This is a genomic window from Paenibacillus sp. FSL H3-0329 (assembly GCF_037963285.1).
In the GTDB taxonomy this organism is placed as follows: Bacteria; Bacillota; Bacilli; order Paenibacillales; family Paenibacillaceae; genus Paenibacillus_AQ; species Paenibacillus_AQ odorifer.
The window spans coordinates 1,787,817-1,903,159 of sequence record NZ_CP150150.1 but is presented as its reverse complement, the minus strand read 5'-3'; the positions used below and the strand labels follow the sequence as shown (position 1 = coordinate 1,903,159).

The 115,343-nt window shown below is 45.3% G+C and carries 84 protein-coding genes (2 of these 84 cut by a window edge); 18 read left to right on the top strand and 66 right to left on the bottom strand.

Going from position 1 to position 115,343, the window contains the following annotated elements; genetic code table 11:
* Nucleotides 1–170, bottom strand: partial view of a UDP-glucose 4-epimerase GalE gene (galE, locus tag NSQ66_RS08155; RefSeq protein WP_036680993.1) — the start only. The gene continues 817 nt to the left of window position 1, outside the view; 170 of the gene's 987 nt are visible here — the first part of the coding sequence; the start codon lies at nucleotides 168–170; its stop codon lies beyond the left edge, outside the window.
* 4 nt (nucleotides 171–174) lie between these two features.
* Nucleotides 175–1,350, bottom strand: a complete 1,176-nt coding sequence (locus NSQ66_RS08150) for a galactokinase (protein WP_036680992.1) — start codon at nucleotides 1,348–1,350, stop codon at nucleotides 175–177.
* A gap of 188 nt (nucleotides 1,351–1,538) precedes the next feature.
* Here NSQ66_RS08150 and NSQ66_RS08145 point away from each other — a divergent pair, with 188 nt between their 5' ends.
* Nucleotides 1,539–2,435: an AraC family transcriptional regulator gene (locus tag NSQ66_RS08145; protein WP_249267705.1), complete on the top strand. Its 897-nt coding sequence runs from the start codon at nucleotides 1,539–1,541 to the stop codon at nucleotides 2,433–2,435.
* Nucleotides 2,436–2,521: 86 nt separating this feature from the next.
* Here NSQ66_RS08145 and mgrA read toward each other — a convergent pair whose 3' ends face one another.
* The 4 genes from mgrA to NSQ66_RS08125 form a co-directional block, all read right to left on the bottom strand.
* Nucleotides 2,522–3,520 carry an L-glyceraldehyde 3-phosphate reductase gene (gene mgrA / locus NSQ66_RS08140; RefSeq protein WP_036680989.1) on the bottom strand — a complete coding sequence of 333 codons (999 nt, stop codon included), beginning with the start codon at nucleotides 3,518–3,520 and terminating at the stop codon, nucleotides 2,522–2,524.
* Between the two features lie 107 nt (nucleotides 3,521–3,627).
* The gene (locus tag NSQ66_RS08135) at nucleotides 3,628–4,368 is read right to left on the bottom strand and encodes an NAD-dependent protein deacylase (protein ID WP_076104932.1); all 741 of its coding nucleotides are present in this window, start codon (nucleotides 4,366–4,368) and stop codon (nucleotides 3,628–3,630) included.
* Nucleotides 4,369–4,402: 34 nt separating this feature from the next.
* A complete protein-coding gene (locus NSQ66_RS08130; protein WP_076104931.1) occupies nucleotides 4,403–5,167 on the bottom strand; it encodes an HAD-IA family hydrolase in 765 nt (254 codons plus the stop codon).
* A 34-nt stretch (nucleotides 5,168–5,201) separates the two neighbouring features.
* Nucleotides 5,202–5,945 carry an alpha/beta hydrolase gene (locus NSQ66_RS08125; RefSeq protein ID WP_076141374.1) on the bottom strand — a complete coding sequence of 248 codons (744 nt, stop codon included), beginning with the start codon at nucleotides 5,943–5,945 and terminating at the stop codon, nucleotides 5,202–5,204.
* A gap of 192 nt (nucleotides 5,946–6,137) precedes the next feature.
* On the opposite strand from NSQ66_RS08125, the gene NSQ66_RS08120 reads away from it, so the two are divergent.
* A complete protein-coding gene (locus NSQ66_RS08120; RefSeq protein ID WP_076141373.1) occupies nucleotides 6,138–7,178 on the top strand; it encodes a fucose 4-O-acetylase in 1,041 nt (346 codons plus the stop codon).
* 89 nt (nucleotides 7,179–7,267) lie between these two features.
* Here NSQ66_RS08120 and NSQ66_RS08115 read toward each other — a convergent pair whose 3' ends face one another.
* From NSQ66_RS08115 to NSQ66_RS08080, 8 genes are all read right to left on the bottom strand, one after another.
* Nucleotides 7,268–8,215, bottom strand: coding sequence for an ArsR family transcriptional regulator (locus tag NSQ66_RS08115; protein WP_076126345.1), 948 nt, complete (start codon nucleotides 8,213–8,215; stop codon nucleotides 7,268–7,270).
* Nucleotides 8,216–8,360: 145 nt separating this feature from the next.
* Nucleotides 8,361–9,755, bottom strand: coding sequence for a family 43 glycosylhydrolase (locus NSQ66_RS08110; protein ID WP_076141372.1), 1,395 nt, complete (start codon nucleotides 9,753–9,755; stop codon nucleotides 8,361–8,363).
* A gap of 42 nt (nucleotides 9,756–9,797) precedes the next feature.
* Nucleotides 9,798–11,546: a sugar-binding domain-containing protein gene (locus NSQ66_RS08105; protein ID WP_076141371.1), complete on the bottom strand. Its 1,749-nt coding sequence runs from the start codon at nucleotides 11,544–11,546 to the stop codon at nucleotides 9,798–9,800.
* Between the two features lie 27 nt (nucleotides 11,547–11,573).
* Nucleotides 11,574–13,355 carry a glycoside hydrolase family 2 gene (locus NSQ66_RS08100; protein WP_076141370.1) on the bottom strand — a complete coding sequence of 594 codons (1,782 nt, stop codon included), beginning with the start codon at nucleotides 13,353–13,355 and terminating at the stop codon, nucleotides 11,574–11,576.
* Nucleotides 13,356–13,413: 58 nt separating this feature from the next.
* Entirely contained in the window at nucleotides 13,414–14,349 is a 936-nt protein-coding gene (locus NSQ66_RS08095) for a carbohydrate ABC transporter permease (protein WP_076141369.1), read from the bottom strand.
* 15 nt (nucleotides 14,350–14,364) lie between these two features.
* The gene (locus tag NSQ66_RS08090) at nucleotides 14,365–15,336 is read right to left on the bottom strand and encodes an ABC transporter permease subunit (RefSeq protein WP_076141368.1); all 972 of its coding nucleotides are present in this window, start codon (nucleotides 15,334–15,336) and stop codon (nucleotides 14,365–14,367) included.
* A gap of 11 nt (nucleotides 15,337–15,347) precedes the next feature.
* Nucleotides 15,348–17,093 (bottom strand): extracellular solute-binding protein, encoded by a 1,746-nt coding sequence (locus NSQ66_RS08085; protein WP_036680971.1) that lies wholly within the window; start codon nucleotides 17,091–17,093, stop codon nucleotides 15,348–15,350.
* Between the two features lie 404 nt (nucleotides 17,094–17,497).
* The gene (locus NSQ66_RS08080; protein WP_076141367.1) at nucleotides 17,498–18,451 is read right to left on the bottom strand and encodes a glycoside hydrolase family 43 protein; all 954 of its coding nucleotides are present in this window, start codon (nucleotides 18,449–18,451) and stop codon (nucleotides 17,498–17,500) included.
* Nucleotides 18,452–18,946: 495 nt separating this feature from the next.
* On the opposite strand from NSQ66_RS08080, the gene ilvD reads away from it, so the two are divergent.
* A complete protein-coding gene (gene ilvD, locus NSQ66_RS08075; RefSeq protein WP_036680967.1) occupies nucleotides 18,947–20,632 on the top strand; it encodes a dihydroxy-acid dehydratase in 1,686 nt (561 codons plus the stop codon).
* 177 nt (nucleotides 20,633–20,809) lie between these two features.
* Here the strand turns inward: ilvD and NSQ66_RS08070 are convergent, their stop codons facing one another.
* Entirely contained in the window at nucleotides 20,810–22,210 is a 1,401-nt protein-coding gene (locus NSQ66_RS08070) for a polysaccharide deacetylase family protein (protein WP_038569525.1), read from the bottom strand.
* 209 nt (nucleotides 22,211–22,419) lie between these two features.
* Here NSQ66_RS08070 and NSQ66_RS08065 point away from each other — a divergent pair, with 209 nt between their 5' ends.
* Nucleotides 22,420–23,613 (top strand): AI-2E family transporter, encoded by a 1,194-nt coding sequence (locus tag NSQ66_RS08065; protein ID WP_038569524.1) that lies wholly within the window; start codon nucleotides 22,420–22,422, stop codon nucleotides 23,611–23,613.
* Here NSQ66_RS08065 and NSQ66_RS08060 read toward each other — a convergent pair.
* The 8 genes from NSQ66_RS08060 to NSQ66_RS08025 form a co-directional block, all read right to left on the bottom strand.
* Nucleotides 23,571–25,388: a penicillin-binding protein 2 gene (locus NSQ66_RS08060; protein WP_076141366.1), complete on the bottom strand. Its 1,818-nt coding sequence runs from the start codon at nucleotides 25,386–25,388 to the stop codon at nucleotides 23,571–23,573. The two genes, NSQ66_RS08065 and NSQ66_RS08060, sit on opposite strands and share 43 nt — an antisense overlap.
* Nucleotides 25,389–25,552: 164 nt before the next feature.
* Complete coding sequence (locus tag NSQ66_RS08055; protein WP_081390129.1) at nucleotides 25,553–27,625, bottom strand: methyl-accepting chemotaxis protein; 2,073 nt, start codon at nucleotides 27,623–27,625, stop codon at nucleotides 25,553–25,555.
* Between the two features lie 47 nt (nucleotides 27,626–27,672).
* Nucleotides 27,673–28,635 (bottom strand): alpha/beta fold hydrolase, encoded by a 963-nt coding sequence (locus NSQ66_RS08050; protein WP_141118487.1) that lies wholly within the window; start codon nucleotides 28,633–28,635, stop codon nucleotides 27,673–27,675.
* 1,499 nt (nucleotides 28,636–30,134) lie between these two features.
* Entirely contained in the window at nucleotides 30,135–31,166 is a 1,032-nt protein-coding gene (locus NSQ66_RS08045) for a glycoside hydrolase family 130 protein (protein WP_036675546.1), read from the bottom strand.
* A gap of 76 nt (nucleotides 31,167–31,242) precedes the next feature.
* Nucleotides 31,243–32,076 (bottom strand): carbohydrate ABC transporter permease, encoded by an 834-nt coding sequence (locus NSQ66_RS08040; protein ID WP_036675551.1) that lies wholly within the window; start codon nucleotides 32,074–32,076, stop codon nucleotides 31,243–31,245.
* A 3-nt stretch (nucleotides 32,077–32,079) separates the two neighbouring features.
* Nucleotides 32,080–32,961, bottom strand: a complete 882-nt coding sequence (locus tag NSQ66_RS08035; RefSeq protein ID WP_036675555.1) for a sugar ABC transporter permease — start codon at nucleotides 32,959–32,961, stop codon at nucleotides 32,080–32,082.
* Nucleotides 32,962–33,089: 128 nt separating this feature from the next.
* On the bottom strand, nucleotides 33,090–34,457 hold the full coding sequence (locus NSQ66_RS08030; protein ID WP_036675558.1) for an extracellular solute-binding protein: 1,368 nt from the start codon (nucleotides 34,455–34,457) through the stop codon (nucleotides 33,090–33,092).
* A 319-nt stretch (nucleotides 34,458–34,776) separates the two neighbouring features.
* Entirely contained in the window at nucleotides 34,777–35,556 is a 780-nt protein-coding gene (locus NSQ66_RS08025; protein WP_036675560.1) for a response regulator, read from the bottom strand.
* A gap of 296 nt (nucleotides 35,557–35,852) precedes the next feature.
* Between NSQ66_RS08025 and NSQ66_RS08020 the strand changes: the two genes are divergently transcribed.
* The 4 genes from NSQ66_RS08020 (at nucleotide 35,853) to NSQ66_RS08005 (ending at nucleotide 40,597) form a co-directional block, all read left to right on the top strand.
* Nucleotides 35,853–36,803, top strand: a complete 951-nt coding sequence (locus NSQ66_RS08020; RefSeq protein ID WP_036675563.1) for a 1,4-beta-xylanase — start codon at nucleotides 35,853–35,855, stop codon at nucleotides 36,801–36,803.
* Between the two features lie 21 nt (nucleotides 36,804–36,824).
* Nucleotides 36,825–38,039 (top strand): AGE family epimerase/isomerase, encoded by a 1,215-nt coding sequence (locus NSQ66_RS08015; protein ID WP_036675567.1) that lies wholly within the window; start codon nucleotides 36,825–36,827, stop codon nucleotides 38,037–38,039.
* Nucleotides 38,039–39,211, top strand: a complete 1,173-nt coding sequence (locus NSQ66_RS08010) for a glycosidase (protein ID WP_036675569.1) — start codon at nucleotides 38,039–38,041, stop codon at nucleotides 39,209–39,211. The genes NSQ66_RS08015 and NSQ66_RS08010 overlap by 1 nt, the downstream gene beginning before the upstream one ends.
* 483 nt (nucleotides 39,212–39,694) lie before the next feature.
* Nucleotides 39,695–40,597, top strand: a complete 903-nt coding sequence (locus NSQ66_RS08005) for a manganese catalase family protein (RefSeq protein ID WP_036675571.1) — start codon at nucleotides 39,695–39,697, stop codon at nucleotides 40,595–40,597.
* Between the two features lie 62 nt (nucleotides 40,598–40,659).
* Here NSQ66_RS08005 and NSQ66_RS08000 read toward each other — a convergent pair whose 3' ends face one another.
* The 13 genes from NSQ66_RS08000 to alaS all read right to left on the bottom strand — a co-directional run bounded on the left by NSQ66_RS08000 (nucleotide 40,660) and on the right by alaS (nucleotide 56,166).
* A complete protein-coding gene (locus NSQ66_RS08000; RefSeq protein ID WP_036675574.1) occupies nucleotides 40,660–41,220 on the bottom strand; it encodes a GNAT family protein in 561 nt (186 codons plus the stop codon).
* A 40-nt stretch (nucleotides 41,221–41,260) separates the two neighbouring features.
* Nucleotides 41,261–42,325 (bottom strand): LacI family DNA-binding transcriptional regulator, encoded by a 1,065-nt coding sequence (locus NSQ66_RS07995; protein ID WP_036675577.1) that lies wholly within the window; start codon nucleotides 42,323–42,325, stop codon nucleotides 41,261–41,263.
* 45 nt (nucleotides 42,326–42,370) lie between these two features.
* Entirely contained in the window at nucleotides 42,371–43,681 is a 1,311-nt protein-coding gene (locus NSQ66_RS07990) for an ABC transporter substrate-binding protein (RefSeq protein WP_051490861.1), read from the bottom strand.
* A 22-nt stretch (nucleotides 43,682–43,703) separates the two neighbouring features.
* Entirely contained in the window at nucleotides 43,704–45,584 is a 1,881-nt protein-coding gene (locus tag NSQ66_RS07985) for a sensor histidine kinase (protein WP_036675579.1), read from the bottom strand.
* 169 nt (nucleotides 45,585–45,753) lie between these two features.
* Complete coding sequence (locus tag NSQ66_RS07980; RefSeq protein WP_235219364.1) at nucleotides 45,754–47,940, bottom strand: methyl-accepting chemotaxis protein; 2,187 nt, start codon at nucleotides 47,938–47,940, stop codon at nucleotides 45,754–45,756.
* 319 nt (nucleotides 47,941–48,259) lie between these two features.
* Entirely contained in the window at nucleotides 48,260–49,591 is a 1,332-nt protein-coding gene (locus NSQ66_RS07975; protein ID WP_036675585.1) for a U32 family peptidase, read from the bottom strand.
* Nucleotides 49,592–49,689: 98 nt separating this feature from the next.
* Nucleotides 49,690–50,622, bottom strand: coding sequence for a peptidase U32 family protein (locus tag NSQ66_RS07970; protein WP_036675589.1), 933 nt, complete (start codon nucleotides 50,620–50,622; stop codon nucleotides 49,690–49,692).
* 56 nt (nucleotides 50,623–50,678) lie between these two features.
* Entirely contained in the window at nucleotides 50,679–51,728 is a 1,050-nt protein-coding gene (mltG, locus tag NSQ66_RS07965; protein WP_249267704.1) for an endolytic transglycosylase MltG, read from the bottom strand.
* 174 nt (nucleotides 51,729–51,902) lie between these two features.
* Nucleotides 51,903–52,211, bottom strand: a complete 309-nt coding sequence (locus tag NSQ66_RS07960; RefSeq protein WP_036675591.1) for a DUF1292 domain-containing protein — start codon at nucleotides 52,209–52,211, stop codon at nucleotides 51,903–51,905.
* On the bottom strand, nucleotides 52,204–52,512 hold the full coding sequence (locus NSQ66_RS07955) for a DUF1292 domain-containing protein (RefSeq protein WP_038569507.1): 309 nt from the start codon (nucleotides 52,510–52,512) through the stop codon (nucleotides 52,204–52,206). The genes NSQ66_RS07960 and NSQ66_RS07955 overlap by 8 nt, the downstream gene beginning before the upstream one ends.
* A gap of 13 nt (nucleotides 52,513–52,525) precedes the next feature.
* Nucleotides 52,526–52,945 carry a Holliday junction resolvase RuvX gene (ruvX, locus tag NSQ66_RS07950; RefSeq protein ID WP_036675598.1) on the bottom strand — a complete coding sequence of 140 codons (420 nt, stop codon included), beginning with the start codon at nucleotides 52,943–52,945 and terminating at the stop codon, nucleotides 52,526–52,528.
* The gene (locus NSQ66_RS07945; RefSeq protein WP_036675601.1) at nucleotides 52,942–53,217 is read right to left on the bottom strand and encodes an IreB family regulatory phosphoprotein; all 276 of its coding nucleotides are present in this window, start codon (nucleotides 53,215–53,217) and stop codon (nucleotides 52,942–52,944) included. Before NSQ66_RS07945 ends, ruvX begins: the two co-directional genes overlap by 4 nt.
* A gap of 315 nt (nucleotides 53,218–53,532) precedes the next feature.
* Entirely contained in the window at nucleotides 53,533–56,166 is a 2,634-nt protein-coding gene (gene alaS / locus NSQ66_RS07940; RefSeq protein ID WP_076104917.1) for an alanine--tRNA ligase, read from the bottom strand.
* Nucleotides 56,167–56,687: 521 nt separating this feature from the next.
* Here alaS and NSQ66_RS07935 point away from each other — a divergent pair.
* Nucleotides 56,688–57,551 carry a type II CAAX endopeptidase family protein gene (locus NSQ66_RS07935; RefSeq protein WP_036675610.1) on the top strand — a complete coding sequence of 288 codons (864 nt, stop codon included), beginning with the start codon at nucleotides 56,688–56,690 and terminating at the stop codon, nucleotides 57,549–57,551.
* 81 nt (nucleotides 57,552–57,632) lie between these two features.
* Here the strand turns inward: NSQ66_RS07935 and NSQ66_RS07930 are convergent, their stop codons facing one another.
* From NSQ66_RS07930 to NSQ66_RS07910, 5 genes are all read right to left on the bottom strand, one after another.
* Nucleotides 57,633–58,550 carry a DUF5692 family protein gene (locus NSQ66_RS07930; protein WP_036675614.1) on the bottom strand — a complete coding sequence of 306 codons (918 nt, stop codon included), beginning with the start codon at nucleotides 58,548–58,550 and terminating at the stop codon, nucleotides 57,633–57,635.
* 295 nt (nucleotides 58,551–58,845) lie between these two features.
* A complete protein-coding gene (locus NSQ66_RS07925; RefSeq protein WP_080742436.1) occupies nucleotides 58,846–60,108 on the bottom strand; it encodes an FAD-dependent oxidoreductase in 1,263 nt (420 codons plus the stop codon).
* 3 nt (nucleotides 60,109–60,111) lie between these two features.
* The gene (locus NSQ66_RS07920) at nucleotides 60,112–61,149 is read right to left on the bottom strand and encodes a helix-turn-helix domain-containing protein (protein WP_036675621.1); all 1,038 of its coding nucleotides are present in this window, start codon (nucleotides 61,147–61,149) and stop codon (nucleotides 60,112–60,114) included.
* Between the two features lie 80 nt (nucleotides 61,150–61,229).
* Nucleotides 61,230–61,961 carry a metallophosphoesterase family protein gene (locus tag NSQ66_RS07915; RefSeq protein ID WP_305953810.1) on the bottom strand — a complete coding sequence of 244 codons (732 nt, stop codon included), beginning with the start codon at nucleotides 61,959–61,961 and terminating at the stop codon, nucleotides 61,230–61,232.
* An 84-nt stretch (nucleotides 61,962–62,045) separates the two neighbouring features.
* Nucleotides 62,046–62,567: a MarR family transcriptional regulator gene (locus tag NSQ66_RS07910; protein ID WP_076141363.1), complete on the bottom strand. Its 522-nt coding sequence runs from the start codon at nucleotides 62,565–62,567 to the stop codon at nucleotides 62,046–62,048.
* Nucleotides 62,568–62,820: 253 nt separating this feature from the next.
* Here NSQ66_RS07910 and NSQ66_RS07905 point away from each other — a divergent pair, with 253 nt between their 5' ends.
* Nucleotides 62,821–64,416 (top strand): MDR family MFS transporter, encoded by a 1,596-nt coding sequence (locus NSQ66_RS07905; RefSeq protein ID WP_063829770.1) that lies wholly within the window; start codon nucleotides 62,821–62,823, stop codon nucleotides 64,414–64,416.
* Nucleotides 64,417–64,489: 73 nt separating this feature from the next.
* On the opposite strand, the gene NSQ66_RS07900 is transcribed toward NSQ66_RS07905, so the two are convergent.
* The gene (locus NSQ66_RS07900) at nucleotides 64,490–64,957 is read right to left on the bottom strand and encodes a MarR family transcriptional regulator (protein ID WP_036675630.1); all 468 of its coding nucleotides are present in this window, start codon (nucleotides 64,955–64,957) and stop codon (nucleotides 64,490–64,492) included.
* 141 nt (nucleotides 64,958–65,098) lie between these two features.
* Here NSQ66_RS07900 and NSQ66_RS07895 point away from each other — a divergent pair, with 141 nt between their 5' ends.
* On the top strand, nucleotides 65,099–66,601 hold the full coding sequence (locus NSQ66_RS07895) for an amidase (RefSeq protein ID WP_076141393.1): 1,503 nt from the start codon (nucleotides 65,099–65,101) through the stop codon (nucleotides 66,599–66,601).
* Between the two features lie 37 nt (nucleotides 66,602–66,638).
* On the opposite strand, the gene NSQ66_RS07890 is transcribed toward NSQ66_RS07895, so the two are convergent.
* Nucleotides 66,639–67,232: a TetR/AcrR family transcriptional regulator gene (locus NSQ66_RS07890; RefSeq protein ID WP_076104911.1), complete on the bottom strand. Its 594-nt coding sequence runs from the start codon at nucleotides 67,230–67,232 to the stop codon at nucleotides 66,639–66,641.
* Between the two features lie 166 nt (nucleotides 67,233–67,398).
* Between NSQ66_RS07890 and NSQ66_RS07885 the strand changes: the two genes are divergently transcribed.
* A complete protein-coding gene (locus NSQ66_RS07885) occupies nucleotides 67,399–68,286 on the top strand; it encodes an ABC transporter ATP-binding protein (protein WP_076141362.1) in 888 nt (295 codons plus the stop codon).
* Nucleotides 68,283–69,095, top strand: coding sequence for an ABC transporter permease subunit (locus NSQ66_RS07880; RefSeq protein ID WP_076134034.1), 813 nt, complete (start codon nucleotides 68,283–68,285; stop codon nucleotides 69,093–69,095). Before NSQ66_RS07885 ends, NSQ66_RS07880 begins: the two co-directional genes overlap by 4 nt.
* A gap of 334 nt (nucleotides 69,096–69,429) precedes the next feature.
* Here the strand turns inward: NSQ66_RS07880 and NSQ66_RS07875 are convergent, their stop codons facing one another.
* The 4 genes from NSQ66_RS07875 to NSQ66_RS07860 form a co-directional block, all read right to left on the bottom strand.
* Entirely contained in the window at nucleotides 69,430–70,389 is a 960-nt protein-coding gene (locus NSQ66_RS07875) for a family 43 glycosylhydrolase (protein ID WP_038569499.1), read from the bottom strand.
* 103 nt (nucleotides 70,390–70,492) lie between these two features.
* Nucleotides 70,493–71,389 (bottom strand): carbohydrate ABC transporter permease, encoded by an 897-nt coding sequence (locus NSQ66_RS07870; RefSeq protein ID WP_036675639.1) that lies wholly within the window; start codon nucleotides 71,387–71,389, stop codon nucleotides 70,493–70,495.
* A 54-nt stretch (nucleotides 71,390–71,443) separates the two neighbouring features.
* Nucleotides 71,444–72,322 carry a sugar ABC transporter permease gene (locus NSQ66_RS07865; protein WP_036675641.1) on the bottom strand — a complete coding sequence of 293 codons (879 nt, stop codon included), beginning with the start codon at nucleotides 72,320–72,322 and terminating at the stop codon, nucleotides 71,444–71,446.
* 79 nt (nucleotides 72,323–72,401) lie between these two features.
* Entirely contained in the window at nucleotides 72,402–73,646 is a 1,245-nt protein-coding gene (locus tag NSQ66_RS07860) for an extracellular solute-binding protein (RefSeq protein ID WP_036675642.1), read from the bottom strand.
* A 276-nt stretch (nucleotides 73,647–73,922) separates the two neighbouring features.
* On the opposite strand from NSQ66_RS07860, the gene NSQ66_RS07855 reads away from it, so the two are divergent.
* From NSQ66_RS07855 to NSQ66_RS07845, 3 genes are all read left to right on the top strand, one after another.
* Nucleotides 73,923–74,828 (top strand): ArsR family transcriptional regulator, encoded by a 906-nt coding sequence (locus tag NSQ66_RS07855; protein ID WP_036675644.1) that lies wholly within the window; start codon nucleotides 73,923–73,925, stop codon nucleotides 74,826–74,828.
* 482 nt (nucleotides 74,829–75,310) lie between these two features.
* Complete coding sequence (locus NSQ66_RS07850) at nucleotides 75,311–80,128, top strand: LamG-like jellyroll fold domain-containing protein (RefSeq protein WP_076141361.1); 4,818 nt, start codon at nucleotides 75,311–75,313, stop codon at nucleotides 80,126–80,128.
* A 194-nt stretch (nucleotides 80,129–80,322) separates the two neighbouring features.
* Nucleotides 80,323–81,237 carry an ArsR family transcriptional regulator gene (locus tag NSQ66_RS07845; RefSeq protein WP_076100540.1) on the top strand — a complete coding sequence of 305 codons (915 nt, stop codon included), beginning with the start codon at nucleotides 80,323–80,325 and terminating at the stop codon, nucleotides 81,235–81,237.
* Between the two features lie 49 nt (nucleotides 81,238–81,286).
* Here NSQ66_RS07845 and NSQ66_RS07840 read toward each other — a convergent pair whose 3' ends face one another.
* The 13 genes from NSQ66_RS07840 to NSQ66_RS07780 form a co-directional block, all read right to left on the bottom strand.
* Complete coding sequence (locus NSQ66_RS07840; protein WP_076100542.1) at nucleotides 81,287–81,568, bottom strand: DUF6171 family protein; 282 nt, start codon at nucleotides 81,566–81,568, stop codon at nucleotides 81,287–81,289.
* A gap of 12 nt (nucleotides 81,569–81,580) precedes the next feature.
* Nucleotides 81,581–83,077, bottom strand: coding sequence for an alpha-N-arabinofuranosidase (locus tag NSQ66_RS07835; RefSeq protein WP_036675647.1), 1,497 nt, complete (start codon nucleotides 83,075–83,077; stop codon nucleotides 81,581–81,583).
* 108 nt (nucleotides 83,078–83,185) lie between these two features.
* Complete coding sequence (locus NSQ66_RS07830; RefSeq protein ID WP_339279647.1) at nucleotides 83,186–83,881, bottom strand: DUF421 domain-containing protein; 696 nt, start codon at nucleotides 83,879–83,881, stop codon at nucleotides 83,186–83,188.
* Nucleotides 83,882–84,055: 174 nt separating this feature from the next.
* The gene (locus NSQ66_RS07825) at nucleotides 84,056–91,909 is read right to left on the bottom strand and encodes a polysaccharide lyase family 8 super-sandwich domain-containing protein (protein ID WP_179086891.1); all 7,854 of its coding nucleotides are present in this window, start codon (nucleotides 91,907–91,909) and stop codon (nucleotides 84,056–84,058) included.
* 155 nt (nucleotides 91,910–92,064) lie between these two features.
* Nucleotides 92,065–93,897, bottom strand: coding sequence for a beta-galactosidase family protein (locus tag NSQ66_RS07820; RefSeq protein WP_038569492.1), 1,833 nt, complete (start codon nucleotides 93,895–93,897; stop codon nucleotides 92,065–92,067).
* A 25-nt stretch (nucleotides 93,898–93,922) separates the two neighbouring features.
* Nucleotides 93,923–95,197 (bottom strand): alpha-L-fucosidase, encoded by a 1,275-nt coding sequence (locus tag NSQ66_RS07815; protein WP_244886442.1) that lies wholly within the window; start codon nucleotides 95,195–95,197, stop codon nucleotides 93,923–93,925.
* 115 nt (nucleotides 95,198–95,312) lie between these two features.
* Nucleotides 95,313–96,710 (bottom strand): extracellular solute-binding protein, encoded by a 1,398-nt coding sequence (locus NSQ66_RS07810; RefSeq protein WP_076100552.1) that lies wholly within the window; start codon nucleotides 96,708–96,710, stop codon nucleotides 95,313–95,315.
* 141 nt (nucleotides 96,711–96,851) lie between these two features.
* Entirely contained in the window at nucleotides 96,852–97,688 is an 837-nt protein-coding gene (locus NSQ66_RS07805) for a carbohydrate ABC transporter permease (protein WP_036675652.1), read from the bottom strand.
* 15 nt (nucleotides 97,689–97,703) lie between these two features.
* The gene (locus NSQ66_RS07800) at nucleotides 97,704–98,633 is read right to left on the bottom strand and encodes a sugar ABC transporter permease (protein WP_051490863.1); all 930 of its coding nucleotides are present in this window, start codon (nucleotides 98,631–98,633) and stop codon (nucleotides 97,704–97,706) included.
* A 169-nt stretch (nucleotides 98,634–98,802) separates the two neighbouring features.
* Nucleotides 98,803–100,386: a response regulator gene (locus NSQ66_RS07795; protein ID WP_076141358.1), complete on the bottom strand. Its 1,584-nt coding sequence runs from the start codon at nucleotides 100,384–100,386 to the stop codon at nucleotides 98,803–98,805.
* Complete coding sequence (locus tag NSQ66_RS07790) at nucleotides 100,386–102,107, bottom strand: histidine kinase (RefSeq protein WP_076141357.1); 1,722 nt, start codon at nucleotides 102,105–102,107, stop codon at nucleotides 100,386–100,388. Before NSQ66_RS07790 ends, NSQ66_RS07795 begins: the two co-directional genes overlap by 1 nt.
* Nucleotides 102,108–102,174: 67 nt before the next feature.
* Nucleotides 102,175–104,337, bottom strand: a complete 2,163-nt coding sequence (locus tag NSQ66_RS07785) for an alginate lyase family protein (protein ID WP_076141356.1) — start codon at nucleotides 104,335–104,337, stop codon at nucleotides 102,175–102,177.
* Nucleotides 104,327–105,448, bottom strand: coding sequence for a glycoside hydrolase family 88 protein (locus tag NSQ66_RS07780; RefSeq protein WP_038569487.1), 1,122 nt, complete (start codon nucleotides 105,446–105,448; stop codon nucleotides 104,327–104,329). Before NSQ66_RS07780 ends, NSQ66_RS07785 begins: the two co-directional genes overlap by 11 nt.
* Nucleotides 105,449–105,707: 259 nt before the next feature.
* On the opposite strand from NSQ66_RS07780, the gene NSQ66_RS07775 reads away from it, so the two are divergent.
* Entirely contained in the window at nucleotides 105,708–106,970 is a 1,263-nt protein-coding gene (locus NSQ66_RS07775; protein ID WP_076104902.1) for a TraB/GumN family protein, read from the top strand.
* A gap of 192 nt (nucleotides 106,971–107,162) precedes the next feature.
* Here NSQ66_RS07775 and NSQ66_RS07770 read toward each other — a convergent pair whose 3' ends face one another.
* Nucleotides 107,163–108,449, bottom strand: coding sequence for a Gfo/Idh/MocA family oxidoreductase (locus NSQ66_RS07770; RefSeq protein ID WP_339211667.1), 1,287 nt, complete (start codon nucleotides 108,447–108,449; stop codon nucleotides 107,163–107,165).
* Nucleotides 108,450–108,596: 147 nt separating this feature from the next.
* On the opposite strand from NSQ66_RS07770, the gene NSQ66_RS07765 reads away from it, so the two are divergent.
* Nucleotides 108,597–109,424 carry an AraC family transcriptional regulator gene (locus NSQ66_RS07765; RefSeq protein ID WP_339211666.1) on the top strand — a complete coding sequence of 276 codons (828 nt, stop codon included), beginning with the start codon at nucleotides 108,597–108,599 and terminating at the stop codon, nucleotides 109,422–109,424.
* Nucleotides 109,425–109,948: 524 nt separating this feature from the next.
* Here the strand turns inward: NSQ66_RS07765 and NSQ66_RS07760 are convergent.
* The 5 genes in view from NSQ66_RS07760 to NSQ66_RS07740 are tightly spaced (at most 27 nt apart) and all read right to left on the bottom strand, a layout consistent with a single transcriptional unit that may run on beyond the window.
* On the bottom strand, nucleotides 109,949–112,168 hold the full coding sequence (locus NSQ66_RS07760) for a glycoside hydrolase family 88 protein (protein WP_339211665.1): 2,220 nt from the start codon (nucleotides 112,166–112,168) through the stop codon (nucleotides 109,949–109,951).
* 15 nt (nucleotides 112,169–112,183) lie between these two features.
* A complete protein-coding gene (locus tag NSQ66_RS07755) occupies nucleotides 112,184–113,455 on the bottom strand; it encodes a hypothetical protein (protein WP_339211663.1) in 1,272 nt (423 codons plus the stop codon).
* Nucleotides 113,456–113,482: 27 nt separating this feature from the next.
* Complete coding sequence (locus tag NSQ66_RS07750) at nucleotides 113,483–114,292, bottom strand: polysaccharide deacetylase family protein (protein ID WP_038569480.1); 810 nt, start codon at nucleotides 114,290–114,292, stop codon at nucleotides 113,483–113,485.
* Nucleotides 114,293–114,313: 21 nt separating this feature from the next.
* Complete coding sequence (locus NSQ66_RS07745) at nucleotides 114,314–115,021, bottom strand: DUF1961 family protein (protein ID WP_339211661.1); 708 nt, start codon at nucleotides 115,019–115,021, stop codon at nucleotides 114,314–114,316.
* 27 nt (nucleotides 115,022–115,048) lie between these two features.
* Nucleotides 115,049–115,343, bottom strand: the 3' portion of a protein-coding gene (locus NSQ66_RS07740) for a hypothetical protein (protein ID WP_339279646.1). Its footprint extends 2,333 nt past the window's final position; the window shows 295 of its 2,628 coding nt (coding positions 2,334–2,628); the start codon falls outside the window, past its right edge; its stop codon occupies nucleotides 115,049–115,051.

Here is a 115,343-nt window from a genome sequence, read left to right as displayed (position 1 = left end):
AGCAGTTCTTTATCACGCAGATCACCTTCGTACAGCTTGCCACCCAGCAACGCCTCACGATGCCCTGTTAGCAGATTGTCGATGACCACCACTTCTTCGCCACGATCCAGCAGCTCCGCTACAGTATGAGACCCAATATACCCTGCTCCACCTGTTACTAAAATCGCCATCTGATTACACTCCCTTCAATTCTTGGACACCATTACCGATGCCGCAAACGTAGAACTCGCCAACCAAACCAGATCTTGTGGTATAGGCTTCACCAACTTCACGAATGAAACGTTCTATATCATCTTCATGTACCAAAGATACTGTACAACCTCCGAAACCCGCGCCAGTCATACGGGAACCGAGTGTACCTGGGATACGTCCAGCTTCTTCAACCATAATATCAAGCTCTGCACAGCTAACTTCATACAAATCGCGCAAGGACGCATGCGAATCATTCATGAACTGTCCAAACTGCTTCAGATCATTGTTTTTTAATACCTCAACGGAATCCAGCACGCGTTGATTCTCTTCCACGACATGGCGAGCGCGGCGTCTTACAATTTCGTCTGTGATTTTATCTTGATGTGCTTCGAACTGTTCACGATTGAGCTGTGCCAGATAAGCTAGCGAAGGCACTTCTTTTTGCAAAATAGCCAATGCTTCATCACACTGCTGACGACGTTCATTGTACTTGGAATCTACAAGCCCTCTGCGTTTGTTCGTGTTGCCGATAACCAATTTGTATGAACCTGTGATGAATGGTACCAAATTGTACTCAAGTGTGTCGCACATCAGCAGGATTGCATGATCGCGTTTGCCGTTAGCAACTGCGAACTGATCCATAATTCCGGAGTTTACACCTACGTACTGATTCTCCGCACGCTGGGACAAAAGTGCAATCTCAACAGTGTCTGTATCGCCGCCTTCGAGAGTCAGGAACGCATAAGCAGTAACGACTTCAAGAGATGCCGAGGAGGACAAGCCTGCTCCATTCGGAATATCGCCATGGAACAGCAGATCGTACCCTTTGGATACCGGGGTGCTTTTCTTATCCAGCTCAACCATTACCCCAATCGGATAGTCAATCCATTCACCAGTTTTGGACTTGCCAATTTCGCTATAATCAATAGAAGCTTCGTAAGGAAAATTAGTCGATGCAAAATTCACTTTGCTGTCACTACGTGGACGCACAATCAGCGTTGTACCGAATTCCAAAGCTGCGGGAAGTACATATCCGCCGTTATAATCCAAGTGCTCTCCGATGAGATTGACACGCCCTGGTGCATAAAACACCTTAGCCTCTTCCTCGCTCACCCCATATTTTTCAATAAATTTGTTGTTAAGTTCCTGCATGCTCATTAATACCACTCCATCCTTTCGCTGCTTCAGCCAGTGGGAATTAGTAAAGCGTTCTTTATGTACTCATTATAATAGATTCACTCATCCTCTGATAATGCAATCATGTGTGTAATGTATGGATAAATGTGACTTCCCATAATATAATAATTACATATATTACTGTTACTCTCTAAACTATAATCCATTAAATGACATTAACACAAGAAAGGCTGTCCCAAATGGAGCATACTTATTCCGTAGGATCCAATCCCGTGTATTACGATAAACAGAACCTTCATGTACTGTTTGCCGGCCAGAGTCAGACACTGCCCATGCATCAAGCTGGACCCAAGATCTATGATTATTATTTGCTGCATTTCATAGAATCTGGCTCGGGTGTTTTCCGTACAGAACATCATAAATATGAGTTGGGTAAAGGAGACTGCTTCTTGATCCATCCGGGACAATTAGTCAGTTACGTCTCTGATAAAGATCAGCCCTGGTGCTATCGCTGGGCAGCATTTACTGGCAGCGAAGCTGACGATCTGGTGCTGCAGACGGGGTTCACACCACAACAACCCGTGGTGACCACAACAGGTGAAAGCCTCATTCCAGGTGCCCTGTCCAGCATCATGCAAGCCTTCAACGCCAACAAAGAAAGTGCCCATCTGACTTCGCTTGGGTATCTCTATCTCATTGTCGGCGAGGCAGCTGATTTGCTCTCTTCCTTCTCCCGTCTTCCCGGAACAGAATCACAGGTTAAGCGTACTGTGAAGCAAATGATCCACTATATGGCTTCTCAATATGCGCACCCGGTCTCTATTGAACAAATGTGTGATACGCTGGGTTATAATCGAGCCTACCTGTCCCGTGTATTTAAGCAAGAGACCGGATTATCTCCGGTGACCTACTTGCTGAAGCTGCGTATTGAAAAGTCCAGACAGCTGCTGCGTGAACGACCGGAGCTGTCCGTGGAACAGGTAGCAGCATCCGTGGGGCTCACCGATGCTTTATACTTCTCTCGCCAATTCAAACGGTTTTGTGCCCAGTCACCGACGGCTTACCGGATGACTACAACGAGACAAGCAGAGAAACCTGAACGTTAGTTTGACCTTTAATTTATAAATCCACCTTACAACAACAGCCCGTCTTCCTTAACTTAAGGAACCGGGCTGTTACTGTGTTCAATACGCTATAGTTCTGTCTTTAGAATCGTTTCAATCCGCTCTAACTCCTCTGGACTGAAATCAGGCTTAGCTAAAGCAGCTATATTCTCTTCAATCTGATCCACTCTGCTTGCTCCAATTAGGGCGGAAGTAACCTTGCCCCCCCGGAGTGTCCAAGCCAGTGCAAACTGAGCCAGACTCTGTCCTCGCGAAACCGCAAGCTGATTAAGTGCACGAATCCTCCGCTGCACCTCCGGTGTAATCCGGCTCTCATTCAAGGCGGCAGACGGCTTGGCAGCCCTTGATCCCTCTGGAATACCATTCAAGTATTTGTTGGTTAACAAACCTTCAGCCAGGGGTGTAAAAGCGATGCTCCCTACACCACTTTGTTCCAGTACATCCTGTAAGCCACCCTCAATCCAACGATCGAGCATAGAATAACTAGGCTGATGGATTAAGAGCGGTGTGCCCAGGCTTTTTAGAATGCTGAGGGCTTCAGCCGTCTGCTCCGCATTATAGTTGGATAGTCCTATATATAAAGCTTTGCCAGAACGTACCGCATAATCCAGCGCCTGCATGGTTTCTTCAAGCGGTGTTTCCGGGTCTGGACGATGAGAGTAATAAATATCAACATAATCTAGGCCTAGCCGTTTCAGGCTCTGATCCAGACTAGCCAGCATATATTTACGTGAACCCCATTCGCCATAAGGGCCGGGCCACATGTTATACCCTGCTTTTGTAGAGATCACTATTTCATCACGATAAGGAAACATATCATTGGCGAGAACTTTACCGAATAGCTCTTCTGCTGAACCAGCTGGTGGACCATAGTTGTTGGCCAGATCAAAATGGGTAATTCCAAGATCAAAAGCACGAGTGATCATTTCTCTGCCGTTCTCGTAATTATCGATCCCACCAAAATTCTGCCATAATCCTAATGAGATTGCTGGGAGCTTGAGACCTGAGTTCCCGCAACGATTATAACGCATGTTGTCATACCGTTTATCGTCTGCTACATATACCATTGCTTATCCCTGCCTCTCATTACACGCTGTTGTGAGCCTACCTTATCTTTAAACTTCTGAGCGTAATAATAATCTGGCAAGAGAAACCAAAGGACAGCTTTTTCCATCTAGCTTAATAGATCCTTGACACTGCCCATTACTTTTCCAATTCGATCTGTAATCAGCAGATCCGCCCGGTCATCATAAGGTGTGGGATCTCCGTTCAGCAGCACCGTACGTTTGCCCCGGAAATAAGTCACCAGACTAGCCGCAGGCTGAACCGTTAGCGAGGTTCCGCCAATAATAAGCATATCTGCAGAGGCAATCGCAGCGACAGAGCCCATAAGCACGGAATGATCCAATTCTTCTTCATATAAAACCACATCCGGCTTGATAATTCCGCCACATTCCGGGCAGCGAGGAACGATCTCAGTCATTTCCAGCAGTTGATCCAGCCCGTAATACCGTGAGCAGTCCATACAATAGTTGCGATGGATCGAACCATGCAGCTCAAGTACACTACGGCTACCCGCCTGCTGGTGCAGGCCGTCAATATTTTGCGTAATCACCGCCTTCAGCTTCCCCTGCTGTTCCAATTCCGCTAGTAGCTGGTGCGCACCATTCGGACGGGCCTCTGGATGAATCATTTTACTGCGGTAAAAATCAAAAAAAATGTCCGGTGAGGACATGAAAAAAGTGCGGCTCAGCATCACTTCAGGTGGATAAGGTGAATTGTGCTGAGTTTGATATAATCCAGCTGCGGAGCGGAAATCGGGAATTCCACTCTCTGTCGACGTACCCGCCCCTCCGAAAAAAACGATGTTGTCACTTTCTTTGATCCAAGAAGCAAGTGTCTGCAATTGATCCATGCTAAGTAGCACATCCTTTCCTTTTATTAGCTGATCAGTAAGTGATCCGAAGCTCATTAAAACCGGAAATGATTACATCTGCGTCTATAAGGTGCTCCCCATCACCACTGGCGGAAATCCCAATTGCGAGGCGAAGCCCTGCACCTTTACCTAATTGCATATCGGCATTACTGTCCCCAATAATAATCGTCTCTTCAGGCGAAAGCCCTAGCTCCCGGCAGGCCAATTCAGCCATTTCAGGAGCGGGTTTTCCGTTTTTCACCCTGTCCCTAGTAACTACCGAATCAAAATAGCCTGCCACATTAAGCCATTCCAAATGCTCTCCAGTGGTCTTTGCCCCATCGGAGGTAACCACGCCAAGCTTAAGGGATGCCGCAGAGCATTGCTCCAAAAAAGAATAAAGTCCCGCTAAAGGCTGTGCCATACGGCGTCGGCGTAATTCGTACATTGCGTTTTTAGTTATGCTTTTCACACGGGTCAGCGCTTCATTCCAAGGAACTCCTGCTGCATATAGCTGCCACGCGAGTACACCGTAACTTTCTTCCTCTGTAGCCATGGTAAGCGGCCCCGCCGGGTCGTACCCTATTAACTTCCCTTGCGGATCATGTTGCGTACCCAGCACCTTGCTGCGCTCTACAATAAATCCCGCTCCCATGATCGCTAGTTGATCTTCCAGTCCGCGCAGCACAAGCTCCGCCCAATTCCCCCAGGTGGCTAATAGATCGAGTAACGTCCCGTCTTTATCAAACAATATTCCAGAGCAGGGAACGCATTCATCGTTAATGTGTAATACTGGCATGAATTGTTTCCTCCCTCTGTTGAATGACCCGTAACTACCTCAGATTTCCCAGCCAATCCAACAGGGCACTTACTGTGCGACTCTGCTGCTCTTGCTCAGATATTGTGGCTTCGCCGTCCCCCTTCTGAGGCCCGTAGCTGCCAAATTGCGCATGATTCCCACCTAAAATTGAACTATAAACTGTATTATCTGGCAGATAGGAACGCCCTTTGTTGTAGCTGTCTCTGTCAATCACTTGATCCTCAGTACCCACAACTGATAACACTGACAAAGTAGTCTCTCGTAGACTGCCCTTTTCATCTGGATAAGAGGCTAAGAAAAATACACCTTCCAGCTGGTCCGTATGCTCAATTGCGTAACGTGAGGCCATGACACCCCCAAGTGAATGTCCACCCAGCACAAAAGATTGCTTCGGATGTACACGAATAATCTCTTCTGCGGCATCCCCCTTCGTTACGGCTAAATTAAACGGCATTTTGGCGATGTAGAAGGGATGCCCTGCAGCAGCGACGCTCTTCGCAAGAGGGGAGTAAGCTTCCGGTTTAACCAAAGCCCCAGGATAAAATATAATCGAGGCGCCTTTAGTAATGGAAGGTTCGAACGAAATCCAATTATCATTCTGTTCGACGGTAACTCCACCACTTGAAATCAGTGCGGTTTCGGCTTCTTGAGCCGGTGCATATGGCGTTAAATACTTCCATATCAGCAACCCAGCTACAACTAAAATAATCAATACAAAAATAGCGACGCGACGCTTAGTTATTCTTCTCTTCAACATGTTCCACTCCCAGATGTTAATGCATATAAAAATTATAGTGGAATCCCTCTATTCTAACAACCTTCAACACATCGCCACATTTCGCACACATGATACGCTTTCTATTGTGACTTAATTCACAATTAAATCAAAGAAAATCTAGTATTTTAAAATTAAATTAATTTGCATACAGCATAATTTGGAGGCTAAATCATGGTAGGGGAAAACTCGCTGGAAACGCGCGGAGAAACCTTTTTTCTCAACCTGCGTTTTATGCTTATTATCACTGTTTTTGCCGGTAATGCAATTGAACCTCTGATTAACAAAATGAGCGGAATACACGGATTATATATGTGGATTTTCAGCTTTCACATGCCACTGTTCGTACTGGTGACCGGCTATTTCGCCAGAAAAAGCCTTGCCGGAACTACCGGCCGCAAAATGCTGCTGCAAATTGGATTGCAATACCTCATTTTTCAAAGCTTATATTCCGCACTCGACGTTTCCCTCTTTCATGTAAGCAACATCCAGCATTCCATTTTCGCACCCTATCTGCTCCTATGGTTTCTGGCCAGTCATGCCTGCTGGCGCCTCCTGATGCTCGGTATGAGCAGATGGTCCATAACCGCTAAGCTCCTCTTCGCTGTAACAGCGGGGGTGGCTGTCGGATATCTCCAGCTGGACGGTGTATGGTTTAGCATCAGCCGTACCTTTGTATATTTGCCTTTTTTCATTATCGGCTATCATTTCTCCTTCGAAACCTTCGTCAAGCTCTATCAGAAATATATCAAAATCTTTGCAGCAGCCGCCTCCATTCTACTCCTTGCCATCATGGCCGCATGGGGGGTAGGATTTCCCTTTGGCTGGTTATATGGCAGCATGACCTATATGCAGCTTGATGCCAATGTATGGTATGCAGGCGTATACCGTCTGGGACTGTACGGACTACAAATTGTCGCTTCACTCGCTTTCCTCGGCCTCGTACCTTACGGAGCGAGCCGCATGACCGACTGGGGGCGCCGCACGTTGTATGTTTTCCTGCTTCATGGTTTTATCGTTCGTCTGGCTGCCGTTTCCGGGATTTACACCTATATTGGCAATGCTGCTGGGGCAGTAGTCCTGCTGCTCACCGCCGTATTATTCACCGTATTGCTGGCTCAGCCGTCCGTTAAACGGCTCTTTCACCCGCTGGTTGAGCCGTCCGTTGACTGGATGATCACCCTTCAGCGTGCCGCCCTACGGCGCACACTCTAGCTTTACATCCAGAACAAACAAAGCAAGGCGGTTCCTTGGATACGAAGATTCGTTTCCGAGGAACCGCCTTGCTTTGTTCATCTCCTAAGCTAAAGTTCTACTTCATCCTGATCCATGGTATATTTTACCTTCATCATAATATGTTGTTCATAATCGCCAAACTGGCGCCCGAACAGGTTAAGTCCGCCTTGATGAACTGCATCAGGGTTGATTCCAATGCGCAGCCGCAATTTAGGGCTCCGGTTAATCAGAAGATCATTTAAGGAAACATTCGACACCTTCTCCATATCAAGTGTCGTCTTTTCATGGTCAACACGCCAGGTCTTGAGAAACCCGTATTGTGTAGATCCATCCCACCACCAGTTCGGATTCAGCTTGCCCCGCCGGTCACCGAAATCACCGGGACTGGTCCACATGCCGATCTCCGATCCATTCACCCATACAGAGATGTTCGAAGGCCAGTTCTGGTCATAATTCGGAGCTTCCGAACAGATCTCCATGGATAATTCCAGCGATTCAATTTGTGCTCCGGAGGGGATATCCATAGGCAGCAAATATTCCAGAAATCCTTTGCGGAGCCAGATCAGCTGGGCGTTGACATGTTTAGGGTGATAAAAGCTCGACGGTTCATCTTCTTTGATAATAAGACCCTCGCTATTAGCCATTCCGCAAGTAGGAGATACCTCACAGTCGCTATAATGGCCGATCGGCATCTCTACTTCATAGACATGAGTTAATCCCTTTGACATCGGTTCTTTCAAATTCAAGGCAATATGAAGATCATCATAATTCCGGCTGCAAACTTTCATTGCCCCGCGTGAAGCCGGAAGCAATTCTGTATGAATTAACTCTGCTGCTTCTAATACTTTAATATTGCTTGCTACCGTCGACACTGGAAGCTTCAGCCTCTCAGCGATTTCAATAATATTTAAGTTTTTGGAGTTTAAGAGCCGAAGAATATCAACCCTAGAACGAGTTGATAAAGCATGCGTTACTGTGACTAATTTTTCCGGGTCGTTTAAGCTAAGTTCCAGCACAAATCAGCTCTCCTTGTATCCTAATAATTATCCTAATCTTACTTCTTAATGAGATGAAAAACAATTACACCTACAAGCCCTTTCACCTAGAAATGACCTCCGGAAAACCGGAAGCCATTTCATATGTCTCTTAGGATTGTTCGATTCACAATGGCTTAATATCAATGAAATCAATTTCTCCGTAACCTTCGCCTTTGGTAAAACGAAGCTTGTTCATGCCTGCCTTCAGTTGAACCCGGGCTGTGGACAGCCCCCAATTCTCCCACCCTTTATTGGTGATATAGAATGGGCTGGAAGGTCCTGCATTGACACTAAGCTGAAAATTCGACCAATTCCCGCCAGCCGTTCCATTCGCCGTTCGAGCCAAAAGAATATACTCGCCTGCGGCTGCCGCATCAACCGAAAATTCCACGTAACTGTCCGGCGTATCAATATGACCCGCCTTAAGCCCACCCGAGCCCTTGGGACTCGAAGAGGCATAGGCATCGCCGCCAAATGTCCCTTTTTCCGCTTCGTAGCGGGTATGCATGGTTTCACCTGAAGGCAAAGTTATCGGAAGATTAGGGTCAACGGGAATGCCCAGATTAGGTGTATGATCAGCATTCCAGCTGAATTTCTGCATCCGCACCTCGCGGTTCCAGCCAGCGTTGTTGTATTTGGCGACATGGTACATGATCCAATCCTCTTGGCCGTCAGGAGACTTAGTAAACGAATGGTGTCCAGGTCCGTAAAGTCCATTGCCTGAGGAAAAGATAGGCTGATTGCGTTTATTCCATGATGCCGGATTCAACAGATCACTGGAGATGTCTGCGGTGATTAGTCCCAGACAATAATCATTAGTCCAGCTTCCGCTTGCCGAGTAGACCAAACTAATGACTTCTCCATTTATAATCACCTGCGGTCCTTCATTCACATTTGGGGAATAATTCGTTTCCCAGCTATACGTTGGTCTTGAAATCTCTACGCGTTCGGAATCAATGGTCCAGGGATTACTCATATGCGCGATATAGAGATTCTGCCGCACATTAACATTCCCCTCCCAGCCGGACCAGATAAAATACAGCTCGCCGTTCACTTGCAGCACAGTACCGTCTATAGCCCACTTATTGCTTGAATCTGTGATCTGGCCTTTGTACTGCCAAGTTCCCTGCATCGGGTCTGCTGCTGTGTTCTCCATTACATGCATGCGGTGGTTTACGTTATCTCCGTCGTCCATCGCATAGTAGATATACCAAGCTCCGTTTATATAATGTAGCTCAGGCGCCCAGATGCCGCTACCGCCTGTGTTGACAACTTTAGTAGGCGCTGCATCAATAGTGGTCAACTGGGCTGACTTCCAGAGGGTAACATTGCCACCTGTTGTTTTGGTGAAATAATAGAAGCCATCTGTATGTTTATACACCCATGGGTCCGCCCCGTCCTGCATAACCACGTTGTAAAAGTCATTATGATCAGAGACAGCTAGGGTCACCTTCCCCATTGGAAGAATAAGAAGAACACTTAAGGCGACCAGACATTTTTGCCGGAAATTCACTTTCATAATCTATCACATTCCTTTCGAATGAATAGTTACGTAGCGCCTCTAATCTTCAATTGCAGCCTTACGCGCATTGATGCCGCGGATTCGCTCGGGGTCGAACTTCGGCTGTCTGTCATAAGTGTACAGTCCATTGACTTCCTGCTCCACATCGTACAGCTGGGTATAGCAGAATCCAAACATCAGCGGATGATCTAATAAAACATTCGTCAACCCCTCGTAGCGTTCGATAAACATTTGCTCTGAGGTCGGTCTGTCCCCATACCCCCATGATTTTTCATCTTTCTGCTGCGGGTTCCACCAAATTCCGCCATACTCGCTGATGAAGTAAGGTTGACCTTCATACGTTTGGCGATCCGGGAAGGTATTGAATACTTCTCCGCCACTTTTCATCGGTTCATATCTGTCCCGGAACGTCTGCGGATTCTGGTCATAGTCATGAAGATCGAAGATATCTGTAGCCACATGGAAGTTGCCGCTTGTATCAATTACTGGACGTGTTGGATCCATACGTTTTGTTACGTCGTAAACAATCTGGAGCACGGGGTTATGCTGTTTCGCACCGTCCCGGTCCCAGGTCTCATTAAAAGGGCACCAGCCGATCAGCGCGGGATGATTGAAATCACGCTGCATACCTTCGAGCCATTCCGGCAGGAAGTGAGTCAGGCTATCCGCTCCAGTAATATTCAGCCCCCAATTGGCATGCTCTCCCCAGACAAGATAACCTAATTGGTCAGCCCAATAAAGATAACGCGGTTCAAAGATCTTCTCGTGAAGCCTCGCGCCATTGAAGCCAAGCCCTATTGAGATTTCGATGTCTCTGCGCAGATCTTCATCAGTAGGAGCGGTATAGATTCCCTCCGGATAAAAACCTTGATCCAGAACTAACCGCTGAAATACGGATTTCCCATTGATCCGGAATGCCATCCCATCCAGTCGTACCGTGCGGAGTCCAAAATAAGAATGGACCACGTCACTCTCCCGTCCCTGACTATGCAAGGACAACTTCAGGTCATACAATCTGGCGTTTCCAACTTCCCACAAGTGAATCTCTGATAGCGGAATCGTAAGTTTTATAGAGGGTCCGGAAACGATCACACTGCTGTCCCCAACGGGTTTGCCGCCATAAAGAGCAGTGGCCCTAAGCGTGTCCCCCGCAGCGTTCCCTTGTACCTTCATTTCTAGGTGCACACAGCCATTGTCGGGATCAGCGACAACTTTCAGATTAGACAGATAGGTTTCAGGGACTTGCTCAAGCCATACCGTCTGCCAGATTCCTGTAGTGCGTGTATAATCACAGCCGTGCGAATGGAACTGTTCACTCTGCTTGCCCCGTGGCTGTCGTCCCGATCGAACGTCGTCTTCAGCATATACAGTAATCACATTACTTCCCGCTAAAAGATTAGAAGTAATATCAAAGCTAAACGGAGTATATCCTCCGCGGTGCGTACCTACGGATACGCCGTTCACCCAGACCTCCGCCATATAATCAACGGCGCCAAAATGAAGGATAACTCTGCCATTTGTCCAGCTCTCCGGTACGGTAAACTCCCTTTTATACCATACAGCAGCCATAAAATCTTTATATTCTACACCGGACAGCTTGCTTTCCGGACAGAAGGGCACAGTAATTGTCCCTGAGAGATTATGATCGTTAACAGGGTATCCGCGCTCCTTCCCACTTTTGCCATGATCAATTTCGAATTGCCACTGGCCGTTCAGATTGATCCACTCTGGTCGAACAAAGCCAGGGCGGGGATATTCAGGACGCGGAAGCGTTGCTTGTTGTGTCATGGTGTAACTCCTTTTAGTAAATGTTATTTATTGGATATGCATCATGATGTTGCGGATCGCTTCAAGCGGAGCTTTGGGCTGTCTATCATAGGTGAGCAGTCCGTTGATTTCCTGCTCGACATCCGTCAGCTGGGTATAGCAATACCCTTGGATCACCGGGGAAGTGAACATCGGGTCAACCACAGCCTTGAGCTTCATCAGGAAATCCTCTTCATTCTCTGCCCCAGAATAACCCCAGCCCTCCCACTCACTTTTCTTGAAGGCAATTCCACCAAACTCGGATACGAGAATCGGCTGGCCTTGATACGAAGCTCCACCGACAAATATTTTGCGGTTGGCCGGCATCGCATTTACAGAAGATTCTGCCGTGGCATATCTCTCCTCCAGCACTGCCTGATGGCTCTCATAGTCATGAATAGTCACCAAATCTGTAGTCATATGCTCCCACCCATCGTTATACACAACAGGTCTCATCTCATCCAAGGATTTCGTTAAATGATACATAGCCAATCCGTGCTGCTGCTGGCGTGTATCAATCTGGACATTGGGAACACCCCAGCTCTCATTAAGCGGAACCCAGGTCACGATACAAGGATGGTTATAGTCGCGCTCGATGATCTCCTGCCATTCCTTCGTGAAACGGCGGACATACTCCTCGGAATATTCGTAAGCATTGGCTGCCTCACTCCATACCAGCAGGCCGAGCTTATCACACCAATACAGGAACCGGGGATCTTCTGTCTTCTGATGTTTTCTCACCCCGTTAAAGCCCATTTCTTTCGTCAGCTGGGCATCCCGTTTCAACTCTTCGTCTGTAGGTGCGGTTAGTATCCCGTCAGGGAAGTATCCCTGATCCAGCACCAGTCTCTGGAAATATGAGCGGTTATTCAAGCATAGCTTGCCATTTTCAATCGACACCTTACGCATGCCGAAATAACTCACTGCTTCATCAATTACTTCCTCATTCCGAAGCAATTGGAATTGAATATCATACAAATTCGGATGCTCAGGGCTCCATAAACGTCCAAGACCATGATCCGCAAAATCACCCAAGCCGATAGTGCGCAGCTGCTCAGCATTCATGACCATATATTGATCTTCCGCAATTACTTCACTGTCATACGATACCGTTATGCGCAGCTTGAGCGGATCAGCAGACTTAAATCCTTGCAGAAAGGTTCGAAGCCGGATTTCATTGCGGTCAATATCAGGTGTCATCATGGTTTTACTCAGATGCACTGCAGACAGCGGTTCAAGCCAGACACTCTGCCAGATTCCGGTTGTGCGGGTATAAAAGATGGCAGCAGACTGCTCCAGCCAATATTGCTTGCCCCGCGGCAAGGTGACATCGCGGCTGAAATCCTCTGCGCGCAGTATGATGGTATTCCTTCCTTTGAGCAGCGAAGGAGTGATATCGATCTGAAATGGTGTATGTCCGCCTTCATGCACGGCCACCAGCTGACCATTCACCCAGACTTTTGCCAAATAATCAACGGCGCCGAAATGGAGGACAATCCGCTTCCCATTCCAACCCTCAGGAACTTCAAAAGTTCTTCTATACCACACAACATCATGAAATGAAGGATCTTCAATCCCGCTCAGCTTGCTCTGAAACGCAAAGGGCACTTGAATAACCCGTGAAAATAAACCCTTTGTGTCCGTCCGATACCATTGTTCTTCCTCACCGACATCTTCATCATCAAACGTAAAATCCCATTCTCCATTTAGGCTAAGCCAATCCTTACGGGCAAATTGGGGTCTTGGATATTCTGGACGTGGAACGGATGTGCTGCTTGCTTCTGTCAACATGGTGTACTTCACTCCTATTAAATAATTTCTATATAAGATGAACTTGTTTTTTTGCCCGCTATCCTTTAATCGAACCTACGTAAACACCTTTAACAAAATATTTTTGCAAGAAAGGATATACCATTAATATAGGAAGCGTAGAAACGACGATCGCACAATACTTAACCAGCTCGCGGAAAGCCGTCTGGCTCTGGGCACTATCGATGACTACCCCGCCTGCACTGCCGATCGAGGTTGCGGTTGCATCATTAGCTACTAATATTTCCTTCATTAATAGCTGCAGTGGGAACAGCTGTCTGTCCTTCAACAACACCATCGCATTAAACCATGAGTTCCAGTTCCCCACTAAATAGTATAAAAAGATTACGGCCAGCGTAGCTTTGGACAGCGGAAGAATCACATTCGTTAAAATATGGGCCTGACTTGCCCCGTCAATGGTAGCCGCTTCCTCCAATTCCTGCGGAATGGCTTGAAAGCTAGTTCGTAGGATAATAATGTTCCATGTGCTTAAAGCACTTGGCAAAATCATGGCCCACAAATTATTGTACAGACCAATATCCTTCATTAATAAGAACCAAGGAATCAACCCGCCGCCAAAAAACATGGTGATTGTAATCAGGATCATGATGAAGTTTTTGAAATACAATCCTCGTCTGGATAATACATAAGCTCCCAGAATGGTCATGATCATGTTGACTAATGTGCCTAATCCTACATATATAATCGTGTTTTTATAGCCGTTGATCAGACTGTTATCTTTAAATACCAGCTTATAGCCATCCAAAGTGAATCCCAGCGGTTTCAGCAAAATCCCTTTATGAGCAATCAACATGCCGGGGTCGCTGACGGAGGCAAACAGGATGTGCAGGATCGGATAAAAACACACCAAGGTTAATGCGGTCAACAGAGTATAAAGTGTGCCGTCAAACACTCTGTCGCCGATGGATTTATGTTTTCGTCTTTTTTTCGCTTTACGCTTCAAATTATCTTTCATAGCTGTCCCTCTTTCTTACCATAAGCTGACCTCGGACCTGCGTTTGGCTATTGTATTGGTCATCCAGAGCAGCCCAAAGTTAACGATTGAGCTGACCAAGCCCACAGCCGTGGAATAACTAAGACTGGCTTCTCTTAAACCGCGACGATACACGTAAGAGGCAATAACATCCGCCGTATCATAGATCAGAGGATTGTACAGCAGGATAATCTTCTCGTACCCGGACGACATCAACCCGCCGATGGCAAAAATAAACAGAATGATGATAACTGGGCTGATCTGCGGCAGCGTAATATGCCACATTTTTTTAATCCGTCCCACTCCGTCAATTTCAGCAGCTTCATATAATGAAGTATCGATGGAACTCATCGCCGCAAGGTAGATGATGCTATCCCAGCCGATGCTCTGCCAAATGCCGGAGAAGGTATAAATCGGCCGGAAGAACGCAGAGTAGCCGAGCAGTGAAGAGTACTCTTTTCCGGTAATAAATTGCAGGATTTGCGTGATAATCCCTTCATCTGCGGCAAAGATATGAATGATCCCGCATACCACCACCAGGGAAATAAAGTGCGGCATATAGGTGATCGTTTGGACCACTTTTTTAAACTTAACCCCACGGATTTCGTTCAGCATCAAGGACAGAATAATCGGGGCTGTAAATCCAAAGGCAATCCCCCAAACATTGAGGAGAAGGGTGTTTTTAACGACCCGCCAGAAATAAGGCCCTTGGAAAAAATCAATAAAGTGCTTAAACCCTACCCACTCGCTCTGGCCAAACCCCAGCAGGGGTTTAAAATCCTTGAAGGCGATCATAACCCCCCACATCGGCCCGTAGCAGAAAATCAGGAACCATGCTACAACAGGGACGGCCAACAGATAGACAAACCAGTTCTTTTTCAAATCCTTCTTAATCACTAGCTTGGTATTTTTAGGTTTGGCGTCCTGAGGAATGGGCTTTATCGCTCTGTTTTTTCGTAATATTTCCATAAAACAACCACCTATCGTTTGTTATATCGATCTAAGGCTGCCTGATGGATACTCAAAAACTCTTCCAGTCCCATGCTCTGAGCTTCTTTCAAAAATTTATCATAGGCATCTACCGGCAGGTCTCCCATTATGATTTTTGCAAAATACTCTCCGCGCAGTGTCGACAGCTGGTTTCCAAGCTCGGCTTCCCGCGAAGCTTCATCCTTGGTAAAGGAAATAGGTGGCATAGCCATACTGGTGTCCATATTTTCAGTCCAATTCTTGCGAATGTCTCCCGAATAACTTCCTTTGGCAGCGATCAGCGGGTTGGAATGATGCTCATCCCGGATATCCGGCCAGTTGTGCATCCGGTATTTCCATAAGGTTGTCGATACGGGCTGACCTTCAGGGTCTTTAAAGATATAACTGTTCTCTGGATAATAAGGCATTCCCGTGTCATCAATCAGGTGGACCGTGCCGTATTCACCAAAGTTAATCAATTCCCAGCCCTTTTTACTGTAATTAAAATCAAGCCAAGCCATTGCCGCTTCTACATTTTTGCTTTGCGTTGTGATCGCAGCTTCGATCCCCGCTCTTTTGAAATTTTTGTACGTGGTTGCGGACTTATCTCCTTTGTTTAGAACCGGGTTCAGTGCCCCCACAAAGTCGATACCGCTTTGCTCTTTCCAATAACTCCACATCGTATCCGGAGAGTCCATCATCATCGCGGTATCTCCCGAAATGGCACTCGCCATTCTCTGGTTAAAGTCTGCCGTTGCCCAGTCCGGGTTCAGTAATCCTTCTTTGTTCCATTGCTGCATGGTGGTCAAATATTCCTTAGCTTTCGGCTGTGCTGGCCCCCAGGCCACTTTGCCATTCTCATCAAGGAACGTCCAATCCCATACTCCATATGCGCCATTTATGATGCCGGTAAAAATCTGGCCGTAAGTAGAGCCGTAATTAAGTGGTGCTTTGTATCCGACTTCCTTTGCTTTTGTCAGGAAGGTATGCCATTCATCAATCGTATTTGGAACTTCAAGCCCTGTTTTATCCAGCGCCTCTTGCTTAATCAACGTTCCAAACCAAGTCCACTCTGAATATGGGGCGATGCCATAAAAGCCAAGCAGCTTGCCGTCATCCGTGACCGTGGTTTTTCTTCTTGATTCATCCGAATTGCGCCACTTCGTATAGTTCGGAGCATTTTTCTCCATCAGATCTGTCAGATCGATATAAGCGCCGTCATTTACGCCCGCTTCAAAACCTCCCGGATAACGTCCCGGCTCAATGATAATGTCAGGCAGTTCACCGGAGGAGATCATCAGCGTGAAGGCATCCGCTTCCTGGCCGATTGGCGGCGTGATGAAGTTTACTTTGATTCCCGTTAATTGCTCCACCTGCTTCTGGACAGCATGATTGTTCATATCCGGAATATTGGAATTCGCAGGCATCCATACATCCAGAACCACATCACCTTTAACAGGATAAGCTGAGTAATCATTTGGAATGACTTCATCGAAAACGTCGCCGAGGTATGTATCATTCAAGGAATGATTAACTTCGTCGATTTGCTCTTGCGTTGGGGCTGTATTGCCGCGTATGTCTGCGCTGATATCTGTAAACTCAACCGGGTCTTTGGCTGTGCTCTCGTTCTCTTTGTTGTTGGAGCCACCGTTATCAGCCCCATTGTTTGCACTGTTGCCACTACATGCTGTTACAGTCGAAATGATCAGTATTAACACAAATAAAAGACTAAAAAAACGCTTTGCATTGTTCTTCATACTTAACCTCCCACTATAAAATATTTGCCACAACGCCTTAAGCAAATCCAAAGCTTGGAACCACGCTCCTTTTTGCCCTGTAGATAACTCCCCTTGATTAATACAGTTTTTCTGTATCTCAGATCGAATTATAAGCATCCAAAATCCATATGTCAACGCTTTCAAACAATAATTTTGTAATCTTACGAACTTTTCTCAAACAAATATATGGCTACACCATCTACAAACCTATTAAAAAAACGTACTAAACATCTGTATTTTGGCGAAAAACCCCTTATAACACAGGCGTTTTTCGTCAATTATTATCGACAGCGAATAAAAATATCTGCATTACATGAAAAGGCCATTCATTACAGTTTTTCTGTAATGAATGGCCTTTTCAATCTTGTTTTTCTGTTTTATTCTTATTCTCCCGACGGTACGGTCTGAGCAAGCGTATCCCTACAAGGAACCCCAAAATCCGGTGTCCCATCCACCTTCCACCCAAATTTCTGGATACGGGTTGCTCGCAAAGACACATCCGCTCCAGCGGAAGGAAGCGCATGATAGACTATCCAATCTTCCTTGCCATCAGGAGATCGTGTGAAGCTATTGTGCCCCGTGGCAAAAATCCCGTTCTCTACACTTTTGCAAAATACAGGCGACATTGATTTTACCCATGACAGCGGTTGCAAAGGATCTGCCGCTTCGCTCATGGTGAGCATCCCTAGTGCATAATCCTCAGACCAAGTCGTACTTGCCGAATAAACCATGAAAATACGATTGTTGCGCCGCAAAATTACCGGACCTTCGTTAATCGCCATGCCACCTTGCTTCTCCCATGACAGAGTTGGAGCGGTAAGCAGGTGATGCTCCCCTTCTAAGGTCCAAGGATTACTCATTCGCATAATGTAAATAGCCGACCCATAATCAGGGAAATGACCATATCCCGCATACAGAAAGTACAGCTGATCCCGCAAAGACATTACTGTTCCATCCAACCCTGGGACAGGTGTCTGCAAAGCACCTCTCCATACCCACTGCCCTTCCAGCGGGTTTGCCTCTTCATTCTCCAGCACGCAAATCCGTCGTGAATCGTCGCCTCCTCCGTCATTCGCAGTGTAGTAAATGTACCATTTGTTGTCCAAATGATGAATTTCCGGCGCCCACAGATTGTAACTGTAGCTGCCCCCCGGTTCGGGAGACCAGATCACTTTCTTGTCGCCCTCCGCAAGGCCGGTCAAGGTTCTAGATCTCGTCAGCTCCAGACATTTAGCTTTTGTGGCCATAAAGTAATAATAGCCATCGGTATGTTTGAATACCCATGGGTCTCCTGAGCTTGCTACAATTGGATTTAAATAAGTTGTACGCTGTGACATTCCCTTTCCCTCCTTAGCTTTTCATCCCCGTAAAAACGATCCACCGCGGCGATAATAATACACAAATCCCGATTTTCCAGCACCTCCCATAAAATAATAACTCCCATCATACTCAGCTCTCCTAAAGTTGTCTAGAGTGGTAAATAGATACATCCGAACCCTGATCCATTTTCCAAATAAAGCACTTTCCTTTCGAAAATGAGCTTTTCCTCCACTTCCCACGCTTTGCGTCAATCGACAAACTTCACATTGTCCGGTAGAAAAAACGTGCTCTTTGTGATAGACTCACTAATAACAATGACTTCTCCGTTCATTTTAGGCGGTAACTGTTTATACCAAAACAGCGGCTTTTTTTTATAGAAACGGCATCGCTTTTCTTATTGAGGAAGCAGGTCCCCGTTCTTTCTATAAACCGTATATACGCAGGTCTTTGGAGTTCATTGCGTTAATGCGACACTATATTTGATTGAAATTCATTTAGGGGGGAATGTCATTATGGCAGCCAAGAAAATGCGTTCAGACATGATTAAAAAAGGCTTTGACCGTGCTCCACACCGTAGTCTCCTGAGAGCAGCCGGAGTAAAAGAAGAAGATTTCGGAAAGCCGTTTATTGCGGTCTGCAATTCCTATATTGATATTGTTCCAGGGCATGTGCATTTGCAAGAGTTCGGTAAAATCGTTAAGGAAGCGATTCGCGAAGCTGGTGGCGTTCCTTTTGAATTCAATACGATCGGCGTAGATGACGGAATTGCTATGGGACATATCGGCATGCGTTATTCACTGCCAAGCCGCGAGATCATCGCTGACGCCTTGGAAACCGTAGTTTCCGCGCATTGGTTCGATGGCATGGTCTGCATCCCTAACTGTGATAAAATTACACCGGGCATGATGATGGGCGCACTGCGTGTTAACATCCCAACCATGTTCGTAAGCGGCGGCCCAATGAAAGCCGGCGTAGATAGTAAAGGTAACAAGCTCTCTCTGACCTCGGTATTTGAAGGCGTTGGTGCTCACCAAGTCGGCAAAATCAACGATGCAGAGTTGCTTGAATTAGAACAATTCGGTTGTCCAACCTGTGGATCTTGTTCCGGAATGTTCACTGCCAACTCCATGAACTGCCTTGCAGAAGCACTTGGACTGGCATTGCCAGGTAACGGTACAATTTTGGCTGTTGCTGATGAGCGTAGAGAATTTGTTCGCAGATCCGCAACACAACTGATGGAATTGATTAAGCTGGATCTTAAACCAAGAGATATCGTAACTAAAGAATCCCTTGATAACGCATTTGCACTGGATATGGCAATGGGTGGTTCTACTAACACAGTGCTGCACACCCTTGCATTAGCTCAAGAAGCAGGTATCGATTATCCGCTTGAACGCATTAACGAAGTTGCAAACCGTGTTCCATATCTGGCTAAGCTGGCTCCAGCTTCTGATATCTTTATCGAAGATGTGGACCGTGCGGGCGGCGTTAGTGCTGTATTGAATGAACTGCTGAAGAAACCAGGTGCTCTGTTCGGGGAATGTATGACCGTTACCGGCAAAACATTAGCCGAGAACGTAATCGGACACGAGATCCAAGATACTTCCGTAATTCATACTATCGACAACCCTTACTCCGAAAGAGGCGGTCTGGCCGTACTTTACGGAAACTTGGCTCCTGAGGGTTCTATCATCAAGGTTGGTGCAGTTGATGCTTCAGTAGGCGGATATCATAAAGGTCCTGCGATCTGCTTTGATTCCCAAGAAGCTGCACTGGAAGGTATCGCCAACGGTAAAGTTAAAGAAGGCCATGTAGTCGTTATCCGCTATGAAGGTCCTAAGGGCGGACCTGGAATGCCGGAAATGCTGGCGCCTACTTCACAAATCGTGGGTATGGGGCTGGGTGCTAAGGTCGGTCTGATTACAGACGGTCGTTTCTCGGGGGCTTCCCGCGGAATCAGTATCGGTCATATCTCTCCAGAAGCAGCTGAAGGCGGTCCGATCGCTTTTGTTGAGGATGGAGACATCATTGAACTGGATCTCAACAACCGGAAGATTGAATTGCTGGTTGAAGAAGAAGTATTAGCAGTTCGTCGTACAGGTTGGAAAGAATTCGAACCTAAAGTTAAAACTGGTTACCTGGCTCGTTACTCCAAAATGGTTACCAACGCAAGTAACGGCGCTGTGCTGAAGATCTAATCCCTTTAGCAGAAAAGAATATTAAAACAAGCAAGAGCAGTCCCACCTTAGTATTTTTACTGGCGGGCTGCTCTTTTTTTAATTATCCCAACAAAAAAATGTTCCACAACCCAACGTTGGATTGTAGAACATCTCTTTACACGTCCACTGTATAATATTTATCAATAAGATCATGAATCAATTTGTTACTGTCGCACCTGGCATTTCTACTTCCGCAACCGAATCATTAAGTGACAACGATTCTTCCTGTTGCGATTTGCGTTTTTTTGCAGTTTTCGGATGATGAGGCAGCTGTTGATTCATCTTTTTGAGCAGCTCTGAGACAGGCATCAGGATAAGCTTCGGCACAAGGACCTCGCTCCGTTCTTTAAGCCTTGCCCCACCTGCTGGATGAATCACACTTAACAGGATCCTTAAGTAAAATTTAGAGGAACGTGCGAATAAGCCATCCGGCAAATCGCGTACGGTAAAGCCGAATTTCTCCGGTCCCCGGTTAATCATGCTGACCCCGTAAAGCGCTTTGGCTTCTGCAAGATCCACATCCTTGGCAATGATCTCAGCAAGAATGGGCAGATCCTTTTCCATTCTGCGGATCATTCGAATCGCAAGTTGAGCGGAAGAACGTGAATGAATTCCTAATTCGAACAACTGTTTATTATCGATGTGCAGCTCAATGACTTTGTCACCTTTACGGAGCAGTGCTCCACCCTCGAGTTCAACCGGTTCGCCCTGATATTTCCGCATCCGATAATGCAGGAAAGGATCTGACGGAGTAATCGTTTGGAGATGAAAAAGAGCTTGAAATACCTGTTCCCAAGCTAACCAAAGTCCTACAAGCACCCGTTTACCAAAAGATAAGCGCCGGATAGGTGACGTCTCAGCCATCTTAATCATTTCGTCAATCCGAATGCTGCGCAGTCCCCGTTTACGGGCTTCCTCCAGTGTCTGCTCAAGAGCCACAAGCATATTCCCTGGAGCATCCGCATCTGCACCCAGCGTTGTGCCGCTATCATGCAACAACATCACTTCCCCGGGATTTAGACGGGCCAGCATCTTCTCAGTAAGTTTTTCGGCGCCGAGCTTCTCACGCCAATCGCCAAACATTGCCGACCAAAGCACAATTTCAACTTGGCGTCGTTTGGAAATATCAAATAAATTGACAATGCCCCAAGGTGGACGGTAATACGTACTGCGTTCGCCAATAATATTATAAATAATATCATTCGTACGTTGAATCTGCCGGCGGACGGTTGCTGGCCGCATGAGCCAGTTCGTCTTGTGAACATAATTATGAATCCCGATGAGATGTCCCTCATCATGGATACGCTGAATAAGATCAGGATAACGTTCAGCATTAGAGCCTACTACAAAAAAGGTCGCTTTTGCATCATACCTCTTCAGTAATTCCAGCAATAATGGTGTAAATCGAGGATCAGGTCCATCATCGAAGGTCAGAGCAAATTCATTTCGCCCAGTTCCTTTACGAAAGACACGGTAACCAAAAATCCGGCTGATCATACCAGGGATAAAAGCATAAAATGATGAGATGTAAAATAACCAGAGCAGCAAAGTCTGCATATTAATTCCCCGCTTTTCCAGAGTTGACTTTGGCTCGCCTAATGTCTGCAAGCAGAACCTGTGAAACGGCCAAGTGAAGTAGAATAAAAAAAACGTTACCCCCTATTTTAACACATGTATCAAAGAAATAGACGCTTTTAAAGTAAAATCATGTACAATGTAATCAACCTGGCATATCCACTTATAAAAAAAGGGAGTTGTTTATATCTATGCTGCCGTTATACAAAAAATATTGGCGCACATTTTTTGACATCGGATTAATTGTCCTCACGGTTTATTTAATTATGTTCTCCTTTAGTAAACTGTACCAGTTAGCTGCACCTGTATTCCTGTCTTTTTTTGTATTTTTGCTTATCGAACCCTTGGCCCGCTTCTTGAACCGCCGTGGTCTTGGTAAACCTTTCGCCTCCGCTATTTCAGTGTTGCTCTTTCTGATTGTGCTGTTAGGTACATTATTTGGTGCCGGTCTACTGATTACGATCCAGGCCCTTCACTTCCAAGAGAACCTCCCTAAATATACATATGTGGTGCAGCAGCATTTTGTGGAGACCACAACCTACCTGCAGCAAAAAATAGATAACTTGCCACCCGATATTACGAACAAGGTCAACGGCTACTTTAAAGATGCCACGGATGTCCTAACAGGATGGCTGATTACTTTTCTAAAATATATGGCCGGTATTCTTGGCTCCTTCTCCACCTTCATGGCCAATTTCGGGATAGCCATCATTTTGGCATTTTTCCTTAGCATGGAGATCAAAGATTGGCGTAAAATCGCGCATGACAAAATGCCAAAAACTTTTAAGAACGCCTTTGCCTTTTTACAAGGCAATGTTTTTAAAGCCATCGGGTCCTATTTAAAAGCACAACTTATTCTGATCAGCATTACTTTTGCCATAGTTCTGGTCGGCTTATTTATTCTGCGAACCGGCAACGAAATCACAATGGCGTTAGTCTGCGCTGTATTTGATGTTTTGCCTCTTCTTGGCGTGACCACAATTTTAGTCCCTTGGATCATCTATTTGTTCATCGTGGGCAATACTTCACTGGCTATCGGATTAATTATCCTCCTTGCCATTGTACTAATTGTTAGACAGCTGCTTGAGCCGAAGATTACCGGGAATTCGATTGGCGTATCCTCAGCTTTCCTTATGCTGTCGTTCGTCATTCTGTCCACATCTGCTTTCGGTATGGCCGGTCTGATCCTGTCGCCGATTCTGCTTATTCTGATAAAAGAACTGATTCAACAAGGGTATCTTCAGAGCTGGATCTATCTTCCGCAAGAGGAATTTATCGTTTCGCCCTTTGCTGCTAACGGTCCAGCTTCCAATCATACCAGCTCTGCGCCACCACCTGAACCTCAAGCTCCAGAGGGAACCGATGATAGTAAATCCAACACTTGACCAAACAGCTTAACCGCTAGATGTGAACTGTCCGGAGCAACGTTCTCAACCGCTACCGACACAGCATATCTGGGATGATCCACCGGCCCATAGCCGATAAACCATTGATTGTTACGCGGCACACCCTTAACAAGGGTTTGTGCCGTACCTGATTTCCCGGCAACCGGCCATTTCGTGCTCTGCAGACTTGTGCCGGTTCCATCCGTAACTACTTTACGCATCCAGGACAGCAGCTGGCGGGCTGTAGATTCTGAGATCCTCCCGGCAGTTGAAGGGGAAAGATGACCCGGCAGATCCTCTAGCTTTTGCCCATTTGCAAAGGTTACACGCTGGAGAATTCTTGGCGCTCTCACTTCCCCACCATGCAGTAACGTCACTACCAGGTTGGCTGCCTGAAGTGGTGTCACTTGCACATCTCGCTGCCCAATGGCCGTCTGCACTCTGGCGCCTGGATCATCCGGCAGCAAAGAAGTGAAGATCGTCCCCTTCTGCTCACCGGATAGTGGCTTAAGAACTGGAAAACCAAGCGTATTCTCCGCTTGCCAGCTAATATCTCTTCCGAGCCCCAGCGCGAGTGCTGTCGCTTGAAGCTGCGCCCCACTTAAGCGCTCTGCCAGCGCAGCAAATACTGTATTACAGGACACGGCGAACCCTTGCGCCAGCGTGAGGGCGCCGTGTCCTTTTCCTTTTAGACAAGATAATCCATATTTCTCATATTGCCCTGAACAATAGAAGAGCTCATCCGCTGAGGTGACCCCGGCTTCTAGTGCCGCGGCTGCTGTGACGATTTTGAAGATTGATCCAGGTACAGCAGCCTGCAGCGCCCGGTTATTCCACTCTCCCCCTTCAGGGGATATCTTCTCTGGGTCGTAAAAAGGTAAAGATACCATGGCTTCAATATCTCCCGTTCCGGTGTCTAACACCACCACGGCTCCTTCCTCCATTCCAGCTTTGACAGCTAACTCCTCTATTTGTTCCTGAAGCTTTTTATCAATCGTTGTATATAAAGACAGCGGATAATACGGATTGCCCGGGGCCCGCACTTGAATGGGACTGCCCGGGACACGTTGCCCGCGCGCATCAACCTGAGCGTATGCCTCAGTATGCCCGACGCCTCGAAGCAACGGCTCCAGGGTCTTTTCTAACCCGTCCGTTCCTGTCATCGGAATTCTCAGCCCCGATGGCGATGCCTTCCCATCAGTGTTTGGGACCGCTTCCGATAAATATCCAAGCCACTGCCGTCCAGTTGAATTTCCATCATATCTGCGAGCAAAGGGAAGCACGCCTACTCCGTCGATCCCCAGCGCACTCACTTCTTTTGCTTGTGCGGATGTAAGTGCGAGCGGTCCTTTTCCCACTGAGGATGGCCAAAGCAGAGGTTCTTTAAGGGAAGAGCGCTTGTTTAGCAATTGCTCATAACTCACTCCAAGGATAGCTGCCAATCGGTGCATGGACTCAGCTTCTTCGTATACAACCTTCGTCACGGTATTCCTAGCCTTCGCCTCTTGAGGAAAAAAAGCAGCCGTCCAAATGGTTTCCCCGGCAAGGGGTTCACTCTTTCGGTCATACAGGCGCCCCCGCCCAGTATCCAATACAGTCTCCCGTTCGCTTTGAATTTCCGCCATCTTTGCAAGTGTATATTTCGTTCCAGGGACCGTCTGTTCCTTCATAAACAGTTGAATCCACGCCAGCCTAAGGACCAACACGGCTACCACTGAACTTAAAATAATCAGTCCGCCGAGTATGCGTCTGTGGACATTATTGTGCAATCCCATTCCTCCTGACTGACGTTCATAGCCTTTATTATGTCCCACCCGCTGGATTATTTACACTCATGCTTAGTTAGCTATTTTATAACCTTTTGAATAGCACAAAGACCAGTCCCAAATAATTGGAGACTGGTCTTTGTATTGAAAATAATTACTGAGGTTATGCAAGGTTACAAATTAAACTTGGACAGTTTTTCTTGCAACTGCCGGGACGCATGCTCAAGCTGCTCAGACAGCTCCACTAAATGATCACTCACACTTTGTTGCTCTCCGCTAAGCGAAGCCACTTCTTGCGAAGCTGCTGATGATTCCTCTGCAATGGAGCTGATATTGCCCATGGAATTTGACAGCACCTTTTGGGATTGGCTCAAGCTATCCATCGATAAAGCAACAGATTCCAAACGTGTAATAAAATGACGCATCTGATCCTGTACAGATACGAAGATATCGCTAGTGCTCTCCACTGAAGTCACCTGCTGATTAAAAAGAGGGGCTACTTCCGAGAGAACACCTACGGTCTCGTTCATATCCTTCATAATGGTGTCTGTTATATTAGCCACCACAGCAATGGAATCTTTGGACTGATCTGCAAGCTGGCGTATTTCATCGGCCACTACCATAAATCCCCGGCCGGACTCCCCTGCCCTTGCCGCTTCTATCGTTGCATTTAGAGACAAAATATTCGTCTGCTGTGTAATATTCTGCATAACATCAAGCACCTTCATCACTGATGATGTGGTGTCTTGCAGCTCATTCACTTTCAACACGAGCTTATTCGTCATATCGCCCGTCTTATTGGTTTTGCCAAGCAGCTCTTTTAACTCATTAAAACCTTCTTCACTAAGCACGCCGATACTATGTGCGGTATGATCCATCTCATGCGTAGCTGAGTTCACTTTGTTCATTTGCACCGAAATTTGCCCCGTAAGCTCGTTGCCCTGGTCCGCCTCCAAAGCCAGGTTGCCTGAACCTCCGGCAATTTCTTCTGTTGCAGCGGCAATCTCTTTGGCGGCCATCGCTGTCTTACGCGATACCCCACTAAGTTCATTGGCCGTTTCCATTACCTTTCGAGCCGTTTCATTAGTATGGATAACCAGTTCTGTGATCCGTTCCATCATCCTATTAAAGGAACCCGATAACTGACCTATTTCATCTCGTGAGGTAATCTCTGTGCGTACTCCAAGATTCCCATCTGCCCCCTTAGACATTAAATCTTTAAGCCGGGTCAAGGGCTTGGATACCATTCTGTACATCCAGTAACCAATTAGAATGGCGACAATAGCAGCCACCGCAACAATAATATATGTAGTTTTTAGAATACGAAGTGCGTCTTTCGTAAGATTCTCAGCCGGAACAACACCAAGCAATCTCCAGCTGGAGCTTTCCATCGTCCCATACACAGCTAGTATGGATTTCCCTTTCTCATCCTTCGTTGGCAATGACCCCGCCTCATGCTCCAAACCATGAAGAAGGGTCCCTCCCAGACTGAGATAAGTATCTGTTCCTACTTGCTGGGACGATGCGATCAATTCATCCTTATCCGTCAGCAATTGCATGTAAGAGCTGGGTCCGAGATCAACTTTACGAAGCTGATTTTCTAATTCACTAATTCTAATATCACAGATAATTATGTATCCCGGGCTTTGTGTATCCCCAGCTATCGATTGTGCCAAATGAAACATACCCGAAGTATTTCCTTCTTGTTCTTGTACTGTCCGGGGAATCCACAGTGTTTGTGGTTCCTCTTCAAGCTGCTTGAACCATGATGATTCTCTGAATTCCTTGATAAAAGCGCTGTCTTTTGATCCCGCTGAAGAAGTGGGGACTTCCTGATTCATCGGGATGAGGTATACAGCTTCTACCCCCTTTGATGCGGTCAGCCAGGCATTCAGCTCGGCGCTAATCTGGTTAGACTGCAAATTACGTTCCTCATTACTTGTAGTGGGATTATTCCCTTGTTTGAGTGCATCCTGAATCTCATTGTTGTAAAGAATTCTTCCTAGGCCGTCCTCATAACGCAATAATTCAACATCAAACTTCTCTGCAGCTTGGACGACTGTCTGTTGATTGGCTGACAGCGCGTTATTCTCGATCGTTTGCTCAGCTACGGAATAGGAAATGTAGCCAAGTGAGAGAACGAGCACCATTGTTGAGATGAAGAAGATGAGAAAAAGCCGCACCCCAATCGATTTGGCAGGGTGCAGCTGGAAATGCGCCTTTTCTTTTTTTGCTTGCGACTTCATCAATTGTTCACCACCGTTGTCTTCAGTTATGCCTGCTGGCTTATCTCTTACAAGGTCATGAACAATTCCAACGCCCGATCGGCAAGATATGGTAAATACTCATGACCGTACTCATAATAAACCATAAGCTCTTTGGACGCTAGTATTTTATTGTATGCGGCAAATTGAGTTGAAGGTGGACAAATCGTATCGGATAACCCGGTAACCCACAGTACTTTAGCCTGAATTCTTTCCGCAAGATTCTGAATATCGATATAGCCGAGCCTATTAAAAATCTCATCCTCACGCAAATGATGGGGATCAAAAAACCGGAAATAATAGTTGATCTCCTCATAAGCTGAGGTGGTAATATCCAGTTCCCAAGCACGTTTATAATCTGAAAGGAAGGGATACACAGGCAAGGCTATTTTTAAGCGAGGCTCTAATGCTGCACAAGCGACAGTAAGTGCTCCACCTTGAGATAGTCCAAAGGCACCTACACGCTCAGGATCAACTTCATCCATAGACATCAGAACTCGGGCAGTCTGTGCCGTATCCAAAAACACATTGCGATAATAAAGGTTATCTGGATTAGGATCATCCATCCCTCGAATGATATGTCCACGTATCGTGGTGCCCTTTACGGTAAGATTATCTTCGGAGAGGCCGCCCTGTCCGCGACAATCCATCGCCAGGACGCTAATCCCGTGGGCAGCATAAGCCACCTTCTCCATCCAATCCCCGCTGTCACAGGAGTACCCATGGAACATCACTACACCGGGGCCTTTTTTATGTACGTTTTTCTTCGGTCTTACATATTTGCAATGGATTCTTGCACCGCCAACACCGGTAAAATACAAATGAAAACATTCCGCAAGTTCACTGACAAACTCCGCCGGCTCCAGCTCATAATCCAGCGGCTGTGCATCCAGATCACGTAATGCCCGCTTCCAAAACTGCTCGAAATCACCCGGCTTTGGACTACTTCCGTTATATTCCTTTAACTGTGACAAATTCATGTCGCTTCCCAAAATAATGATCCTCCTTAAGTTATGTAACGATATTGTTCACTTGCTGTTCGTAACCGCGAAGCATCATTGGAGTTACTATGCTAGATAGAAACGGAAAACCCAATATGGGTTTTCCGTTGGTGTATGGATATTTGCGATGGGATAGTGGGACGGGATAGTGGGATGGGTTAGTTGCGTTTTCTGCGACTGAATAGTTTAATTGCAGCTCTGAGCTGGATAGTTGCACTTTGTGCAGCTATATTTCAGCTGAATATGTGTGTTTTCCTCTTAGTTGCACTTTGTACAACTAAAAAACAGTAAAAGGAGCTTTTGGAGGTTACTTGGCTGATATAGTTGCACGAAGTGCAATTATATCGCCTAGTAACCAAAGAAATGTTAGTTTAAGTGCACAGAGTGCAACTATTTAGTCCTAGAGTAACTAAGCAACAGAGTAGCAGAATCACCAACAGATCCACATTCACCACTCACTCGCTGCTTGCCTATTACCTTCACAACTAATCATATTCTACGTGCCTATAACCTTCTTTTTACCTCTACAACCCCTCACATTCCACTTATCCGCTATCTTCTTATTACTTCTACAACTAATCATATTCCACGTACCAACTACCTTCTTATTACCTCTACAACTACTCACATTCCACTTATCCGCTATCTTCTTATTACCTCCACAACTAATCACACTCCACGTACCTACTCCTTCTTATTACCTCTACAACCACTCACATTCCACTTATCCGCTATCTTCCTCTTACCTCCACAACACCCACATTTTCCACCTTGCCCATTAACTTCTTTATAATCGGCACAGTAACAGCTTCTGGCTGGATAGTTGCACTTTGTGCAGCTATTACAGCTGAATATGTGTGTTTTCTCTCTTAGTTGCACTTTGTACAGCTAAAAAACGGCAAAAGGAGCTTTTGGAGGTTACTTGGCTGATATAGTTGCACGAAGTGCAATTATATCGCCTAGTAACCAAAGAAATGTTAGTTTAAGTGCACAAAGTGCAACTATTTACGTCAGAGCCATAGAGTTGCACTTTGTGCAGCTATTACAGCGGAATATGTCTTTTTCCCCTTTTAGTTGCACTTTGTACAACTAAAAAACATTAAAAGGAGCTTTTGAAGGTTACTTGGCTGATACAGTTGCACAAAGTGCAACTATATCACCTAGTAACCAAAGAAATGTTAGTTTAAGTGCACAAAGTGCAACCATTTACGTTAGAGCCATTGAGTAGCAAAGCCATGGAGTAACCAAGCCACAGAGTGACTAAGCAACGATCGCCAACAGAGCCGAATTCCCCCCTCACCTGCTACTTATCTATTACAAGCAATATTGAGTTGTTCTGTTGCACATTCTGCAACAGAACGGAGGCCGCACATGGCAACCTCCGCACTGAGCACACTTAACAACACCAATCCCAACACTTCTTTCGAACTCTACGCTACGCAATTCTCCGGACAAGCAAGCTCCCTGCAAATATAGGTCATTAAGTCCAATTAGATTTTGCCTAAACCTGCATCATCGCCAACCTCTTCATGAGTTTCGATGACATAGTTGACGATTTCATTAACCGTTGTATAAGCAACGCCTACATAAGTATCAGCAGCGCCATAATAAATGGCGATACGGCCGGTTTCTGCATCATGCAGTGTGGCACATGGGAACAGGACGTTATTCACAAAACCTCTTTCCTCATACCATTCTTCTGGCGTTAATACAAAGTTTTTCGAGCGATATTTTACTTTTGAGGGCTCATTGATATCCAAAATAACCGCCCCCATGCTATACACAAGACCGTTGCAGGTTCCAGTTACGCCATGGTAGAACATCAACCAGCCTTCAGTAGTTTCAATCGGCGCTGGTCCGCCACCAATTTTGACACTTTGCCACCAGCCTTGACCACCCTTGGTCATTACATGGCGATGTTTTCCCCAATATACGAAGTCAGGGCTCTCACTAAGGAACACATCACCAAATGGCGTATGGCCACTGTCACTTGGACGGGACAACATCACGAAGTTATTGTTGATTTTTCTAGGGAACAGTACGCCGTTCCGGTTGAATGGCAGGAATGGGTTTTCCAAGCTGATAAATGTTTTGAAATCTTGTGTTTTAGCTACACCAATAGCTGCGCCGTAGAAATCTGTACACCAGATAATATAAAATGTATCTTCAACCTTCACCAGACGTGGATCGTAAGCATAACGCGGCTGATAAGGATTACCTTCTTCATCTATAAATCGGATCGGCTCATCATCGATTTTCCAATCCAAACCATCCACACTATGTCCCATACGCAGATGCGGACGAGTCGTGTTATCTTCTACACGAAATACACCAATAAAACTGCCTTCATACGCAGCAACCGCACTATTGAAAATACGGGCTACACCTTTTGCAGGATTTCTTTTGATAACCGGGTTATCATTATGTCTCCAAATCGGATTCTCGTAGCCAGCAGGCTTTTCTTGCCAAGGCATGTTCGGGATGTTAATTGCACTTGCTCCAACCAATTTTACTTCACTCATTAGTATTCCCTCCAAATGTATGCAACTTTTCAGTATGCTATTTTATCTAGTACTGTTATTAAATTTACTGTTGAACTCACTTTACAGAACCTTGCGAAAAACCATTGTAGATATATTTTTGCAAGGCGGTAAACACAACCAATGTAGGTATAATTGCGATCATAATCGCCGCACATATTACTTCCCACTGCGATCCATATGGACCTTTAAACTTAAAGAGTGCTGTGGAGATCGTTTGCAGATCTGTTTTCGGCATATAAAGGAAAGGGGTGTAAAAATCGTTATAAATATTAACACCCTTCACGATCACTACAGTTACAATCGCCGGCTTCAACAATGGCAAAATAATTCTCCAATAAATCGTCCAATACGAAGCTCCGTCCAGCATCGCGGATTCATCTAGTGACTCGGAGATCGAATCCAAAAACTGCATGAAGATATAAACAGCGATAATATCCGTGCCCAAGTACATAACGATTGGCGCCCATCTGGTATTAAATAATCCCAAGTGATTGATGATTTGGAAAGTAGCCACTTGTGTAGTTACGCCTGGAATCAGGGTAGCAATCAGGAACATACTAATTAGGATCTTACTGCCTTTAAATTTGAAGCGCGATAAAATATAAGCCATCATCGAACCCGTCAACGTGGCACCCGCAATAGAAATCACAACGATAATGACAGTATTTTTAAAACCGAGCAGCATTTTCCCGTCTACAAAAGCCTTTGTGTAGTTGGAGAAATTCAACCAATTCTCTGGCAGCGTTAACGGTCCGGTAGAAGCATATTCCGTTCCGGTCTTTAATGAAGCGAAAAACACGACCACGATAGGTATCAAAGCTACAAGTGCTCCCAAAATCAAGGTGAGATATTTGAATATACTAGCAGTGGTATATTTTACAGAATGCATAGTTTATTTCTCCTCCTTGATCAGAACGCGCTGCAAAATAGTAACTATGATAACAATACCCAGCAATACCACGGCCATCGCCGATGCCAAACCAACCTTGCTGTATTTGAAAGCTACATCGACCGTCTGAATAACGAATGTACTACTTCCGTTTGATCCGCCTGTCATGACGTATGGAATTTCGAATACCCCAATGGCGCCACTAACCGCAAGAATCAAGTTCAATTGCAGAATACGTTTAATGCTTGGCAAAATAATATGCATAAACTGATGCCATCTGTTTGCACCGTCAATTTCAGCGGCCTCATAGATATCCTTACCGATAGAAGAAATAGCTCCAAGAAAAATCAGGAAGTTCATTCCCATGTATCTCCACAGTGATGCACCTGCGAGCGAGAAGTTAATCAAATTAGGATTCAGTAGCCACTTCTGCTGCAGACTGCCAAGCCCAATCAGATTAAGAATCGTATCTAGCGTTCCATCTGGTTTGAAGAAGAAGAGAAAGATAAAACCGATCGCTACACCGTTTAGCAAGGTCGGGAAGAACAAAATCCCTTTAAACAAGTTTTTCATGCGAACACTAAAGCTTAAGATGGTTGCAAAATACAAAGCAAGTGCCATCTGAATAAAAGTGGTAAAGAAATAATACAAGCTGACCTTAAACACAGAAAAATACTCAGGTTTTGTAAAAATGGTCTTGTAGTTTTCTAAACCGACATATTCCATATTTTTGCTTAATCCATTCCAACTGGTGAAGCTGTACCGAAACATACTGATGACTGGATAATAAGCGAATGTGAGCAGCAATAATATCGGCACTAATGAGAATAAGATGATGATAGCGATTCTTTGATTTTTATAACTCAAATTTGAAAACTTAAACACCCGATACACCTCCAGAAAAAGCATCCTCATTTATTTAAGACTCGTTTAAATGTGAAGGGGGAAATGCTTGTTAGCATATCCCCTCCCACATTCACTACCGCCTATAGCATCTAAGAAGCTTATAGTTGTTACTGTGCTGTGACTTTAGCGCGAGCGGCTTTCCACTTGTCGTTCAGGTCTTTCATGATGTCATCATAGGATTCTTTTCTGTTGCCAATCGCTGCTTCAATAATCCGTTTCTTGAAGTCTGGCTGCCAAGCACCGATCTCAGCTTGTTTGTCGATTTCATCAGACCAGCCTTCTTCACCAGCTTTAGCAGGAGCAAGAGTATCAAAGGTTACATCTGTACCTTCATATTGTTTCAGGATTTCTGGAAGCTCTGCACCGATAGCCGGGCTCATACCGCCGCCTTCAGTTGTAGGGTAATTAGATTCGTTGATGAACCAATCCACCCAAGCTCTAGCAGCTTCTTTGTTCTTACTGTGAATGCTGACACCCAGATTGTAGTCACCAGCAAGCGGCACAAGGATTTTATCCGCATTGGTTGGGAAAGGCATAAATCCAACATCGTCTGGATTTGTAGCCAGGCCTTTGATTTGGCCAATCGCCCAAGATCCAAGCACCATAGTCCCAATTTTTCCGTTGGCTAGATCAGCTTTGGAAGATTCCCAGTCTGTTGTAGTTGGATCTTCTTCAATCAAACCTTTTTGTGCTGCATCGTACAGAATTTTGTACAATTCATAGTGTGGTTGACCCGCTACATAGTTGTCGTCGCTAGCCACTTGAGCAATGTTCACATAATCACGGTCACCAGCTACTGTAGCCAGATCCGCTTCCCATTGTGTCAATGTCCAGCCTGCTGCGTAATTTGTGTAAAGAGGAACAGCTTGTGTTTTGTCTTTAATAGTCTGCAGAGCATTCAAGAATTGTTCAGGGGTTTTGGGAACCTCTGTAATTCCGGCATCTTTGAAGACTTGTTTGTTATAGATAATGCCGTTAAAGTTGATGGTCATCGGAATACCATAGGCAACTCCGTCTACTGCACGTTCTTCCAGCCCTGTGTATTGTTTGCTCATTTCTTCAAGCTTGCCAAGGGGTTCGAAGAAATCAGGAATATCTTTTACAGCTATGCTAGTAGGTAACAAAAGAACGTCGCCATAATCACTAGTGCTCATACGAATTTTAATTTGGTCTTCGTAAGTAGCGAGCGCTTCAAAGTTCACCTTTACATCAGGATATTTCTCATTGAATTTAGCCGCATACTCTTTGAATACGGTATCAACAATATCTGTTCTTTGCGTTATGACTGTGATATCCCCTTTGATATCCTTGGCTGCTGTACCATCGGCTGGAGCAGTTGCCTCTGCTGAAGAACCATTGTTTCCTGTGTTTTTAGCAGCTTCATTGTTAGTGTTGTTGTTTGAGGAACAACCGCTAAACAATCCCGCCACAAGTGTTAGTGCCATCAAGCCCATCATTGTTTTGCCTTTTTTCATGCTGTTACGACCCCTCTCTTCAATTCAACTCTAGTTTTAGGTAAATAACAAATATAATAACTTTTATCATCACTTATAACTTGAAAGAGTAGTCATTAATACCGGATTATCTGAATTACTCTTAAAAACAAGTGATGATATCGCTTACAAACCCATTATAAATCTATTTTCGACGCAAAACGATGGTTTCAATTGCTTTTTCTGGTCTTATATTTGTTATTTTTGTTTTACTTATAATAATTTTGTTATCTAATTTATAAAAATATCTACAAAAAAAGAGAGCTTTTCGCCCTCCTAATAAATAGCTTCCTATATATGCCTAAAACTCTCGTTCAATTTTCGGGAATTTACAGCCGCTTTTATAATCCTTAGGTGTCATACCACACATTTTCTTGAACAATTTATTAAAATATACCGGATCGCTATAACCCACCTTCTCGGCAATTTCATAATTCTTCAGGTCAGGATGCTCCATTAGCAGTTCCTTAGCTTTAGAAATTCTAATCCGAATCAGATAGTCTGTGATCGTCTGCCCCGTCTTTAATTTGAACAAACGGCTGAGATAACTCGCATTCATGCCCACCATTTCCGCTAGGCGTTCTAGCTCGAAGTTCTGATCATACTCTCTCTCCAGAATGCTTTTTGTCTGCTCAACTACATAATGTTCCCCACCATCCGCAGCTTGTGAGAAAATCTCCTCATGCTCCGTCACGTTCTTTTTCTTTACATCCTCTACTCTCTTAAGCAGCTCATATAGCTGAGTCTTATCAATCGGTTTAAGCAAATAATCCATCACCCCATGGCGGATCGCTCGACGGGCATATTCAAATTCACTAAAACCGCTAAGGACAGCAATAGGTATATCCTCCATATGGTCTCTAACCTGTTCAATCAGCTTAAAACCATCCATTCTAGGCATTTTGATATCTGTAATAAGCAGATCTATATCCTCTCGGGATAACTTTTCTAAATGTTCCCAGGCTTCCAACCCGTTTCCGTAAGATCCAATTACATGTACGTCTATTTCCATTCTGGATGTGATTTTTTCGAGCCCCCTGCGAATGACTTCCTCGTCGTCCGCAATCATAACATTTATCATTTAAGTAATTCCCTCCAGTTGTATCCGCCAGTTATTATGATTGCGCTATCATCACGAATAGTATCTCCCCATGCATTACGTCAATGTACGATTGCGCCCTTTTATAGTCTTATATTTACTATAACTAAAGTTATTCAAATTTCCCAGCTCCAACTACAAATTGTCCTTGAAATCATCTACGAAAAAGTATATAACTAAATTAAGTTGTTATTATAAACTAACAAAACAATAATAACTATCTAACAAAATTAAGTTTGCTAATTTATCTATTTCCATTTGTAAAGTGAGGATCCTCGATGATGTTAAACAACGAATACATTGCAGGCGTAACCTGGGGTTTCTCAGGTAGACGTGGTTCATGGACAACAAAAGAAGCTGAGTGTTCGCTGGAATTAATGTCCTCTGTCACCGGAGCGAACTGGACGGCCATTGCGCTCAGTGCGCTTCAAGCTACCGCTCATTCTACGGAAATTCCCTACTGGGAGGCTCCAACCGTTAGCGACGAAGAAGTGAAATGGGCTATCAGCAAAGCGAAGTCACTGCAGCTAAAAGTATGTCTGAAGCCGATTGTTAATTGTGCTGACGGAACTTGGCGTGCCCATATTAACTTTTTCGATAAGGATGTCCCTTGCGAGCCTAAATGGTCTGAGTGGTTCAGCTCTTATACTAAATTTATTCTGCACTATGCCGCTATCGCTGAGGAAACAGGCTGTGAAATGTTCTGTATTGGCTGTGAGCTTGTACAGACGGATAGACGCGAAGCCGAATGGCGTTCGCTTATTGCCGAGGTGCGGAAGGTCTACTCAGGTATTCTTACTTATAATTGCGATAAGTATCAGGAGGATAACGTAACCTGGTGGGATGCGCTCGATGTGATTTCTTCAAGTGGGTATTATCCAGCTAGTGATTGGGAGGCTCAGCTCGACCGGATTGAGCAAGTGGTGAGCTCACAGAATAAGCCGTTCTTTTTCATGGAAGCGGGTTGCCCAAGCCGGAGCGGGAGCGCTGCGATTCCCAATGATTGGACCTTAAAGGGCGAACCAAGTCAAGAAGAACAAAGTAAATTCTATCAGGCTATGTTTCAAGGATGTGAGCACAGAGATTGGGTTCAGGGCTTTATGCTCTGGGATTGGCCTACTCATCTTTATCCAATTGAAGAAGCAGCACAGAATGATGATTACTGTATGTACGGTAAGCAAGCCGCTGGGATCATCAACAAATATTTCACCTCAAAAATCACCAAATAATGTGAGGAGTGACTGATTACAATGATTAATTCACCAGAATTATGGTTGACCCAACTTGAGGATGAGCTGCAGGATAATATTCTTAGTTTTTGGATGAAACAGACGAAGGACGAAGTAAACGGCGGTTTTGTAGGTGAAATCGACAATCAGCTGAACATTACTCCTAACGCAGAGAAAAGCCTTGTGCTTAATGCCCGGATCCTTTGGTCCTTTGCGAGCGCTTACCGGATCTACGGTAAACCGGAATATCTGACGATGGCAGAACGTGCTTATACCTATCTGATGGAACACTTCATTGATAAAGATTATGGCGGATTATACTGGATGGTGGATGCTGAGGGCAGACCTTCTCAAGAGAAAAAGCAGATCTATGGCCAATCCTTTGCTATCTACGCACTGGCTGAATTCTACCATGCGACCGGACGTCCAGAAGTCTTAGAGGATGCGATTCAATTATTCCAGCTCGTTGAGAAATACGGCTATGATTCTATTTATAAAGGTTATGTCGAAGCTTTATCACGGGAATGGCAAATCACTGATAACCTCAGTCTCAGCAGCAAGGATATGAATGAAAAAAAATCTATGAATACCCATCTGCATGTTCTGGAAGCGTATACTGGTCTCTATCGAGTATGGAAGTCGGAGGAGCTAAAGAGCACGCTAACTGAGCTAATCGAAACGATGCTGGATCATATCATTGATCAGAAAGGCCAGCATTTTCATCTTTTCTTAGATGAGGCATGGAATGTGAAATCAGATATTATCTCCTACGGACATGACATCGAAGGAAGCTGGCTGCTGGTGGAAGCTGCTGAAACCCTTGGAGAAGAGCTGCTGCTGCAGCGTGTGCGAACAGTCGCTGTCTCCATGGCAGAAGCCGTTCTTGCGGAAGGTATAGATAGCGATGGTGGGATATGGAATGAAGCTGACCCAAGCGGGCTGCTGAGCAAAGATAAAGATTGGTGGCCGCAAGCTGAGGCGGTTGTTGGATTCTATAATGCTTATCAGCTGACTGGTGACAGCAAATTTAATGAGGCTGCCCAAGCCTCCTGGACTTTTATCGATAAATACATGGTGGATCACAAGCTCGGTGAATGGTACTGGGGCGTGGACGAGAACCTTCAGCCCCTGCCTCACGGATCAAAGGTTAGCGCCTGGAAATGTCCTTATCATAACAGCAGAGCCTGCTTCGAAATGATCGCACGACTGAAATCAACTATAAAGGAGACTGTCTAATGTCATCATTATTCCAAGAACGCAAACAACAATTAACAGAACGTTATGAAGCCCTGATCGCCCGCAAGAACGAAAAGCTTCCTTATGGAAACGGCATTTATGACCGTTATACTCATCCACTGCTAACTGCTGAGCATGCGCCCTTAATCTGGCGTTATGATTTTAACCCAGACACCAACCCTTATTTTGCCGAAAGAATTGGCGTCAACGGCGTCTTCAACCCGGGTGCTATTGCACTGAACGGCAAATTCTATCTTGTTGCTCGGGTTGAAGGCAATGACCGCAAATCTTTTTTCGCTGTAGCAGAAAGCGACAATGGCGTAGACGGCTTCCGCTTCTGGGATCATCCAGTTGTGCTGCCTGAGACAGAAGTTCCTGATATCAACGTCTACGACATGCGCCTCGTAAGCCATGAAGATGGCTGGATCTACGGCCTCTTCTGTACAGAACGCAAAGATCCAGAAGCTCCACATGGTGACCTTTCTAGCGCAGTAGCACAGTGTGGTATTGTTCGCACCAAAGATCTGAAAACCTGGGAACGTCTGGCGGATCTCAAAACAGGCTCTGCTCAGCAGCGTAATGTCGTGCTCCACCCTGAATTTGTAGATGGAAAATACGCTTTCTACACTCGCCCACAAGATGGCTTTATCGATGCAGGTTCCGGTGGCGGTATTGGCTGGGGACTCTCGGATACAATTGAAGATGCCGTAATTACTAGTGAGACCATCATGGATGAACGCCACTACCATACCATCAAGGAAGTTAAAAACGGCCAAGGTCCGGCTCCAATCAAAACTGCAAAAGGCTGGCTGCATATTGCTCATGGTGTACGCAACACAGCTGCTGGACTCCGATACGTGCTATATGCTTTCTTGTCTGATCTGGATGAGCCAAACAAAGTCACTCATTCACCTGGCGGTCATTTCATCGCACCAGATGGTGAAGAACGTGTCGGCGATGTCTCCAATGTCGTGTTCTGTAATGGCGTGATTGCACGTGATAACGGTGAAATCTATATTTACTACGCTTCCTCCGACACTCGTATCCACGTGGCTACAACTACCGTTGACCAAATGTTAGATTATGTGCTGAACACTCCAGAGGATCCACTTCGCTCTTATGCTTGTGTACAGCAACGTATTGCTCTTATTGACCGTAATTTAGCATTGTAAATAAGGTTTCATAAACCCTAGAAATCAACAGAGCAGCGATTCTCCTATTATTGGAGGATCGCTGCTCTGCGTTTTTTGATCATTCTTTGTCTGCTTAACCGTATATCTATTATCCAACATGGCTTACGGACTCAGTTGACGTTATTCATATGTATTTAGCCTTTATTGTAAGTTTTCGGACTCCAATGAAGCTATTCCCTGAAAAGAGGTCCATTTGGGGCTTTTTCTAGGACGATAGCTGCTGTGGAGTCCGTTAGTATTGCAAATATCGGATAATACTGCATATAGGGTCAGCTGTGTCCGTTAGCGGGTTACTATGCGTATTTGATTGCGTATTTGATAGTATTTGCAGTTTGCCTTTTCGACACAAAAAGCCATTTACATGACGCACATCCATACTTTTCAACCCATTCATGAGTAATTCCTATAGATTAAGCTCAAAATAGCTCAGTAACCCCTAACCTCAAGGAGGCTGAGATATTAATGTTCAAACGTATGGATGAAATCATGATCGAGATTCCTGAAGTTGAGAAGCCCGATCCCAATGCTGCTGCCGCTGTTCAGGAACTGCTTGGCGGAAAGTTCGGAGAAATGTCGACCCTTAACAATTACCTCTTTCAATCCTTTAATTTCCGTTCAAAAGACAAACTGAAGCCCTTTTATGATTTGGTGATGAGCATAACAGCGGAAGAGCTTGGCCACGTCGAGCTGGTTTCTCATGCCATCAACAAATGTCTTCGAGGGTCAACAAGTTATAAAGAGCCCGATTCCACCCCTCTAGGGTCCGCAAAAGATGCGCGTCTATCCTATCACTTTCTGGCTGGTGCACAAGGGGCTATGCCTTTTGATTCAACGGGGAACCCGTGGACCGGAGCAAACGTATTTAATAGCGGCAACCTAGTGGAAGATCTGCTACATAACTTCTTCCTCGAATGCGGAGCCAGAACACATAAAATGAAGGTCTACGAAATGACAGACCATCCAGCTGCACGCGCTGTAGTCGGATTCCTTTTAGTCCGTGGTGGTGTCCACGTGGTCGCTTATGCCAAAGCAATCGAAGTGGCAACAGGTGTTAATGTAACTAAGCTCGTGCCGATTCCTTCGTTAAATAATAAATCATTCAGTGAAGCAAAAAAATATGAAGAAAAAGGCGTGCACACCAAGCTATACACCTGGAGTGAAAGTGACTTCGGCGCCATCGATCAGATTTGGAAGGGAACCCACCCGGAGGATAATCTTCCGCTTGAAGTCATTCAGGGAGCCCCTAAAGGTTTTCCGATCCCCGTTGCTCCGGCAGTCGAAGAGGAATTCGCTCCAGGAATCTCCCCCGAAGACTTTAAAGAAATTGCCAAACGCCTCAAAATGGCTGGAAATATTACAGACTAATATTCATAGTGAATCTGGTGAGGAAGTTACTTACAATCTTCCTTACCGTAGATTCACTTTTTTTAATTGTACAAACTGCGGAACTCCTCCTCAAGCATGGACATCAGAATCATGTTATGAAACTCTCCGTCTACATAAAGAGCATCCCGCTCCACACCATCGCGTTGAAAACCAAGCTTCTCATAGACATGAACGGCTCTGGGGTTAAAAGTATATACGCCGAGATGGATGCGGTGCAGCTTCAAAGTTTCAAAGCCATATCGTAGCATTTGAGTCATAGCTTCAGTACCGTAACCCTTACCCCGATGTTCATGTCCACAAATGCCGATTCGGATATTTGCACTACGATTGTCCGGATCTATTTCATTTAGTACCACTTCTCCAATGAGCTCACCCGTGTCCTTTACTATAATCATAAGATCTACACGATCCTCGGCTGGAACACTAATCTTACGAATCCAAGCTGCTGTTTGCTCACGGGAGAAATCTCCTTGTGATCCTGTTAATTGCCCCATCTCAACATCAAGCAAAAAATTATAATAAGCCTCCAGATCGGATACTTGTACACCTCGTAGTTGAATCTGTTCGCCTTCAATCCTTGGCATGACAACTGGTTCTGTCATAGCTAAACTCCCCCTTACTCAAGCAAATCACAACATAGTTCTAGTCTCGCGGCTTATCCACAGAATCACGATGAACAATGTCCGCTGCGATAAGAATTTTCTCAAGCGGCGCAGAAGGATTATGAATACGGCTCAGAAGTTTCTCCACTGCGGCTCGGCCCATCGCTTCTTTAGGAACATGAACAGTTGTAAGCGCTGGAACTCCTCTTAAGGCATCCTCAATATTATCAAAGCCTGTAACTGAGATATCCTCCGGAATATTAAACCCTTCTTCCTTAAGAATGTCACTGACCGAAAGGGCTGTGGAGTCGTTAGCGCAGACCAAGGCTGTCGGGAGTGTTTTGGCTTTTTTACGCTTATTCACCCAGCTTTTAAAATCCTCCTGAAATAAATCTTCCTCCACCCCTTCCAGAAAAAGATTCGCATCATCTTCCAAAGGCAGTCTTATTCCGCTCTCCTCCAGCGCACTCCGGAAGCCAATCCACCGGTCGCGGAAACTGCGTGAGAATCCAATATTGCCGATAAAATGCATTTGGGTATGGCCTGTTCCCATCAAATGATTCGTAAGTCGAGCCATGGAATCCACATTATTCGCAAACACGGTATCACTTGGAATTAGCGGATCTTCATGGTCAATCAACACCATCGGCAGACCAATACGATGCACCTCAAGCAGTAAGGAAGTAGAGATTTGTCCCACACCTACTAAGCCAAGGATTCCATTTGGATTCAAAATATTGACGAAATTATCCGCACGATTCTCAGAGATAATGACCATCCCAAGCCCTTCCTGATCCAGCGCAATAGCAATACCATCCACAATTTTCCCCCAATACAAGGAATCCTGCGTCTGAGAACGAATATTCGGCATTAACACCAGCACGGATTGCTTATTCCGATCACCGCCACCTACCGGAGGGGTGCGTTTTATGCCTTGGACAAAAGCATTTTTTTGCGTAAAATAACCCAGCTGCGATGCCGCTTGAATCACTCGTTCTCTTGTCGTCTCATTAACGCCGCCTTTACCCGAAAGTGACTTGGAAACAACGAATTTGGATACGCCGAGATGATCAGCGATTTTTTGCATAGTGACCTTTTTAGCCATATATAACCCTCCAGAGAATGTCATCAAATTTATGTAGTACTAACTTTAAGGCTGAGAAGTTTCTGATGTTCCTGCCCGCGCTTCCTTCCATTTTGCATTCAATTCGTCAAAAGCCTTTTGTAAATCAGGCGCAGCCAGTAACTCCTGAATGTAATCCCCGGACCAAAAGGACAGCTTGGCTCTATTCGCCAGATCGATGAACGCATCACTTTGTACGGTAGCATCAAGTAGCTTAGGCTTATAAGATAAAAACTCACGGTACTGCGACATAGAGGAATTCAAGCTTCCATCAGCCGGAAGGAATCCCCAGTCATCCCGATAGGAAGTCTCCTTTACAAAAAAATTCAACCACGCCATAGCAAGCTCTTTGTTCTTGGTGTATTTACTAACCCCCATGAACCAATCTGGATTGATCGGTGCATAATGAGTGCTGCCATTATCATAAGGAAACGGGAAGAATCCTATATCATCCGGGTCAGCCCCCACATCAAGGACTTGTCCAATCGTCCAATTCCCCAGTAAATACATTCCTGCTTGACCTTTAGCTAGCCTAGTCTTTGATATCTCCCAATTGTTCGAGAATAGTTCATCTTCTACGTAGCCTTTACCAATTAAGGTTCGAGCAATGGAAATTGATTTCCCCCACTCATTATCAAGCTGCCATGGGCTATCCTCATTTACCATATTATTTAGATACTCTGGATTGCCTGTCATATAGTTAACCAGACTGTTCCCCCATTCACGTAAAGGCCAGACGGCCCCATAATTCATATATAGGGGGATAATACCCGCTTGTTTTAATTTCGCACAAGCTTCGTAGAATTCATCCAGTGTCTTCGGAACAGTAGTTATCCCTGCTTTTTCGAATGCCCTTTTATTATAGACAATCCCAACCGTAGTAGTCCCAGTGGACAGCCCATAACGTTTCCCGTTATACGTAGCAAAAGAAGTGAAACGCTCACTAGCAGCGGTTTCTTCATCCAGCGGTTCGAAAAAATAATCCAGCTCCTTTGCCGGAAGATTCACCGGAAGCAGCAGTACATCACCGGCATCTTTCGTGGACAGCCGTACCAGAATATCCGTTGCATAATTGGACAAACCTTCAAATTCCACATTGGCTTCGGGGTATCTCTGTTTAAACTGGTCCGCGTATCCTTGAAAAGTTCCGTTCTCAATCAGATCTATTCGATTGGTCATCATGACTATGGTGCCGGACAAGTCAGACATCACCTCGTCTCCAACTGGAGGCGGAGTGGATTGCGCCTGCTTATTGTTATTGGCACAGCTACTACTCAATAACACCAAGAGAAGTAACAGTATGGTTCGCATAGTCCATTCTAATTTCAACCCCTTCAACGGACAGCCCCCTCTTATTTCGTTACTCAGGTAAGCCAATCATTTCCGGCTCCAGTAATGGCAGCGACAAAATAACATCGGTCCCTCGTCCAAGCTCACTATATACCTGGATCCCAAATGCCGCTCCATAATGAAGACGCACTCGCTGCTGTACATTTTTCATGCCTATGCCCCCGTTAATGCTTTTCTTAGGAGGACTTTCGTTCTGCAGCCCATCATTCAATTTCTCCAAAGTCTTCTCATCCATTCCGATACCGTCGTCTTTGATATGAAACAACAACATTTGCTCTGTAATCTCACAGTGGATGCTTAAATGCATTTGCGGCTTATTATCATCTAAGCCATGATAAGCAGCATTCTCAATGATGGGCTGGAAGACCAGCTTGATAATAGAGTAATTATCTAACGCCTTCGGCACATCAATATCCAGCAAAAACCGGTTAGGATAACGATAGTTAAGCAGCTCAACATAATTACGCACATATCCAAGCTCTTGCTTCAATGTCGTATTACCGCTCAGATCACTTGTACTATACCGTAGCAGTTTGCCCAGAATAGAGATCATATCCGCAGCTTCGACATCATCATTCAGCTCAGCGGTCATTCGGATGGACTCCAGTGTGTTATAGATAAAATGAGGATTGATTTGACTCTGCAGCGCATGAAGCTCCGCTTCCTTTTTCTGTTCTTCTATGCGGTAGATATCCTGAATTAACTGCCTGATTCGGGCTAACATACGGTTGAATTGATGCCCCAGCAGACCAATTTCATCACGCCGCTTAACTCTGAACATCACATCCAGATCGCCGCCCTGAACTTTTTTCATCAATTGAATCATCTGAGTCAGAGACTTAGTAAGGGCAACGGAAAGAATAATCGAAATAATTAACGCCAGTACAATGATACTTAATGTAGCAGCAAGTGTTGTATTACGGGTCACCTTCACATCACGCATCAGTACATCAACAGGTATAGAGATAATTACCTTCCAATTGGTTTTGGCAGAACCAGAGTATATATTTAAGCGCTCTTTTCCGTTGACTGTATCATAGAAGCTTCCAGAAATTCCCCCAACTCTTTTGAACAAGTCTGAATCAGAAATATCTGTGGCCAGCAGCTTCTTGTCGCTGTCGTAGATGACCATTCCTTTCTCATCCACAATCAACGACTTCCCATGGGTGACTTTATCCAGCTCCGTAACTTGATTCTCCAAATTGCTAATATTCGCTTCAACCGCAATCAGCCCGATTGGATTTAACAAGCCATCCACGATTTTGCGAACAACGGTAAAAGCATATCGGGTGCTCTGCAGATTACTTGTATACGCCTGAGTACCGAACAATAATGCTTCTCCGCTGGAATCCTTAGTCTGCTGGCTCCAGTATTTATAGCTTTGCTCGAGATCGAGCCGTACGCCACCATCCTTCGCAGAATAATAACCATTTCCGTAAGCGTCAAAAATATAAACCGAGTTCGCGCCTCGCTTAATATTGTTAATAAACGAAATGTTGCCCTCTATCCCCCGTTGAATGGACAACAGTAGATCAAAATCACCGGGTGATAAAGTAGCACTCCCAGTTGCGCCTCCCATAATCTTTTTCTGCTCATGGTAGCGGTTTGAACGTATTAAATTAAGTTTGATATCATTCACATAGGCGGGCATAGATGAAATACGCTTCATATCTTCGATATAATCGTCTACTCCATCCATCATTTGATCGATTAATTTCTCAGAATAAGCAATAGTGTTCCCCTGAATAGATTCTGAGTAGCTCTTGAAGGTAAATACACTGATGAAGGATAGCGGGAGGGTAATGATAATTAAAAAGACGAGGAGCAGCTTGCGTTCCATGCTCATGTCCCCGATAACGGACCACCAGCCAGAGATGCGTCTACCTTTCATTTGGTCCTTCTCCTTAATACTTTTTACCTAACTTGTTATTAAATTATAACAAATACCTAACAAAGTTATTATACGGTGTAGTTCTTCATTACACAACAACAAACCGCCTCTTCATGTTGAAGAAGCGGTTTTGTTAGGTAAACAATTTAGAGATTAGTGATGAATCCACTCATTTTATAGTGAATAATGACAGTTTGTCCTTCAATTGACCTGAAGCACTTTCCAGCTTGCCAGATAATGAAACGAGTTGATCACTTACATTTTGCTGTTCATTACTGAGGGAAGCTACTTCTTCGGAAGTTGCTGAAGACTGTTCTGCTACGGCGCTAACATTCCCCATAGCCTCTGACAACACACCTTGTGAATGATTCAGACTGCTAATCGCTGTTGTTACCGATTCTAAGCTTGTTATGAATTCATCCATCTGTCCTTTTACGGACAAGAAGATATCACTTGTACTCTTCACAGAGCTTACTTGTTCTTTAAACAGTGGTGCTACTTCGGATAATACAGCTTCCGTTTCGTTCATTTCCGCCATGATCTTATCCGTAATTCCAGCAACAAGGGCAATAGATTGCTTCGATTGGTCAGCAAGCTGCCGCACTTCACCCGCAACTACCATAAAGCCCTTACCAGCTTCTCCTGCACGAGCGGCTTCTATTGTCGCATTTAATGATAAAATATTCGTCTGCTGCGTGATACTCTTCATCACATCCAACACCTTAATTACGGAGAATACGGTCTCCTTCAGGTGGTTGACACGTTCGACAAGCGCACTTGTTTTTTCTCCAGTGCGGCTAGTCTGATCCAGCAGGTCCGTTAATTGCTTAGCACCTTGAGCACTAGCTTCACCAACCCCACGTGCTGCTTCATCCATCTCAGTGTTGGCATAAATCACAGTCTGCATTTGCGTAGCTATCACATCTGTAAGCTCATTACCACGTTCAGCTTCGAGCGCCAGGCTGCCTGCCCCACCGGCAATTTCTTCCGTAGCGGCTGCAATTTCCTTCGCAGAAATAGCTGTCTTACGTGAGGCTTCACCAAGCTCACCAGCGGTCTCCAGCACATCCCGAGCGGTTTCTGTCGTTTGCGATACAAGCTCAGTAATACGCTCCATCATCACGTTAAAGGAAGCTGACAGCTGGCCAATTTCATCCTTAGATACATATTCTGTACGTACACTAAGATCACCACCTGCACCTTGTACCATAAGATCCTTCAAGCGAGCTAGAGGACGAGCAATCATACGCACCATCCAAATCCCGATTACTATGGCTAGAAGAGCCGCGCCAGCAGCCGCAATAAAAGTAGTCAACAGAATCGGACGTGCTTCTTTCACTAGCTCATCTGTTGGGACTACCCCTGCCAACTTCCAATCCGCCCGGATCATTGGATTAAAGACAGCAAGGATTTCTTCCCCGTTTGTATCTTTTTCATCCAAACTCTTGTTATCTTTTTTACTTGCCTGAATAAAAGCAAACTCTGAAGGTTTACCATCGTCTTTTGAATCCGAAGAAGCTACTACGGTTCCATCAGGAGTGACAAGTTGAATTCGAGAGCCATCTCCCAGCTGGACACTTGCGAATGATTCCTCCAGCAATGTATTCTTCAACACAAGGATGACTATGTATCCTGTACCTGAGCCCAGGGTTTTGAGAGATCTTGCCATAGCAATATTTTTGTCTCCATCACCTTGAACAGCTGTAGAGAACCATATGTTCTTGGCCGCATCACCATCACCTTTAGAATAGTAGGATTCATAAGATGCAGTGTTGTCGACAATCTTCTTATACCATTCTTGTTCTCTAATGTTATCTAACTTAATGCCGCCACTGCCACTTGTAACAATGTCTTGATCAGGTGACTCCGGGATCAAAGAAACACTAAGAATATTAGAATCCGTTGTAATCTGACTGGACAACTTTTTACTTACTGCGCTTGTAGCTTCAAATTTCTCATAGGAAGATTGTGCAGTCACTAAAGACTTCAAATCTTCTTGCATCTGCGCATCAAAATAAAGCTGTAAAGCCAAGTTCTCGTACTGCTTCAAAGTAATATCTAACTTCTCTGAGGTCTGAATAATAGTCTGACGGTAGGCTTCCGATACGTTGTTCTTAATTGTCTTCTTGGCTTTTGAATAAGATAGCAGTCCAAGTGCCATTACCACAATTACAATTGCACACAAAAATATCAGGAATATCTTCACGCCAACAGATTCCATAGGATTAACTCTTTTGATCTGTCCCCGTAAATCTATTCCATTCTTCAAATTAAACTTAGGTGTCTTGCCTGCCCCTTCAATCTTGCTTGTTTCCTTGTTTCCTGTAATCGCCGATTTCTTATTCTTTTTATTCATGCTAAACCTTCTCTCATTATGCTTTTCACTAATACTATCTTGATCAGGATCCCCCATCTTGATCACCTACCCGCTAATATTAGAATACGCATGAAAGCGTTAACCAATATATATATCGGCGTATTAGGTCTTTTTCCTTAGCTTTACGAGACTTTTTTTACAACTTTTAACCTATGTATGTTTAATCATAATAAATAGCTTGTTGGACCTCCTCCCTTGGATATATTTGTTAATCCCTAATATATATAACTTATTGTTCGCTTTGTCAAAAAGAAAAACAGGGAGGCTCTGGGATGACCAAAAGCTTCCCTGTTTTTTATTAAAACTTCTTCTTACGCATCATATCAAAGTATGCAACTGGTTGATCTACCTTCATGCGAATAGGTTGCAGTGGATGACGGGCGGCATCAAGCGAATTGCCTTTCTCATCCCATATTTCGCCAACCGTTTGCTTGAAGAACGTATCGTTAGGTCCAAAGAATTCTACTTCCTGACCTGGCTTAAAGTGATTGCGCTGTTGAACTAGTGCCGTACCACTTTCAGCATCGTATTCAATTACAAGTCCGGCAAAATCATACGGAGCTGCTTTTTCTTCAGGCTCATAGATATGATCTTCATGATCCGGAGTATCATAGAAGAATCCTGTGTTTAGCGGACGGTTAGCCGCTTTGTTAAGCTCATCCAGCCATTCCTGCTTCAATTCATACCCTTCCGGATCTGCCATATAAGCATCAATGGCTTTACGATATGCATTTACGACAGTAGCCACATAGTGGATTGACTTCATTCGCCCTTCGATCTTGAAGCTGTCGATGCCCACTTCAATCAGTTCAGGTATACTTTCCAGCATACACAGATCCTTAGAGCCCATGGAGAAGGGATTATCTCCTTGCTGATGCAATGGAATCTGAGTTACACCTGGAAGCAGAGGAGCTGGAGATTTCGCTTCAGCCTGCTCTTCCTCAGACACCCAAGTCCCTTCCGGACGTGCATCCTCAAACAAATCATATTTCCAGCGGCAAGACTGGCAACAGCCCCCGCGATTGGAATCACGGTCGGTGAAATGGTTGGACAATACACAACGACCCGAATATGAGGAGCACATGGCACCATGGATGAAGCTTTCGATTTCAATGTCGACATGTTTTTTAATCTCAGCAATCTCTTCCAGGCTTGTCTCACGGCCCAAAACAACACGTGGAAGCCCCTCTTCTTTCCAGAAGGACACCGCTTGCCAGTTCAACGTAGACTGCTGTGTACTTAAATGTACTTCAAGTCCAGGCACTAACCGGCGTGCTGTATCTACAATGATTGGATCAGCTACGATAATGGCAGCAATGCCAGCTTCATATAAGTTACGCAGGTATTCTTCAATTCCCGCGACATCTTCATTGTGAGCATATATGTTTGTTGCAACAAATACCTTAGCGCCATATTTCTTGGCGAATTCAACACCTTCGCGCATTTCCTCGAAGCTGAAATTATCTGCGCCGGAACGCAAGCCGTATTGCTGTCCTCCAATATAAACAGCATCCGCACCATAGTGTACTGCGAACTTCAATTTTTCCAAATTACCAGCCGGAGCAAGGAGCTCCGGTTTGTCCAGACGGTAACGTTTGCCCTTATATTGCGGCTTTGTCATGGTTCCCATTCCTGTTCTCCCCTCCATCGCCCACAAAGCTAAGTCACATGCTATAAATGCTGTCATAATCTTCGTGGGGACCTATAACCTCTTTATTTTTGTCAAACTTAATATACTTGCTCTTTATAGAAAAATCCGAAGCTTAACTCCCGTTCAGGGTCCTGCACCGTTCTGATTACATCCATCCATTCCTCATCGAAGGCATAACCTTCCGGATCAGCCGCATAAAGATCTATAGCTTTACGATAAGTCTTCACAACCGTCACATTATACGCTATCGATTTCAAGAGTCCCTCAATCTTAAGGCTGTGTATACCTGCTGCCATCAGAATATGCAGATCCTCCAAAATACAAATATCATCCGAGCTCATAATATGAGTGCCGTTCTCGTCTTCATAAATCGGGAATTTCTGGTCATCTCGTTCTTCCTCAATCAGAAATAGTCCGCGTTCCTTCCCGAGACTTCCTCCATCACTAGGACGGCCTTGATGTGACATATAGCTTTCAACAAGCTTCCGCTTGGAATGGTATATATTAGTCATTCCATGAACCTGCACCTGTGCCTCAATCTCCAAAAGCGGAACCATTTCCGTCATTTCATCCATATTCAGCTCACGGGCCAGCACGACACGAGAAGCCCCCTTGCGTCCCCAATAATTCGCGGTCGCATAGTTGGTGGAAGTCATTTCCGCATTCCAGTGCAGCTTCATTGCTGGCGCTTCTTTCTTCACTGTGGTTAACACAGCTGGATCCCCGAATTCAACACCATCAATGCCAAGCTCACCTAAAGCCTTCACATAGTCAGGAAGCTCATCCAGCAGACGGTTAGACATCAGCCCACCCAAGCTTGCATACACTTTGCAGCCTCGCGAATGCGCCATTTCTACGACAGTCGCTGTATCCTCCAGAGAGAAATGTCCAGCAAGCCGCATCCCGAAACGGTCATCCCCAATGAGCAGCGCATCTGCTCCGGCATCCAGCAGAGCAGCAGCTTCCTCTAAGGACGCTGCCGTCACCAGCAATTCCGGTTTGTTAGTCATGTTGTACCTCCTACTTGTACAGTTATTTCAACCGCACCACTCTTCATTTTAATAGTTTATTTCGATTCTTGCTTGCTTTTTTCGATATTGGCTAAATGTTCCTTGTAGGTCTTAGCAAACAAATGGTCCTGTGTACCATCTTTTTTGGTCACATAGAAATAATATTCAGAAGCTTCTGGTTCGAGTGCCGCCTGAATGGACTCCAGCCCCGGATTACTAATAGGTCCCGGAGGAAGTCCAATATTCTTATACGTATTATATGGATTATCAACTTCCAAATCTTTATACAAAAGTCTTTCCTTCTGCTTATTGAGTAAATATTGAACGGTAGCGTCGATCTCCAGCTTCTGCTCTTTCTTTAGGCGGTTATAAATAACACCGGCCACAAGCGGACGTTCACTATCCACCACAACTTCCCGCTCTACCAGCGAGGCTACGGTTAACAGTTCATGCAGAGACAATCCACGCGTTTCTAGCTTTTGCTGCCAGTCGGGAATCGTATCCAGCTTCTTCTGGAACTGATCCAAAAGTGCTTCTACAACTTCCTGGGGCGTGCTATCCTTGGCCAGTTCATAGGTTTCGGGAAATAAATATCCTTCAAGACGGTGGCGAAGATTCTTATCCTGCGGGATACCCAGAATATCAATCCCCTTCAAACCTGCACCAGTATCCATAATTTCAAGAAAAGTAGCCGCATCCTGATTCCAAGCTTCAGCGAGCTTCTTAGCGATCTGCTCAGCAGTATATCCTTCGGGGATGGTAAAGACCACAGTTTCTTCCTTAACTACATCACCTGCATTTAATCTCGCAATGAGTTCATCATAGCTGTCACCCGGCTTAGCGATATAAGTACCTGCTTTGAAGCTAGAACCTTCTTTAGTCCATTTCAAATATCCCTTAAAAAAAAGACTCTTACGGATAATGCCATTCTGCTCAAGCAGATCAGCAATCTCCGCACTTCCCATGCCCTTCTCTATCGTAAATGTTACAGCAGGACCTGCAGGCTCTACCGGCTGCATCCCGTTCCAAATGTACCATGCTCCCCCACCTCCTGCTGCTGCCAGCAAAAGAATAATGATTAACACAGTACGGATTGCGGATTTCAAGTCTGGTTCCTCACTTTCCGACTATAAAGTATAAAAGTGTATTGCCTAGAATTCAATATATATTTCCTTAAATTGATGTTTATACAGGATATTGCTCGCATTTCAAGCAAAAAGAGCGCGGAATTCTCCGCCCTCTTCCGTGCCCATCATAAATGTAACGTACATGTTTAAGATTTATTCAGCGCCATCTGCTGGAAAAGTCATCTCATCGTATAGCTCAGAGATGTCTTCCCACTCTTCATCGTCCATAATGCTCTCCAATTCCGGAAGTCCGTCAGAAGAGATAACGATACGCAGGATTTCATACTCCACGTCTTTGCCAGAGCCTTTCAGCACCGCATATCCGCGATCACCGACTTCAAATTCGGCGATAATATCGTAAATGGAAGATTTGCCTTGCTCATCTTCCAGTTCTACAGTTTCTCCGTATGCTTCTTTAAGCCGTGAAGTCCACACCGCTTGATCAGCGGATATCTCAGTCATTCTCCGATCCTCCGTCCAACTCGTCGACCAGTGTGTTGAAAGTCTCTTCGACAATCGCCCACTCCTCATCATTATCGATCATGAACAATTGAAGATCGTCGCCTTCTTCCACATAACGGAACGCGTATACCTCATCGGTTTCCTCGTCCTCGGAGTCTAGCGGAACCACCATCATATACTTAGCGTCCGAGCCATCAACCTCAAACTTCATAATGACCTCGAATTCCTCTTCATTACCTTCCTCATCGGGAATATAGATAATTTCCGGTTCTTCCTCTTGGCCAATCTGTTCGTTTGTCATATCCTCGCACCCCTCACCTTTTACTGTTAGCATCCAAAAAATTTTGCAAAATCAGGGCTGCAGCCATTTTATCCACAATCCCCTTGCGTTTCTTCCGGCTGACGTCCCCTTCAATCAGCACCCGCTCTGCGGATACCGTCGTCAGACGCTCATCCCAAAGGTGTACGGGCATTTCTAACTCTTCCCGTAGCTTATCAGCGAATTCAATACAGATTTCGCCCCGGGGTCCTACTGAGCCGTTCATATTCTTCGGCAGACCAACTACAATCTCTCCAATTTCGTGCTCTGCAACAAGTTCACGAATGCGTTCGAACTCATTACCCGTACCTCGGCGCTCAATCGTTTCAAGAGCTTGTGCCGTCCAGCCAAAAACATCGCTTGTGGCTACACCGATTCTACGGTCGCCGTAATCTAAACCTAACTTTTTCTTCATTTCGGATTGTCCACCCTGTGATTGACGAGATAGAATCTAACCAGCTCTTCAATCAGCTCATCACGTTCTTTTCTCCGGACCAAACTTCTCGCATTGTTATGGCGCGGAATGTAAGCCGGATCTCCGGAAAGAAGATACCCTACGATCTGATTGATCGGATGATACTCTTTCTCCACCAGTGCATCGTATACTGCTAGCAATATTTCCTGGGGAGAAGCTTCCTTTTCGTCGCCCTTCACATTGAATTTGACCGTTTTGTCCATGGAGTCCATTTGTGACACCTTCCTTCTGCAAAATCGCCTTTTGGGACGGCTTCGCAAAGTTGCTACTGTGCAGCTCGCTTGCTTCCTTTATCATAACATATTCATGCCCCAACGAGGAAATCCTGCCCGTTATTAACGCTTTTTTTGGCATTTTCTCTACAAAAATTATGATATTTTTGGCTTTTAAGCTATTGTCAAGCACAATTCTTCATGAATAATCTAACATCCTGCTAATAAAGAGTAGCGGTACTGATATCAAACTCTCAGTACCGCTATGTTTTCTCGTAATACGTTTAGTTAGAGAAATGGTTTCGTAATTTTAACTTAGGCTAAGGAAGCTACCAATTCTTCAGCCTTTGCCAATGCTTCGTTTAGCTTAGAAGCATCTTTACCGCCGGCTTGCGCCATATCTGGACGCCCGCCACCGCCGCCGCCGCAAACCGCTGCGATTTCTTTAACGAGTTTACCAGCGTGGAAACCTTTCTTCACAAGGTCTTGCGGTACAGATACTACAAAGTTCACCTTATCATCCATCGCTGCACCTAATACAAGCACTGCATCCGGAAGCTTGGATTTCAATTCATCCGCTGTAGAACGCAAAGCATCCATATTGCCTGCTTGAACAGCAACAGCCAGAAGCTGCGTACCTGCGCCAACTGTCTTCACACTGCTTGTAAGTTCAGCAGCAAAAGTAGCGCTCAGCTTGGATTGCAGAGATTCATTCTCACGTGAAAGCTCACGCACCTGGTTATGCAGCGCTTCAATCCGTTTCGGAACATCATTCAGAGAAGACTTGAGAAGGCCTGCTGATTGTTTGAGCAAATCTAGCTGGCTTTCAGTGAACTGGTAAGCGTAACGTCCGGTAACTGCCTCGATGCGGCGCACTCCGGATCCAATGCCACTTTCGCTAAGCAGCTTGAAAATTCCGATTTGCGACGTGTTGGATACATGACAACCACCGCAAAGCTCAAGACTGTAATCGCCCACTTGAACGACACGGACGATATTACCGTATTTTTCACCAAAGAGCGCCATTGCTCCCATTGCTTTAGCTTCATCAATCGGCTTGTTCTCAATCACTACATCTAGACCGCGCCAGATTTGTGCATTTACGCGATGTTCGATATCGCTCAGTTCTTCTGGAGTAATCGCTCCAAAATGGGAGAAGTCAAACCGCAAACGAGCACCTTCCACTAAAGATCCCGCTTGATTAACATGCCCGCCAAGAACTTCTTTAAGCGCTTTGTGCAATAAATGGGTAGCTGTGTGGTTCTTCACGATATCTTCACGCTCTGCACGATCCACTTCCGCGCGAACGGATTCGCCCACTTTCAATTCTCCCGCTTCCACAGTTACCAAATGTACGTGTTGGCCGTGCGGCGCTTTAAAGAGTCCTTTTACCTTAGCCGTAACTGAACTCCCAGTAAGCACACCGGTGTCACTTACTTGTCCGCCGCTCTCAGCATAGAACGGTGTTGCTTCAAGAATAACTTGGCATTCTGCGCCTTCGCCGGCGACATCTACCAATTCATCACCCACAACAATAGCCAGGATTTTCGACTCTGTTACCGAGTCATTATATCCAACAAATTCACTTTTAACCGTCAGGTCTGCTAGTGCGCCTCCCTGAATCTTCATGCTGCCGCCATCATGACGTGCAGCTCTTGCACGGTCACGTTGCTCCTGCATAGCCGCATCAAAACCTTCACGGTCTACAGTTAATCCTTGCTCCGCTGCGAAATCTTCGGTCAAGTCAAATGGGAATCCATAAGTATCATATAACTTAAATGCATCGGCTCCAGCAATATTGCTGAGACCCTCTGCTTTTGCTTTAGCACTGATCTCACCCAAAATAGCCAATCCGTCAGACAATGTTTCGTGGAAACGTTCTTCTTCAGTACGAATAATCTTTGCGATATATTCGCGGTTGTCCACAACGGATGGATAGTAGACACCCATAATTTCGCCAACGGTTTCAGTCAGCTCATACAGGAATGGACGATCCAGACCCAAGGTCTTTCCGTACCGAACAGCACGGCGAAGCAAACGGCGGATAATATAACCGCGTCCTTCATTAGAAGGAAGTACTCCATCCCCTACTGCAAAAGTAACGGTACGCACATGGTCAGCGATTACTTTAAGCGCGATATCCTGCTCAACGTTATCTTTATAAGTTACACCCGCGAGCTGTGCTGTCTTTTGAATAATAGGTTGGAACAAATCAGTGTCGAAATTGGAATCTACATCCTGTAGAATGGATGCAAAACGCTCCAAACCAGCACCTGTATCAATGTTTTTATTCGGAAGTGGCGTATAGCTGCCATCCTTGTTATGGTTAAATTGTGAGAACACCAAGTTCCATACTTCCAGCCAACGTTCATTTTCTCCGCCTGGATACATTTCCGGATCGCTCATATCACTGCCGTAAGCTTCTCCGCGGTCATAAAAGATTTCCGAGCAAGGACCGCATGGGCCTTCGCCAATATCCCAGAAATTATCGTCGCCCAGCTTAATGATGCGTTCAGCAGGCAGGCCAACCTTTTCATTCCACAGCTTAAATGCCTCTTCATCCTCTGCGTACACCGTTACGGAAATACGTTCCGGGTCAAAGCCGATCCACTCTTTGCCGGTTAGGAACTCCCAAGCCCATGTGATAGCTTCTTCTTTGAAATAATCACCGATGGAGAAGTTACCCAGCATCTCGAAAAACGTATGGTGACGGCGTGTCTTACCCACATTCTCAATATCATTGGTACGAATACATTTTTGTGAGTTGGTCAGGCGCGGATTTTCTGGAACCTCCCGGCCATCGAAGTACACTTTCAAAGGTGCCATACCCGCATTGATCCACAGAAGCGAAGGATCGTTGTGAGGAACGAGGGACGCGCTTGGTTCAATCTTGTGACCTTTACTTTCAAAAAACTTAAGCCATTTGGAACGAATTTCACTTGCTTTCATAATTTACAGCTCCCGTCTCATCTTTTTACTTCGGCATTTACACCGGAAATTACAAAATACCTAAAAAATAAAAACAAAAAAACGCCCCTGAATAATTCAGGGACGATTAATATCGCGGTACCACCCTGGTTATCGCCTTGACCCCACTCATGGGACAATTGCAGACGATCGCCTTGTCGCGGCTGATAACGGGCGCCCCCGGTGAGCATTGATCTCACACTCCGAAATTAGCTTTCCACCGGCCTGTCTTCAAGGTTCTCACAGCCATTACGAAACGTTTCGTAAAGGAACCTTTTCTCTGACCAAGCCATCCTCCGGTGTACTTCATTTTCATCAACGATTTGTCCGATTTGCATTTTAACATTTCAAGTATAGCCAGTGCCCTTGCTTCTGTCAATCTGGGGATGGGCGAATGTGAAGAATAACACATGATTTTTGTAACAGTAAACTTGGCCTCAAAAAGGATATAGTGAAATCTAAGGTTAATTTGGAATATTTTGTATTCAGGAGGACTGCCGTTGATGCTTCACTCCAAGGAGTTCAATCCATCATCGATTTTTGAAGCAAAGCCTACACACTACCTTTTTATAGCGAACCTGATTTTTATTCATATTATCTTTACTCTTGCGGTTAATCTTATCCTTTTTGAGCATGGATATTTAAGTTTTATCGCCAAAAACACAAACCACTGGATCAATGAAACGTTAGCCGCCAATCTAGTTGGGCTTCTCTTAGAAGTAATTATTTTTTTGATTCTGATAGCTAAAGTTTCGCCCCGGGATTTTGGGTTAAAAATAGAAAAATTACGAGCTGGACTGCTGGGCACCTTTCTGTTTTGGCTCGCTATAAATATAGTAGATTTGTGTATGGTACACTTGAATCACTCAGAGCTAACGCTTAACAATAATATCTTCAGTCATTCAAATTTAGTTTTCGGTGAAATTCTAGGTCAAATCTTCGGAAATGCTTTATTGGAAGAAATCTTATTTCGCGGCTTCCTGCTCGTTCAAATCTATTTATGCTTAAAAAAAATCAACAACAAGACTACACGGATGATCACGGCAATGCTGATTTCACAATCGATCTTTGCTGCCATACATATCCCAAACCGGATTTACTCAGGATTAGTTGGAATGGAGTTTGTTTATGATTTTATCATGCTTCTAATTCTAGGAGTTATATTCGCTCTACTCTATATCTTAACCAAAAATCTATTTTTCGTGATCGGCGTTCACTCATTAATGAATATTCAGATAGTGTTTTGGAATAGCAATTTCACGTATACGGCAACTTTATTATGTGTGTTATTACTGACCTGTCTTTTGCTTTGTATAAAAAGGAAAGAGTTTCGCGCGCAGCAACATCAGGCGGATATGGAGCTCTGATAATTAGAACTTTAATTACTCACAAAAAGAAGTTCCACCCTTTAAGCTGGAGGAACCTCTTTCATTATTATATTATTTCTATTAATTCGCACCCTCTGCAATAGCCTTATAAGCAGCTAAATCCGTATAAACTTCCTCTTTAAGCGGATTGCGTTTATGCTTGATAATTTTATAGAAATGATAACCAAACACTGCAATATTAGCAGCTAAAGATAATGCACTTACTACCCACAGAGCGGTTTCACTATGAGAGGATTGTACAGAGAACTTTGACTCGCCAACAAACGCCGGGAATGACATCGTAAACATCATCCAAATCGCCAAAGTCTGTGCACGATGCTGCAGCCATGCCCCTTTTTTGAAGAAGAACGCCGGGATGGTACAAGAAATCAACAATGCTGCACCTGCATAGAAGGAATGGTCAGAAACTGCATTATATACATAGGCAAAGTTCCAAATGTCATAAGCAATGATCCAGAACCAAAGCTGGTCAGGCCACAACATATCTTTACTCTTATCTTTACTGATCACAATTCCCATCCAACCAGAAATCGTAATAATGTTCAGAATACCTGCGATCCCGTTCATAATGTTCCAAGGACCACCTACCATCATTACGCCATCCACCATACCTTGCAAGCTGTACACTTGGAAATCACGAATAACTGCTTCAAGAATGTTAACTGCAAGGATAATAGCCGGGAACATTAATATATATTTATTTTTGTCCCATCCTTTAACATAACGGATAGCCATAAACCCTATACATCCTGCCAAAGCAGAATATACTTTTACCCAGTGAAACCATGTTCCGGTACTAGAGCCTTCGCCTGCCGTATTCGGCCAGACCGCTATGGTAAGAACAATAGGGACAACTATAAACAGAATGATTGAGAACCACTTGCTCTTCCGTGCGATTTCATTTACAAACATTAATCCTGCTAGTACTACTAACCACATTAGCGCAGAGTACCAGGGAATCGATTCGAATAAAAACATTTTTTACTCCTCCTTGTAGTTTGGTGTATATAATCTGTGTCTCAGGTCCAATATAGTACATCCCTCTTTGAACGATCAAATCGCTTAAAACGTTGATTTATCAGTGTTTTTTTAGTTTCATTTCAAGTTGAGTTTACACAACCATAGCACTAGGATTCGCCAAAGTTTCTACCTTTCTTCTGAGCAATCTATTAGAATGCATGTCTACAGAACTATATACTGCAAACCTAACTTGAATGTAAAAAAAACCTTGTCGACAAATTTCTTTGTGGACAAGGTTCCTCTTTACTATTATTTAAAAGAATCGTTCAACCAAGTGTTTCGCATATACAATACAATTCTCAAGTGTAGGGAAGTTCATGATTTCTCCAGCTAAATAGATATTGTTGTTCCCCTGCATCTGATCAACCCGTTCATAAAACCCCTCATGTAGCGCATCAGAATCCACATGAGGGAAATGCTTCCAACGCTTCATCATATACAGTCGAATGCTCTCTCCGCCCAGCTCGCGAAGTTTATTTTCTACCGTCTCTCGCATTTCCAGATCAGTCATAGCTTCATTCTCTGCTACATAAACCGTAACTAGATCCGTAGTTCCCATATCTGCCCACCGATAGTACCATGCCATCATATGCCCTTTACGTTCAGGGTACATATTCCGGGGGATATAGCCAGAAAGCTCCGGCAGCCCTTTCACTCTGTAGGCATATACCCTAAACCATTCATACGTTATACTCGCTAATAAGGTTTTGTCCTCACTGGACAGGCTAACTGTATCGCCCATTTGCTCTAAAGCTGCTGTATAAATGACCTTGTCAAAATAAAAGATGTCCTGACTCGTCTCTACTCGAACCTGTCCATCTTGTTCTTGCTCCATAAAAAGCACTTCACAAGTCAGGCGGAGATCGTTCACTTGGTCGGCCATTCGTCTTATCAGTTCAGTAACACCCTTAGGCCAGGTTATCATATGCGTAATTTCAATAAACGACAACAGATTATCATAGCTTAGAAATTTCAACACATATGCAGCGGGCACATTATGGATACTACCGAATCCAAAAGTATTAAAATAATGCATGTAGACCTGTTCAAGGACAGACAGCTTATTCTCTGCACACCACTGTGAAAATGGCTGACATAAATCTGGTGGTAAGTGAAGAAATCCCGGTTCTTGGAGAGACTCATAGCGTTTTAGAATATCCGGCAGTCGTTTGAATTCTTGTGTAAACGCCTCTATCTGCTCCATGGGAATCTGTGAAGTTTTCCTCCCATTATTATCAAAAAATCCACGTTCTAACAATGGTCCCCTATCCATAAGATCAAAATCTCTCATTAAATCCATCGTATGTTTATAGGTGGGCAGGCCGATTAGCGTCCCCATTTCATAACTTTTTCCTTTGTACTCAATAGAATGACACTTTCCTCCTACTCTGTCCGACTTCTCCATGAGGGTAATGTGGGTATATCCTTTTTTCGCTAATTCGTAAGCAGCTGTAACCCCAGAAATCCCTGCACCGATGATCCCAATTCGGTCTTTATTCTTCGTGTTTGTCATCATCCGTTATCTCCTTGTAAATAACCATAATGGCAAAGTTTCTCGTTGTCCCGTATAGGCAAGTGCGACATCCGATGGTATTTTACCTTGATTAGGTCCATCTGTAATTTGCCTGCTGAAGTTGTAGGTTCTCAAATATTCATGTAAGCGCTTTTCTAAAATTTCAAAAGAATCTATCGTATCATCTACCCAAGCCTGCTGGTAGAATTCTTTGGTCAACACCGCCGCAAATTGCTGCAAGGGCTGAAATATCTCTGTTTGGTCTACCGTTATAGCTACTTGATTAATATTGTTCTTATGTAAAAATTCACTATATTTATGTTTTCCTCTGTCCCAGTTCGTAATGAATTCACGGCTTTTGTTCGTAACCAGATTATCGATATGAAAATCTAATGTCTTCATCAATGGGAGAACTTTCAGATGCATAAAATCTATAAAATGAATGGTAGACTTACGATTGTATAGCTTAACTAGACCTAGTCTGGAGTAGGCATCATAAATTACATATTGATATACCTTTCCGACCCTCGGGAAAACTCCCAAATAGCTGATACTCTGCTGACACATATACCCGGGATGAGCATTTATCGGATTCTTCATCTTATAATCTAGTGTTTTCCGTTTCTCTTTAAATCCTTTAGTGAGAGTGGATTGTGCGCCATCCCTCTTCTTTGCTTTGATTTGATTGGCGTAAGCTTCACGCTCTATTCGTTTATTTAGTCCGTTTCGACGTAGTACATTATAAATACCCGATTCCCCTATTTGCATACCTTCATCTTGCAGTTCATAAAAGATGCGTCTAGGCCCATCCTCAGGAAATCTGGCGACGTACTGCAAAATCAATCTTTCCGTTTTCTTATCTACTTTATTAGGCATTACCGGCTTTTTTTTCTTCTCCCCAAGTCCATCCATTCCATGTTGTTGATAAGCTTTAGACCACTTATAATAGATCGTCCGGGAAATGCCAAACTCCTTACAGGTTTCGCTCACATTCTTGCTGATGGCCCCTTGCATGAGGATATGATATTTGCTGTTTGCATTCACCTATTTGCACCCCTCCTATCTTTATTTTATACATAGTTAACGTTTAATTCATTACTATTCTAAAAAAAATGGGAGAACGCTCAAAGCGTCTCACCATTCCGAACAAAATGCGTTATGTATTTCCCTGCGGAAATCTCCAGGCAATTTAGTCGTTGGCCATATGCGCAGCCACCATCTATGCCAATTTTATCTCCAAGTGGACTAAACCAAATTTCTTCTGAATCATGCAGATCCATCGTCGAAGTATGACCGAAAACAACCGTTTTGTTAGTGCTAACTACCGGATTCTTATAAAAGGGTTCTCTAATCCAGATAAAATCATAAGGGTCCTGCTGCTTCCAATCCTCTATTAATGGATTAATGCCCGCATGAACAAAAATATGTTCTTCCGTCTCATGATAAAGCGGCAATGTGCTTAGAAAGTCTATATGATGTCTATAGTCCCGCCTAATTTTTTCTTTTAGCTGCATATAATCCTTCCAGCCAAAATCCTCCTGCAAACCTTCGGAGCCCGCCTCACAATAACTCATCAGCGTATGAAATCCGCCATTAGTAAGCCAATGGGTATCCAATTTATCATCTTCGCCGGTGAGCGCATCGCAAGCCATTTTATCGTGATTTCCTTTGAGAACTATAGCTCCACATTCTTGCTGCAGAGTCATCACTTGCTCCACAATTCCTTTACTGTCCAGCCCTCTATCCACATAATCTCCCATCAAGATAAGCTTATCCTCCGCTGGGCGATAATTCACTTTTGATAACAGTGCATTGAATTCTACATAACTTCCGTGAATGTCACTAATTGCTAATATTCTGATGATAATCGCTCCTTGCTCTAAGATGCAAAAAAAGATGTTCCCGCGGGTGTGCAGGAATATCTTTTGATGTTGGGCTTTTTATACTGAATCTATAACTAATGACTCTTCATCCGACTGTGGAAAAAAATGACGGCTTCTGACCTCATGCACCGCTTCTTGAAAACGATCGCACAAAAAGATCAGCTGGTCGATCTCTTCCTTACCGACCTTTTGCGTGATTTCACTCAAAATACCGGAATAGGATGCCATCTGCCTGCTATAAATCTGCTCTCCAAGCTCACTCAGACAGATATATACGACCCGACGATCTGTATCGGATGTTGTACGTACTACGTAACCTTTTTCCTCCAAAGTATTTGCCATTTGCGTGGCAGTAGGTCTACTTATCTGGAGCAGGTCACTTAATTTAGAAATCATAACTCCCCGGTGCTGTTTGTCACCTTCGGTCGCTTTCTTTTGCTTCATTACAGTGTGAATGACGTACATCATAACAAACTCTCTATACGATACTACATCAATCGAGTAGGGGCGAGCAGTCAGACGCTTTATATTTTCAAGGGCTATGATAAGCTTCTGCTCTTGATTGTCATGGGTATCCATAGGGCACCTCCAATATACCTCAATCTAATTAGATTACTTACCTATTCCTAAAAAATCAAGTCAAATTCAAATTCTCTTTAAATTAAAATTTAATAATTAACCTGTTGTGCTAATTGATGAATTTGTGTATTATACATAAATGATAGTTTGGCTACCTAATTATTACGACATGAATTCCCAAACTACAATATATAGAAGTTAAAGGAGAGGAACTGCTCTGGAGCATCTCACTCAGAAAAAGAAAGTTACAATTATGATTGCTTTAATGGCGGCTATGTTTTTCGCAGCAATCAACCAGACAATTGTGGGCACAGCAATGCCCCGAATTATTGCGATGCTTGGAGGCATTGAACATTATACCTGGGTAATTACCATCTATATGCTCACCTCAACCATTGCTACCGTACTTGTCGGTAAGTTATCCGATATTTACGGAAGAAAGCCCTTCCTGTTATCAGGGATTGTCATTTTTATTATAGGTGCGTTCCTATCCGGATTGTCGACCAACATTTTTCAAATGATCACTTATCGCGGGATTCAAGGTCTAGGCGGCGGGATTCTAATGTCGGCTACCGTAACCGCTGTAGGTGATTTGTTCGCTCCAAGAGAGAGAGCCAAGTGGACTGGAATTATGATGGCGATATTTGGTTTCTCCAGCGTAATTGGTCCTACTCTTGGCGGATTCATGGTAGATCACATGGCTTGGAAATGGATCTTCTGGATCTTCTTGCCTTTCGGTATCGTGGCCTTCTTTATGATTTTGAAAATGTTCCCTAAAACAACGCGTTCTACATCTGAGTCCATTGACTATTTAGGCTCCATTTTCCTTTCCCTGACCATTGTTGCGCTCTTGCTCGGCTTTTCATGGGCAGGAACAAAATATGACTGGGGTTCTCCGGAGATTCTCGGCTTGTTTGGGGCTTCCATTCTGGGTCTGATTATCCTGATTCTGATTGAGCGTAAAGCTAAGAGCCCCGTATTGCCATTATCCTTATTTAAAAACTCCATCGTATCCATCTCAATGATTGTCGGTTTCCTGATGAATGCCGGTATGATGGGCGCAATGATCTACCTGCCCTTCTTTGTGCAAGGGGTAGAGGGCGTCTCCCCAACTAAATCTGGTTTTATCAATATGCCAATGTCACTTACTATGATTGTACTAAGTACTTTAGTGGGAAGATGGATCTCCAAAACAGGAAAATATAAACGTTATGCTCTAATGGGGATGCCATTCATGGTTGTAGCCATGATATTAATGGCCTTTATGAGTAACATTGCTACGGCTGTAGTCAGCATGATTATCTTCGGGGTTGGGTTAGGACTATCGATGCCCGTATTTACTCTAACCGTACAAAATGCTGTTGCTCCTTCAATGCTAGGTGTTGCTACTGCTACAAATACTTTATTCCGTAATTTAGGTGGAACCATAGGTATTGCCATCATGGGTACCATTATGAACTCCTCATTAACGAAAAAATTAGAGGCAGCGGTATCTTCAGGCAAAGGTCCGGATTTATCCAAACTCGATCCTGAATCCGCTAAACAGCTTTCTGCATTTATGAACCCTCAAATGTTGCTAGATCAACCTAAACTAAAGGAATTGCATGCAACATTGCCAGAGCAAATCCAGCCGCTCTTCAATCAATTGATTGAGATGCTGCGGAACGCACTGAGCGATTCCCTGACAGTTGTGTTCTTAAGTGGTACGGCGCTGTTAGTTATCGCAGCACTGCTCGTTCTGTTCCTTAAAGAGATTCCATTACGTAGTGGAGAGAAAAAAATGGAGGCACACGCAGAGGATAAAACCGGGAGTAAAAAACTCGAAAAATCTGTGCCTGCTGCACATTAATCACAAATAACCTTACATTAGAGATGTCCGTAAACAGCTTAGGCTGTGCGGCATCTCTTTTTGATAAGAAGGGCTAGGATTCGTTTGATTGATCATTCAATTCTTCGAAGTAAACGTAAACTCCGTTTAACAGCTCCATTAACGTATCCGTCTGTTCTTTGCCCATGTAATCAATCATACCTTTAAAGGTATTCCGGGATTTCGTTACGGCCATCTCAGCCAGATGCTCCCCTTTTTCCGTAAGCGTGATCTCACTAACTCGGCGATCCTGTGCATCGGAAGTACGCACCACATATCCTTGTGCAATCAGACTATTGAGCATTTGGGTAACCGTAGGAGAGGTGACTTTCAGAAACTTGCTAATCTCCGAAACCGTCTGTCCCTTCTTCCCTTCCCGTTCTTTACCAAGCTTTAAAGAAACCAACATCCGGACCTCACTTGGCTTCAAGCCCCAAATCGTAGTTTTACGCCAGTTCATTCTAGCGAATTGTTGGAAAGCCTCCATTAATCCATCCACATTCTGATATTTCTCTTCGTTCATCAGTACACCCCATAAAATCATTTAACACTAAGTATAGCCTAATATGACGTAAAAAAGAATTGATAGATGTCAGATTACCCATTTTCAAAAAATAACTAATGGGATGTATAATATAATAATCATCCTAAATTGAAAGTGGGTATTAATTTGACCTTTTCTTACTCTACCTATGACGCTCTAGGACTTGCTTCACTTGTCAAAGCACGTGAAATTTCACCTCGTGAGCTGGTCGAAGCCGCCTTTGCTCGGTTAGATGAGGTCAATCCGGTCATAAATGCGGTGGTGCGCACCCGCCGGGAAGCTGCTCTTAGAGAAGCCGACGAGATGCCTGTTCAGGATAACACTCGGCCGTTTGCTGGCGTTCCGTTTCTATTAAAGGATATTTCCCAATCTATCGCTGGCGAGCCCATCACTTGTGGGGCTATGCTGATGAAGAACAATGTCGCGCGGTGGGATTCAAATTATGTTGCACGGATTAGGAAAGCCGGCTTCATTCCACTTGGCCATACGAACACACCAGAGTTCGGCTTAAAAAACATTACAGAGAATGTCCTCCATGGACCTGCTCGTAATCCTTGGAATCTCGAATATTCTCCTGGAGGTTCGAGTGGCGGAGCCGCGGCAGCTGTTGCTTCTGGTATCGTTCCAGTAGCAGGAGCCAGTGATGGTGGTGGGTCCATCCGTATTCCCGCCTCATTCACAGGCTTATTCGGACTTAAACCCACGCGCGGGCGCACACCAGTAGGACCCGGAGTCGGCCGTCAATGGCAAGGGGCTTCTATTGATTTTGCCTTAACCCGGTCCGTTCGCGATAGCGCTGCTATGTTAGATCTGCTGCAGGTTGTGCAGCCAGAAGCCGCCTTCCAGACTCCGTTATATCCGGGCGTATATCTGGATGATCTGTTTAAGCCTACGCAACGTAAACTACGAATTGGATTTACGACTGCTTCCCCAGTAGGTACGCCTGTCTCTGAAGAGGCCGTAAATGCTGTTCTCAAAACCGTGAAATGGCTCGAAGCTGAAGGACATGCGGTTGAAGAAACAGAAAGTCCTGTGAATGGCACAAGACTGATGGAGAACTACTATACGATGAATGCCGGAGAGGTAGCAGCCATGTTCGTCTCCCTGGAGAGAAATATGGGACGTTCCATAACTGCTGACGATGTCGATATCATTACGTGGGTTCTTGGTGAGACCGGAAAAAATGTTTCAGCGGCCGAATTCGTACATAGTCTGGATGAATGGGACGTTGCAGCCGCCCAAATGGCGGAACTGTTTAATCATTACGACTTATATATAACACCTACGAATGCAAACTCCGCTCCCAAAATTGGTGAATTAACGCATAAACCTGCAGAGATAGCAAAGCTGCTGCACGTAAACGAATTGCCAAAAGAAGAACAGAGCCGCTTAATTTACGAGATGTTTGAGCCAAGCCTAACCTATACACCGTTCACCCAGCTCGCAAATCTGACAGGCCAGCCTGCAATGAGTGTGCCCGTCCATAAGTCAGCAACTGGCCTGCCGCTAGGCGTTCAAGTCATGGCGAACAAAGGTCGTGAAGATTTGCTGCTTCAGCTTGCTGCCCAGCTTGAACAATCCGCTCTTTGGGTCGGCATGACTGGAAATCCGCTGTTCACCTGATCAATTAAGGGTGATGCTCTCGCAGCTCAAGCTCCCCTTACTCTTTCCCGCAAATGCCATAGAAGAAAATATGGATGGCTTCCTCGATGAAGGCATCCATATCTTCCTGTTTGCTAGCTTCGTCTAGAAGTTCACCCGCATTACGCATATACATCCCCATTAGTGAAAGTATCCCTTTGGTGGATACTTTATTTGAGATTTCTCCCCGGGCTTTCCCATCCTCAACCATCTTCACCAGCACCGGCAAAATGTCATTCGCATATCGTTCCTCAATATAACGGAACATTTCTTGATCCTCAACCATAAGCTCCTTCACAGTCGCGGGAGATAAACCGCTGTAAGTTTGCCTTTCCATGGTTAGAATGTAACCAATAATCTCCTTTAGAGAATGCTCTTGATAAATGTAATCTTCAAACTCCTGAATTTCCTTCTGAACAAAGTCCTTAAAAGACTCACTAAGCAGCGCTTCCTTACTGCCAAAATAATTATAAATCGTCACCTGAGAGACCCCTGCTTCTTTCGCAATATCAGCGATCCGTAGACGTTTCGGTTCCCAGTTCTTGAGCATCTCCATGGTAGTTTTCATAATTTTGAATTTAATCTGTGCTGCTCTCTTCTCAAATCCATTCATAGCTTCCACCCTAACTTCGTTATTAAGTATGCGTATTTAAATTTAATGAAATATTCCATTTCAATTATTTCATAATTATATTGACTTCATTAACCACTAGGAATAATATAACATATGAAATATTCAATTCATATTAGTTCATTATTTTTACGGCGGGGGTGGCAGCATGCTGGTAGTAGAAGGCTTAACTAAACGATTTTCGAATGGCAAAGGAATCGAAGATGTAACATTTACCGTAAATAAAGGCGAGGTTTTTGGATTTCTGGGTCCTAACGGTGCGGGTAAATCGACGACCATACGGCATATCATGGGTTTTATGAAACCAGATCAAGGGCATGCGAGTATCCATGGGCTTGATGTATGGAAGGCACAAGGGACAGTCCAGAAGCATATCGGCTACTTACCCGGTGAAATCAACTTTTTTGATGGGATGACGGGTCTTTCTTTCCTTAAATTTATCTCAGCCATGCAGGGAATCAAAAATACTACCAAACGCGAGCAGCTGATTGAACGTTTGCAATTTGATGCCACCACTCCGATCCGAAAAATGTCAAAGGGAATGAAGCAAAAGGTCGGAATCGTCGCTGCTTTTATGCACAGTCCTGACGTTATTATTCTGGATGAACCTACCTCGGGTCTCGACCCGCTCATGCAAAAGGTATTTATTGATCTGGTACTGGAGGAAAAATCAGCCGGAACCACCTTTCTCATGTCCTCACACAGCTTTCAAGAAATTGAACGCACCTGTGACCGCGCCGCAATTATCAAAAACGGACGGATTATCACCGTAAAAAATATTCATGAACTGCAATCGATGCAACGGAAGCTGTTTGAGGTCATTTTTGCGAATAGTGAAGATGCAGTGAATTTTGCCGCCTCCGGCCTACAAGTGGAAGCTCACGAGGGAAATAGGGTCCGCATAGCTGTGCAGGGCAATTATGACCGATTCATCCGGGAAACTGGAAAATACAATGTCCGCAGCATCGACGTATTCACGCAGAATCTGGAGGACATCTTCATGGACTATTATGACCGCGAGGGGGCAGTGCAATGAATCTTCCGCTCTATAAGGAAATGATGCGAGTGAACCTGAAAGGAATATTGAATTACGCCTTTGGTTCTGCCTTCTATATTTTGTTTATGATCTGGCTTTATCCTGGGATTGCGGGGAGTACACAAGCAATTGATGACCTTATTAAGGCGATGCCAGAGGGTGTGGGTAAAGCCTTTGGGCTAAATAGCGGTTTTACCAGTGCTGAAGCTTTTATCTCCGGAGAATATTATGGACTTATACTAGTTCTGATTCTTTCCATAGTTTGTGTGCAAATGTCAACGCAGCTAATGGCTCGACTCGTGGATCGCGGCTCCATGGCTTATCTGCTCATAGCCCCAACTACACGGAGAAAAGTCGCCACCACGCAGGCACTTGTACTCACTACAGCATTGCTCTTAATTATGGGTGTAACCACCCTCGCCGGATTATTAGGTAAAGCATGGTTTCTTGGCAGTGAATATGACTTTAACAGCGGTCGCTTCGCTCAGCTGAATACCGTGGCCTTTTTATTATTTTTTGCGGTAGGCGGCCTTACCTTTCTCGTGTCCTCTGTATGTAATGACGAGAAAAAAGCACTCGGAATTTCCGGCGCCATCGCCTTCGGATTTTTCACTCTGGATCTACTCGGTAAAATAAGCGACAAACTGGAAGGACTGCGTTTCCTAACCTTATTCTCCTTCTATCAACCCGGGGAAATCGTTCAGGGCAACGTGGAGATTATTCAGGTCTCCAGTTGGCTGCTGTTGATCGGAGTGTTCACCTTTTCCTTGGGAGTAGAGCTGTTCAGAAGACGGGATCTTCCATTATAAGAGTACCTCACTTGATCAACTCGCTTTTACGCGTTCCCGAAGCAACTATCGGACACCGTTGACCTTAAATGCAACTTTATCACAAATTTGCGTACCTAACGGACCCTAAAGTCGTTATTGGCTTGAAGATCAGCAAAAATGAACCTTTTCTAAAGGAATAGCTGCACTGGGGTCCGCAACCTTACTCAAATGACTAAAAAATTGCAAATAGCGTCAGCTGAGTCCTTAAGCCTCAGGAGGGTTATAACTATGACTCTTATAAAAAACAACAGAGCAGTGTTTCTCCACCTCTGGGAGAATCATTGCTCTGTTGTTTTATGCGACAAATCCCTTTTTATTTCGTATCCGGTCTAGGTACACCAAAGTTTGGCGTTCCATCTTCATTCCACTGGATTACTTGCACACGTGCGTGACGATTCGGATCGTAAAGCGGATCTCCGACAATTTCCTTATAGCTTCTAGCATGGAAAACAAGGATATCCTGTGTGCCATCCTCAGAGACAGTAAAGCTATTATGTCCCGGACCATATTGGCCATTTTCCTCAGAAGTCGTAAACACAGGTTCAGGTGTCTTGACCCATGATTTTGGATCCATTAAATCACTATTCTCATCAGCAGTCAATAATCCCATACAATAGTTGTGATCTGTTGCACTAGCTGAGAATGTCATGAAAATACGTCCATTACGCTTAAGGATTGCCGCGCCTTCGTTCACCAAAAATCCGATTTTTTCCCAATCGTATTCAGGAGTAGTGATGCACACCTGCTCACCTTTTAGTGTCCAAGGGTTCTCCATTTCGGAAATATAAATATTTGAATTGCCAGGGATAGCAGGATCTTTTTGTGCCCAAACGTAATATCTAACTCCTTTATGCTCAAAAGTTGTTGCATCCAAGGCAAAAGATTCCCATTTTGTTTTTATTTGACCCTTTTCCACCCATTCACCCTCTAAAGGATTTGCGGATGGGTTTTCTAACGCAAACATGCGATGATCAAATAAACCATCTTTCGTATCAGAGGTATGTGCAGCTGCATAATACACGTACCATTTCCCATCAATATAATGAATCTCTGGCGCCCAGATATTAGCACTCATCAAGCCCGTTTCATGCTTAACCCAAATGGTCTTCCCTTCAGCCTCAGCTAATCCTTGAATGGATTCAGAACGGCGAAGCTCAATTCTATCGAACTCCGGAACTGAAGCTATGAAATAGTAGTACCCGTCAGTATGTTTATAGATCCAAGGATCTGCTCGTTGCTCAACTAGTGGATTTTTCACATTAAATTCTCTCACAATGACAACTCCTATATTTATCTCTTTTTTTATATTTGCAGGTCACCAAAACACACCCTTCCTATAAGAAGTCAAGGTGTATTTAAGTTTAAGTTCATTCGATCTAACCTTTGATACCCGAATTCAGGTTGATGGATTGAACGAAGTATTTTTGTGCAAAAACGAATAGCAGCAATGTTGGAATAATCGCCATGATTGCCGAGCCCATTAATTGTCCGATCATACGATAGTTTCCGTAGATGTCTTGCAATAAGAGCAAACCAGCGGTAATTGGCATTTTGTCTACGTCTGTGTACACGATAACCGGCCAGAGGAAGTCATTCCAAGATCCAGTAAAGGAGAACAATCCGCAAACAATTAGTATTGGTTTAACTAACGGCAATATAATTTGCGCGAAAATTCTAAAGTCACTTGCACCATCAACTTTAGCCGATTCATCTAATTCTTTTGGGATACCGTTCATAAACTGTCTGACCAAGAAGATATTACCCATACCCGCAAGACCAGGGATAATCATAGCCCAGGAAGTGTTCACCCAACCAAAGGAGTCAATGATTTTATACGAAGGAATCAAGTTAACAACACCCGGGAAGAAGGAGATCCCCAGCAAAGTAAAGAACAATGTGTCTCTTCCTTTAAACTTAATACGGGTGTAACCAAAACCTGTAATCGAAATAACAATAACAACCAGAATGGTGTGAGATGTAGCAATAAACAATGAGTTACCTAACCAACGTAGAATTGGAGCTGTAGAAGTATTGTTTAGGATCGTAACGTAGTTCTCAAAGACCCACTCTTTAGGAAATAGTCTAAAGCCCGAGGATACTACTTCCGTTTGTGATCTAAATGAGGTGGAAATCCCGAATATAACAGGAATGATCCAAATCACACATAGGATACCTAGAAATATATAGGATATATATTTTGAAATACTTACACTGGAGGAGCCTTTTATTTTGCCTGTTGTATTTACAACTGGATTTACTGCCTGGTTTGACATTTTAGTACACCTACCTTTTCCATTTCCTTGTTAGTCAATTAGTTTCTGCGAACCCTATGAAGCATTTCGGTTCATTACATAATATTGCAGTGCTGAGATCACCAAAATAACTAATCCCAGTAAAACTGCCATAGCTGATGCCATCCCGGCGATGGATTCACCGTTACCGAAAGCTAATTGACGAATATACATCATTAGAACGTGTGTACTTTGTCGAGGTCCACCATCGGTCATCATTAACGGTTGGCCGAATACATTAAAGGCACCCGCAGTTGTCATAACAAAGGTATAAATTAATGGAAAACGAATAGATGGCAAGGTAATACTAGTGAATCTTTTAATTGAACCCGCACCATCGAGCTCCGCTGATTCATATAACTCTTGAGCCACGCCACTTAAGGAAGCACGATAGATAATCATGTTGCCCCCAATACCACCCCATAAAGTAATTACAATGATAATAATCCACGCATAGGGTTGATTTGCAGGCCAAGCAATTTGTGATCCAAACAGATTACCAGTGATCCCTAGTTGCTTATTAAAGATCAACAGCCAAATCAGTGCTGCCGCAGAAATTGAAATCAAGCCAGGAATATAAAGAATAGATTGAATTAAGCTCTTCATTTTAACTTTTTTATGCTCCAACGCCACCGCAACCATTAATGGAATAATAATCAGCAGCGGAACAGACAAAGCAACGAAAATCAATGTGTTTTTTAGGCCTCTGAAAAATTGAGTATGAAAGGTTGATCCGCCGTCAAAAAGAATAGCTTTATAGTTATCAAAGCCTACCCATACCGGATCACTCATTAAATTCCATTTTGTAAATGAAGCATAAATCCCATAAATCGTTGGCAATAAAATGAAGACAGCAAACAAAATGACATGCGGACCTACAAAGAAAGCAGGTGCCCAATTGATTTTCTTTTTCATAGGAATTCATTTCTCCTTTTGCACAAAGTAATGCACCATAACATGGCACATTACTTCGTACAATCTATTCTATTTTGCTTTATTTTGCTGCACTGCTGCTTTCCGCAATTTTATCTTCAACAAATTTTTGCATCGTTGCCAAAGTCTCATCAATATCAACGTTGCCACGAACGATATCCGCACAGTAAGTATCTACAGCTTCCGCAATGTATGGGTAGTATTCATATGTGTAAATGTAAAGGGATTCGATTTCTTTTTCATCAGATGTAAAGAAGGATTGCATATAGTCTTTGTACTCAGGGCTTTGGTTAACTACGTTACTAGCTACGTTTTGTCCAGCTTTTGCCCATTCCATCGAATTCGTACGAACATATTCCAAGAAGTTAGCAATACCTACTTCTTTTTCGTCTGTTCTCTTATCATTTTTCAACATAGCGAACAAGTGAGAGGAAGATCTGTTGGTGAATTTGTCAGGAGTAGGAGAATAAACATTGGTCACGCCAAAGTTCAAGCCTTCAACCCCAGCATGTGCTGTAGAACTCCAAGTTCCGTCTGTCGAGAAAAGTACATTTTGAGATTGGAACATCAAGTAACCGTCTTCACCAAATGGAGTCATAAGGCCAGCATCGGCGATTTTCTTAACATTTTCAAACGCTTGTTTAAAGACAGGGGTGTTAACAGCCGGTTTTCCATCAACTTGGATATCGCCGCCCAAATCTTGAATTTGAGCCAAGATAACCCAGCCCAGCAAAGCATCATTAACTACGTAATCGCCTTCATCCAATTTACCTTGTAAGGAAAGCATTTCATCAATAGTAACAACGTTATCATCCAAGAAAGATTCAGCATTATACTTTTTCAGCAAATCTTTATTGTAATACATTACGTTACTATGAATATCAAGAGGAACTGTGTATTGAGTTCCATCGATATTACCAGTGTTCCAAGCTTGTGGTAAGTAATTTTCAGCTTTCAGTTCAGGTTGTGCTGGCAATACGGTATCTTGCATGGATTCCAGTACACCTTGTTTAACAAATCCAGGAACACGGTCAGCATGGATAATTGCTAAATCAGGAACACCTTTGCTAGATGCCAAAACTGTAGAAATCTTTGTGTACATATCAGCCGTAATAACATGTTTTACTTTAATTTCGGGATTCGTTGCATTGTAGTTTTTAACAATTTGATCCATATAAGCACCGTCATCACCGGTCAGCGGTGTCCAGAACGTAATCGTCTTACTATCATCTTTACCACCGCATCCTGCCAAAACTGTCGATAATGTTAGAACCGTTGCTAATAAAACTCCAAATTTCTTTTTCATTACTCTCTCCCCCTGCAGCTGTAATGTTAAGATAACCATTCATGTTCACTTTCTTTGAAAACGATTAACTTGAGATTAGTATACATTCATTGTGAAAGCGTAGTCAATAACATTTAAATAAACTTAACAGAATTTTTTTTCGTTTAATTAACCTTTTGATTCATCTCTCGGAGATGAAAGCGATATTATATTTACTTCGGTTACCTTTCATGTTACTTTATATATAGATTAATAAACTTTACAGTATATGAAATAACTTTGAAAGAAGTGGGTAAAATGCAGTTGGAAATCGACAAATCCTCTCTTGTTGTTTACGAAGCTTTAGCGAGTGAAGTACGCATCAAAATTATTCAGTTGCTCTCCAAAAATAAGATGAACATCAAAGATTTGGCAGAAGAACTTAAAATAAGCAGTCCTATCGTTACCAAACACATTAAAAAACTAGAAGATGCAGGGCTCATAAAAACGGAAAAGGTGCCTGGTAAATCAGGAATGCAAAAAATCTCAATCCTTAGGGTGGATCATATTGAGATTAACTTCCCGAAGAAAATCTTTCACTCCTTTGCCTCCTACGAGACATCAGTGCCGATTGGTCATTATACCGATTATGATCTGAAACCTACTTGCGGACTTGCTACGGATAAGGAGTTTATCGGCAGAGTAGACGAACCTAAGTATTTCATGGATTCTAAAAGAGTGGACGCAGAGATTCTCTGGTTCACTCAAGGTTATGTGCAATATAATATCGCTAATTTCCTAAAAAAAGAGGAAACCCTACAGCAATTTGAAATTAGCTTGGAGCTTTCTTCCGAATTCCCCTTTGCTAATGACGTATGGCCTTCAGACATCACCTTTTCTTTGAATGGCTTGGAATTAGGGACTTGGACGAGCCCCGGGGATTTCGCTGATGCTAGAGGTAAATTCACACCGGAATGGTGGCCACACAATATCAATCAATACGGATTGCTAAAAACGATTAGAATTACAAACCACAATGGAACTTACATTGACGGTGACCCGCTGTCTCAGGTTTCGATTGAGGATTTAGATACGACTTGTGACCGTTGGACCTTTCGGATCGAAGTGAAGGAAGATGCAAAGCACGTAGGAGGAGCAACGATTTTCGGGAAAAAATTCGGAAACCATGATCAAGATATCATTTTCAAATTGTACTATCTGTAAATTTTTCTTTTATGTTCTAAGCAAAACTGGTTCTTTTTGCGGGGGTGAACAACTAATTAGCTATTCTTCCTTAGCTCCCCCCCACCCGTTATGCCCTACCCCCTCTCTTTATCCATGCTGATATATCCCGCCTAGTCATCCATTCACCAAATTTCACTCTTATCCACTTCAGCATTAATCACCAGTAGTTAAATCATTTTCCTCTATTTTGAATTTATAATTTATAAAAATATAAAAAGATTCACGGATTTATAAATTTCTATTTGACTATTTGCTGATATCATGCTTAAAATGAGAGCATTATAAAACGTTTTCCTTGTTATGGTTTAGTAATACATAAATTAAAACCATTTTCATATACGAAAGCGTTTTTTTAGTAGCTATTTATGTAAGCGTTTTACATTTTTTTCAGTTAAGAAGGGAGGAATTGGAAAAATACGCGTGTACAAGCTCTACATCACTAGAATCGGAGGATCATACATTTGAGAAAAACTACTGGTAAACTAACCGCTTCCCTGCTTGCACTCACTCTATTAGTGCCTGCTCCATTAATTTCTGCAGCTTCTGCAAGCGATTCCAAATCAGTCGCATTATCCACTCAGCAACAAATCGCCGATTATTCCGGCCACTGGGCACAGAAGGATTTTCAATCTTGGGTAGATAAGGGCTTGATTCTGGGTTACGGAAACGGAATATATAAGCCAAATCAAGAAATCAACCGTGCAGAGTGGGTTACTCTGGTTAATCGGGTCTTTAATTTGCAGGAAAAAGCCGAAATTGGCTTCACGGATGTTTCCACGATAGGTACTTACTACAGCGATATCCAAAAAGCAACCGCTGCAGGATATGTGACAGGATACAGCGATGGCACCTTCCGACCCGCACAGCAAGTAAGTCGTCAAGAAGCTGCAGTAATGTTATACAGACTGTTCCAACTCAACTCATCTGTTGGCACTTCTGCACCAAAAGATGCTGCTGATTTGCCAGAATGGAGCCAAGAAGCAGTATTGTCTTTACTTGGTGAAGGTTATCTGCAAGGCTACACTGACGGCAGCTTTAAAGGAACTCAGGCTGTAACAAGAGCGGAAGCACTGCGCATGATTGAGAAGCTGGGCGGAGAAATCACACCTAAGAGCGGAAGCTATTCGGGGATTAACACTCGGAATATGGTTATCAGCAGCCCAGGCGTAGAGTTGAAAAACTCCACAATCTCAGGGAATCTCTACCTTACCGAAGGTATTGCTGAGGGCGATATCACACTGAATAATGTCACTGTTAAGGGAAAAGTATTCGTTGCCGGTGGCGGTGAGAACAGTGTCGTACTAAGCGACTCCAATGCTGCTGAAATGGTAGTAGATAAGCATAACGGCAAGCTGCGCGTCGTTACTAGAGGCACAAGTGCTGTACCAAACGTACGCGTACATTCCGGTGCAATACTAGAGGAAGATGCATTAACGGGGGCAGGTTTCAGCCGGGTTATTGTTGAGAATACGCTGCCTAAGGATTCCATCCTCAAGCTGAGAGGAAGCTTTGATTCCGTTGAGCTTCAAGCGTTGGGAGAGCCTACACTCCATCTGACAGCAGGCAGTATTGCTGAAGTTACACTGAAGCAAAAAGCCAAGCTGCGTGTAGAGGCAGGTACGGAAATCAAGAATCTAATCCTTGGTTTCAACGATATCCTAACCATCCAAGGCACGGGTAAGGTTATCTTTGATAGCAAGTACAGTCAGCTAATCCATTTTGAAACACCAACTCCAACGGCTACGGCAACCACTGGTACTGGTGGATCTAACAGCGGTTCTGTTGCTACATCAGCTCCGGAAGTTACAGCTACTCCGGCTCCAACTGCTACACCAGATCCAACGGCTACACCAAATCCAACAGCTACACCAAATCCAACAGCTACACCAAATCCGACGGCTACACCAAATCCGACGGCTACACCTAGTCCGGGAGCAACTGCACCAGCACTCACCAATGTCTCGGTGCATGATCCATCGGTGGTTGTGGATAATGGAACTTATTATGTATTTGGCTCCCATATCGATGCGGCCAAATCAGATGATCTGATGAACTGGACACAGTTCACTAATGGTTATACAACACCGGGCAACGTGATTTTTGGTGATCTGTCCAAGAATCTGGCAGAATCCTTTAAATGGGCTGGCGAGAACGATTCGGACAGTAAAGGCGGATTCTCCATCTGGGCACCGGACGTATTCTGGAATAACGATTATAAGAACGCTGATGGAACAACTGGCGCTTATATGATGTATTACAGCGCTTCTTCTACTTATATCCGTTCGGCGATTGGCTACGCCACTTCGCAAAATATCGAAGGGCCTTATACTTATGAAAATACCGTAATTTATTCCGGTTTCACCAAGGAAGAGGCTTATGACAGTGACAGTAAAGTAAATAAGAAATGGGACAATACAAATATCAAGGACCTTATCGACAATGGAACGTTGGAAGGTGTCAATCCAGATTGGTTTAATGCAGGTGGTTTGTATCAAAACAAAACCTATACAAATGCAATTGACCCAACTATTTTCTACGACAAAGACAACAAGCTTTGGATGACTTATGGTTCATGGTCAGGTGGTATATTCATTCTGGAGATTGATCCAGCTACCGGAGAACCTAAATATCCAGGCAAAGATGGAAAGACCGCTGATGGACGTCTTATCGACCGCTATTTCGGAACCCATATTTCTGGCGGAATGACCAAATCGGGTGAAGGTCCGTATATCGTTTACGACAAGGAGACTGGTTACTACTTCTTGTATGTAACTTACGGTGGACTTGACTCCAAAGGCGGTTACAGCATGCGGCAGTTCCGTTCAACAAATCCGGACGGCCCTTATACGGATGCAGCAGGACAGAATGCTGTTCTAACTACCGATGGTGACAACACACCATATGGTAATAAGCTATTAGGAAACTTCATGTTTACAAATCAAAATGCAGACCCGAATTTCCAAACGTATGGTTATGTGTCCTCAGGACATAACTCGGTACAATATGATGATGAAACGGGTAAAATATTTAACTTCTTCCACACTCGTTTCCCACTCCGTGGTGAAACACATGAACTTCGTGTGCATCAAATGTTCACTAACGAAGATGGCTGGCCAGTAACTGCCGTACATCGTTACACGGGTGAAACTATTGGGGCTGTAGCACGGGATAATGTTGTCGGCTCTTATCAGTTCGTTAACCACGGCAAAGATGTTTCAGGCATCATCAAGCCTACAGTAGATATCGAGCTGAAAAGTGACGGAACGATCGCTGGATCGTTAACCGGAACTTGGGAATTGAAGGATGAGTACTTCGCTCATTTGCTTATTAACGAAACGGAAAATGGAAACACCGTACAACATCTCTACAAAGGTGTATTTGTGAAGCAATGGGATTCCTCACGCCAACAGCATGTTATGACGTTCACCGCAATGTCAGATCAAGGAATCACTATCTGGGGCAGCCAGATGGAATCGATGAGCGTTGAGCAGATTTTGAACAATATTGCTGCAGGCTTGAGTATTGGTGACACAAGAAAAATATACGATGACATCACCCTCCCTACGGAAGGCTTGCGCGGAGCAGAAATTTCATGGTCCTCTTCCAATGAGGCCGTAATTGGTAACAATGGTAAGGTTACTCGTCCTGAACTTGGACTTGGAAACGCTACAGTTGAACTGACTGCTACAATTAAGCTAGGCGAAGTCGCAGTAACTAAAACCTTCACCGCCGTTGTTATGGAAAAAAAGAGCACGCAACTGGAAGACGGCTTAGTAGCTGCCTTTGACTTTGATGGCGACCTTGCAGAAAATGGTGATCGTACAGCTGACGGCATAGTCACCGGAAATCTGATCAACAACACTGAGGATGGAGACATCACTTTTGAGGCTGGTAAAGACGGTCAGGCAGCCAAGTTTGATGGCAAATCCGGTGTTCGTCTACCTGACGGATTAATTCAAAGTAGCGCATACTCGGTAGGGATGTGGCTGAATCCATCCGAATTAAAAGCTTTTACTCCTGTATTCTTCGGTGCTAAAACCGAAACGAACTGGTTCAGTCTCCTGCCTTATGGAAACGGTGGAGCAACCACTAGACTCTGGTTCGGTAGCGAGACTTGGCTGGATGCTGATACAGGCTTACAAATTCCAGTTAACCAGTGGACGCATGTAGCCTTCACTTACAATGCTGGAACAGTCAATATGTATGTAAATGGTGTATTGAAATCCTCCGGAAAAGGATTCACAGATATTTTTGATACAGAAGACGGCGTATTTGCTCTTGGTGTGAACTATTGGGATGCACCCTACAAAGGTTTGGTTGATAAATTCCGCGTGTATGATAGAGCATTGTCTGCGGAAGCTGTTGGCTGGCTTGTAAACGGTGAGCCTGATACGAACATCAAAGTAAGTAATATTTCATTCAGTGAAGCTGTTAAATCAGTAGCTGTAGGAAATACTTTCACCCCTCAAGTAAGTGTGCTTCCGACCAATGCCGGAAATAAGGCGCTAACTTGGAGCTCTAGCGATTCCAGCGTAGTGGCTGTTGACGCAGCGAGCGGAATAGTAACAGCACTAACTGTCGGTGGCCAAGCTGTAATTACTGCAACAGCGACTGATGGAAGCGAAGTTTCAGCCAGCTACACAGTAAATGTAACTGATGGAAAAGTAGCTCATTATGCTTTTGATGGCGACCTGGATGACTCCTTCCAATTGAACGGAAAAGGCGAAGTTACAGGAGCAAAAGTAGATAGCCCAACAGTAGGCAATATCACATACGGTAACGGTGTCCTCGGTCAAGCTGCAATATTCAACGGTACCTCCGGTATCCGTTTGCCTGATGGATTAATTGACAGCAATACCTACACCGTATCTATGTGGCTAAACCCTGAACAACTTACAGATGCAACAACTACTTTCTTCGGCGCTGCCACTAAAAATAGCTGGATTAGCTTCGTTCCTCAGAACGGTGGCGGTAAAACGTTGTTATGGTCCGGAGAAGCTTGGTATGATGCTATTTCTGCCATGAAGATTCCAGTAAATACATGGACACATGTTGCGTTTACGGTCAGCAATGGAACCGTAAAAGTTTACCTCAACGGAGTAGAGCAGTTCTCTGGTGAGGGCTTCCCGAATGTCTTTAAGAATAAGAATGGTGTTTTCGCTCTAGGCGTCAACTATTGGGATGCACCATTTCAGGGTATGATTGATGAACTGAAGATTTACAGCAGAGCGCTCAAGTCAGATGAAGTACAGGCAGAGTATAGCTCGAACGTAGATTAAGCAAGACTTGATTTGAAAAGAGAGAGCGGAGCCACAGGCTCCGTTCTTTTTTTAAAGTCCCATATTGTAAAAAAAGTATTTAACTAATATAATCATTAACTATACGTCCGAGATAAACGTCGATTTTTATATTGTTATTAATAAATTTCTTAATCATCGGCGATTAGCCCATAAATTTTAATTGGAGGCCATTTATGAAACTTGACCTGTCGGAAGAATCCCTTCCCGTCTATGAAGCTTTAGCCAGCTCAGTACGCCTACACATGTTGCGTTTGCTTGCCGAAAATCCTATGAATGTTAAGGAATTGGCCGCAGCAGTAAATTTAAGCAGCGCCATTATGACTATGCATGTGCGTAAGCTGGAAGCTGCCGGCCTGATCCAGACGCATATGGCACCTGGTCGAAGTGGTCTGCAAAAGATCTGTACTCTAGCTGCTGAAGGAGCAGAAATCACCTTTCCAGGCAGACAAATCAATGAGCGCAAAAGTTATCGTAAGGAAATTCCGGTTGGACATTATTCCGACTTCCTGATCGAGCCCACCTGTGGTCTTGCAACTACTGAGAAAGTGATCGGCAGTTTTGATGATCCCCGATATTTCTGGGATCTTGAGCGTATGAATGCGGGGATTCTTTGGTTCGGCAAAGGATTTATTGAATATAAAATCCCTAATTTCCTACTCTCCAGCCAGCATCCTGAGGAATTGATTATAACCATGGAAATTGCTTCCGAAGCACCTTCCATTAATAATAATTGGCCTTCGGATATCACATTCACTCTGAACGGAGTGAAGCTTGGATTCTGGACAAGTCCTGGTGACTACGGGGATAGCCGTGGTAAATATACACCGGCCTGGTGGCCAGCACTCACGAACCAATACGGCTTGCTCAAGCAGCTGCGCATTACAGCAAAAGGTACATTTATGGATGGTTTGAAGCTCTCAGAAGTTACCCTTGATCAAGTGAATATCCGTGACAAACAGTGGTCTTTCAAGCTTTCCGTAGATGAAGATGCCGAGCATATTGGCGGGATTACTCTTTTTGGCAAAGGTTTTGGAAATTACAATGAAGATCTAATCGTTGAATTGTTCTATACGGATAACCAAGAATAAAGCCGCATTCACCTCCCATTGGAGAGTCGAATGCGGCTCTTATTTTAGCTTAATTCTTTTCGATAAAGGGACCCCACAAGCCCCCCCCGGGCAATGGACAACTACGTTCCTTAAGCTTGGCTACTACGGGGATGATGCAGCCGCAAGCGACGCAAGTTACCCCTTCGTGCAGCTTAGGGCAAGTCCCACAAAGGGCAACCCGTTCAGCATAAACTTCATCTGGAACACAAAACTCTGGCTTAAACATGGAAGAAGACAAGATACGATTAATCTGCGTTGGCGTAACTTTATAATCCTCTCTGCATCCCTTGCATGTTGATGTTGTTGACATGGTAACACCACCTTAAGCCTTCGGCGTAATCTCCAGCACGGTTACTGACATTGGAGGCAGCTCAACATTAAGAAGATCGCCCTCCAGAGTAAAGGCAGTGAAGGCTTGCGGCACTACCGCCTCCGGTTGGCTGAAGGTATTGTGAGCATCAATTTTATCACCGGCAAGTGTTGTGCCTGTCACTTCAACCTTCTTCCCGGAAAGACCACGAAGCTCAAGTGGAACAGCAGCAGAAGCAGCATGGTTCAAGTTGCAAAGGCTGACATGGATGATTCCAGAAGGAGTTACGGATGCCGAAGCAGATACTTCAGGAATCTCACGGCCTTCAAAGCTGTAAGTGCCACTTTCCAGTGCCAAATCCAGCAGCTCCGCATCCTGATGGACTTTAAACATATTGAATACATGATACGTTGGGGTCAGCACCATCTTTTCCCCTTCGGTCAATATAACTGCCTGAAGTACGTTAATCGTCTGCGCAATATTTGCCATCCGTACCCGGTCACTATGTTTATGGAAAATATTCAAGGTCACGCCTGCCACAAGAGCATCCCGAATTGAATTTTGTTGATACAGGAATCCTGGATTCGTTCCCGGCTCTACATCATACCAAGTTCCCCACTCATCTACGATAAGACCTACTCTTTTATCCGGATCATATTTATCCATAATAACGCCATGTCTGGTGATCAGCTCATCCATGCGAAGGGCTTTCTCTAATGTACTAAACCATTCACTCGTTTCAAAGCCTGTAGCTGCACCTTTATTCTCCCATGCTGGACCAGGGATTGTATAATAATGCAGGGTAATCGAGTCCATAAAGCGTGTTGCCTCACGCATCAGAACCTCCATCCAGTGATAATCATCCACGTTAGGACCACAAGCAATCCGGTGAATACGATTGTCCCCGTAATTACGTACATACGTCTGATATTGGCGATAAAGATCTGCATAATATTCTGGACGCATATTCCCGCCGCAGCCCCAGTTCTCATTCCCCACGCCAAAATAAGTCACAGCCCAAGGCTCTTGATGGCCATTCTGCTGGCGAAGCTCGGACATTGGAGATACGCCTCCAAAGGTTAAATACTCCACCCATTCGGACATCTCTTGAACGGTACCACTGCCCACATTACCGTTAATGTAAGGCTCACATTCCAGCATCTCACATAATTCCATGAATTCATGTGTACCAAAATGGTTGTTCTCAACCGTTCCGCCCCAGTGAGTGTTGATCATACGTTTACGACCTTCACGGGCTCCGATACCATCTTTCCAGTGATATTCATCTGCGAAACAGCCGCCTGGCCAGCGAAGTACAGGAATTTTAATTTCCTTAAGCGCTTTCACGACATCATTACGAATGCCGTTGGTATTAGGAATAGTTGAATCTTCTCCAACCCAAATCCCTTCATAAATACAACGGCCTAGATGCTCAGAAAAATGTCCGTAAATATTTCTGTTAATCGTCCCTTTGCGAATGTCAGTATTAAGGATCGCACGTTCTGCCATGGTTAAATACCGCCTCTCAACGTTTATATTTTTATTAACTAATTAATAATTATATAAACATTATAAGACGCTGCTTAGGCATCCGTCAATCTCCAATATGAATAAAAGCTATTCTTTATCAATAGGTTTCTTTATCCCGTCTTCATAATAGTCAAAAATGAGCTGCTGCTGCGTTCCTCTTACCCCGTAAAACACATCAGAAATTTGTTTTCCCTTACGTCTTAACTCGTTCTCCAGCCACTCGTGGGTCAGGCTATTATCCTTAAGATTATCTGCAAGCACTATTCCATCCATAATCAATTCAACGGGAAAGCTCTGAGGAACGGACAACAGCTTTAGATCTTTTCGGGTAACATATTGGTACTCTTGTTTCTTTAATACAGACACCATTCCGTTATCTTCCAGCACAGCGTATTCTACTACCTCTAGATTAAAGATTTCCTTTTCTCTCAATGCCTGATCCAAAGAGTCCAACGAATACCTTACCTTTTTCATATTTTGCTCAAGAATTTTCCCATCCTCAATAAGTACAGTGGGTGAACCTGAAATCCAGCTTCTCATTTTACGACTTTTTAAAGCGATGACAGATAGTATAAAAGATGTAACGGTAACGACTATAAGCGCCAGGATCATGTAGGAAGAATGCAGCTGTTTATTAAACGCCAGGTTCGCGGCTATTGAGCCCAATATAATACCCGTCACGAAATCGTGGAAGGTCAAGTTAGATAACGTTTGTTTTCCCAATATTTTGGCGATCAGCAAAAGCATGATCATAGCAACAAACGCCCTAAGCACAATGTCCATATACACCTGCATCTCTAATGCTCCCTTCCTATTCAATCCTCCATTATTCACAAACCGAGTAGAAATGAAACCTCAACGAAAGCTCTGCCCATCCAAACCTGCCGATTTCTCTAAACGCCAAAAGGGCTCTGGAATGGTTCTACTGAACCTTCCCAAAGCCCTGGCTTCAAATTCTTACTTTTCAGTCTTAATTGCTAAAAGATTGTATAGAACCATTGCACTCTCAGCTCGAGTTGCTGAGCCTCCCGGAGCGAATTGCTGGTCACTTCGACCCTGGATAAGTCCAAGGGCTTGGGCAGCAATGATCGATTCACGGGCCCATGAGGCAGCCGCACGCAAGTCACCGAATTGGATTACAGGCTTTGGTTCCACCTTTTTCCCGCTGACATATTGGTAGGCTCGCATCACCATGACCGCCATCTCTTGGCGGGAAATAGGGGCTTCTGGAGCGAAGAGAGTCTCACTCACCCCATGGACTATCCCCGCCTCTACAGCCTGCGCCACTTCCTCCGCATACCACTCATCCGCAGATACATCCGCAAATGCTGTAGATGATTTCCCTTCAAGTCCCAGCAAGCGGATCAGCATAGCTGTAAATTCTGCACGGGTCACTGACCGGTTCGGCTCGAAATTCCGAAGTCCGACTCCTTGAATCAGATGTTTGGCCGTTAGCTCTTGTACAACCGCCGCCGCCCAATGTCCAGAAGGAACATCGTCATACGATTTGTTGTATTCCAGCACAGCATATGTGCCTAAGTATTCGGTGCGCAAAGCCACCTTGCCCTTCAGCCAGGAACCGCCCGCATACTCTATATTTCCGGAATCCGGAAAATAATAGCCGCCGAGCAAATTCCTTTTGGCCTCAGGGTAGGCGTTAAGCTCTAATGTAACGGGCTCAACAAATTGGTGAAGTATGCTTCTTGTACCGTCACCAGCAACAATATACAGGTTAAAGAGAAGGAACTCTCCTGCCTGGTTTAGCACTGCACCAGATTTCTTCTCTGCGCTAGCTAGTATTCTCTGCGCCGCTTCCCCATTCACCTCAGAAGCCTCCAGAAAGATCTGGCTACCGGCCAATTGCTCCGCAGGAATCAAACCCCGTAATTGTTGAAGCACCGCTGCCGGAAGGGTCACATTAAAGTTAGAAGCCTCTACCCGAAGCGGCTTCTGTTTGAGCATGTCTGCTGCCATCCCCGGCAATACTAGCATTCTCAATTTACCCTCGTAGACAATGGCTGCCGAAAGATCGTTCAACGAAGCTGCGTTTAGTTGCAGCCGCCCCGCCGTTACCTCCGGTACGGAAGGCACTTGTGGTTGCGGACTCGGAACAGTTGAAGTATTGTCTTCCGCTTGTAGAATCTGAAGCGTCAGCTTGCTCTGCCGTCCTCCGTAACTTGCAGTAATCACTGTCATGCCCGGATCAAGTGCTTGCAGCTGCCCCGTTGCCGTTACTGTGGCTACCTTCCTGTTACTGCTCTCGTAGATCACACCCTCTGTTACCGTAAGGTGGCTATCATCACTATATACCGCCGTTGTGACCACCTTACCGCTCTGCCCTATTTCCAAGGATGTCGGACCGCTTAACGAAATAGAGACGAGCTCCGGCAGTTGTTCATACACCTTTAATAAATAGGAAGCGGTCATGTTGTCATATACGGATGAAATAACCGAAACGCCCGGGCCTTTAGCTTCAATATGGCCATCTTTGCCTATACTTGCGACGTTAGGATCGCTGCTCTCATAGACTATACCTTCGGTTACTATATAACGGCTGCCATCGCTGTACACTACCGAAGTAACCGCCGTTCCGGTCTCCCCGACACCCAGGCTTTCCGGGCCGCTAATTGCCGTTGAGACTCTTTCTGTAGGCTCCATGACCGTCACCTGAAGCTGTCGGAACGGCTCTACATTGCCAGCCTTATCCACCGAACGATAATCGATCCCGAAGGTTCCGGGGTTCTCGATATATACGCTCTGAGTAACCGTATTCCATGCACCACCATTGAGCCGGTATTCTGTCCGCTTGACTCCCCAGCCGACAGCTCCCCCATTGGATTGGTCGGTGACATCAAAAGTGATATTGACTTTGCCCTTATATGCGCCCCCTTCTCCTGTTTCTCCAAGTATGGTAGCCTTCGTGACTGGAGGTGTTGTATCTTTCGGCAAAATTTCCAGATACGCGGCATATTTGCCATTCTCATTCTTACGGCTTCTTATGTCTGTGGCGAGATTATAGCCTACCTGCCTAAGAGCCAGACTTATCACCGGATCGGAAGGGAACTCCGTGCCAACCCATGAGGTGATATCGAACTGCCGCCACTGCTCCGGTCCGGAAAAAGTCTGCAGCGCAGCTTGAGTACCGATTTTTGGAGCATTATTGTAATTTAGCGTTGCCTCCGTCCAATCATCATCTTGGACTCCAAATACACCGATATCGGACAAAGTGCCTGCCCCGTCATTTGTCTTTCCGAACACATTCAGCTTCACAGAACCGACTTCGCCGACAAACGGACTCAGATCGAATTTTAGATAAACCCTTCTGTCTGTGTCCCCGCTGCCATTTCTGATTTGCAAGTAATTGACCGAACTATAATTGACTGCAGCTTTCGATCCTCCATTGACATACGCATCTTCAGAAACATACAGCTTCGTTATTGCCGCTTCGTCTGGTTCCGAATCGGAAGGCTCAGAAGGTTCGGCATTCGGATCAATTCTGAACTTGACAACATGGCTTTTTCCTTTGGACCCGCTTGTATGAATTGCGAGTTCAATCCTCGGCGAGGTCTGCAGTACCGTTACGGTTGGATCTTTCATCAGTTCTTCCAGCGCGGTTCTGCCGACATCCACATTCACCACAGATTGAGACTGTGTCGGATCCGAAATGGCTATCGTCAGTTCATCTCCAGACTCCTTGATAATAATGGAGGCTGGATGATTGGCGCGCACGGATTCGATCATTCCCGGTACCCAGAAGTTCATAGCCATAAGTCCCAGCTTCTGTTCCTTGACGGCTTGCACACTATCCGTGTTGGCTATAATTTCGATGTCAGGACTACTGCTATAGCGCGCTGTCGCCGTTTCATCCTGATTCGGCAGAAGCACATACGAATACGATTGATTCACCGGATTCGTTCCCTGAGCAATCGACAGGCTGGCATAATTTCTCGTAATCGGCTCCGTTGATCCCCCTTGATTAATATCCTTCCATGCGCCAGTCCGAGACTCACGCAGACCGTCAATCGTTGGGGCATCAGGGAAATAATAACCGATTCCCGAGCCGGGAACATTGCCTTCCAGATGTGCCCAATGCACCTGATTCATTGACTCAGACCAACCCAGCGCGGATGGCTTGGCCTCTCCGTTGACCGTAAGTACATTGTCTCCGCTCGCCTTGAGCTTACGGTTATCTACGATGGTCTCCACCTTGCGGTTATCTGTGCTTGTAATGCCTGCCCCAAGCGCTACGATTTCATCATCGAACATGAACCAGGACTTTTTACCGGACAATGTGCTGTTATCCGGATCCAGATCCATGCCGGCCGCTCCATAAAGGCCGTCTATGGATGATCCTCCCACCCATGTTTTAGATGTAGTCTTGGCTGCACCGCGACTTGCCCCATCCGATGTAACCCCAGGTAGACGGTAAGCGTTCACGGTCGGCCAGAATGCATCTGCATATTGATCCAGATCCTGATTATACAGATAGGTCATGCCTTCGCCTGTATACCAGCCCTTCAGATTCTCTGTGCCCGCTTCATAGTTGGCAATTCGGGCCGAAGACATGCTGATCCCAAAGGCATATCCAGGCCGATGGTGGACAATCCGGTCCATAGCCGAAAACTGCTTATGCACAGTAAGGTCTCCTGATGGCTGCACCTCTGGATCGTCCATAAGCGTCTGGAGCAGAACAATATCGGCTACTCTTAGACCGTCGTAATAACTTTCTACTACCGTATCGGCTTCGAACCAATACTTCACCATCGATTTAAATCGGGCCGCTTGCTCCGGTGGCGCGGAAGAAGCCAGCCGCAAAATATGCGACCAAGGCACGAGCTGCCGGTTTCCCCGGGCTATCGATCTACCGAACACCATATCCATCATTAATTTTCTGTAGACAAGAGGTTCATAAGAATCCGTTACCCAGTTGTATACATTCTTCATATTGGTATCAGTCAGCGGCCAAGAGGACCCTGTCAGCAAAGTCATCATTTTCATCATATCGCCAAGCAATACAGCCCCATAACTGCCGGTATAAGCAATATTATTATGCTGGATAAAGGAGCCGTCCTCATAAAATCCGTCTCCGCGGGTCACATAGGGTAATACTTGGCTAACTGCATCCCGCCCTTGTTTGATCTTCGCGCTGTCACGATTATAAATGCCCCTCAAGACCACTGCCAGTGCTTTATCCAGCCGATTCGCGCCGGTTTCCATCAACGAGGGTTGATTGGTCCGTTTGGTTGGGTCCGGGCAGAATTTATCAATGGCTTTGGTATATTTGGTAATCTGATCGCCTGACAAATACTCGAACATTAAGGCCATCGTATCTCCCAATGCAAGCGGAATGCCGATCTCCCATTCGAACCAATTGCCTTTCTCCAGTTTGGTTTCGTTATACCAATTCGCGTATAGGAAATCTAAACCGTCCAGAATATCTGATTTCAACTGCATATTCTCGTACAATGGTGAGCCGGATGTCGAAAAGGCAATAGCCATATCCTTCAACCGGTTATAAGAGGCTGCCGTATCAAAAGCATCCGCTGTGCTGCCCGGCTTATCGCTCCATAAATAAGTACGGTTCATTTGCTTGTTCATCGTATCCCAGAATCCAGTTCGCTCCTGATTACTGATCTTATCGGATAAAGTTTTTATAGACTTGGCAATGTCCGGGTTATTCGGGTCGAAGGATTGCCCTCCGGTCAAATACTCCACCCATCTTCCACGAAGCTCGTCATATTCGTCTTTTGGAGTCTCTCCTTCAGTAATATTAAATTTCAATACATGCGTTGCCCCTATAGAATTCTTCACATCCACCGTTATAACTGTATTTCCCGAAGCTTGCACTACTTCCGTCTTGCTGTCTTTGCTGAGCAATGTCAACCCCGGCACATCCAGTTCTAGGGCCAATAGGTTTTGCGATTGTGTAGGATCAGACACCGAAACGATAAGCTCCTGATCGGTCTGCTGAATCATCACGGAAGCTGGATTGCGTGCCTTGATGAAATCCACCGTTCCGGCATTCCAGAAATTAGCGGCGGTTATGCCCAGCTTTTTCTCTCTGACTGCATGCACATCCTTGCTGTTGCTCAACACTTCGATATCCGGGTTGCCACTATAGTCTTCAGTACCGGCAATGTCACGATTAGGCAACAGAACATAGGAGTATGAGCCATTCGTAGGCGTATCTCCATGCTCAACTGCCAGGCTTAAGTAGTTGCGCGTAATGGGAACATCGGATTGAGTGGCATTAATCTCTTTCCAACTGCCGGTTCTGGCTTCACGTTGCGCCAGTATACTTGGAGCTTCAGGGAAATAGTAGCCCACGTCGGAACCTGGCACATTACCCTCCAGATGGGCCCATTGAACGTTCTTTAACGTCGCTGACCATCCGGACTGTGACGGTTCTACAGCTCCGTTGATTAGAAGTTTGTTGTTTCCCACTTCGTTTAGCATCCGGTTATCGATAATCGTCTCAACAGACTGCGGGCCGGCAGTTGATTTGGAAATTCCCGAACCAAGCGCCACAATCTCATCATCGAACATAAACCAGGATTTCTTGCCTTGCAAATCGCTACCGGTCACTTGGGAGAGTGAGAAATCCATACCTGCTGCACCGTATAGGCCTTCCAGCGACGATCCACCCACCCAGTTTTTCGGATTCATGTAACTTTTCCATTCCACAGGCACCATCCCCTGCCCCGATCCATCCGTTGTCGTGCCAGACAAGCGATAGGAATTGACGGTAGGCCAGAAGTCATTGCGGTATTGGGTCAGATCCTGATTGTATAAATAGGTCATCCCAATCCCCGTATACCATCCTTTCAGGTTCTCGTTATTCCCTTTCTCAAACGCCGAGATACGATTCGAGAACAGACTCAAACCGAAGCCGTAACCTTCGCGTAGATGAACCACCCGGTCCATGCCGGCGAATACCTGATTCTTAATGAGAGCTCCTCTTGGATTGATCTTCCCGTCATTCATCAGCTTTTTCACAATCGTTATATCGGCAAGCGACAACCCTTCATAATAATTGCCGGATGTCATATTCGCCGAGATCCATTCTTTCGCCGCTTGCTTAATGGATACTGCAATATTCTCCGGAGCAGTTTCAGCCATCCGCAGCAAGGTGACAATTAACCCTCTTGCGCTGCCGCTTCCTTTTCTAGATATACCTCTGCCATTTACCGAATCCATAAATTGACCGTTGTAGATCACCGGCTCGTAAGTCTGAGCCACCCATTCGTAAATGTTCAGAACATTCGGGTCCGTTATTGGCCATGGAGAATCGGTCAGCAGATAAGACATATCCGCCGTCCCTTTGAGCCAGACCGAACCATATCCTCCCGTATAGGCAATATTATTATGCTGAACGAGGGAACCATCCTTATACACACCGTCACCATGGGTCGTGTACACATACTCGGAGCCAATAGAATCACGGCCCTGAATGATCTTTGCACTGTTGTTGCCAATCACGCCTCTTACCGTGACCACAAGCGCTTTATCTAGTAGATTTGCTCCCGTCATCTTCGTGCCCTTAACGCCAAGCACCGACCCTACTTTGGGGTCTGGACAGAAGGCATCAATAGCCGCAAGATACTGATTGATTTGCTGCGGTGTTAGATGGTCATACATGAGCACCATAAGATCATTCACAATCTGCGGCGTGCCAATCTCCCAGTCCCACCAGTTCCCATAAGCGCTTTTGCTCGGATTATAGCGGTTTGTATACATCCAATTGATTGCGCTTACAATATCATTCACCAAAACGCTGTTGCCGTAAAGCTCCGATCCCTCCACAGAATAGGCCAATGCCATAGTCTTCAAGCGATTGTAAGCGCTTGTAATAAACTGCGAATCTGTAGTGCTCGCGGTATCACTCCACAAGGAGGTGCGGCCGGAGGATTTATCCATACTCTCCCAAAGTGCAGCAGCCGATGCAGCCTGAGCGCTAATACTAGCAGCTATATCAGGATCACTCCCATCGTATTGACCACCACTTAATCGGTCGTACCATTTCAGCCTCAGTTTATTGTAGGCCTGTATCGTGTCGGGAGCTTCGACAGTAACCAGACATTCGGCTGCAAGGCTACCATCCGGTGTGGCGATCTTGATGGTCGAAGAGCCGATCCCCGTACCCATTACATTACCAAGTGCGTCCACAGTCGCAGCTTCTGGATTGCTCGAAGTCCACACTACCGTTTTATCCACCGCCGTTATAGGGGATAAAGTGGGCAGAAGTGCAACCGTGTCCCCTTTGACCATAGAAAAGGCCGTACGGTCTAGCGCAATTCCTGTAAGACCCGCATATTCCTCCAATGCGATATCATCTATCCATAGCTTTCCTTTTCCAGTCTCCAAAAAAGGCTCGATGACTAGCTTCGTCGCGTTAGCCGGCATAGTTAGAAGTACTTGCTGCATACTCCAGTCCTGTGTGCCTGTTATTTTGGGAGAGGAAGGTCCATCTCCCACTTTGGCAGTATTGTAATACTGTGTTCTAAAGTGGGCTCCCTGTCCAGTGACGTTGTCCGTCTTTAGCCAGACTTTAAGTCTGTAGGATTTACCGGGGATAACCGAAGTTACCCCCTGATTGATGGAAATCCTGCTTGTGGCAAAGGCATCGAACAGCATGGACCGGGTTCCTTCATGCGCAGTGCCAGCGTCTATCTTGATATTCGCTGTTTTATTCGTGCCTTTCCCGCTACCTGTAGGGACCCATAAGCTCCAGCCCACCGGAGCAGCGTCTGTAACCCCTGTCCAGGTTGAGTCAAGGGCTGTCGTTGTATTCTCAAAGCTTCCGTTAAGCATAAGATTTGATGCAGCCGCAGATGCCCTGCTATGCGAGGGATAAAGAACTCCCCCACAGGAAGAAAAAAGATCAACAATGAGAACTAATACTAAAAATAGACTTGGTTTACGCATTTGTTCACCCCAATCTTAGAATTGGTTAAAGCTAAAGGCATCTACAAGTTATCATCCTGCACAAAATTCAACACGGCGTCATCGACGGCCGAAGTTCTTCCCAGATCAGGAAGGTTCACAAGCTCAATCTCGCAAGTCTCCGCACGGCCATGCAGCTCCAAAAGAACAAATTCATTGCGCCCCTTGCGCAGCAATGGGCCCGGGATATATAGGGCGCGTTGCGGCCCTGCGTTCCAGTAGCGGCCCAGATTAAAACCATTGATCCAGGCGACCCCTTTATTCCATCCATCGAATCGTAGAAAGGTATCGCCAATCTCCTCCGCCTCGAAGCTGCCCCGGTAGAATCCGGGCAGACCCGAAAGGGTCGCAGCTTGCTGCTTCTCCACCGGGTGCTTCTTGTACGCTAGTGAATCCAGCTGTTCCTGTTCCAACGGCAAAGTACGAATCGTCCAGTTATATTGCAGCTGGTTATCAATCCGAACCCCGTCCAGAATCCCTTTCGGATCGCGAATGAGCGGCCCGTAATTGATTCGTCCCATGTTCTCGACGAGGATATCCAGCTGCGCTCCCCCAGCGGGGATGGAAAGTTCCAGTGGCAGCGGATTCCAGCGCTCAATCACCCCAAGCACCTGTCCATCCAGGAAGACCTGCGCCCGATCGCGCACGCCCTCGATGTAGAGTTTCTGTCTAGAGCGCGGCCCTTTCACATAAGTGCTGTACAATATAAAACCATAGGATTGTCCGAGCTTCTCCATCGGCTGTACACACACGCTGTTCACCGTCTCTGATAACTTCTCCAGATTGGAAGCCGTGAATAGTTCCGCTCTTTCCGTCAAAGCGACTTTCCCGTAAGAAATCTTCGGAATCGGCTCAGGGAGTGGACAAGTCGGGGCAAATCCATGGTTGCTGAGTACCGACCGGACAGCTTCAAATTTCGCCGTCGTATCTCCCCATTCCGTGAGCGGGGCATCATAGTCATAACTTGTAGTCGTTGGCTCGTAGGTGACGATATGATTCGCACCATTATAGAAACCAAAATTGGTTCCACCATGGAACATGTACATATTAAATGAGGAGCCCTGTGTCAGAATCTCATCCAGAACACCTGCTACATCCCCGGCATCGCGTACATGATGATCCTCCATCCAGTGATCAAACCAGCCGTTCCAGTATTCCATCACCATAAGCGGCTCTTCAGAGCGGTATTCCCGATATTTGCGGAAGGATTCCTCTGTACTGGAGCCGAAATTGACTGTCGCATGCACATCCTCCAGTGTTCCGCCGAGCAACATCTCATCGGTTGGCCCGTCGGAAGTAAATAGCAGCACATCGATCCCTCTGCTGACCAGTCCATCACGCATATAGCCCAGGTAGCCACTGTCATTACCATAGCTGCCATATTCATTTTCTACCTGAACGGCCAGAATTGGTCCGCCATGTGTGGAGAGCAGCGGAACCAGCAGAGGAATTAGCTCATCGTAATAACGGTCTACCTTGCTTAAATAAAGAGGGTCACAGCAGCGAAGCTGGAGTTCCCCGTAAGCTAGCAACCAGCCCGGCAGGCCTCCGAACTCCCACTCCGCACAGATGAATGGACTCGGTCTGACAATAACATGAAGCCCAAGTTCACCAGCCAGTTCGATAAAAGATACCACATCGGCCATGCCATCAAATACGAACTCCCCTTCTTTAGGTTCATGTATATTCCAGGCGATGTAGGTCTCCACGGTATTGAATCCGCAGGCTTTCAATTTCAGCAGCCGGTCTTTCCAATATTCAGGCACAACCCGAAAATAATGAATGGCTCCCGATACGATACGATAAGGCTGTCCGTCCAGCAAATAGTGTCCGTCGTTCCAGGTGAGCAGGCTCATTATCGACAACCTCCTTTATTAATATTTATTCTAACGATTCCCCGCAGTGGTAGACGGCAAGCCGTCTGATCTTGGGGCTTGCGGCAGCTTCTGACACCCGTAAGCGGATTTTCTCTGCGACAACCGGAGGGAAGGCGTCGATTTTCTTATGGCCAATCGAACTGCCACGCTTCAACTCCAGCCACGCTCCGTTGCTGTACGCTTCCAGCATATATCCTTCTACTCTTTCGCCGTAAGCGATATCCTCCATAATCTCGGCATGATCAATCACAGTAGCTGCTGGCAATTCCAGTTCAACAATATCTCCAGTACCTGCTGTTACCGCCAGAGCCTTGTCAAATCTGCGTCTTATCTCCTTGCCGAATTCCAGCAGCCGCTGCACATCAGCCTCCGGAAACAGCCCGCGGTTGTCAGGGGCTACATTGAGCAGCAAAGTTGCCCCATGTCCAACCGAACGATAATAAATATCCATTAGCTGCTCCAGAGACAGCAGCAGATGCTCCTCCTCAGGATGCCAGAACCAGCGGTCTTTACGGATGGGCACATCGCATTCCGCAGGCACCCAGCTCGGCGTTCCGGGAAGCCAGTTCAATGAAGCTTCACTGAACATGCTACCCCGCGCAGAATTTGCAGTGTTCCAGCATGGATAAGGAGCAACGCCATCCTCATTGCCAACCCAGCGGATCGTTGGTGCCCCCATATTAAACACCATGGCGCCTGGCTGGTGGCGCTTGATCAGATCCATAATCCGCTGCCAATCGTAATTGCGGCCCTCCGACCCTGCGCCGTCGAACCAAATTTCCGTAAGCGGACCATAGCCCGTAAGCAACTCTTGTAATTGTATGGCATAGAAATCATCGTACGCTTGCGGATCTGCATAACAGGGCTCATGTCTGTCCCACGGAGACAAATAAATGCCGAAGCCAACTCCAAGTTCACGGCAAGCCTCCGCGCATTCCTTGACGACATCGCCGCGACCTTCTTTCCATGGGCTAGAAGCCACAGAATAAGTACTTGTCGCAGTCGGCCACAAGCAGAAGCCATCATGATGTTTAGCTGTCAGTATAAAATAACGGAATCCAGCTTCTTTGGCTGTACTAACCCATTGGTGGGCATCCAAATGAAGCGGATTGAAGACCGCAGGTGAATCATTGCCTTCTCCCCACTCCTGATCGCAAAACGTATTGATGCCAAAATGGCAAAACATCCCCAGCTCCAGGTCCTGCCACTCCAGCTGTTCCCTAGAAGGCAGCGCCAGTTGCTCTTCCGGCTTGTTCTGTGAAAATCTGCTTTCCATCATTTCTACACTCTCCCATATGTTTGTGTAGGCCCAATATATAAATAAGGCTTTGGAAAGCCAGTTGATGACCTTCCAAAGCCCCGTCCACAACTTGTGATACTTGCTTATTCCCTATTTATTTGATAACACCTTTTTCGTTGATGATTTTTGTCGCTTCATCAACCATCCATTGCTGCACCTTATCAATCGATTCATTTCCAAGCATAAATCTGCTGAAGCCGTCATCGATTATTTTGGTCAATTCGGATGTTGCCGTCGTCATCACCTGCGCACCATCAAGGAACTGAATTGCACTGTCAAAGAGTGTATATTTGAGTGAATCCATATCATACATATCCTCTTTGCCAGCTACCAGTTTGGTCAGCAAGGCTTCATTATCCGCTTTTTTATAACCGGAGAATTCCAGTCTGTTATCACTAACAGCCGTTGACATAAATCTCATCAGTTGGAAAGACGCCTCTTTGTTCTTCGAAGTAGCGCCCATCGCCAGCATATTGCCGCTGGTGAAGTATTTGCCCTCGTATTCTTTTGGTTCCGATCCTGCCGGAGGCACCGGTACCGGAGCAAAAGCTGTCTTGAAATCATGCGGATACTGCTCAGTATTGCCCGGATCAGCAATCGTCCAGTTACCAGCCAGAATCATAGCGGCTTCTTCATTAAAGAATTCCGTGCGGTAATTGAGCTTAGCCGCTAAAGCGTCTGCATAAGTTTTCGCAGATTTATCAGCAGACTCCATATCTTTGCGCAGCTGGAAGAAGTATTTATAGGTTGGATCCGCGAAAATGGTCGTCCCGTCATCATACACGAATGGATCTTTCATCATCGTTTGGGCCGGAGCGTTCATATACAACTCCCAGGTGTGGAAGTATGTGCCGTAACGTTTGTCTACGCCTTCACCTTTGGTCAGTTTTTTAGCATAATCGCGGTAGTCATCCCATGTCCAGCCAAAAGTAGGTACAGGCAGCCCAGCTTCATCCAGTGCATCTTTATTCAGCATTACATAGTTGCTGCTCTTGGTATATTGCATCCCATAATAGTTGTTGTCTACCTTAGCATTCACATAATATTCATCCTCAGGAACGAGGTTATCCTTCTCATAGAATTCATTCAGCGGGGCAAGTGCTCCCCGGGTCGCCCGTTCAAGTACGCCTCCAAGGCTTGGTACCTGAACAACGTCAATCGCTTCGCCGGATGAAATCAGGAAGTCGAGTTTCTTCAGCATCTCCACAGAATCACCGGGAACGAGTGTCACATGCTCTACCTTGATATTTGGGTTCTGATCCATAAATTCCTGCAGCATGGCATCCGTGCCTGCTGATTGGGCTTCATTGTCCCAGTTGTAATATTTGATGGCGACTTGCTTGTCCACCTTGGTGTTCCCGGCATTCGTACTGGCTTCAGCACCGCCATTCTTCTCTGAATTTCCGGAATTTCCACAGGCGCTTAACGTTAAGGAAACCGCCAGCATGGAGCCTAGTACAACGGATAATCTTTTTTTGCCCTTTGTTTTCATTTTACTTCCCCCCGCACTGAAATTTAAGTATAGTGCCTTGTTCATTTCTTATTATAGGCACCCGCTGTACAAGCCAAGTGCACAATTTTGCTGTAGTAGGATCACATTTTTGACTTTTACCCTCTTTTGCATACCCGCAAGTCAGCCCTTTACGCCTCCCAAGGAGATTCCGTTAATGACTTGCTTTTGCAGGGCAATGAACACGATGACCAATGGGATGATCGCCGAAACGGCTGCCGTCATCATAATCGCATAGTTGTTCGAATAATCGTCCCGGAACAGTGTCATACCGAGTGGGATAGTGTACAGATTCTTGTTTAGCAAGAAGATCAGCGGATTCTGGTAGTCATTCCAAGTCCAGATAAATTTGATGATCGCCACGGTAGCGAGCACCGGCTTGCAGAGCGGAACAATGATAGACCAGAATATCCGCAAATGGCCTGCACCATCAATTCGCGCCGCTTCAATATATTCGTCGCTGATACCAATCATAAATTGCCGCAACAAGAACGTGAAGTAGATGGAGAACATACTCATTAGTACGATAGCAGCATGAGTATCATAGAGGCCGAACCAACGAATCAGCAGAAAACGCGGAATCAGCGTGGCCTGGTCAGGAATTATCATGAACGACAGCAGCGCCAGAAAGACCATATTCCGTCCTTTAAACTTGATTTTGGTCAAAGCGTACGCCGACATAGATGAAATGATCAGTGTGATGCAGGTTGTAATAATCGCAACTTTAAAGGAGTTTAAATAGAAATGGGAGAAAGGTACCCGTCCCATCCAAACCATCTTGAAATTATACGCTACATTGATCTTCTCGGGAATCCATTGGATCGGGAAGCGCATTACATCTTTTTCATACTTGAAGGCTGCGGAAATCATCCAGATCAGCGGAATAAGAAACACAATGGACAAAGCCCCCATGATGCAGGTAGTGATCACTCTGGACATATTTTTTCTAATCAGTTGCATGTTAATCTCCCCCCTTTATTCTTCATTTCTCATTTTCCAAGTGGCTGCGGTAATCAAGCCGATAACAGCGAATAGCAGCCAGGAAATTGCAGAAGCGTAGCCCATGTTGTAGTATTTGAACCCTTCCTCATAGATCCTGAACACAAGCACGGTAGAAGAATTATTCGGACCGCCTTCGGTCAAAAAGGCGATGATGTCGAACACCTTAAACGAGCCAATCAGCATGGTAATAAGCAGGAAAAATGTAGTCGGACGCAGCATCGGAACTGTGATGGCAAAGAATTTTTTCAGCGCGCTGGCGCCATCTATTTCGGCGGCTTCGTAGATTTCATCGGAAATATTCGTCAAGCCAGCCATATAGATAATAATGGTGTAGCCAAGACTCGCCCAAGAACTGATAATAGCAATGGATAACAGTGAGGTCTTTGGATCAACTAGCCATTTCGGAGGGCTGGAAATTCCAAACTCCATCAGCAACTGATTGATAGGTCCAAGAGACGGATGGAACAATGCACTCCATACGGCAGCTATCGCAATAATCGAAGAAATATAAGGAATAAAGAAAGCCACTTTAAAATAATTTTTGAGGAACACACTGTTTTGAATCAATGCCGCGAGCACCAGCGCAATCGCAATCGGTATCGGCACGGTCATAATCATATAAAAAGCATTGTTCTTCAAAGCTTGAATGATACTCGGATCATGGAACATTTTGATATAGTTATCCAATCCGATGAACTCGATTCCTTTGACTCCCGACAATAGATCCCATTTCGAGAAGCTCAAATAAAGTGAGAATCCAAGCGCAAATACATTAAGAAAAAGCATCCCGACAATTTCTGGTGCCAAAAACAGCCACCCGGTTAAAGCCTCTTTCCGTTGCGGAGTCCAGAATTTCCGCTTCTCTTGCAGAATTTTTGGCACAGGTTGTTTTGCAGCCTCCACGTTGTATCACCTCGACAATTTGATTTGTCATTATAGTAATACATCCGCCTTCCGCAAGAAGGAGTGATTATGACCCGGAATGTGCAAGATTTTGACCTTTGTCCGCCGACAACAAAAAACCGCCCTAGAGGGGCGGCGGGTCTGTTCATATCGTTAACAATTGTGCTTCTCAGCGTACCGAATGTTTGGATTTATATTCGCTTGGCGTAGTTCCTACATATTTTTTGAACACTTTTGAAAAATAGGTTCTGTCCGAATATCCTAGACCGACGGCTAGCGATTCCAGATTCTGGCTGGAGATTTTTAGCATTTTGGTAGCGACCTTCATCTTGTGCTGATGTACATAGTCCGTAAAGGTCAGGCCAGTCATGCGCTTGAAATAACGCGAAAAATAGCTTGGATCCAGAAACAGATAACGTGCCATATCAATTGAGGTGATATTATCGCCAAGATGCTGGTCGATATACTGCTGGATAAGCTGCAGCTTGGGCTCCTGCGGAGAAGCTCCTGCCACCTGCTGCTTGCTGCCTGTAATCTGTACAAGCTTTCTTTCCACCAGTTCCATCGTATCTTCAAGTGTGCGGGTCTGCACGAGATAGACGAACAGATCCTCATCGAACATCAGGCTCGTAAACATTAACTCGATGCCGCGGAGCATAAAGGATAAATCCCGGGCGAAATCGCCAGGATGAATAGACATTGCTTTTGCAGTCCTAGCGATTTCTTGTAGAGTGCTACGGATGGCTTCAAGGTCTTTTTTTATCACGGCCCGTTCCATCTGCGGGATATAGCTGTCCAGAAATCCTTGGGGAGCAGGCTGGAAACGTGGAGAAGCGATTTGCAGAGTATCCAGAACCGTGTAATCCGCACTTGCATAGAACTCGCATTTGTCCTGAACAATCTGCCGATGGATCTGGCCAATCGCCTGTAGCTCCATTTTCTCTGTGACGGCAATAATGCCCGGTTGAATCTTTAGGAGATGGGAGCATTCGGAACACAGCCGCTGTAAATAATCGTGAAAATGAAGACTGGCATTCTGCGCGAGATTCACACGGTAATTATATAGAATCACAATATTCTTTTGCTCCAAGAAAGGCGTAATCCCTTCACATGTTTCGGACAGTTCCAAGGCTATATTGTAAATAGCATATAAAATAAGTGGATACTCACTCTGCTTGTATCGCTTGTCGAAACTGGAAAAATGAATACTAACCGTGCCCAGCATAAACCACGGATACGTCCAGGATATGCCGATTTGCGCCGCATAAGCCAGTGTGGTTTCAGGCGGAGCACCGCCAATCACCCTTTGCAGCAGGTTCTGCCGGAAGAGCTGGCTGTTGTAGCCTGTCTCCCCATGGCTGATCAAGCCAATCTTCGACTTAAGCAAGTGTACGGACTTGGCAAGGCTTTTCTCCAGTTGCTCTTCTGTAAGCTGGTCCTTGATTAAATAATCATCTACTTTCAGCTTTACCGCCTGCTGAGCATAATGGAAATCCTCATGACAGGTCAGGAAAATAATTCTGACCTCCGGCTTCATGCGGGTGAAACAATCGGCTAGCTCAATCCCGTTCTTTTGCGGCAAACCAATATCCGTGATCACAATGTCAGGCTGCACTTCCTCAAACATTAATAACGCCTTGGCACTGGAATAGGTGCTGCCGACAATCTGCAAGCTATGTGCCTCCCAGTCAATCATCTGCTGAAGCACTTTGAGCATAGGAACATCATCGTCTATGAGCATCACTTTATACATCAATATCCCTCTCTCTCTGACAGATTAACCTGATGATTGCCTTGCGGCAAATACAGAGAAACGGACACCCCACCCTGCGGCAGATTATGCAGCGACAAGCGGGTATCCTGCCCATAGGTCAGCCGCAGCCTTTGAACTACGTTCATTAACCCGACTCTTTGATAAGCTTCATCCTGTTCATTGTCCTTATACAGTAACCTGCGGTTCAGGCCCGCCAGAACTTCAGCCCCTGCACCGCAGCCATTATCTTCAACTTCAATCATGATCCCATCAGGGACCGTTCGAGAGCGAACGACAATACGCGGTGCCGGGTGGTCAACCAATCCGTGGACGATTGCATTTTCTACAAGGGGCTGCAAAATCAGCTTAGGGACGATGAGCTTCTCTGTATCCTTTTCCAGATCGACCTCCAGTTCAAGAGGGATTTCATTACGGATCTTCATAATATCGATATAATGGCCAAGCAGTTTGCATTCTTCCCGCAAGGTGGCCGGTTCATTGACCTTCAAATAGGCCCGGAGCAGACTCATTAATGAATCGATGATCCCGCTATGCAGCTTATCTTTGGCCAAAATAAGGCTACATTTAATCGAATTCAACGTGTTGATCAAAAAGTGGGGGCGAATCTGCATAAACAGCGCCTCCAGCTCCATCACCCGCTTCTGTTCCTGCTCCAGCTCGATGTCGTGAATTAGTCCTTGCAGCTGGTCCAGCATAGTATTCAACGTCTGCCCCAGCTCAGCGATTTCATCCTTGCCCTTGACCTCCAGCCTGACATCAAGATTCCCCATCCCGAACTGGCGCACAACGCGCTGCAGCTTCATGATCGGACTATGCAATCTTTTGGCAATCAGCATGGAGGTAGCCGAAAAGACAATAAATAAGAGGAGTACCAAGCCAATGCCACTATAAAACGTCCGCGAGATCTGGCCCGACCATTCTTTCTCCGAAGCTTCATAGATCAGCTGCCAATTAGATTTGTCGATAGCTCTGGCCGTACGAACGCTTCCTCTTGCTTCCTTGCCTTCTGGAGCCAGCTCAGAGTTCCCAGCAATCAAGCCTCCTCCAGAATCAAATAACGCAACCTTGCCAAATTCGACGGGTCCGAGCAATTTATTGAAATAGGATTCAGGAATTGAGATAAGCAGCACGGACACCTGCCGTTTCTCCCGGCTGTCATAGATAACTCTGGCAATATAATAGCTGCTGCTTTTACCGGAACCGCTATCAGCCATCCCAAGCCATTGCAAGGTCTCCGGTTCGTGAATATTGACACGGCTCATCAGCTTGTCCAGGTTGGCATTGATCACGGATAAATTCTCAGTCCCAGAGGAGATCACAAAGTGTTTCCGGTTGACCAAATACATGCGGATATTATTATTCAACGGCTTAGAGTTGATGAGCGAAAACACATCTTGAATTTGCGTAAAATGTACGTAATCCTGATAGCTATTCAGCCGCTCAGTATCCGCAAATGACTTCAGATTAGCGCGGAAATTGGTATCGTTTACAATAAAATGGGAAGCGAACGTCACATCATCAATAGTTTTGTTTAGTTCGTCAATCATAACGTTCAGGAAGTTATCGTTGCTGAGCTGCAGCTTCTCTACCATCGTATCCCGGATGAGCACGAAGGAAATGATCGATACTGCAATCAGCGGGATAAAAATCAGCAAAAGAAATGAAACCTGGATACGTCTATAGTAAGTGAATTTGAACATGTTTTCTCCGCGCCTCTCTCATGCTCTTTTCTTTTATTCTATCAGCCCGTTGTCCAGTATTCATACATTATCTGATTACCGTGACCTTCTTTTGACCGTCTGCTGAAACAATAAGCACTACTTCTCCAAAAATTTGTACGCCTTCCACTACATAGGAATCTAAGTGACTGGATGGAATCTCGTGGCTGATCACGATAATATGCTCCTCATTCCTTTCGGGGAGGATGATGCGGCAGGCCTCCGCGTGTGCAGCAGCCACCGGTTCACCCGTATGGCGGTAAATCGGCACCTGTTCGACCAGCGGACAGAACAACTCACCCGAAGACTGCGGGTACAGCACCTGCATGATCGAGACCGTTCCTTTCCCCTTTCGGGAGTACACAGCATACTGATTAGGTTCCAGCAGATTATATTCGCGGGAGATTACCCCAGCATCAACCCTGCCCTGAAGACCATCAACATGAACAGGAAGGATACAAAGATTAGCTTCCCGCTCATTTTTTGTACGGCATATTAGCGTTCCATCTTCCATCTGAACCGTTCCGGGTGCAAAATGAAAATGCTGGGAAAATGTATGCTCCTGCCGGGAACTGAAGCTGTCCACCAGAAGCCAGTAAAAAGGCTTAATAAATAGGATCCTCCTTAACGGGTAGACCGGATCATCCAAATGACGGTAGCCGTCATGGCTGCCCTCTACATAATCAAAGTCCGGATGGCTGATCCATTGGCAGCCCATTGGCTTCGCAATCTGAGAGAAGGACCATGTATCCGTGACTTCGGTAAATCCAATTCCGTCGACAGTGGTCGTATTATGGGCAGCGCTTTCTTTTAGCGCTTTTCTAAGTGGTGTATGATCACTATAGTTGTATCTGCCAAGATCGGTAAGCAGATCCCGCCCATAGGCATACAGATCGAAATGTAGCAGATCCGCGTGCCCATGTCCACCCCCAAGCGGTCCGCAGTGAAAATATAGGTACAAATCCTGCTCGTCCCAGCCCGTTCGCATCACATAATGGCCGGAATGTGCATAGGCGTGTGACAAGTTTGGTGGTAGCTCCGCAGTCAGCCGCTCGTAGCCCTCAACTCCATTTATCCCAAACAACCAGGCATTGTCATAATCCATTTGATCGTATCCGCCAAAGCGGAGTACAGCATCCTGAAATAACCAGCCCGCATAAGTCAAAAGCGAACGGATATCGCTGTCATCACTATCGCCAAGCATCGGCTGCCGGTGATTCGGCTTGGCCCAATATAATGAAGCGGCAGCCATTTGCTGAACCTTTTGCTGAAACTCATCCTGAAGCTCCACTCCATTCAATCGGGCTAAACGGATGCAGTCGAGAAAACATACCAAAACCTCATGGTGATAGGTGGGCGATTGCTCCCAGTGGATGCCGTCCGCCATAATCTGAATTCGAGCTGTCTCTCCCAGTCTCTCCTTACTGAGTTGTCGCCAGTTTTTGGCGCTAGTGAACTCAGGGAAGTAGAGCGCAGTTTGGAACAAACCACAAGTCTCCAGCACCCCCCAGTTGCTGATCTTCTTCCAGCCCGTAAACGATAAAGCTAAATATTGGCCGTGTTCATACAGAGATACCATCACTTTGGCCAGCAGCGCCGGTGTGAGCAGTGGACTATCCTGTATATAGGACAACGCTTTGATCCAGTTAGCACAGCGAAGGCCCACTTCAATTGTGCGCCATGTCAGCGTATCATTCGTAGGCTTGTCTGGAACGGGGTTACGGTCTATCCAATCTTCAAGCTGGCAGCAAAATGCTCTCGCATAATCCTCTTTACCTGTTATCGTATACGCTTGTCCTAATGCCACCCAGTAGCGGTGGCGATTCAGCATATAAGCCCATTCTACATCCTTGTCTGGAACATGACGCCAGTCAATTTCTTCCTCAAAGGTAACCGGAATGCGGCTGCGCTCCATATCCCAGGGAAAACGAAAGAGAAACGTCTGCTCCACAACTTCATCCGCTGTCTTCATTACAGCTTCCCGCTCGCCTGCACAATAGCGCTGTACATAGTCAATAAGCTGCTGCTTCCGGTTATCCTCTATCCGCCAGCCCGGCGTGGTCCGGCGGGTCAAATACCGATGCAATTCAGTCAGCGCATCGTCCTGCCGAGCTTGGCTGAGCGCATTCTTCACTAGAGCTAAAGCGGGCAACTCAAGATCGAGCAGCGCAAAGACGGCATAGGGGGAGATTTGTCTGACATCAGCGTTCATACCAGTACCCCTTGTTGCCATTTTGCAGCCGCATCAATGCTTCGAGATAGAAATAATCTCCCCAGATCATGAAGTCATCTGGAGACAGATCGCCGCGCACATGGTAAGAACCATGCTTCAGCAGCCCCTCCGCCTCTTCGCCGAGCGTGGAATAGTTCTGCACAAGCGAAGTCATCGACTGCACTAATCCCTGCTGAAAATAAGCCCGCTCAGAATCCTCCCCATCCATTAGCTCCAGCAGTTCCTGAAGTCCGGCTGCTACTATTGCAGAGGCCGAGCTATCCCGGTAAGTATCCGGAGACACCGGAGCATTAAAATCCCAGTAAGCGACATGATCCTGCGGCAAATGCTCCAGAAAATAGCGGGCCATCCGCTTGGACGTTTCCAAATACAACGGATCTTTGGTATAGCGGTAAGATAACGCAAAACCGTAAACACCCCAAGCCTGCCCGCGCGTCCAGGTCGATCCGTTAGTAAAACCCTGGTGTGTGGCGCCGCCAATCGGCTCTCCGGTCTTCGGGTCGAAGAAAAACGTATGGTAAGAGCTGTCATCTCCCCGTACCAGATACCGTCTCGTTTTCTCCGCCTGCATGACCGCCACCTCCCGGTATACGGAATCACCGGTCTGTTGTTCGGCCCAATACAAAAGGGGAAGATTTAACAGACAATCAATAATGATGCGCCCGCCTTCCTGAGCATCCCCCTCCGGTCCCCATGCCTGAATATAACCGCCAGCTGTACGCCAGCGCTTCAGCAGCAGGTCTGCCGCCTGCAATGTCAGTTGACGCGCTGATTCGTCTTTATCTATAATCCACTGGGCTTTAGAGGATAACGAATACAGGAAGCCAATGTCGTGATGATCAAGCACGGTCTTTGCCGCGAAACGGCGGCGGAAATCTTCTACGGTATGGGATGCCGCAATACGGAAGCTGTCATCCCGCGTATATTCATAACACAACCACAACATGCCGCTCCAAAATCCGTTAGTCCAGTCGTCGTTGTTATTGAGCTGATAAGTTCCATTCCTGCTGACATGAGGGAAACTGCCCCCGAACCGGTCTATGTTCTTACGTACCTTCTCTATCGCATCTTCAATCGCACTGCTCCACATAAGTTCCTTGCTCCCTTCAGGCTCTTCGTTTCTTACGTTTCATGATAAGGAGAGTGAACAGGATCTAATAGGGGCGATTTTTGCTTTGATGTGCATTATTTTGACTTTTGAATGACGTGAAGCACTGTAAGTTTACTTTCCAATCATAGGCATCAAATCAATATAGTAACAAAAGGTATAACTGTTTATGGGAAAATACGTTAAAATCAGAGAGTGACTTACATCTTTCATTCTTTTTTAGAAACGGAGTGTCCTATTAATGAAAAAGCTAGGTGCATTATTTTTATCCATTTTCATGGTTATGTCTGTCTTTACCACTGCGCATGCTGCTGAAAAGCCTGTCGGTGTATGGATTGATGGAACCGAAATAAAGTTAGGCGATTCTAACCCTGTTGTAGAAAAAGGAACGACCCTAGTTCCTATGCGTCCTCTGCTAGAGAAGCTTAATGTAAATATTAATTGGAATAAAAAAACCCAAACCGTAACAGGGACCAAAAATGGACTGGCCCTCTCACTGACCATTGGCAGCACAACTGCAACGGTAAATGGGGAGAAGAAAAAACTAGAGGTGGCTCCTAAGACCATCAACAATGTCACCTATGTTCCTGTCCGCTTTATAGGAGAAACGATCGGCTATAAAGTGGAGTGGAGTCCAGCGCTGCGCACCATCACTTTTGTGGCCAATACTCAAGCTGCAGGAAGCACCGGATTCTTATGGAAAGTGGAGAACAAAGGCAACACCGTTTATCTGCTTGGTTCTATCCATGTGGCTAACGACAAAATGTACCCGCTGCGTCCGGAGATTGAAGCTGCTTTTGAAGCCTCGCAATATTTAGGTGTCGAAGTAGATATCTCTAAGATTGATCAAGCTGAGATCCAAAAGTTTATTTTGGAAAAAGGCTCCTATACAGATGGAACCAAGCTCAAGGATCATGTATCCGCAGATACCTATAACAAAGTGACTCAACTGCTAAAAGCAAATGGTCTGGCGGAAAATGCATTCGATTCCTTCAAACCGTGGGTCGTTACCCAAGGTGTCTCAAGTCTACAGATGCAAGTTACAAGTTATACGGCGGATACCGGCATTGATTTATATTTTTTACAAAAAGCAGGCAAGCTGAACAAACCTATTATTGAGCTGGAAAACACACAATTGCAGCTGAATATGTTCGACCAGTTCTCAGATGGATTGCAAGAAAAGCTTCTTGTCGACACACTCGGCAGCCTCAATCAAACGGACAATACTTCCGCAGCAGCTTCACTGGATGCACTATCCCAAATGTGGATGCAAGGTGATGAGCAGTCGCTCGTAGCGATGACAAAAGCGGTCGCGCAAGAGCCAGAGTATTATAAGGGCCTGGTTTCGGATCGTAACGTCAACATGGTGAAGCATGTAAAAGAATATTTGAATAGTGATAAAAAAGCGACTTACCTTGTCGTCGTTGGTGCGCTGCATATGCTCGGTGACGATGGTATCGTGACCCAATTGCAAAAAGATGGCTTTAACGTCGTCAAACAATAATTGTTTTAGCTAAAATAAACAAGGCTGTCTCTTAGTCATCGTAGATGACTAAGAGACAGCCTTGTATTTTACTTTTTTTAGCTTAATCTAAAAGTAGAAGTTGACTTAACGTGCGGACAGCGCGGAGGGCCCTCCGGGATTCTGGAGAAACGCACCCTCCGAACCCAAAGCCGCTTGTTCATAAACGGGCTACTACAATTTTATTAACTGATCTACCTTAACTGGAAGTCCAGTAGCTATCGAACGATTTGCCGCAATCCCGGTCATAATAGACAACGCCCCGTCCACATGGGAAGCCGCACGATTAAAGCGATCCTCTAGCGGACATTCAAAAATATCACGCAGCATCACAGGATCTCCGCCCCCGTGCCCCCCAACTCCTTCTTCAATCTCCACTTCATAAGGTGCTGCGAAATGAGGGAAAACCGTGATCCGCTTGTCTTTTAACGCCCCTTCATCTTCCTTGTTTCCTCCGGCATTTACATAAGACTGTTCGACGACCTTTACTTCCATCCGCCCCTTCGTTCCATTAAATACTACAATGAAGCCCTCCCAAGGCAAATAAGCATTAAGTGAATAATTCATAATCGTCTTATTTTTGTATTTGACCATAACCGCCATCGTATCCTCAATGCTGATATTATCACCGAACACACTTTGGTCACGCAGGTAACCATCCTCATGCTCCGTATCCAGATACATCTGCTTTAACTGCTCGTTGTCTTTAAGATGCAGGGCAAACGGATCATTTTCTGCCGCGCTACTTCCATGAGCACGCTGATAAAACTCAGTCACCCCGCGCTTCTCCGCGTTTTCTCTGCCATAAAATCTTAGATCGCCCATCGCATAAATCGTATCCGGGCGCGAACCCAGCCAGAAATTCATCAAATCGAAATGATGTGTGGATTTATGAACCAAGAGACCTCCGCTGTTCCGTTTATCACGGTGCCATCTGCGGAAGTAATCCGCCCCATGCTGCGTATTCAGCAGCCACTCGAAGTTGACGGAAAGCACTTCTCCAATCGCGCCGTCCATAATGAGTTCACGGATTTTGGTGTTGTGTGGTGCATAGCGGTAATTGAAGGTCACACGCAGCTTTTTCCCAGTCCGCTCAATCGCTTCAAGAATTTCCTGACATTTCTCTTCATCCACTGTCATCGGTTTCTCCGAAATAACATCGCAGCCAAGCTCCATCGCCCGGATAATGTAACGATGATGCGTGCGGTCAATACTCGTGACAATTACCGTGTCAGGTTGGGTTTCCTCAATCATACGGTCAAACTCATGAGCTTTATAGGTAGGAACCGCTTGATATTTATATTTTTCCTCCAGCAAACGGTTCGCATAATCCATTCTTGCTCCATTCACATCACAAAAGGCTACAATTTCAGAGGTTTCACGATAATTCGTAGTGATCTCACCATAAAAAAACTCCGCTCGGCCGCCGGTTCCTACGAAAGCATATTTCTTGTTGGACATCAGGATCACTCCATCACTTATTGATTTAAAAGCGTTTTTTTCTTATAGTGTATAGTATAAAATACATCTGAATCTAAGCGATTCTTAGCAGAAACAATAAAAACTTTGCATATATTATCTTCATTATCTGAAAGGAGCAGATTTAGCATGGAACAGGAGCCTCAGCCTCCTTTTATGATTGAGCAAATAAAAAGAGCCGGTCCATTCAGCATGGATTCCGACCATTATCACGATACTTATGAAATTTATTATTTACTCGCCGGGGAACGCAGTTATTACATTAACAATCTGATCTACACCTTGCGTAAAGGTGATCTGATTTTTATTAACAAGAACGAGCTCCATCGTACCACCTCTAAAGGCTCTGCAAGCCATGAACGGATCTTAATTAACTTTGAGGAAAGCTTTCTGCAAAAGACATTGGCGCACTTCGAGCTGCATTTTCCATTTATGGCTACACAAAGCTTGCTTTTGCGGCCCGGAGTACATGAACAGGGGGCCATTGAATATCTACTTTTCAGCATGCTAAAAGAACAAACAGAACCACGGACACAGCAAATCCCCTATCTTCAGACGCTACTCATCCAACTATTTATTGAAATGAACAGAATACAGGAAATAAGCCGTGAGCCCATTGCCTCTGAGAGCAGTGAGAAGCAGCTAAAAGTCTACGAAATTATCGATTTTTTACAAGCACATTATGCTGAAAAGCTTACATTGGAGCGGCTATCTGAGACTTTTTTCATCAGCAGCACCTATCTCTGCCGTGTGTTCAAGCAAACGACTGGCTTCACTATCGTAGAATATCTAAACTACATTCGGATCAAGGAAGCCCAACGTCTCTTGCAGAGCACCAACGCTAAAGTTACGAACATCGCCGAGGATACCGGCTTTGACAGCATCGCCCACTTCGGGCGTGTGTTTAAGCAAATCGTTAAATGTTCGCCTTTGCAATATCGCAAGCAAAACCGCTGATCCACAGTTAGAAATCACAACCGATTCTCTATGTAGCCGCTCCGTCGATCAAAAGTACCTTATGTGAACTGCCATGGGCATACGGGGGCATCAGGAGCATCGGGGGCATCTGAGCAACAACAATACCCCGTCACTAGATTATCTTTTCGCGCGAACAAAGTTCATGAGGCTATCGGACCCAGTGGACCTTATTCGCAGCATAATCGCTATTTTGGGATTTTATCGGCCCCCATAGTCGCTATTGGCATAAAAAGTTACCTATATTGAGCGTTTTCGAGGGAATAACGTCACTGGAGTCCGGAAATGGTCTCAAAAGGCGATTAATCTGCAAATAACGTCATCTGAGTCCGCATAACTTTGTCTAGCAGGAGTAATCGGCGGTTTCAAGGGGGGCCGGGGGGGGGGGTGGGGGGTTAAGCAGCACAGTAACTCACAACAAAGAGCAGCGATCCCCACTAATGGAGTATCGCTGCTCCGCTGTCATTTTGTGATTAATACGGTCGTCTCATTCCTCATCATGCCATTCATTTTGCTTCGTTATGTGATTTCATTTCCAAATCTCGTACAAGCCTGTGAACCTCAATTCCGGCCAGCAGCACGATGCCAATCCCATGTGTATCGTTTAATTGCCAGGTCAATTCATCTTTATAATACAGTTTGTTAAACGAATAACCCGAACCGCGGCAGACACCGTAAACATTGCCTTGTTTGTCAATACAATGACGGGTTAAGCCGCTCCAGCCGTGGAGTGCAGAGGTTACGTATGACTCTGGTTCCAGCAGCCAACCGCAGCGGACGCCTCTAGCAAAAGCATAAATAAACATAGAGGTACAAGAAGCCTCTGCGTAGGACTCAGGATCTGTTAACACTTGATGCCATAGGCCCCGCTCATCTTGCAGCTTAAGATAGCCTTTACTAAGCTCGCGGAAATAATCAAGCAAATCAGATCGCAACGGATGTTGCTCAGGCATAACTTCAAGCAGCTCAGTCAGTGAGAAAATCACCCAACCATTACCTCTGCCCCAAGGCACGCCATTGGGTTTATTAAACTTATAATCATATACATGATGCATAATGCCAAGCTCCGGCTGGAACAGCCGCTCCTTGTAATGTAAAAACTGCGCCGCCGCATCATCAAGATAAGCCGCATTTCCGGTCAATTTATAATATTTGCTTAGAAAAGGCGTGCTCATATACAGATCATCACACCACATCGTCTGCTGCATGAAATCAACTGTGCCACTGGTCCGATACAGAGCTCCGTCAGGCAGCCTGCTCTGCACTTTAGTAATGTAATTGGCAATTTCAGCAGCAGCTTCCGGTGCGCCCTGTAGTGGACGAAGCTTATTTGCTTCCAGCATCGTTGCCCCGAAGGATCCGCAGTCGTCCAGCGAATCCATCAGCGCCAGCTGATGATTGATGCCCGGAGCGCCATAACGTCCAAGGTCCCATAAGGCATATTCATGCAGCCCTGTACATTGCTCAATATGGTGTTGTGCATATTCGGCATAATGGGGGGCCTTAAGCTCTACTCCTGTTCTCAGCAATCCGTACAGGGTTACGCCTAGAGGGTAATTCCAGCGCCCAAACATAACACTCTCCAAATAAGGCCTAACCCAGCTATTCGGTTGGTCCACCCGCCAAAAGGTTACTTCATCCGCTTCCCCAAATAAAGTATCCATAGAGGTCAGTTCTAAGACTTTCGGCGCTGTCCCCGAGGTGAATAGTCCAAGGTACAGCCAAGGATCAGTTAATCCTTCAACTGAATAAGGTTGCACGAGACTACTCTGAACACCACCAGACCGTACGTCCAGTTCAAATCCCCAATTCCCCTCTCCGCAGACGGACTCCACGACGAGATCATGTAGTCCATAACCAAGCTCCAGTTGGATATCCAGCGTGCCGTTCACGTTCTGGTGCTCAGCTACAAGTTCCCCATTCACATAGATAGAGATTTCAGCCATTCCACGATAGCTACCTTGCAGGCGTATGTCATCTTTCTGTAGGCTCTTAACTTCCAGCTTACACCAAGCAAACGCCTTGGCTCCTAGTAATTCCCCAAATATACGTGAACAGTTGCCAGATGCCTGTTCCTGTGGCGACCATTGCGGCGTCGGAAACCAAACGCAGCGAGCTGTCATTTGCTCTTCAGTGAATTCAGCTTTCAGCCAAGCTGCCCAAGACGTCTGTTGGGGTCCACTATAAATCCAACCTTCACAACCGCTTAACTGCGCCGTTGGAGTAAGAAAGTGTACCGGTGCACCTTTGACGCTGCCCGTTCCAAAAACCCCTCCGCAACCTGTACCTGTTGCTACATACTCCAGCACAAGATGGTTCCAGCCTTTATCCATGCCCGCCCGAAAAAACGTCCTCCGGTCCGGAAACACATCATCATTTAGATTGGAGCTAAACACCAGCCGTCCATTTATGTAAACCTTAACTGGACTGTAGCAACTAACTGAGAAAGGGGCTTCTACCTCATTGTCGCTCCACAGCTTTCCCCACACATATACGAATTGTCCTGCCTCTAGCTCCGGCAGTCGTTCTTCCAGATTCATATCATAACGGCAGTCGCGGAGCCGTTTGAAACCACTCTGCGAATGTACCCGGTAAACCGGAGGCTGCGGGGGATAGGCACCGATAAAACGGCTGGCCACAGCGGCCAGTACATTTTCGATTTCGCCCCCATTATATTTGGCAATACAATCAGGATCAGGAAAGTATTCTGGAATATAAGTACTCACTAAACGTATCCTCCTTCACACCGTTATTTCTCCACCCGGATACAGCGTCGAGCTGTACAATCTTTTAGGCTGAGGTAACGATTTCTCAGAGGCACATGTACTAATATCTATCCACTCGCTTGAATATACCGATGCTGACTCATCATTATAAATTACAACCTGTTCCCTGCCACATCCCAGAAGATCGCCATGAACGGCATAACCTTCCTCCTTGAATTCAGCTACAACCCGCATATGTCCATCGTACAAAGCAGGATATACCCCGCCTCCCCGGCGGTACGCGAGAATATAATCCGGAGAACCCACTTGCCAGTTGCTAACGGCTTCAACGATAGTCAGCCAACCATCGGTTGTGCGCTCTTCTTTCCACAGTTCCTTGCCATTACAGTCTAAAAGGAACAACGCATCCTTACCTTTTAGCCCTTTGCCGTCATCTTCGCGGATCATTCGGTCCAGCCCGGCAACCTGAAGACCAGGCAGTTCGGGCCGGAATCGGCCTAACGCCAGATGCTGTGACTCTATAGAACCGTCATAACGCCAAAGCTCTTGCCCGTCCCGGTCATACATCACCGTTACGCTTCCGCCGACAACCAGTTCAGGATAACCATCTCCATTCACATCGCCAACCCAAATACAGTCCGCGTGGTCATCCAGATCGTGGCAGCTCCATAATAAATTACCTTTAGAATCAAGCAGATCATAACCTGCCATCACTTGATCCTGTCCATTTCCATGAAGATCGTGAACCCACGGATAATGTCCTACATTGCCTGTATGCGTCCATAATAAATTGAAATTCTTATCCAAGGCCCACAGTTGATGATAACGGTCCTTCAGAATGATGTCGGAAGCATGTTTTTGCCCTGTTAGATTGGCAATGATAATACAATCATGTGCATGTTCAGCAGGTAAGTCGTATATGGACTTAACCGTTCCTGTTGAACCTTCAAAAATATGAAAACGTCCATCCATTACACATAATACTTCCAGCGACCCATCACCATCTATATCATAAACTTGCGCTGGATAGTCCGAGCCTTGGCTGCCAGCGTCAGGATCGGGTGTGCCCACCTGCCACAGCAGCTTGCCATCCATATCAAAAGCGGTCAGGCATTGCACCTGATGGGGAATATAACGAACATCCTGGCGATTATCCGGCTGGACCAGCAGCATTTCTGCACGTCCATCCCCATTCAGATCGCCAATAAGCATTTTACAGCGTGGACCAGCAGCGGAAATATCTACTTTTGCCAGCTGATAGACTGATTGTGTGTCCTTCGTTCTCATTAGAATCCTCCTGTCTTCTCTCTTCGATTAGATCTCAGGGAAACGGACGGTTTGTCCGCCTGCTACTTCTATAATCACACCGTCGATTTCCAGCCAGACAGATACCGCTCCCGGATTATATACAAAATCCCTAGCAGCGGAGAAAATAAGGGCTTCACAAGCCTTCATATAATGAACGAGTTCAATATTTGTGGCGTACCAGATTTCCTCCAGTCCTCCCACTGCTTCACAGAAGCTTTCCATCAGCTCCCAGTTATTATCGTTATCAAATTCATAACTATGGCCCCACACATACATCAGATATAAATACTGCCGTTTATGCAGCTTCACGAACTGCTCCGCATGCTCCAGCAAATGATCATTATGATGGCAAGTCCCCCGCCATTCCAGCCAATCCTCCGGCAGCCCAAAGCCGCCGCCAGTGGTCTGTACCACACGGGCATATTCCATGCCTAAATGAGGCAAAAGCTTCTTTATCTCCTTGTTAAAGGAACCGTTAGGATAAGACATTCCCCGTATCGGCACCTGGAGCAGCGTCTCAAAATATTTTCGATCCTCCATAATCTCATGGATGATTTGCTCCTGCGGACAACGGGCCAGCGTCGGATGATGTTGCGTATGGACAGATACTTCATGTCCCTGGTACAGCTCAGTTATTTCATCTGCCGTAATACGATCACCTTCACCCAGCAGGCCAGAATTGAGATGAAATGTTCCTCTAATCCCATGGCGGTTAAATAGTCCTACCAATCTTTCGTCAGCCCGTCTGCCGTCATCATAGCTCATTGTAAGCGCCTTATGTCTGCCCTCAGGGTAACAATAATAAATAATAGACATCAATCTGAAGCCTCCTTCGCATTACTGTCCAAAAACCGTCAGATTCGAGTAATCAGCAATCAGGGGTGCCATCTGTCGGAACCCAATTTTCCCGCCTGTCAGTAGCGGCCCATAGGTTTCACCATCATCTATCCATGTAAAAATCGGCAGTTCATTGATTGCAAAAGACAGCATAGGGCCACGTTTCACCACTAACATCCGGTAGGGCTCAGTCATGTCGCTGACGTCCGGAAGCGGATCGGCTGCCTGCGCAACCAGATGAAAACCATAGCTTTTGCGCAAATTACAGGTGTGAAATTCACGTTCTTCCACCCAACGCCTGCGAAAATACGAGATATGATACGTGTCTATCTGCCCGTGATGGTATTGATCATATTCACCCGTACGGCGAGCAAGCGTGGAATCAAATAAATCCTTCCCACCCTCTCCTTTGGCCGCTATAAACAAAATCGCCAACCCCGGCTCACACAATGGGCGGAAATTCCACGATACGGCGAGGTCTGCCGGGAACTCCTCTGGACACCAGAGAACGACATTTGCTTGTTGTCCGGCCTCGGCATGGATAGTGCTCTCTAATCTCATTCGTTGCAAAGGGAAGGAAACCGTTCCCTCTCCCTCCATCTGGAATCCAGCGATATCACTAGTTGAAGCGAGGGGATTATGGTAGATTGGTTTCCATGCTTCAGGGATCAAACCACCTATACCCGTGTCCTGCATCGGCCTAGCCATAAATCATTCCTCCCCACAATGAAGCCTTCAATTCGCGAGTTCCGGTATAGCACTACCGATTAATTCCAAGGCAATGATCGTATTTAAAGACCACTGCGAGGCTTCATTTGTATTCATCCAATCGATCTCATTTAACTCAGTCATATAAGTGACCCGATCAGCTTCCTCCTGTAGATTCACACAACCAAATGGATTCTCCAGCAAAATCGTCCAACACCGCTCTGCCGTCGCCGGATCCTTGCGGTAATATGCTCCATATGCAGCAATGGCTACGCTGAGCACAGGATGCTCAAAACGGAGTTTTCCTGAAATCAACCCTCCT

Coding starts and splice junctions, on each gene's coding strand:
- NSQ66_RS07955 (WP_038569507.1), bottom strand. CDS start 52,512: ATGACAAACGAACAGATTGGCCAAGAGGAAGAACCGGAAATTATCTAT.
- NSQ66_RS08000 (WP_036675574.1), bottom strand. CDS start 41,220: ATGACAGAACCAGTTGTCATGCCAAGGATTGAAGGCGAACAGATTCAA.
- NSQ66_RS07805 (WP_036675652.1), bottom strand. CDS start 97,688: ATGCAACTGATTAGAAAAAATATGTCCAGAGTGATCACTACCTGCATC.
- NSQ66_RS08070 (WP_038569525.1), bottom strand. CDS start 22,210: ATGCAGACTTTGCTGCTCTGGTTATTTTACATCTCATCATTTTATGCT.
- NSQ66_RS07960 (WP_036675591.1), bottom strand. CDS start 52,211: ATGACTGAGATATCCGCTGATCAAGCGGTGTGGACTTCACGGCTTAAA.
- NSQ66_RS07755 (WP_339211663.1), bottom strand. CDS start 113,455: ATGAGAACGAAGGACACACAATCAGTCTATCAGCTGGCAAAAGTAGAT.
- NSQ66_RS08005 (WP_036675571.1), top strand. CDS start 39,695: ATGTTCAAACGTATGGATGAAATCATGATCGAGATTCCTGAAGTTGAG.
- NSQ66_RS07930 (WP_036675614.1), bottom strand. CDS start 58,550: ATGTTTTTATTCGAATCGATTCCCTGGTACTCTGCGCTAATGTGGTTA.
- NSQ66_RS07840 (WP_076100542.1), bottom strand. CDS start 81,568: ATGTCAACAACATCAACATGCAAGGGATGCAGAGAGGATTATAAAGTT.
- NSQ66_RS08085 (WP_036680971.1), bottom strand. CDS start 17,093: ATGAAGAACAATGCAAAGCGTTTTTTTAGTCTTTTATTTGTGTTAATA.
- NSQ66_RS08135 (WP_076104932.1), bottom strand. CDS start 4,368: ATGGATCAATTGCAGACACTTGCTTCTTGGATCAAAGAAAGTGACAAC.
- NSQ66_RS08030 (WP_036675558.1), bottom strand. CDS start 34,457: ATGAAAAAAGGCAAAACAATGATGGGCTTGATGGCACTAACACTTGTG.
- NSQ66_RS07995 (WP_036675577.1), bottom strand. CDS start 42,325: ATGGCTAAAAAGGTCACTATGCAAAAAATCGCTGATCATCTCGGCGTA.
- NSQ66_RS07835 (WP_036675647.1), bottom strand. CDS start 83,077: ATGGCAGAACGTGCGATCCTTAATACTGACATTCGCAAAGGGACGATT.
- NSQ66_RS07745 (WP_339211661.1), bottom strand. CDS start 115,021: ATGGCTAGGCCGATGCAGGACACGGGTATAGGTGGTTTGATCCCTGAA.
- NSQ66_RS08120 (WP_076141373.1), top strand. CDS start 6,138: ATGGTAGGGGAAAACTCGCTGGAAACGCGCGGAGAAACCTTTTTTCTC.
- NSQ66_RS07775 (WP_076104902.1), top strand. CDS start 105,708: ATGAAAAAGCTAGGTGCATTATTTTTATCCATTTTCATGGTTATGTCT.
- NSQ66_RS07865 (WP_036675641.1), bottom strand. CDS start 72,322: ATGAAAAAGAAAATCAATTGGGCACCTGCTTTCTTTGTAGGTCCGCAT.
- NSQ66_RS07750 (WP_038569480.1), bottom strand. CDS start 114,292: ATGTCTATTATTTATTATTGTTACCCTGAGGGCAGACATAAGGCGCTT.
- NSQ66_RS08065 (WP_038569524.1), top strand. CDS start 22,420: ATGCTGCCGTTATACAAAAAATATTGGCGCACATTTTTTGACATCGGA.
- NSQ66_RS08060 (WP_076141366.1), bottom strand. CDS start 25,388: ATGGGATTGCACAATAATGTCCACAGACGCATACTCGGCGGACTGATT.
- ruvX (WP_036675598.1), bottom strand. CDS start 52,945: ATGAAGAAAAAGTTAGGTTTAGATTACGGCGACCGTAGAATCGGTGTA.
- NSQ66_RS07785 (WP_076141356.1), bottom strand. CDS start 104,337: ATGAACGCTGATGTCAGACAAATCTCCCCCTATGCCGTCTTTGCGCTG.
- NSQ66_RS08105 (WP_076141371.1), bottom strand. CDS start 11,546: ATGACACAACAAGCAACGCTTCCGCGTCCTGAATATCCCCGCCCTGGC.
- NSQ66_RS07970 (WP_036675589.1), bottom strand. CDS start 50,622: ATGACTAACAAACCGGAATTGCTGGTGACGGCAGCGTCCTTAGAGGAA.
- NSQ66_RS07910 (WP_076141363.1), bottom strand. CDS start 62,567: ATGGATACCCATGACAATCAAGAGCAGAAGCTTATCATAGCCCTTGAA.
- NSQ66_RS07770 (WP_339211667.1), bottom strand. CDS start 108,449: ATGTCCAACAAGAAATATGCTTTCGTAGGAACCGGCGGCCGAGCGGAG.
- NSQ66_RS08045 (WP_036675546.1), bottom strand. CDS start 31,166: ATGAGTGAAGTAAAATTGGTTGGAGCAAGTGCAATTAACATCCCGAAC.
- NSQ66_RS07945 (WP_036675601.1), bottom strand. CDS start 53,217: ATGGACTCCATGGACAAAACGGTCAAATTCAATGTGAAGGGCGACGAA.
- NSQ66_RS07820 (WP_038569492.1), bottom strand. CDS start 93,897: ATGAGCCTGCTCACCTGGAACGACGGACACTATTTGCTGGACGGACAG.
- NSQ66_RS07975 (WP_036675585.1), bottom strand. CDS start 49,591: ATGGGAACCATGACAAAGCCGCAATATAAGGGCAAACGTTACCGTCTG.
- NSQ66_RS08145 (WP_249267705.1), top strand. CDS start 1,539: ATGACATTAACACAAGAAAGGCTGTCCCAAATGGAGCATACTTATTCC.
- NSQ66_RS07890 (WP_076104911.1), bottom strand. CDS start 67,232: ATGAATGGATTTGAGAAGAGAGCAGCACAGATTAAATTCAAAATTATG.
- NSQ66_RS07795 (WP_076141358.1), bottom strand. CDS start 100,386: ATGTATAAAGTGATGCTCATAGACGATGATGTTCCTATGCTCAAAGTG.
- NSQ66_RS07985 (WP_036675579.1), bottom strand. CDS start 45,584: ATGAAAGGTAGACGCATCTCTGGCTGGTGGTCCGTTATCGGGGACATG.
- NSQ66_RS07880 (WP_076134034.1), top strand. CDS start 68,283: ATGAATCTTCCGCTCTATAAGGAAATGATGCGAGTGAACCTGAAAGGA.
- NSQ66_RS08055 (WP_081390129.1), bottom strand. CDS start 27,625: ATGAAGTCGCAAGCAAAAAAAGAAAAGGCGCATTTCCAGCTGCACCCT.
- NSQ66_RS08015 (WP_036675567.1), top strand. CDS start 36,825: ATGATTAATTCACCAGAATTATGGTTGACCCAACTTGAGGATGAGCTG.
- NSQ66_RS08150 (WP_036680992.1), bottom strand. CDS start 1,350: ATGAGCATGCAGGAACTTAACAACAAATTTATTGAAAAATATGGGGTG.
- NSQ66_RS08010 (WP_036675569.1), top strand. CDS start 38,039: ATGTCATCATTATTCCAAGAACGCAAACAACAATTAACAGAACGTTAT.
- NSQ66_RS08020 (WP_036675563.1), top strand. CDS start 35,853: ATGATGTTAAACAACGAATACATTGCAGGCGTAACCTGGGGTTTCTCA.
- NSQ66_RS07855 (WP_036675644.1), top strand. CDS start 73,923: ATGCAGTTGGAAATCGACAAATCCTCTCTTGTTGTTTACGAAGCTTTA.
- NSQ66_RS07870 (WP_036675639.1), bottom strand. CDS start 71,389: ATGTCAAACCAGGCAGTAAATCCAGTTGTAAATACAACAGGCAAAATA.
- NSQ66_RS08095 (WP_076141369.1), bottom strand. CDS start 14,349: ATGAAAGATAATTTGAAGCGTAAAGCGAAAAAAAGACGAAAACATAAA.
- NSQ66_RS08130 (WP_076104931.1), bottom strand. CDS start 5,167: ATGCCAGTATTACACATTAACGATGAATGCGTTCCCTGCTCTGGAATA.
- ilvD (WP_036680967.1), top strand. CDS start 18,947: ATGGCAGCCAAGAAAATGCGTTCAGACATGATTAAAAAAGGCTTTGAC.
- NSQ66_RS07810 (WP_076100552.1), bottom strand. CDS start 96,710: ATGAAAACAAAGGGCAAAAAAAGATTATCCGTTGTACTAGGCTCCATG.
- NSQ66_RS07790 (WP_076141357.1), bottom strand. CDS start 102,107: ATGTTCAAATTCACTTACTATAGACGTATCCAGGTTTCATTTCTTTTG.
- alaS (WP_076104917.1), bottom strand. CDS start 56,166: ATGAAAGCAAGTGAAATTCGTTCCAAATGGCTTAAGTTTTTTGAAAGT.
- NSQ66_RS07935 (WP_036675610.1), top strand. CDS start 56,688: ATGCTTCACTCCAAGGAGTTCAATCCATCATCGATTTTTGAAGCAAAG.
- NSQ66_RS07905 (WP_063829770.1), top strand. CDS start 62,821: ATGATTGCTTTAATGGCGGCTATGTTTTTCGCAGCAATCAACCAGACA.
- NSQ66_RS08080 (WP_076141367.1), bottom strand. CDS start 18,451: ATGTCACAGCGTACAACTTATTTAAATCCAATTGTAGCAAGCTCAGGA.
- NSQ66_RS08110 (WP_076141372.1), bottom strand. CDS start 9,755: ATGAAAGTGAATTTCCGGCAAAAATGTCTGGTCGCCTTAAGTGTTCTT.
- mgrA (WP_036680989.1), bottom strand. CDS start 3,520: ATGGTATATGTAGCAGACGATAAACGGTATGACAACATGCGTTATAAT.
- NSQ66_RS07900 (WP_036675630.1), bottom strand. CDS start 64,957: ATGAACGAAGAGAAATATCAGAATGTGGATGGATTAATGGAGGCTTTC.
- NSQ66_RS07925 (WP_080742436.1), bottom strand. CDS start 60,108: ATGATGACAAACACGAAGAATAAAGACCGAATTGGGATCATCGGTGCA.
- NSQ66_RS07885 (WP_076141362.1), top strand. CDS start 67,399: ATGCTGGTAGTAGAAGGCTTAACTAAACGATTTTCGAATGGCAAAGGA.
- NSQ66_RS07980 (WP_235219364.1), bottom strand. CDS start 47,940: ATGAATAAAAAGAATAAGAAATCGGCGATTACAGGAAACAAGGAAACA.
- NSQ66_RS08100 (WP_076141370.1), bottom strand. CDS start 13,355: ATGTTGACAGAAGCAAGCAGCACATCCGTTCCACGTCCAGAATATCCA.
- NSQ66_RS08040 (WP_036675551.1), bottom strand. CDS start 32,076: ATGCATTCTGTAAAATATACCACTGCTAGTATATTCAAATATCTCACC.
- NSQ66_RS08025 (WP_036675560.1), bottom strand. CDS start 35,556: ATGATAAATGTTATGATTGCGGACGACGAGGAAGTCATTCGCAGGGGG.
- NSQ66_RS07815 (WP_244886442.1), bottom strand. CDS start 95,197: ATGATGGAAAGCAGATTTTCACAGAACAAGCCGGAAGAGCAACTGGCG.
- NSQ66_RS08125 (WP_076141374.1), bottom strand. CDS start 5,945: ATGTTGAAGAGAAGAATAACTAAGCGTCGCGTCGCTATTTTTGTATTG.
- NSQ66_RS07780 (WP_038569487.1), bottom strand. CDS start 105,448: ATGTGGAGCAGTGCGATTGAAGATGCGATAGAGAAGGTACGTAAGAAC.
- NSQ66_RS07845 (WP_076100540.1), top strand. CDS start 80,323: ATGAAACTTGACCTGTCGGAAGAATCCCTTCCCGTCTATGAAGCTTTA.
- NSQ66_RS07860 (WP_036675642.1), bottom strand. CDS start 73,646: ATGAAAAAGAAATTTGGAGTTTTATTAGCAACGGTTCTAACATTATCG.
- NSQ66_RS07830 (WP_339279647.1), bottom strand. CDS start 83,881: ATGGACATTGTGCTTAGGGCGTTTGTTGCTATGATCATGCTTTTGCTG.
- NSQ66_RS07765 (WP_339211666.1), top strand. CDS start 108,597: ATGGAACAGGAGCCTCAGCCTCCTTTTATGATTGAGCAAATAAAAAGA.
- NSQ66_RS07825 (WP_179086891.1), bottom strand. CDS start 91,909: ATGCTTAACGGAAGCTTTGAGAATACAACGACAGCCCTTGACTCAACC.
- NSQ66_RS08090 (WP_076141368.1), bottom strand. CDS start 15,336: ATGGAAATATTACGAAAAAACAGAGCGATAAAGCCCATTCCTCAGGAC.